The 115,343-nt window shown below is 37.3% G+C and carries 110 protein-coding genes (1 of these 110 running past the window's edge); 60 read left to right on the forward strand and 50 right to left on the reverse strand.

Features of this window, described 5'->3' with window-relative positions:
* Positions 1 to 38 precede the first annotated feature (38 nt).
* Together C4F49_RS07000 and C4F49_RS07005 are read right to left on the reverse strand one after the other, a co-directional pair.
* On the reverse strand, positions 39 to 1,085 hold the full coding sequence (locus tag C4F49_RS07000) for a hypothetical protein (protein ID WP_196935158.1): 1,047 nt from the start codon (positions 1,083 to 1,085) through the stop codon (positions 39 to 41).
* A 152-nt stretch (positions 1,086 to 1,237) separates the two neighbouring features.
* A complete protein-coding gene (locus tag C4F49_RS07005) occupies positions 1,238 to 2,317 on the reverse strand; it encodes a hypothetical protein (RefSeq protein ID WP_196935159.1) in 1,080 nt (359 codons plus the stop codon).
* Between the two features lie 136 nt (positions 2,318 to 2,453).
* Between C4F49_RS07005 and C4F49_RS07010 the strand changes: the two genes are divergently transcribed.
* From C4F49_RS07010 to C4F49_RS07090, 17 genes are all read left to right on the forward strand, one after another.
* On the forward strand, positions 2,454 to 3,107 hold the full coding sequence (locus tag C4F49_RS07010) for an epoxyqueuosine reductase QueH (RefSeq protein WP_196935160.1): 654 nt from the start codon (positions 2,454 to 2,456) through the stop codon (positions 3,105 to 3,107).
* Between the two features lie 69 nt (positions 3,108 to 3,176).
* Complete coding sequence (locus C4F49_RS07015; protein ID WP_196935161.1) at positions 3,177 to 3,713, forward strand: YceD family protein; 537 nt, start codon at positions 3,177 to 3,179, stop codon at positions 3,711 to 3,713.
* 14 nt (positions 3,714 to 3,727) lie between these two features.
* Entirely contained in the window at positions 3,728 to 3,919 is a 192-nt protein-coding gene (rpmF, locus tag C4F49_RS07020; RefSeq protein ID WP_196935162.1) for a 50S ribosomal protein L32, read from the forward strand.
* A gap of 104 nt (positions 3,920 to 4,023) precedes the next feature.
* Positions 4,024 to 4,962, forward strand: coding sequence for a phosphate acyltransferase PlsX (gene plsX / locus C4F49_RS07025; RefSeq protein WP_196935163.1), 939 nt, complete (start codon positions 4,024 to 4,026; stop codon positions 4,960 to 4,962).
* A gap of 6 nt (positions 4,963 to 4,968) precedes the next feature.
* Positions 4,969 to 5,958, forward strand: coding sequence for a beta-ketoacyl-ACP synthase III (locus tag C4F49_RS07030; RefSeq protein ID WP_196935164.1), 990 nt, complete (start codon positions 4,969 to 4,971; stop codon positions 5,956 to 5,958).
* A 70-nt stretch (positions 5,959 to 6,028) separates the two neighbouring features.
* Positions 6,029 to 6,514: an acetyl-CoA carboxylase biotin carboxyl carrier protein gene (gene accB, locus C4F49_RS07035; RefSeq protein WP_196935165.1), complete on the forward strand. Its 486-nt coding sequence runs from the start codon at positions 6,029 to 6,031 to the stop codon at positions 6,512 to 6,514.
* A gap of 67 nt (positions 6,515 to 6,581) precedes the next feature.
* Entirely contained in the window at positions 6,582 to 7,940 is a 1,359-nt protein-coding gene (gene accC / locus C4F49_RS07040; protein WP_196935166.1) for an acetyl-CoA carboxylase biotin carboxylase subunit, read from the forward strand.
* Positions 7,941 to 8,021: 81 nt separating this feature from the next.
* Positions 8,022 to 8,894 (forward strand): twin-arginine translocase subunit TatC, encoded by an 873-nt coding sequence (gene tatC / locus C4F49_RS07045; protein WP_196935167.1) that lies wholly within the window; start codon positions 8,022 to 8,024, stop codon positions 8,892 to 8,894.
* Between the two features lie 8 nt (positions 8,895 to 8,902).
* Positions 8,903 to 9,340 (forward strand): ribose 5-phosphate isomerase B, encoded by a 438-nt coding sequence (gene rpiB / locus C4F49_RS07050; protein ID WP_196935168.1) that lies wholly within the window; start codon positions 8,903 to 8,905, stop codon positions 9,338 to 9,340.
* Between the two features lie 13 nt (positions 9,341 to 9,353).
* Positions 9,354 to 10,931 (forward strand): M28 family peptidase, encoded by a 1,578-nt coding sequence (locus C4F49_RS07055; protein WP_196935169.1) that lies wholly within the window; start codon positions 9,354 to 9,356, stop codon positions 10,929 to 10,931.
* Between the two features lie 187 nt (positions 10,932 to 11,118).
* Positions 11,119 to 11,967: an ABC transporter ATP-binding protein gene (locus tag C4F49_RS07060; RefSeq protein WP_196935170.1), complete on the forward strand. Its 849-nt coding sequence runs from the start codon at positions 11,119 to 11,121 to the stop codon at positions 11,965 to 11,967.
* Positions 11,960 to 12,772: a hypothetical protein gene (locus C4F49_RS07065; RefSeq protein ID WP_196935171.1), complete on the forward strand. Its 813-nt coding sequence runs from the start codon at positions 11,960 to 11,962 to the stop codon at positions 12,770 to 12,772. The genes C4F49_RS07060 and C4F49_RS07065 overlap by 8 nt, the downstream gene beginning before the upstream one ends.
* 1 nt (position 12,773) lies before the next feature.
* Positions 12,774 to 13,130: a GntR family transcriptional regulator gene (locus C4F49_RS07070; RefSeq protein ID WP_196935172.1), complete on the forward strand. Its 357-nt coding sequence runs from the start codon at positions 12,774 to 12,776 to the stop codon at positions 13,128 to 13,130.
* A gap of 1 nt (position 13,131) precedes the next feature.
* Positions 13,132 to 13,884 (forward strand): hypothetical protein, encoded by a 753-nt coding sequence (locus tag C4F49_RS07075; protein WP_196935173.1) that lies wholly within the window; start codon positions 13,132 to 13,134, stop codon positions 13,882 to 13,884.
* Between the two features lie 208 nt (positions 13,885 to 14,092).
* Entirely contained in the window at positions 14,093 to 16,783 is a 2,691-nt protein-coding gene (locus tag C4F49_RS07080) for a TonB-dependent receptor (protein ID WP_196935174.1), read from the forward strand.
* A gap of 47 nt (positions 16,784 to 16,830) precedes the next feature.
* Positions 16,831 to 17,760, forward strand: coding sequence for a DnaJ C-terminal domain-containing protein (locus C4F49_RS07085; protein ID WP_196935175.1), 930 nt, complete (start codon positions 16,831 to 16,833; stop codon positions 17,758 to 17,760).
* Positions 17,761 to 17,763: 3 nt separating this feature from the next.
* Positions 17,764 to 18,057 carry a chaperone modulator CbpM gene (locus C4F49_RS07090; RefSeq protein ID WP_196935176.1) on the forward strand — a complete coding sequence of 98 codons (294 nt, stop codon included), beginning with the start codon at positions 17,764 to 17,766 and terminating at the stop codon, positions 18,055 to 18,057.
* Here C4F49_RS07090 and C4F49_RS07095 read toward each other — a convergent pair.
* The 4 genes from C4F49_RS07095 to arfB form a co-directional block, all read right to left on the reverse strand.
* The gene (locus C4F49_RS07095) at positions 18,052 to 18,867 is read right to left on the reverse strand and encodes a hypothetical protein (protein ID WP_196935177.1); all 816 of its coding nucleotides are present in this window, start codon (positions 18,865 to 18,867) and stop codon (positions 18,052 to 18,054) included. The two genes, C4F49_RS07090 and C4F49_RS07095, sit on opposite strands and share 6 nt — an antisense overlap.
* A gap of 6 nt (positions 18,868 to 18,873) precedes the next feature.
* Positions 18,874 to 20,106, reverse strand: a complete 1,233-nt coding sequence (locus tag C4F49_RS17930) for a M56 family metallopeptidase (protein WP_231388230.1) — start codon at positions 20,104 to 20,106, stop codon at positions 18,874 to 18,876.
* A 17-nt stretch (positions 20,107 to 20,123) separates the two neighbouring features.
* Positions 20,124 to 20,495, reverse strand: coding sequence for a BlaI/MecI/CopY family transcriptional regulator (locus C4F49_RS07105; RefSeq protein WP_196935178.1), 372 nt, complete (start codon positions 20,493 to 20,495; stop codon positions 20,124 to 20,126).
* Positions 20,496 to 20,737: 242 nt separating this feature from the next.
* Entirely contained in the window at positions 20,738 to 21,157 is a 420-nt protein-coding gene (gene arfB, locus C4F49_RS07110; protein WP_196935179.1) for an alternative ribosome rescue aminoacyl-tRNA hydrolase ArfB, read from the reverse strand.
* A 109-nt stretch (positions 21,158 to 21,266) separates the two neighbouring features.
* Between arfB and bshA the strand changes: the two genes are divergently transcribed.
* From bshA to C4F49_RS07130, 4 genes are all read left to right on the forward strand, one after another.
* Entirely contained in the window at positions 21,267 to 22,403 is a 1,137-nt protein-coding gene (gene bshA, locus C4F49_RS07115; RefSeq protein ID WP_196935180.1) for an N-acetyl-alpha-D-glucosaminyl L-malate synthase BshA, read from the forward strand.
* A 154-nt stretch (positions 22,404 to 22,557) separates the two neighbouring features.
* Positions 22,558 to 23,262 carry a UMP kinase gene (gene pyrH, locus C4F49_RS07120; RefSeq protein ID WP_196935181.1) on the forward strand — a complete coding sequence of 235 codons (705 nt, stop codon included), beginning with the start codon at positions 22,558 to 22,560 and terminating at the stop codon, positions 23,260 to 23,262.
* A 21-nt stretch (positions 23,263 to 23,283) separates the two neighbouring features.
* A complete protein-coding gene (gene frr / locus C4F49_RS07125; RefSeq protein ID WP_196935182.1) occupies positions 23,284 to 23,847 on the forward strand; it encodes a ribosome recycling factor in 564 nt (187 codons plus the stop codon).
* A gap of 187 nt (positions 23,848 to 24,034) precedes the next feature.
* The gene (locus tag C4F49_RS07130) at positions 24,035 to 25,012 is read left to right on the forward strand and encodes a sugar phosphate isomerase/epimerase family protein (RefSeq protein ID WP_196935183.1); all 978 of its coding nucleotides are present in this window, start codon (positions 24,035 to 24,037) and stop codon (positions 25,010 to 25,012) included.
* A 93-nt stretch (positions 25,013 to 25,105) separates the two neighbouring features.
* Here C4F49_RS07130 and C4F49_RS07135 read toward each other — a convergent pair whose 3' ends face one another.
* The 3 genes from C4F49_RS07135 to C4F49_RS07145 form a co-directional block, all read right to left on the reverse strand.
* The gene (locus tag C4F49_RS07135; RefSeq protein WP_196935184.1) at positions 25,106 to 25,618 is read right to left on the reverse strand and encodes a hypothetical protein; all 513 of its coding nucleotides are present in this window, start codon (positions 25,616 to 25,618) and stop codon (positions 25,106 to 25,108) included.
* 10 nt (positions 25,619 to 25,628) lie between these two features.
* Positions 25,629 to 26,093, reverse strand: coding sequence for a hypothetical protein (locus C4F49_RS07140; protein ID WP_196935185.1), 465 nt, complete (start codon positions 26,091 to 26,093; stop codon positions 25,629 to 25,631).
* A 133-nt stretch (positions 26,094 to 26,226) separates the two neighbouring features.
* A complete protein-coding gene (locus C4F49_RS07145; protein ID WP_196935186.1) occupies positions 26,227 to 28,152 on the reverse strand; it encodes an IGHMBP2 family helicase in 1,926 nt (641 codons plus the stop codon).
* 176 nt (positions 28,153 to 28,328) lie between these two features.
* Here C4F49_RS07145 and C4F49_RS07150 point away from each other — a divergent pair, with 176 nt between their 5' ends.
* Positions 28,329 to 29,960, forward strand: a complete 1,632-nt coding sequence (locus C4F49_RS07150) for an ABC-F family ATP-binding cassette domain-containing protein (RefSeq protein ID WP_196935187.1) — start codon at positions 28,329 to 28,331, stop codon at positions 29,958 to 29,960.
* 84 nt (positions 29,961 to 30,044) lie between these two features.
* Here C4F49_RS07150 and purE read toward each other — a convergent pair whose 3' ends face one another.
* The 10 genes from purE to C4F49_RS07200 form a co-directional block, all read right to left on the reverse strand.
* The gene (purE, locus tag C4F49_RS07155; RefSeq protein ID WP_196935188.1) at positions 30,045 to 30,551 is read right to left on the reverse strand and encodes a 5-(carboxyamino)imidazole ribonucleotide mutase; all 507 of its coding nucleotides are present in this window, start codon (positions 30,549 to 30,551) and stop codon (positions 30,045 to 30,047) included.
* A 1-nt stretch (position 30,552) separates the two neighbouring features.
* The gene (locus C4F49_RS07160) at positions 30,553 to 31,695 is read right to left on the reverse strand and encodes a 5-(carboxyamino)imidazole ribonucleotide synthase (RefSeq protein ID WP_196935189.1); all 1,143 of its coding nucleotides are present in this window, start codon (positions 31,693 to 31,695) and stop codon (positions 30,553 to 30,555) included.
* A 13-nt stretch (positions 31,696 to 31,708) separates the two neighbouring features.
* A complete protein-coding gene (locus C4F49_RS07165; protein WP_196935190.1) occupies positions 31,709 to 32,212 on the reverse strand; it encodes an NADH-quinone oxidoreductase subunit B in 504 nt (167 codons plus the stop codon).
* Entirely contained in the window at positions 32,209 to 32,793 is a 585-nt protein-coding gene (locus C4F49_RS07170; RefSeq protein ID WP_196935191.1) for an NADH-quinone oxidoreductase subunit A, read from the reverse strand. Before C4F49_RS07170 ends, C4F49_RS07165 begins: the two co-directional genes overlap by 4 nt.
* A 63-nt stretch (positions 32,794 to 32,856) precedes the next feature.
* On the reverse strand, positions 32,857 to 33,648 hold the full coding sequence (locus C4F49_RS07175) for a hypothetical protein (protein ID WP_196935192.1): 792 nt from the start codon (positions 33,646 to 33,648) through the stop codon (positions 32,857 to 32,859).
* 219 nt (positions 33,649 to 33,867) lie between these two features.
* Entirely contained in the window at positions 33,868 to 35,205 is a 1,338-nt protein-coding gene (gene ffh, locus C4F49_RS07180; RefSeq protein ID WP_196935193.1) for a signal recognition particle protein, read from the reverse strand.
* A gap of 129 nt (positions 35,206 to 35,334) precedes the next feature.
* The gene (locus C4F49_RS07185; RefSeq protein ID WP_196935194.1) at positions 35,335 to 36,021 is read right to left on the reverse strand and encodes a zinc metallopeptidase; all 687 of its coding nucleotides are present in this window, start codon (positions 36,019 to 36,021) and stop codon (positions 35,335 to 35,337) included.
* Positions 36,022 to 36,213: 192 nt separating this feature from the next.
* Positions 36,214 to 36,804: an RNA polymerase sigma factor gene (locus C4F49_RS07190; RefSeq protein ID WP_196935195.1), complete on the reverse strand. Its 591-nt coding sequence runs from the start codon at positions 36,802 to 36,804 to the stop codon at positions 36,214 to 36,216.
* 228 nt (positions 36,805 to 37,032) lie between these two features.
* Positions 37,033 to 38,304, reverse strand: coding sequence for a serine hydroxymethyltransferase (gene glyA / locus C4F49_RS07195; protein ID WP_196935196.1), 1,272 nt, complete (start codon positions 38,302 to 38,304; stop codon positions 37,033 to 37,035).
* A 108-nt stretch (positions 38,305 to 38,412) separates the two neighbouring features.
* Entirely contained in the window at positions 38,413 to 38,940 is a 528-nt protein-coding gene (locus tag C4F49_RS07200; RefSeq protein ID WP_472908830.1) for a DUF7935 family protein, read from the reverse strand.
* 100 nt (positions 38,941 to 39,040) lie between these two features.
* Between C4F49_RS07200 and C4F49_RS07205 the strand changes: the two genes are divergently transcribed.
* Positions 39,041 to 39,394: a HesB/IscA family protein gene (locus C4F49_RS07205; RefSeq protein ID WP_196935198.1), complete on the forward strand. Its 354-nt coding sequence runs from the start codon at positions 39,041 to 39,043 to the stop codon at positions 39,392 to 39,394.
* Between the two features lie 163 nt (positions 39,395 to 39,557).
* Positions 39,558 to 39,914, forward strand: coding sequence for a bleomycin resistance protein (locus C4F49_RS07210; RefSeq protein WP_196935199.1), 357 nt, complete (start codon positions 39,558 to 39,560; stop codon positions 39,912 to 39,914).
* Here C4F49_RS07210 and C4F49_RS07215 read toward each other — a convergent pair whose 3' ends face one another.
* Positions 39,915 to 40,208, reverse strand: a complete 294-nt coding sequence (locus tag C4F49_RS07215) for a HigA family addiction module antitoxin (protein WP_196935200.1) — start codon at positions 40,206 to 40,208, stop codon at positions 39,915 to 39,917.
* A gap of 88 nt (positions 40,209 to 40,296) precedes the next feature.
* The gene (locus tag C4F49_RS07220; RefSeq protein ID WP_196935201.1) at positions 40,297 to 40,584 is read right to left on the reverse strand and encodes a type II toxin-antitoxin system RelE/ParE family toxin; all 288 of its coding nucleotides are present in this window, start codon (positions 40,582 to 40,584) and stop codon (positions 40,297 to 40,299) included.
* A gap of 266 nt (positions 40,585 to 40,850) precedes the next feature.
* On the opposite strand from C4F49_RS07220, the gene ileS reads away from it, so the two are divergent.
* The 6 genes from ileS to C4F49_RS07250 are packed head-to-tail and all read left to right on the forward strand — an operon-like array spanning position 40,851 to position 47,824.
* On the forward strand, positions 40,851 to 44,264 hold the full coding sequence (ileS, locus tag C4F49_RS07225; RefSeq protein ID WP_196935202.1) for an isoleucine--tRNA ligase: 3,414 nt from the start codon (positions 40,851 to 40,853) through the stop codon (positions 44,262 to 44,264).
* A 3-nt stretch (positions 44,265 to 44,267) separates the two neighbouring features.
* Positions 44,268 to 44,654, forward strand: coding sequence for a TraR/DksA family transcriptional regulator (locus C4F49_RS07230; RefSeq protein WP_196935203.1), 387 nt, complete (start codon positions 44,268 to 44,270; stop codon positions 44,652 to 44,654).
* A gap of 57 nt (positions 44,655 to 44,711) precedes the next feature.
* Positions 44,712 to 45,362, forward strand: a complete 651-nt coding sequence (locus C4F49_RS07235; RefSeq protein ID WP_196935204.1) for a lipoprotein signal peptidase — start codon at positions 44,712 to 44,714, stop codon at positions 45,360 to 45,362.
* 50 nt (positions 45,363 to 45,412) lie between these two features.
* Positions 45,413 to 46,369 (forward strand): M20/M25/M40 family metallo-hydrolase, encoded by a 957-nt coding sequence (locus C4F49_RS07240; RefSeq protein ID WP_196935205.1) that lies wholly within the window; start codon positions 45,413 to 45,415, stop codon positions 46,367 to 46,369.
* A complete protein-coding gene (locus C4F49_RS07245) occupies positions 46,357 to 47,292 on the forward strand; it encodes an SDR family oxidoreductase (RefSeq protein ID WP_196935206.1) in 936 nt (311 codons plus the stop codon). Before C4F49_RS07240 ends, C4F49_RS07245 begins: the two co-directional genes overlap by 13 nt.
* Before the next feature lies 1 nt (position 47,293).
* Positions 47,294 to 47,824 (forward strand): acyl-CoA thioesterase, encoded by a 531-nt coding sequence (locus C4F49_RS07250; RefSeq protein ID WP_196935207.1) that lies wholly within the window; start codon positions 47,294 to 47,296, stop codon positions 47,822 to 47,824.
* A gap of 26 nt (positions 47,825 to 47,850) precedes the next feature.
* On the opposite strand, the gene C4F49_RS07255 is transcribed toward C4F49_RS07250, so the two are convergent.
* The 4 genes from C4F49_RS07255 to C4F49_RS07270 form a co-directional block, all read right to left on the reverse strand.
* Positions 47,851 to 48,258, reverse strand: a complete 408-nt coding sequence (locus tag C4F49_RS07255) for an EVE domain-containing protein (protein WP_196935208.1) — start codon at positions 48,256 to 48,258, stop codon at positions 47,851 to 47,853.
* A gap of 81 nt (positions 48,259 to 48,339) precedes the next feature.
* On the reverse strand, positions 48,340 to 48,687 hold the full coding sequence (gene gldC / locus C4F49_RS07260) for a gliding motility protein GldC (RefSeq protein ID WP_196935209.1): 348 nt from the start codon (positions 48,685 to 48,687) through the stop codon (positions 48,340 to 48,342).
* 1 nt (position 48,688) lies between these two features.
* The gene (locus C4F49_RS07265; protein ID WP_196935210.1) at positions 48,689 to 48,937 is read right to left on the reverse strand and encodes a hypothetical protein; all 249 of its coding nucleotides are present in this window, start codon (positions 48,935 to 48,937) and stop codon (positions 48,689 to 48,691) included.
* A complete protein-coding gene (locus C4F49_RS07270; protein ID WP_196935211.1) occupies positions 48,937 to 50,274 on the reverse strand; it encodes a DEAD/DEAH box helicase in 1,338 nt (445 codons plus the stop codon). Before C4F49_RS07270 ends, C4F49_RS07265 begins: the two co-directional genes overlap by 1 nt.
* A 133-nt stretch (positions 50,275 to 50,407) precedes the next feature.
* On the opposite strand from C4F49_RS07270, the gene C4F49_RS07275 reads away from it, so the two are divergent.
* Together C4F49_RS07275 and C4F49_RS07280 are read left to right on the forward strand one after the other, a co-directional pair.
* Positions 50,408 to 52,546 (forward strand): S46 family peptidase, encoded by a 2,139-nt coding sequence (locus C4F49_RS07275; RefSeq protein WP_196935212.1) that lies wholly within the window; start codon positions 50,408 to 50,410, stop codon positions 52,544 to 52,546.
* A 124-nt stretch (positions 52,547 to 52,670) separates the two neighbouring features.
* On the forward strand, positions 52,671 to 52,850 hold the full coding sequence (locus tag C4F49_RS07280; RefSeq protein ID WP_196935213.1) for a histone H1: 180 nt from the start codon (positions 52,671 to 52,673) through the stop codon (positions 52,848 to 52,850).
* Between the two features lie 82 nt (positions 52,851 to 52,932).
* Here the strand turns inward: C4F49_RS07280 and C4F49_RS07285 are convergent, their stop codons facing one another.
* The 4 genes from C4F49_RS07285 to C4F49_RS07300 all read right to left on the reverse strand — a co-directional run bounded on the left by C4F49_RS07285 (position 52,933) and on the right by C4F49_RS07300 (position 60,075).
* On the reverse strand, positions 52,933 to 53,772 hold the full coding sequence (locus tag C4F49_RS07285) for a GLPGLI family protein (protein WP_196935214.1): 840 nt from the start codon (positions 53,770 to 53,772) through the stop codon (positions 52,933 to 52,935).
* On the reverse strand, positions 53,765 to 56,443 hold the full coding sequence (locus tag C4F49_RS07290; RefSeq protein WP_196935215.1) for an outer membrane beta-barrel protein: 2,679 nt from the start codon (positions 56,441 to 56,443) through the stop codon (positions 53,765 to 53,767). Before C4F49_RS07290 ends, C4F49_RS07285 begins: the two co-directional genes overlap by 8 nt.
* Before the next feature lie 72 nt (positions 56,444 to 56,515).
* Positions 56,516 to 57,310, reverse strand: coding sequence for a GLPGLI family protein (locus C4F49_RS07295; RefSeq protein ID WP_231388231.1), 795 nt, complete (start codon positions 57,308 to 57,310; stop codon positions 56,516 to 56,518).
* A 2-nt stretch (positions 57,311 to 57,312) separates the two neighbouring features.
* Positions 57,313 to 60,075 carry an outer membrane beta-barrel protein gene (locus C4F49_RS07300; RefSeq protein ID WP_196935217.1) on the reverse strand — a complete coding sequence of 921 codons (2,763 nt, stop codon included), beginning with the start codon at positions 60,073 to 60,075 and terminating at the stop codon, positions 57,313 to 57,315.
* A 218-nt stretch (positions 60,076 to 60,293) separates the two neighbouring features.
* On the opposite strand from C4F49_RS07300, the gene C4F49_RS07305 reads away from it, so the two are divergent.
* The 10 genes from C4F49_RS07305 (at position 60,294) to C4F49_RS07350 (ending at position 70,587) form a co-directional block, all read left to right on the forward strand.
* Positions 60,294 to 61,664: a dipeptidase gene (locus tag C4F49_RS07305; protein WP_196935218.1), complete on the forward strand. Its 1,371-nt coding sequence runs from the start codon at positions 60,294 to 60,296 to the stop codon at positions 61,662 to 61,664.
* 85 nt (positions 61,665 to 61,749) lie between these two features.
* On the forward strand, positions 61,750 to 62,496 hold the full coding sequence (locus C4F49_RS07310; protein WP_196935219.1) for a lysophospholipid acyltransferase family protein: 747 nt from the start codon (positions 61,750 to 61,752) through the stop codon (positions 62,494 to 62,496).
* A gap of 133 nt (positions 62,497 to 62,629) precedes the next feature.
* Complete coding sequence (locus C4F49_RS07315; RefSeq protein WP_028072584.1) at positions 62,630 to 62,851, forward strand: DUF2795 domain-containing protein; 222 nt, start codon at positions 62,630 to 62,632, stop codon at positions 62,849 to 62,851.
* An 83-nt stretch (positions 62,852 to 62,934) separates the two neighbouring features.
* On the forward strand, positions 62,935 to 63,387 hold the full coding sequence (locus C4F49_RS07320) for a hypothetical protein (RefSeq protein WP_196935220.1): 453 nt from the start codon (positions 62,935 to 62,937) through the stop codon (positions 63,385 to 63,387).
* A 209-nt stretch (positions 63,388 to 63,596) separates the two neighbouring features.
* Positions 63,597 to 64,586, forward strand: a complete 990-nt coding sequence (gene trpD, locus C4F49_RS07325) for an anthranilate phosphoribosyltransferase (RefSeq protein WP_196935221.1) — start codon at positions 63,597 to 63,599, stop codon at positions 64,584 to 64,586.
* Positions 64,579 to 65,202, forward strand: a complete 624-nt coding sequence (locus tag C4F49_RS07330) for a phosphoribosylanthranilate isomerase (protein WP_196935222.1) — start codon at positions 64,579 to 64,581, stop codon at positions 65,200 to 65,202. Before trpD ends, C4F49_RS07330 begins: the two co-directional genes overlap by 8 nt.
* On the forward strand, positions 65,199 to 66,383 hold the full coding sequence (gene trpB, locus C4F49_RS07335) for a tryptophan synthase subunit beta (protein WP_196935223.1): 1,185 nt from the start codon (positions 65,199 to 65,201) through the stop codon (positions 66,381 to 66,383). The genes C4F49_RS07330 and trpB overlap by 4 nt, the downstream gene beginning before the upstream one ends.
* 3 nt (positions 66,384 to 66,386) lie before the next feature.
* Positions 66,387 to 67,151, forward strand: a complete 765-nt coding sequence (trpA, locus tag C4F49_RS07340) for a tryptophan synthase subunit alpha (protein WP_196935224.1) — start codon at positions 66,387 to 66,389, stop codon at positions 67,149 to 67,151.
* Positions 67,152 to 67,407: 256 nt separating this feature from the next.
* A complete protein-coding gene (locus C4F49_RS07345) occupies positions 67,408 to 67,848 on the forward strand; it encodes an HYC_CC_PP family protein (RefSeq protein WP_472908832.1) in 441 nt (146 codons plus the stop codon).
* Between the two features lie 72 nt (positions 67,849 to 67,920).
* Positions 67,921 to 70,587, forward strand: a complete 2,667-nt coding sequence (locus C4F49_RS07350) for a TonB-dependent receptor domain-containing protein (protein WP_196935226.1) — start codon at positions 67,921 to 67,923, stop codon at positions 70,585 to 70,587.
* 36 nt (positions 70,588 to 70,623) lie between these two features.
* Here C4F49_RS07350 and C4F49_RS07355 read toward each other — a convergent pair whose 3' ends face one another.
* From C4F49_RS07355 to floA, 4 genes are all read right to left on the reverse strand, one after another.
* On the reverse strand, positions 70,624 to 71,214 hold the full coding sequence (locus C4F49_RS07355; RefSeq protein WP_196935227.1) for a Maf family protein: 591 nt from the start codon (positions 71,212 to 71,214) through the stop codon (positions 70,624 to 70,626).
* Positions 71,214 to 71,732, reverse strand: coding sequence for a KdsC family phosphatase (locus tag C4F49_RS07360; RefSeq protein WP_196935228.1), 519 nt, complete (start codon positions 71,730 to 71,732; stop codon positions 71,214 to 71,216). Before C4F49_RS07360 ends, C4F49_RS07355 begins: the two co-directional genes overlap by 1 nt.
* A gap of 282 nt (positions 71,733 to 72,014) precedes the next feature.
* Complete coding sequence (locus tag C4F49_RS07365) at positions 72,015 to 73,304, reverse strand: DUF3472 domain-containing protein (RefSeq protein WP_196935229.1); 1,290 nt, start codon at positions 73,302 to 73,304, stop codon at positions 72,015 to 72,017.
* A gap of 64 nt (positions 73,305 to 73,368) precedes the next feature.
* Entirely contained in the window at positions 73,369 to 74,346 is a 978-nt protein-coding gene (gene floA, locus C4F49_RS07370; RefSeq protein WP_196935230.1) for a flotillin-like protein FloA, read from the reverse strand.
* 417 nt (positions 74,347 to 74,763) lie between these two features.
* On the opposite strand from floA, the gene C4F49_RS07375 reads away from it, so the two are divergent.
* The 5 genes from C4F49_RS07375 to C4F49_RS07395 all read left to right on the forward strand — a co-directional run bounded on the left by C4F49_RS07375 (position 74,764) and on the right by C4F49_RS07395 (position 81,820).
* Entirely contained in the window at positions 74,764 to 78,207 is a 3,444-nt protein-coding gene (locus C4F49_RS07375; RefSeq protein WP_196935231.1) for a response regulator, read from the forward strand.
* Positions 78,195 to 79,028, forward strand: a complete 834-nt coding sequence (locus tag C4F49_RS07380) for a CheR family methyltransferase (RefSeq protein WP_196935232.1) — start codon at positions 78,195 to 78,197, stop codon at positions 79,026 to 79,028. Before C4F49_RS07375 ends, C4F49_RS07380 begins: the two co-directional genes overlap by 13 nt.
* 1 nt (position 79,029) lies before the next feature.
* Positions 79,030 to 79,599 carry a chemotaxis protein CheB gene (locus tag C4F49_RS07385; protein ID WP_196935233.1) on the forward strand — a complete coding sequence of 190 codons (570 nt, stop codon included), beginning with the start codon at positions 79,030 to 79,032 and terminating at the stop codon, positions 79,597 to 79,599.
* Position 79,600: 1 nt separating this feature from the next.
* On the forward strand, positions 79,601 to 81,205 hold the full coding sequence (locus C4F49_RS07390) for a response regulator (RefSeq protein WP_231388232.1): 1,605 nt from the start codon (positions 79,601 to 79,603) through the stop codon (positions 81,203 to 81,205).
* 90 nt (positions 81,206 to 81,295) lie between these two features.
* Positions 81,296 to 81,820, forward strand: coding sequence for a plastocyanin/azurin family copper-binding protein (locus tag C4F49_RS07395; RefSeq protein ID WP_196935234.1), 525 nt, complete (start codon positions 81,296 to 81,298; stop codon positions 81,818 to 81,820).
* A 72-nt stretch (positions 81,821 to 81,892) separates the two neighbouring features.
* Here C4F49_RS07395 and tpx read toward each other — a convergent pair whose 3' ends face one another.
* Positions 81,893 to 82,390 (reverse strand): thiol peroxidase, encoded by a 498-nt coding sequence (tpx, locus tag C4F49_RS07400; RefSeq protein ID WP_196935235.1) that lies wholly within the window; start codon positions 82,388 to 82,390, stop codon positions 81,893 to 81,895.
* A gap of 185 nt (positions 82,391 to 82,575) precedes the next feature.
* On the opposite strand from tpx, the gene C4F49_RS07405 reads away from it, so the two are divergent.
* The 3 genes from C4F49_RS07405 to C4F49_RS07415 all read left to right on the forward strand — a co-directional run bounded on the left by C4F49_RS07405 (position 82,576) and on the right by C4F49_RS07415 (position 85,642).
* Positions 82,576 to 83,796: an OmpP1/FadL family transporter gene (locus C4F49_RS07405; RefSeq protein WP_196935236.1), complete on the forward strand. Its 1,221-nt coding sequence runs from the start codon at positions 82,576 to 82,578 to the stop codon at positions 83,794 to 83,796.
* A gap of 17 nt (positions 83,797 to 83,813) precedes the next feature.
* A complete protein-coding gene (locus C4F49_RS07410) occupies positions 83,814 to 85,124 on the forward strand; it encodes an SGNH/GDSL hydrolase family protein (protein ID WP_196935237.1) in 1,311 nt (436 codons plus the stop codon).
* 101 nt (positions 85,125 to 85,225) lie between these two features.
* Positions 85,226 to 85,642, forward strand: coding sequence for an OsmC family protein (locus C4F49_RS07415; RefSeq protein ID WP_196935238.1), 417 nt, complete (start codon positions 85,226 to 85,228; stop codon positions 85,640 to 85,642).
* Between the two features lie 70 nt (positions 85,643 to 85,712).
* Here C4F49_RS07415 and C4F49_RS07420 read toward each other — a convergent pair whose 3' ends face one another.
* Complete coding sequence (locus C4F49_RS07420; RefSeq protein WP_196935239.1) at positions 85,713 to 86,774, reverse strand: DUF2157 domain-containing protein; 1,062 nt, start codon at positions 86,772 to 86,774, stop codon at positions 85,713 to 85,715.
* 148 nt (positions 86,775 to 86,922) lie between these two features.
* Here C4F49_RS07420 and uvrA point away from each other — a divergent pair, with 148 nt between their 5' ends.
* A complete protein-coding gene (uvrA, locus tag C4F49_RS07425; RefSeq protein ID WP_196935240.1) occupies positions 86,923 to 89,760 on the forward strand; it encodes an excinuclease ABC subunit UvrA in 2,838 nt (945 codons plus the stop codon).
* 200 nt (positions 89,761 to 89,960) lie between these two features.
* Here uvrA and C4F49_RS07430 read toward each other — a convergent pair whose 3' ends face one another.
* The 3 genes from C4F49_RS07430 to C4F49_RS07440 form a co-directional block, all read right to left on the reverse strand.
* Positions 89,961 to 90,209 (reverse strand): hypothetical protein, encoded by a 249-nt coding sequence (locus tag C4F49_RS07430; RefSeq protein ID WP_418895777.1) that lies wholly within the window; start codon positions 90,207 to 90,209, stop codon positions 89,961 to 89,963.
* Positions 90,210 to 90,264: 55 nt separating this feature from the next.
* On the reverse strand, positions 90,265 to 91,248 hold the full coding sequence (locus C4F49_RS07435) for a hypothetical protein (RefSeq protein WP_196935241.1): 984 nt from the start codon (positions 91,246 to 91,248) through the stop codon (positions 90,265 to 90,267).
* 74 nt (positions 91,249 to 91,322) lie between these two features.
* Entirely contained in the window at positions 91,323 to 91,967 is a 645-nt protein-coding gene (locus C4F49_RS07440; protein WP_196935242.1) for an alpha/beta fold hydrolase, read from the reverse strand.
* Positions 91,968 to 92,071: 104 nt separating this feature from the next.
* Here C4F49_RS07440 and C4F49_RS07445 point away from each other — a divergent pair, with 104 nt between their 5' ends.
* Positions 92,072 to 93,139, forward strand: a complete 1,068-nt coding sequence (locus C4F49_RS07445) for a PA0069 family radical SAM protein (RefSeq protein ID WP_196935243.1) — start codon at positions 92,072 to 92,074, stop codon at positions 93,137 to 93,139.
* Positions 93,140 to 93,221: 82 nt separating this feature from the next.
* A complete protein-coding gene (locus tag C4F49_RS07450) occupies positions 93,222 to 93,605 on the forward strand; it encodes a hypothetical protein (protein ID WP_196935244.1) in 384 nt (127 codons plus the stop codon).
* Between the two features lie 1,110 nt (positions 93,606 to 94,715).
* Here the strand turns inward: C4F49_RS07450 and C4F49_RS07455 are convergent.
* From C4F49_RS07455 to C4F49_RS07465, 3 genes are read right to left on the reverse strand one after another with little or no spacing between them, the layout of a single operon-like run.
* Positions 94,716 to 96,827, reverse strand: a complete 2,112-nt coding sequence (locus C4F49_RS07455) for a type IA DNA topoisomerase (RefSeq protein WP_196935245.1) — start codon at positions 96,825 to 96,827, stop codon at positions 94,716 to 94,718.
* 33 nt (positions 96,828 to 96,860) lie between these two features.
* Positions 96,861 to 98,213 carry a deoxyguanosinetriphosphate triphosphohydrolase gene (locus tag C4F49_RS07460; RefSeq protein ID WP_196935246.1) on the reverse strand — a complete coding sequence of 451 codons (1,353 nt, stop codon included), beginning with the start codon at positions 98,211 to 98,213 and terminating at the stop codon, positions 96,861 to 96,863.
* 60 nt (positions 98,214 to 98,273) lie between these two features.
* Positions 98,274 to 98,699, reverse strand: a complete 426-nt coding sequence (locus C4F49_RS07465; RefSeq protein WP_196935247.1) for a hypothetical protein — start codon at positions 98,697 to 98,699, stop codon at positions 98,274 to 98,276.
* Positions 98,700 to 98,772: 73 nt separating this feature from the next.
* Here C4F49_RS07465 and C4F49_RS07470 point away from each other — a divergent pair, with 73 nt between their 5' ends.
* The 3 genes from C4F49_RS07470 to C4F49_RS07480 all read left to right on the forward strand — a co-directional run bounded on the left by C4F49_RS07470 (position 98,773) and on the right by C4F49_RS07480 (position 101,875).
* Entirely contained in the window at positions 98,773 to 99,837 is a 1,065-nt protein-coding gene (locus tag C4F49_RS07470) for an aldose epimerase family protein (protein ID WP_196935248.1), read from the forward strand.
* 103 nt (positions 99,838 to 99,940) lie between these two features.
* A complete protein-coding gene (gene lpdA / locus C4F49_RS07475) occupies positions 99,941 to 101,347 on the forward strand; it encodes a dihydrolipoyl dehydrogenase (protein WP_196935249.1) in 1,407 nt (468 codons plus the stop codon).
* A gap of 126 nt (positions 101,348 to 101,473) precedes the next feature.
* On the forward strand, positions 101,474 to 101,875 hold the full coding sequence (locus C4F49_RS07480) for an acyl-CoA thioesterase (protein ID WP_196935250.1): 402 nt from the start codon (positions 101,474 to 101,476) through the stop codon (positions 101,873 to 101,875).
* Here C4F49_RS07480 and C4F49_RS07485 read toward each other — a convergent pair.
* Entirely contained in the window at positions 101,872 to 102,168 is a 297-nt protein-coding gene (locus C4F49_RS07485) for a DUF3817 domain-containing protein (RefSeq protein WP_196935251.1), read from the reverse strand. The two genes, C4F49_RS07480 and C4F49_RS07485, sit on opposite strands and share 4 nt — an antisense overlap.
* Before the next feature lie 205 nt (positions 102,169 to 102,373).
* Between C4F49_RS07485 and lpdA (C4F49_RS07490) the strand changes: the two genes are divergently transcribed.
* The gene (lpdA, locus tag C4F49_RS07490; protein WP_196935252.1) at positions 102,374 to 103,762 is read left to right on the forward strand and encodes a dihydrolipoyl dehydrogenase; all 1,389 of its coding nucleotides are present in this window, start codon (positions 102,374 to 102,376) and stop codon (positions 103,760 to 103,762) included.
* A 72-nt stretch (positions 103,763 to 103,834) separates the two neighbouring features.
* Here the strand turns inward: lpdA (C4F49_RS07490) and C4F49_RS07495 are convergent, their stop codons facing one another.
* The 6 genes from C4F49_RS07495 to C4F49_RS07520 form a co-directional block, all read right to left on the reverse strand.
* Entirely contained in the window at positions 103,835 to 104,842 is a 1,008-nt protein-coding gene (locus C4F49_RS07495) for a LacI family DNA-binding transcriptional regulator (RefSeq protein WP_196935253.1), read from the reverse strand.
* Positions 104,843 to 104,894: 52 nt separating this feature from the next.
* Complete coding sequence (locus C4F49_RS07500; protein WP_196935254.1) at positions 104,895 to 106,439, reverse strand: S41 family peptidase; 1,545 nt, start codon at positions 106,437 to 106,439, stop codon at positions 104,895 to 104,897.
* 568 nt (positions 106,440 to 107,007) lie between these two features.
* Positions 107,008 to 108,525 (reverse strand): S41 family peptidase, encoded by a 1,518-nt coding sequence (locus C4F49_RS07505; RefSeq protein WP_196935255.1) that lies wholly within the window; start codon positions 108,523 to 108,525, stop codon positions 107,008 to 107,010.
* An 18-nt stretch (positions 108,526 to 108,543) separates the two neighbouring features.
* The gene (locus C4F49_RS07510; RefSeq protein ID WP_196935256.1) at positions 108,544 to 109,104 is read right to left on the reverse strand and encodes an HAD family hydrolase; all 561 of its coding nucleotides are present in this window, start codon (positions 109,102 to 109,104) and stop codon (positions 108,544 to 108,546) included.
* The gene (locus tag C4F49_RS07515) at positions 109,101 to 109,574 is read right to left on the reverse strand and encodes a hypothetical protein (protein ID WP_196935257.1); all 474 of its coding nucleotides are present in this window, start codon (positions 109,572 to 109,574) and stop codon (positions 109,101 to 109,103) included. Before C4F49_RS07515 ends, C4F49_RS07510 begins: the two co-directional genes overlap by 4 nt.
* Positions 109,575 to 109,579: 5 nt before the next feature.
* Entirely contained in the window at positions 109,580 to 110,233 is a 654-nt protein-coding gene (locus C4F49_RS07520) for an ABC transporter ATP-binding protein (protein ID WP_418895782.1), read from the reverse strand.
* A gap of 143 nt (positions 110,234 to 110,376) precedes the next feature.
* Between C4F49_RS07520 and sucC the strand changes: the two genes are divergently transcribed.
* The 3 genes from sucC to C4F49_RS07535 all read left to right on the forward strand — a co-directional run bounded on the left by sucC (position 110,377) and on the right by C4F49_RS07535 (position 113,897).
* Complete coding sequence (gene sucC / locus C4F49_RS07525) at positions 110,377 to 111,570, forward strand: ADP-forming succinate--CoA ligase subunit beta (RefSeq protein WP_196935259.1); 1,194 nt, start codon at positions 110,377 to 110,379, stop codon at positions 111,568 to 111,570.
* Positions 111,571 to 111,725: 155 nt separating this feature from the next.
* Positions 111,726 to 113,174 (forward strand): asparagine--tRNA ligase, encoded by a 1,449-nt coding sequence (gene asnS, locus C4F49_RS07530; RefSeq protein ID WP_196935260.1) that lies wholly within the window; start codon positions 111,726 to 111,728, stop codon positions 113,172 to 113,174.
* A 102-nt stretch (positions 113,175 to 113,276) separates the two neighbouring features.
* Positions 113,277 to 113,897, forward strand: coding sequence for an L-threonylcarbamoyladenylate synthase (locus C4F49_RS07535; protein WP_196935261.1), 621 nt, complete (start codon positions 113,277 to 113,279; stop codon positions 113,895 to 113,897).
* Here C4F49_RS07535 and C4F49_RS07540 read toward each other — a convergent pair whose 3' ends face one another.
* The gene (locus tag C4F49_RS07540) at positions 113,898 to 114,335 is read right to left on the reverse strand and encodes an SRPBCC domain-containing protein (protein ID WP_196935262.1); all 438 of its coding nucleotides are present in this window, start codon (positions 114,333 to 114,335) and stop codon (positions 113,898 to 113,900) included.
* 609 nt (positions 114,336 to 114,944) lie between these two features.
* Positions 114,945 to 115,343, reverse strand: partial view of a Crp/Fnr family transcriptional regulator gene (locus tag C4F49_RS07545; RefSeq protein WP_196935263.1) — the 3' portion only. It continues 168 nt past the right edge of the window; only the last 399 of its 567 coding nucleotides appear in the window; the start codon falls outside the window, past its right edge — the gene reads right to left on this strand; its stop codon occupies positions 114,945 to 114,947.

Consider the following 115,343-nt stretch of genomic DNA (forward strand, 5'->3'; position numbering starts at 1 on the left):
CCAAACTAAAAATTACCGCAAGAATATGCTAAGACAAATTATCGTGTATCTAAAGCAAGCGAAACCGGTGTGTAAGTACTATTAAAAGCAGCGCCAGGCTCTACATTTCCATTATCGCTAATATTGAATCGAAGGATTTTCTTTGCTCGCTGATCCGCTACCCAAATAAACTTTCCAGTCGAACGATTATCGATAGCGACATCCATTGGCTGCAACAAGCCAGTTGCTGCTCCAGTTATCGTTCTTGTAGGAATGAGTGTTGATTGATCTTTCGAATCCTTGAAATTTTCGAAAATATAAATTTTACCAATCGATTCATTTCCAGAAAGCTCATAATCCGTTAGCACCAACACATCCTTGACTGTGTCATAGGAAATCCCACGGATATTGCTTGAACCATCAATCGTAATGGTGTGATCTGGAGTAAAGGCAGTATATGTCGCATTGGTTTTGGATGTAATGTTCTCAAAAATCGCAATGCCACCATTTGCACCCGTTTTGGTCATAAACATGTCTGGACCGACAAGCGAAAGCGCCCATCCAGATATGTTTTGGAGCATAAAACTCGTTACGATCGCTGCATAATTAATTTTGGATCTAGGAGCTGTAGTAACATAAATTGCCTTAGAAATATTATCATAAGCATATAGCCTATCTTCACCAAGATCATAGGCCATGCCTTTTATGCTTTGGAATAGGCGATTTCCAATTTTAGATTTACTTGACAACACGCCCGTTGTGCCGACGGAAAGACCATAGATTGTCGTATCTAAATCACCTAAATTATTCTGGCTTGAGTGAAATACCATTTGCAGATTTCGGTCGAAATAAATCACGCTTCCACCTCTCGCTCCCGAATTAAAACTCAAACTAATGTTTTCAAAACTTGGCGAATCTGGAGGTGAAATCAGATAAGCATTGTTGTAAGCTGCAACCGCAGTATTCGTTTGATATTCTAAAGTCGAAAAATACAATCGCGCATTATTTACATCTTGGCTGGCAGGTTCTGCATCATCGCGTATGCAACTCGTGACAAATCCCAATCCAATAACAACAAGTAGTACTAGCGCTGACGTAAATCTCATTTCTACAAAACTTTAAGTAACAAATGTACGTATTTAAACGTTTTTGTCTTGCTAAATTATACAGTTCTGCTTTAGAACAGAAATAATCTGCAGGATTTTATCATAAATTAACAATATATACCGGGATCGAAAAACAAATGGATTATTGCGATTTAATTGCTTGAAGGGCCTCGTGCATCGAGAGAAATGGATACTGGTGTAAGCCCATTTGAACTTTGATAAGTTGCTTGAGGCGCTACATCTCCTTGATCGGCCAAATTAAATCGAAACACTTTCTTCGCCTTCTGGTCAGCCACATAAATATAATGACCTGTTGTGCGGAAATCTATCGCAACATCCACGGGTTCTTGGAGGCCAGTTTGCAAGCCAGTAATAACTCGAGTCGGCGCAATCGTTGTTTGTGATTTCAGATTCCCAACATTCTCAAATACATAGATTTTTCCTGTCGAAGTACTTCCAGAAACTTCGTAATCAGTTAATGCCAGCACATTTTTCACCGTATCATATGAGATTCCTCGAATATTGGAGGATCCTGAAACAGTCACCGAGTGTGACGCAGCATAGTTGGTGTTCAAGGTATCTCTTCTTCCTGTGATTCCTTCATAAATCGAAATTCCCCCATTCGTCCCTCTGCGAGTCATGTAGAGATCATTTCCGTTCATCGTCAATGCCCAACCTAAAGTTGTTTCAGGTAAAAAGAACTTCCGCTCAATTTTTGCATAAGTTGACACATTGGCCGGATTCTGTACCATAAAAATTGCGTTGGCAGTTGTGTCGTATACGTATAAATGATTGTTCGCTGGATTAAAAACCATCCCTTTCACACTTTGGAATAGCCCATTTCCTAAACGTCCCTTATTCCTCAATTCAATCGTCGAATCCGTTATGCTGTAGTTCAAGCTGTAAATAATTGTATCCGACAGACCTAAATTATTTTGGCTTGCTTGAAAAAGTACTTGCGCATATGGATTGAAATAAATCACCGAACCGCCTTTGACCGATGAGTTGTAGGACATGTTGGTAATATTAAAATCAGCGGAGTCAGCAGGCGAGACAATAAAGATATTGTTGAACGGGGTCAACGCTTCGTTGGTTTGAAAATCTGATGTAGAAATATACAATCTTGAAATATCATTTTCCGGAATAGCCGGGGCATCATCACTGGGATTACAACTTGAAACAAATCCTAAACCGATAACAACAAATACTACTAGCGCTGAAATAAATCTCATTTTTCTACAAACCTTAAATACAAATGTAAGTATTTAAACGTTTTTGTCTTACAAAATTGTACAGGGACTAAAGAGATTGTTTGATTAAATTAATGGATTTGCGTAAAATTGCAAATCAAAAGGTTCAATAAAGGATATGGAAAAGAAAGAAATTGTGCGCGAAAAGCTAACATTACCCAGTGAGGGCAAAAAATTGCTCTTGCATTCCTGTTGCGCACCTTGCGCTGGGGAAGTAATGGAGGCGTTAATTCATTCAGAAATTGAATTCACCATCTATTTTTACAACCCAAATATTCATCCCCGAAAAGAATATGATCTTCGCAAAGAAGAAAACATTCGCTTCGCGGAAAAACATAACATCCCCTTTATCGATGCCGATTACGATGTAGACCATTGGTTTGAATTGGCTAAAGGAATGGAAAATGAACCCGAGAAAGGCATTCGTTGCACCATGTGCTTTGATATGCGTTTCGAAAAAACAGCTGAATATGCTGCCGCAAATGGCTTTGATGTCATCAGCAGTTCTTTGGGAATTTCTCGATGGAAAAACATGGACCAGATCAATGACTGTGGTGTCCGTGCAGCTTCACGCCACGAAAACATGGATTATTGGACATTTAATTGGCGCAAAAAAGGTGGTGCTTTACGCATGCTGGAAATCAGCAAAAAAGAACGTTTCTACATGCAAGAGTATTGTGGCTGTGCATATTCGCTTCGCGATACCAATCGCTGGAGAGTCAATAATGGGCGTAAAAAAATCGAGCTGGGAAAAAATTACTACGAAGAGTAACGAATAGATTGAAAAAAAATTTTATTTCTACTTTAAATTGACTATTTTTGCAGGCTCAATTGCAGGATTGTGAAGTATCTTAAAAAATATAAAATCCCTTTTTCAGGTCTAACGACTGGGAAACACAATTTTGAATTTGAAATTGAGAATTCGTTCTTTGATTGTTTTGAGCAATCCTTAGTCAAAAAAGGCAAGTTAAATGCTTTAGTAGAATTGCAGAAGCAGGAAAACATGCTAATCGTCAATTTTACGATTAAAGGAACTATCACATTAACGTGTGATGTATGTTTGCAAGAATTTGATTCTCCATTAGAAATTCAAGAACGTGTCTTAGTGAAGTTTGTGAATGAATCATGGGATGAGAATTCGGAAGAAATCATGGTGTTGTCGAAAAACGACTACGAACTGGACATTTCTAACTTATTGTACGAATACATCAATGTGAGCGTTCCTATGTATACTCGCTGCAGCGAACAGGGAGTTGATTTAGTATGCGATCCAGCGATGCTGGAAAAGCTTACTGAGCCAACAGCTGAAGAAGATCAGGAAGAAGAAGAAAAAACAGACCCTCGTTGGGCTGCATTAAAAAATATTAAAAATAACTAAAACAAAAATACGAGATGGCACATCCAAAGCGTAAGATTTCAAAATCGAGAAGAGACAAAAGAAGAACACACTATAAAGCTGTAAAGCCTAGCTTAACAGTATGTAGTGAAACTGGAGCAGTACATTTGCCACATCGTGCATATACTGTAGACGGCAACTTGTACTACAATGGTAAATTATTAGTAGAAAACACAGCGGTTGTCTAAGACTATTCATTCTTAATAAACATCCCAAATAAGTTTAAAATTTAAATTTATACTTTAATTTGGGATGTTTTTTGCGTATTATTGATTATGAAAAATAATAACGAATGAAGATTGGCTTAGATACGTTAGGGGGAGATTTTGCCCCTAATTCTACTATACTTGGAGCAATAGAAGCTCAAAAAATGCTAGCAGAAGATCACCGAATCGTTTTGATTGGGGATGAAGCTGATGCTAAAAAACGTATTCAAGAAGCAGGAATTGATCCTGCCCTATTTGACTATGTACATGCTCCCGAAAACATTGGGATGCACGAACATCCAACGAAAGCGATAACGCAAAAACCAAATTCCAGCATTGCAAAAGGATTTGACTTATTGAAAGATGGTCACTTGGATTCCTTTGCTTCGGCGGGAAATACGGGAGCGATGCTTGTTGGCTCTATGTTCAGCGTTAAAACCGTTCCTGGCGTTCTTCGTCCGGCAATTGCAACGAATGTTCCTAAATTAAAAAGCGGTTTTGGCATTTTATTGGACGTTGGCGCAAATGCGGATTGCAAACCCGAGATGTTGAATCAATTTGCTCTCTTAGGGAGTTTATATTCTCAATACGTCTACGGTGTTGAAAACCCAAAAGTCGGTCTTCTGAATATCGGAGAAGAAGAAGAAAAAGGAAATATTCTAACCATTGCAACCTACCCCCTACTAAAAGCAAATACGAAAATAAATTTTATTGGAAACGCAGAAGGACGTGATCTATTTACGGACCATGCGGATGTATATGTTTGTGATGGATACACGGGCAATGTTGTTCTGAAACTAGCAGAATCCTTTTACGTTGTTACAAAGAAGAAAGGATTTGAAGATGATTTCTTTGGACGTTTTGACTATGAGCGCTATGGGGGGAGCCCAATTTTGGGGATCAATGCTCCTGTATTGATCGGTCATGGAATCTCAACTCCTGAAGCAATCAAAAATATGGTTTTATTTTCAAGAGACATGATTCAATCGAAGTTTATTGATCGAATCAAATCTGCATTCAATTAAAAATTTATGTCAAAAATTCATGCTGCAATCACTGCAGTAAACGGTTATGTACCTGATTATATTCTAACAAATAAAGAGTTAGAGTCCATGGTGGATACAAATGACGAGTGGATAGTAAGCCGTACAGGAATAAAAGAAAGAAGAATTCTTAAGGGCGAAGGAAAAGCGACATCTGATTTAGCGGTTCCTGCTGTTCAAGGATTATTGAAAAAGCGCGGTATTTCTGCTGAAGAAATTGAGCTTATTGTTTTTTGCACAAGTACGCCTGACATGTTATTCCCAGCGACGGCGAATATTTTAGCAGATAAAATTGGAGCTGTGAACGCTTGGGGTTTTGACTTGCAAGCGGCTTGTTCCGGTTTTCTTTTTGGTTTAAATACAGCGGCTCAATTTATTGAATCTGGCAAACACCAAAAAGTGTTGGTTGTCGGTGCAGATAAAATGTCTGCAGTAGTTAATTATAAAGACCGAAACACCTGCATTCTATTTGGAGACGGATGTGGTTGCGTTTTGTTGGAGCCAAACGAAGAAGGACTTGGATTACAAGATGCCTTGCTGAAAACAGACGGATCTGGTGGTCAGTTCTTGAACATCAAAGGTGGTGGTTCTTTGAACCCTGCTTCGTACGCAACTGTTGATGCAGGCCTACATTACGCATACCAAGAAGGCCGTACGGTTTTCAAATTCGCGGTTACGAATATGGCAAACGTTGCGGCAGAAGTGATGGAACGAAACAATTTGACCTCTGAAGATGTTGATTGGTTAGTACCTCATCAAGCGAACAAACGCATTATCGATGCAACAGCTGAACGCGCTGGGTTACCCGAAGAGAAAGTGATGGTCAACATCCAGAAATACGGAAACACAACAAGTGCGACTATTCCGATGTGTTTATGGGAATGGGAAAGCAAGCTGAAAAAAGGTGACAATTTGATTTTGGCAGCTTTCGGAGGCGGATTCACTTGGGGATCGATCTATTTAAAATGGGCTTATTAGTTCCATTTTTTATATATATTTATTAGTTCAATTAGTAAAAAATTCATTATTTAACATAAAACCTACTACTATGAGTATGGACATCAAACAAATTCAGGACTTGATTAAATTTGTATCTAAATCAGGTGTGAATGAAGTATCAATTGAGGAAAAGGATTTTAAGATAACAATAAAAACAAATCAGGAACCTACGTATATCACGGCGCCAGTTCCAGCTCCTGCTCCTATCCCAGTAGCGGCAGCAGCTCAAGCGGCTCCACAAACTGTCGCAGGAAATCCACTTCCAGTTGCAGAAAAAGTTGATGATACATCCAAATACATTACTGTAAAATCTCCAATGATCGGTACTTTTTACCGTGCTGCTGGACCAGAAAAACCATTATTTGCAAATGTAGGTGATGAAATTACTCCTGGAAAAGTATTATGTATCGTTGAAGCGATGAAATTATTCAATGAAATTGAATCAGAAGTTTCTGGTAAAATTGTAAAGATTTTAGTTGACGATGCTCAACCGGTTGAATATGATCAACCATTATTCCTTGTAGACCCAAGTTAATAATTTACACACTATTCAATAAAGAAACGGGCATGTTGCTCATATAAGTTCATCTTTTAAAATAAGTATGTTTAAAAAAATATTAATAGCCAACCGCGGAGAAATAGCTTTACGTATCATTCGTACATGCCGAGAAATGGGCATCAAAAGTGTTGCGGTCTATTCTACTGCCGATCGGGACAGCTTACACGTAAGATTTGCTGATGAAGCAGTTTGTATTGGCCCTCCAGCGAGTAAAGATTCTTATTTAAATATTCCGAATATTATCTCTGCTGCTGAATTGACTAATGCGGATGCAATTCACCCAGGTTATGGATTTTTGTCTGAAAATGCGAAATTCTCAGGAATCTGTGCTGACTACGGAATTAAATTCATTGGTGCAACTGCCGATCAGATCGAAAAAATGGGCGACAAAGCTTCGGCTAAGGAAACCATGAAAAAAGCAGGAGTTCCGACAATCCCAGGTTCGGAAGGTTTAGTTCAGAATGTCAAAGAAGGTATTGTAACGGCGAACGAAATTGGTTATCCAGTTATCCTGAAAGCGACTGCCGGTGGCGGTGGCCGTGGAATGCGCGTCGTTTGGAAAGACGAAGAGTTTGAACCAGCGTGGGATTCCGCACGTCAGGAATCAGGAGCTGCTTTTGGAAATGATGGCCTTTATTTGGAGAAATATGTTGAAGATCCTCGCCACATTGAAATCCAGGTTATCGGTGATCAATATGGAAAAGTATGTCACCTTTCTGAGCGTGACTGTTCGATCCAACGTCGTCACCAAAAATTGGTAGAAGAAGCGCCTTCTCCATTTATCACTCCAGAATTACGTCAAAAAATGGGCGACGCGGCAATCAGCGGAGCTAAAGCTGTAAAATATGAAGGTGCAGGGACAATCGAATTTTTAGTCGACAAACACCGCAATTTCTATTTTATGGAAATGAATACCCGTATTCAAGTTGAACACCCGGTAACGGAAGAAGTAATCAATTTTGATTTGATCAAAGAACAAATCAAAGTTGCGGCAGGAATTCCGATTTCTGGAAAAAGTTACGAACCAACCATGCACGCGATCGAATGTCGTATCAATGCAGAGGATCCGTTTAACAATTTCAGACCTTCACCAGGTAAGATCACGAATTTCCATTCACCAGGCGGTCATGGAGTACGTGTTGATACACATGTGTATTCTGGTTACACGATTCCGCCAAATTATGATTCGATGATTGCGAAATTAATTTGTGTGGCTCAAACTAGAGAAGAAGCGATCAATACAATGGACCGTGCGTTGAGCGAATTCGTTATTGAAGGTGTTAAAACAACAATCCCTTTACACTTGCGCTTAATGAGAGATCCAAACTTTAGAGCTGGAAATTTCACAACTAAATTCATGGAAACCTTCGATTTGACGGAATATCCAGAAGAAGTTGAATAAAATTTTGCTTACATAGACAGATTATACCATTCTTATAAACTAAGAATGGTATTTTTGTTTTCTTTCGAACTACATAAACTAATGGCAGACAGCAGAAAATTAATACAAGCAATAAAAGACAAGGGGAAAAATATCGAAGCAGAAATGTCTTTCTTCGATCATTTAGAAATATTACGCTGGCACATTATCCGTTCGGTAGTTGCTATTGGCGTGTTTGCCATACTCTCTTTCTCATTTTATGATTTCGTTTTTAACGACATCATCATGGGCCCTAAAAATTTAGATTTTTGGACTTACCGCATGATGTGCAAAGTGGGTTATGCGATGAACCTAGACGGTTTTTGTGTAGAAAAGATTCCATTTAACATCATCAATACCGAATTGGCTGGACAATTTATGTTGCAGATCAATTCCTGTCTATTAATGGCTTTGGCGATGGGATTTCCCTATTTGTTATTTGAAATTTGGTTATTTATCAAACCAGCTTTAACCGATATTGAAAGAAAATCAGCTAGAGGATTTGTTTTCTATGCGACCTTATTATTCGTCGTAGGAGCATTATTTGGATATTATATTGTCGTTCCTTTATCCGTAAATTTCCTTTCCAATGTTTCATTAAGTGAAGAAATTACGAATCAAATTACGATTGACTCGTATTTGTCAACTGTCGCGACCCTAACATTAGGTTGTGGAATCATCTTCTTGTTGCCTATCTTAATTTTCATCCTATCGAAACTAGGCATTATGACTCCAGAGTTTATGCGTGCGAGCAGAAGATATGCGATTGTGATCATTTTGATTATTGCGGCAATCATTACGCCTACGGCGGATGTGATTACATTGCTAACCGTTAGTGCGCCGATGTTTATTTTGTATGAACTCAGCATCATGGTTTCGGCAAACGTTAAAAAAGGAAAACTCAAAGCAGAAAAAGAATTTTATAATAAAAAATAACCTTCATCATGTCAAAGAAAATTGCAATAGGTAGTGATCATGCAGGATTTGAATATAAATCCGCTCTTATCGAATTGTTAAACGAATTAAACTATACCGTTCAGGATTTTGGACCAAATACAGCAGACTCGGTAGATTATCCGGATTTTGCGCACCCTGTTGCGAGCAGTATAGAAAATAAAGAAAATGAGTTAGGCATTTTAATTTGCGGAAGCGCAAATGGTGTAGCTATCACAGCGAATAAACATCAAGGAATTCGTGCGGCTATTTGCTGGTTAGATGAAATTGCAGCGCTGGCAAGACAGCACAACGACGCTAATATTGTCTGTATTCCTGCTCGTTTTGTTGACATAGATTTAGCGAAGCAAATCACCAAAACATTTCTAACAACAGATTTCGAAGGTGGCAGACATGCCAATAGAGTTAATAAAATTTCTTGCTCATAACCTATTTCTAGCTATGCAAAAAATCATTTTATTTTTATTCTTGTTTCAATCTTTCGTTGCGTGTTCCATTGCGCAACAGTCAGAACAAACAAAATATGCTGATTTAATAACAGAAGAATCATCTCGTAAACATTTGGCTATTCTTGCTTCAGATGAATTTGAAGGAAGAGGAACAGGCCAAAAAGGTGGCGAGAAAACTGTCAATTATATTGCGGAGCAATTTAAATCTTATGGATTGGTTGCGCCTGTGAATGGAAGTTACTTTCAGCCAGTTGATTTAATCAAATCTTTATATGTAGCCGAAAAGTTTAGCATCGACAAGCAAAACTTCGTTTATGGTCAAGATTTTTACGTTCAAGGAGATAATAACTTATCTGATTTTTCAGCTGATGAAATCGTTTTTGTCGGTTACGGAATTCAAGATGCGAAATACAATGATTTGGCAAATATTGATGTCAAAGGAAAAATCGTTCTTTTGATCAATCAAGGTGAACCAATGGACGCTCAAGGAAATTACCTGATTTCAGGAACAAAACAAGCATCGGAATGGACTACGAATCGCTTCAAAAGAATCCAAGAATTGAGCAAACTGGAACCAAAATTAATTTTGGCTACAGGCTCACAAGTTGCAGAATTGATCAACAGAGCGAAAGGCAGATTAATTTCTCCAAGAATTTCATTGGGCAAAGTTGAAGCAGATCGTGTTGCTAAAAGCCCTATCCCTGTTGTAAATATTACAGAAACTGTTGCCAATGCACTTTTGAAAAATGCGAAAACGACTATCGAAGCTTCTCAAAAACAATTGAGCGCTGAACAAAAGCCAGTTTCTAAAGTCGTGAAGGCAAAATTCGAAGCTCGTTTGGGTGTTAAGCAAGAGCAATTGCATGATCCAAATGTGTTAGGCCTTTTAGAAGGTTCGGATTTGAAAGATGAGATCGTTATCGTTTCTGGTCATTATGATCATGATGGCATCACGCAAGACGGAACAATTTATCCAGGCGCCGATGACAATGGCTCAGGAACTGTCGGTGTGATGGAATTGGCTAAAGCTTTCGCTCAAGCGAAAAAAGATGGAAACGGTCCAAGAAGAAGTATTTTATTCCTTGCCTTTGCGGCAGAAGAAAAAGGTTTATTAGGTTCTCAATTTTATTCCGAAAACCCAATATTCCCCTTGGCAAATACGGTTACTTGTCTGAATCTAGACATGATCGGACGGATTGATGATAAACATTTATCTGGAAATCATAATTATATCCACGTAATTGGTGCAGACAAATTGAGTTCTGAATTAGATCAAGCCGTTAATCAAGCGAATGATACATACACAAAGATGGAATTGGATACGATGTATAATGATCCTAAAGATCCAATGCGCATCTATTACCGTTCGGATCAATATAATTTCGCAAAAAATGGAATTCCAGTTATTTTCTTCTTTTCAGGTCTTCACCCCCACTACCATACACCTGAAGACACGGTTGATAAAATTGATTTTCCAATGATGGTCAAACGCGAAAAACTGGTGTTTTATACCGCTTGGGAAGTTGCGAATCGTGATAAACGATTGGCTGTGGACAGCAATAAGAAATAGAATAAAGATTTAAGAGTAAAAAATAAAGAGTCAAAAAGGGCCTTTCCATTAGCTGGAAAGGCCCTTTTTTATTGTTGCGTATCGGTCTGAAAATTTATTTTCAAAAAAGTAGATTTTTTCTTGCAGAATAAAAACTATAGGCTATATTTGTAGTGTATTAATATACTAGTACACTAAAACTATAAGTATGATTGTTATTAAAGATTTATCATTCTATTACCGAAAAGATGTGAATATCTTAGAGAAGATAAGCACCACCCTTAAGCCTGGACATGTTTACGGCTTGTTAGGATTAAACGGAACCGGAAAAACTACTTTCTTGAAGCTGATAGCTGGCCTGCAATTTCCAAAAATCGGGGACGTAACTGTGAATAAAGAAATTTCGAAAGAACGAAATGTTTCGTTTCTATTGGATATTTATTTTATTACAGACGAAGTTGAATTGCCTAAGTGGAAAATCAAAACGTTTGAAGAAGTTTATGGAGCTCTTTATCCAAAATTTGATAGCAAAAAATTCTATGAATTGCTTACGGAACTCCAGGTCAATCCGCAGGAAAATTTAGGAAATCTTTCGTATGGACAGCAGAAAAAAGTGAATATTGCTTTTGGGCTTTCGACCAATGTATCCACGATACTGATGGATGAACCAACGAATGGATTGGATATCCCTTCCAAAAGCCAATTCAGAAAATTACTAGCTAAATACACAACCGATGATAAAATTATTGTTATTTCTACTCACCAAACTCGTGATCTGGATCAGCTCATTGATCAGCTTTTGGTAATCCATAACCGTCAATTAGTTGTCGACGAATCCATCTATGATTTGACTAAAAAAATCAAATTTGAAAATAATGTTGAAAATCTAACGGATGCGCTTTACTTCGAAAAAACTATTTCGGGCTTACAAAGCATTACTGAAAACAAGTATCAAGAAGACAGCAAATTAGATATTGAATTATTTTTCAACGCCTTGACACAAGACGAAACATTCTTGACAAAATTTAAAACTTTACAGCTACAAAACCATGAATAACACAATAAACGGAACACGGCTGTTGATAAGCCTTAAAGAATTTTGGGAATTTAATCGTTTGAAATTGATTGCAGTGCCAATTGCAGTTTTAATTTGTTGGTTAATTTATTTCTTGTGGCCCGGAAGAATATTAAACCTAAGTTTAATACATCCCGAACTATTGGACGATCAAAATTTACCCAACATATTTTTGTATTCGAATGATATTTCAAGCCGAATTATAATTTTGATGCTAATCCCCCTATTTATTTTTATCTGTTCAAATCCATATTTAAAACAATTAAATAAATCGGTCAGAAGTACGCTAATTCCAATCAGCAAAATCGAGCGGATAATTACGTTGTATGTCTACTCTACCCTAATCATACTATTGATCCTACTTGTCTTTTACCTACTGGATACGGCGCTGATTTCTTATGTAAAAAGTAATTATTTAGAAAAAGTAAATCAGCTTTATGTAGCGAGCGGTGATTTATATCCAGACCATAGCTATGGGACATATTTTGTCACCGTACCGGGAGAGATGTATTTTATTTTTACATTAGTTACTTTGTTGATATTGCCATACTATCATCTGAGCACGCAATTCTTCAAGAAAAACAGCATAATCTGGTCATTACTTTTATATACAGGAATTATTAGTTTAAGCATCTATTTACTTGTGAAATTCTATGTAAATAGCCGGGTAGTTGTGTATTTCAACCACAATGCGACTACGACTACACTATTAATTATTGCGGGTTTAATAGTCTATTATTTTCTGTTAAGTTCGTTTTATTACAAGCTAAAAGAAAAGGAGTTATAATATGCAATTTCATTCTGATAAAGCCATATACATTCAAATTGCAGACTATGCATTAGAAAAAATAGGCAAAGGCGAATGGAAGCCTGATGATAAAATTCCATCAGTACGCGATTTAGCGTCTGAATTAGAAGTTAATCCAAATACAGTTATGCGCACGTACGATTTTTTACAACAGCAAGAGATCATTTACAACAAAAGAGGCTTAGGATTTTTTGTTCAAGAAAATGCAAAAAACATCATCCACACTCAGAAAAAGAAACAATTTATGGAAGTGGAACTTCCTGCCTTTTTTGAATCAATGGATTTATTGGGAATTTCAATCGACGATGTGGTACAACATTATAAAAACAAAAAATAACATGAAAAAGTCTAACATATATTTTAGCATTGCCATTCTAATCATGCTTGCATTTGCTTTTTTTCCACCATTATTGGGCAATATTAGAATAAAAGAACGGGATGTTCCTGCAGATTTTCTCTCAGCCTATTGGATAAAAACGTTTGATTACAAAACATCGAGCAAACTACCTGACAACATTCAATTTATCCGTGTAGAAGGAAATGAAAACTATGTTCAGCTTAACGTGAACAGATCGGACTCCACAGTTTTGAATTCCCCAAGGCCGGATCAATACGAATTTGAGGTTAAAAACGATACACTTATCTTGAAAACTTTTAAGAAGGATATGACCTTCTACATTCAGTCGAAACAAGAAATAAAGTCGGTTGATATAAGAAACACGTATGCTTATCTTAATGTTCCAAATCAAGATTCACTGATAATTTTGGGTGAAGATAAATCCAAGATCGACATGTCGCATAATGACAACGACACTTCTAAATTCTCCAAAATATTTGTCAAACTAAAAAGCGAATCAAGATTATATTTTAGAAATGTAAAATCAGAAAAAATTGATATAGTATTGGAAAATAGCGTTTTTAATTATGACTCAAAACTAAATGTAGATTCTGTTTCTGTGAATCTAGTTGGAAAAAGCACAGTAAAATCTCAAAATAGCGATGAGGTTCAACACGTGAAAAACCTCAGGATATCAGGAGACAAAACATACTTTAAAAACGAATTTGCAGGTAATGGTGTGAACGTAAACTAATCAGAAAAATAGTTCTAGTTCAAAATCTCTTAAAGAAAATAAATCTTTAAGAGATTTTTTTGCGTTTATGAGTTTTTCAAATCAAAAATTGATTGTAATTTCTTCATTTTAACCAAATGTTAATGGGTTGTTAAATATCGGAAAGATAATTAACCGAATCGAATTTTATCAGTATTATTGAATTCAAATCAATAATACCTAGACAATTATGAGAGCATGGTTTACCTTCATACTGATCCTGACTAGTTTTCATTTATCATTTGCGCAAGATGGTCCCGGATCAATCAAAGGTAGGATTATTAATCATGAAGACCTTCCTCTAGAAAAGGCGACAATAAGCATTTTAAACAAACAAGATTCTTCGGTTATTTCTTATGGGATGACAGATTCAAAAGGAGAATTTAATTTCATAAAAATCCCTTCCAAAAAACCGTTGATTATTTTTATTACCCACATTGAAGGTTCGTCAATCCACCAAGATTTTGAATTGAATGCTCAGGAAAAGAAGGATTTCGGCAATATCAAATTATCGATCAACGAGTTGGAGGAAGTATTGGTCAGCAATCCACCACCTGTCCGAATGAACAAAGACACCTTGGAATACAACACGGATTATTTCAAGACATTGCCGAACGCAAACGTAGAGGAACTGATTAAGCAACTGCCCGGATTGCAAGTCAATATGGATGGAACAATTTACTACCAAGGGAAAGAAGTTTCATCAGTGAAAGTGAACGGAAAAGATTTTTTTGCCTCGGACCTCAAAATAGCGACTCGAAATCTGGATGCTTCGTTGGTTAAAACGGTGCAGGTTTATCGAGATCGAGGCGAATCGAAGGAGATTGTAGAAAATGAAGAAGATTTACCGGTCACCATTAATTTGAAATTTAAGAAAGATTTTTTGCGTGCTGATTTTGGGAAAATGTATGCTAGCGGGGGAACTCATGGGCGCTACGAAGCAGGCGCTTTGGTCAATACCTTCCGCGACACTTTGCAGGTAAGTTTAATTGCATTTGGGAATAATATCAATCGCCAAAGTTTTGAATATAGCGAACTTCAAGAACATGGTGGGCTATCCCGTGCCGAAAGCAATGAATTTCAGAATTTTGGCGGACGTAATTGGGATGGTTTAGGAAATGATGTGGCAGGAGGAATTAACATAACTAACGATTGGGGAAAAAATACAAAGCTCAATGTGATGTATATGACGAGTTACAAAAAAATTAGGAATGAAAGCCAAAGTAATCAAGTTTCATTATTTGATGACGTGAGGCAATTCGCTGAATATGAATCAACAAATAACAGCACCAACTGGTCACATGATATTACCAGTTTATTCAGACATCGTTTTGACACGACTGCCTTTTTTGAATTTAAACCAAGCGTTTCTCTAAAAAGAAATAACGGTAAAAATTTCACCGATATTTCGATAGCAAACGATAGTTCCTTAGTTAATTCGACAATTTACGATGGATTCAACTCGGGAAATACAAGTAACTATAATCATGATTTTTTTATCGAAAAACAATTCTCTAAAAATCATATTGTTTCCTTCAGGAATAACATCGGCATCAATTCGACAAAAGATCAAAATGAAAATTTGGATAGTACGAGGTTTTATCTTACAACGCCAAATGAAGTTTTGATTTGGCAAAATCTATCTAACTCAAACTCGAATAATAATCTTTCATTTTCAATAAACTACGGAAATAAATCAATCGAAAAATTAAATTTTGAGCTTTACCAATCCTATGTTATTAATTCCAGCAAACCTGAAGAAACCATTTTAGTAAATCGGAATAATACGGGTGTCTATCGAGCTGTTGATTCAGAAAATAGTTACAAATTTTCATATCAAGACCATATTTCTGGTATTAAGTTTTTCTGGAAACCTATTGATAAATTGTCTGTAAATTTTGGGACAGCTTATCAAATTAAAAACAACCACTTTGCGTTCAATGCAATTGAGCCAGACAACAAGACGCAGAAAACTTACTGGTTGCCAAATATTTCGATAAGGTACGATCGTTTAAATATTTCCTGGTCGAAGGATGTTCGGCCACCGAATACTTACGCTTTCCGATTACAAGATAACACCCTGAGTCCGACTTCCATCAGGTTAAGATCCGAAATATTTGGCAATGTGTCTGTACAGCAATTCGGAATCAATTACAATAAATACAGCAATAAATACCAAGCTGGATTTTATGCTAACGGAAATTACAGCGACAAAAGCGTTGGTTACAGAATTTGGAGAGATTTGACAACAGCAAATAGTACGAGTCAAGCATTTCAATCTGGCGAAGTCTATTCTACAAATCTTGCCGTTTATTTCCGATATACGGTACTTAACAATAAAACTTGGCAATTGGATGTTTCACAAAATTCGTATGCATACACCCATCAAAATTATTCTACAATCAATGATGTAGCCAACCGAACAACTCAGTTTCAAATGAATTTTGATCAGGAATTTTCAATGATGTATAAGAATAAGATTGGCATTTCTCCGAAATATACCTTATCATCAAACAGGAACTTTAATGCGGTGAAGGATAACTCAGATTTTGTGGAAACAAACTATTTATCGCACAATTTAGGTATTGGTTTAAATCTAATCGACATAAAATCCTTTACTTTAGAGTCAAGCTATTCTCTTCAAAATAAAGCTAGTGGATTGAATGAGCGGGAGAATTTCCATATTTTGAATGCGTCGTTATACTATAATTTCAAGAACAAATCGCAAATCAAACTGACAGGTTTTGATATCTTAAATCAAAATGTATCCAATCATTGGGGCGTCAGCGGAAACACCAATTATTTTTATAACTCCATGACTTTGCAACAATATTTTTTACTTGGTTACGTCTATAAATTCAATATTTTGAAAACAAAATAAACGATAAATTTATTTATTGTTTATTTTTAAGGACTAAGAAAATTGAAATGGCATTTGTAGATTATTATAAAGTTTTAGGTATTGATAAATCCGCATCGCAAGATGACATCAAAAAAGCATATCGGAAATTGGCGCGGAAATTCCATCCGGATTTAAATCCTAACGACGAGAGTGCGAAACAGCGTTTCCAGGAAATAAATGAAGCCAATGAAGTATTGACCGACCCTGATAAACGCAAAAAATACGACCAATATGGCGAAAATTGGAAACATGGGGAAGAATATGATCGCCAGCAACAGCAATATCAACAGTCTCGTGGCCGTTCTTCTAGCTCTGGAAATCCATTTGAAGGTTTCGATTTTGGCGGTGGCGGTGGTTACACAGGCAATTACGACGACGGAAATTTTTCAGATTTCTTTGAGCAAATGTTCGGAAGCCGTAGAGGTGGCGGAAGGCAAAGCCAATTTCGCGGACAGGATTACAACACAAGCGTAAGCCTAACGCTTCAGCAAGCTTATACAACGCATCAGCAAACTTTTAATGTCAACGGGAAAAATATCCGCATTACCATTCCGGCAGGTGTTGAAGACGGGCAAAAAATCAAATTGAAAGGCATGGGCGCCGAAGGTTCAAATGGCGGACCGAAAGGCGACTTGTATATCCAGTTTGAAATCAAAGCCGACCCAACCTACAAACGTAATGGCAATAATTTATCCAGATCGGTTGAAGTCGATTTGTATACCGCATTACTCGGAGGTGAAGTTATTGTGGAAACATTATCCGGAAAAATCAAAGTAAAAGTAAAACCTGAAACACAAAATGGCACCAAAGTACGTTTAAAAGGTAAAGGTTTTCCTGTGTACAAAAAGGATGGTGAGTTTGGTGATTTGATCGTTACGTTGACAATCACAATGCCGACTAATCTCACTGATCAAGAAAAGGAATTATTCAAACAATTAGCGGACTTAAGGAAATAAGCTATGGCAACGAATTACATTAAAATCCTCGATTATATTCAAACTACACATATTGAAATCACGTTTATTCAGACCCTCGCTGACAATGGATTGTTGACGCTAATCGTTTTAGAAGATCAGCAATACATTGATGAAGAACAATTACCGGATTTAGAGAAGTTTTCTAATTGGCATTATGAGCTGGAAGTGAATCACCAAGGTATTGAGGTCGCTTACCATTTGTTAAAAAAAATTGAGCAACTTCAGCAAGAAATTGCTCAATTGAAAATGAAAACTAAATTTATTGAAGAATTATAAATCTAAGGTAACTGCAACGTCTTCTTTCCAAAGAATATCTTCTTTTATGTTGGTGTATTGCACTTCGTAATCACCGGCACAAATTCTATATGCCACATAAGGTCTTTCATTCGGAGATCGTAAATTGAAAACAGCTAACTGCTTCTGTCCATTGGAAAGTTTTCGATAAATCTTTATCAGGGTATAATCAACAGAACTGACCAGATCCTCGGGAATTTCAACCATAATGCTTCCTTTTTCTTCTTCGCATCCATCATCGGTTCTATCTGGAAAAAACTTTTTCCCAATGGCTATGTTTTTATCTATTAATTCATTGAAATCTTTCGTTGGAGATTTCTTTGAATCATAATACACAAATCCTATATCTCCTTTTTTCGTCGGAAAAACTACATATTGAATAGCATATTTTTTAGTCTCAAAATTCCGATAAAAATAGTTCGTGTTGTATTTGAGTTGAGGAATTAGCCTTTTGCGATTTAATAGGCTATCCTTTGGTTTGAATAAGACAACGTGATAGTCTGGATCCATCGATGGCATTCCCGAAAAGTAAAAGTCCACCGTTTTAGGTTCGATGCCAATTTCTTTTAAAACCTTACGGTCTGAAGCATATAATTTATCCATCCGAACTCCCTTTTTTGATTTTGAATCGTATGGCGAAAAATCGCCATACAGTTCAAAACTAATTTTATCATCTACATTGTGATAAAATTCATCACCCTCAATCATAAAACCTTTAGCAACATAGTCATAGCTTGTACAGGAATAACTTAGTAGAGCGGATAAAAATACTATTAATTTACAAATCCTCATGCTTTTCTACTGGTTTGTCAGATCCAAACGAACCGGCAATTTATACTCCACCCTGACTGGTCTGCCATTTTGAATACCTGGACTCCATTTTCGCGATTCTTTTAATAAATCAACAAGAGCTTTCCCTGTTTCGTGCCCTAGATCCCTTATAATTTTAAAATCTGTTAGGCTTCCATCTTTCTCGACCACAAAATTAACCTCAATGGTCCCCTTTACCCCCGCATCAACCGCAGCCTGAGGATATTTATAATTTTCTCCTATCCACAATCTAAATGCATCGATACCTCCAGCTGGTACGGGCATAATTTCCACTTCTTCAAAAGTTATCTCCTTTTGAGCCGAATCTACAACATTATTTTCTGAGAGATTTGCTGATGACTGCTGGTAAGAATCAATGGGATTATTTGCTGACTCTAAGCTTTCTGGCGTTTTGTCATTGCAACTTAATGAAATAACTGATATCACAAAAATGATTGGTATAGCAAATGCATACCTAAATTGACTTGTTTTATTTGATTGTTTCTTAAATAAATTCATAATTCTTTTCTTTAAATAGGAATTAGTAGAAAAATGATGAGACAGCGTACTTGGTGTCACCTGCATCGCATTCGCCACTAATAATTCCGCGTAATAAACTTTGTTCTCTTTCGCACAAATGGCATCAGCGATGCATTCATGCTGAAATTTGATTTCTTTCAGATAAAAATAAAAGACAGGATTGAACCAATTAAAAATCCGCAACAGTTCGACTAAGATTACATCCACGCTATGCCCTTGCTTATAATGAACTTCCTCATGCTTATAGATCAAAGCTGAATCAGCCACTTCTGAACCGATCACAATGCGATGGAAAAAAGAGAAACTGGAATTTGATTTTTCCGCTTCAGTAAAGGTCCTTTTTAGCGAAATCAATTTCCCAATGAATCTAATTCCCAAAATCAGGCAACCAATCGTATAGATCCAAAAAATCCAATCAATAGAATTTAGAAATGATTGTGCGTTCGATTCTGTCTGTTGGTCGTATACCAAGTCTGTCACAGGCAATTCAACCATTGCCACAAACATCGTACGGTCAATACCTAAATCAATAAATTGGAGAATTGGCAACAAAAATGAGACAATTAATGCCGAAACCAAGTAAGTCCTATTTAATTGATAGAATGTTAAATTTTTAAAAAATAGAACATACATCAGATAGAAAAACAGCAGAGAGCTATTGGCTAAAATGAAGTAAATCATACATTAAAATTTTTACTTTAATCTTTATTCTTATTAATTATCTGAAGAATTTGGTTCAATTCATCTACATCCAACTTTTTCTCCTCTAGAAAAAAGGAAAGCATACTCGTCGCAGAGTTGTCGAAATAATTAGTCAGCAGTTTGCCAGTAATTATTTTTTTATACTCTTCTTTACTTATGATTGGAAAATACCGATGGCTTTTACCAAACGATTCATGATCGACAAAACCCTTGGTTTCTAGAATCCGAATAATTGTTGATACTGTATTGTAAGCTGGTTTCGGTTCGGGCAAACGATCGATGATGTCTTTGACAAAGCCACCTTCCGTTTCCCAAAGCTCTTGCATGATTTGCTCCTCAGCTTTTGTTAGTTCTTTAAATTCGTTCATACCTTTATTTTTATACTTAGACCGCGCAGTCTATAATCGATTACAAAATAAAGATATAACTAAATATTTAGTTTGTCAACTATAAACTTAGTTTGAAAATAAAAATAAGTATAATCTATTGAAAATAAGTTATTTAATTTTATTTAAAGATTTATAAGTAAGTTACTCGTGTAAAAAATACAAGATTTTATTTAAAAAATATAAATTCTCAAATCTCAAATCTATTGTCTCATATCTAGACTCTAATCCAAATAATTTCTTACATTTCTTCCAGATTTTTTCTGGGAATTTTTCTTCTTTCTATCCAGTCTTTCCAAAATAACGGATTTAGGAATTTTTGTGGGTTTTCTTTTTTTAGCAGGCACTAATGCTTCATTCAATAAGGATAGAAATTTTTCGGTCACAATTTCTTTGTTCTGAAGCTGGCTCCTGGTTTCAGAACTATCGAGTTGCAACAAACCCTCCTGTGAAATCCGTGTGTTGAGCTTGTGCGCCAAGCGCGATTTCTGCTCTTGGTCAAAAGCTTCCGAATCCCAAATTGACCAGATAAGCGTGACTTTGGATTCAACTTTATTCACGTTCTGTCCTCCTGCCCCACTCGAACGTGAAGTTTTAAACTTAATCTCACTTAGCACTTTATGCTGATCCATTGCGTAACTCATTCAAAAACAAAATTATGAAACTAATTTGAGCAAAAATTCTGTATTAAAAAAATTGCAAAGCAATTAGAAAAGCCTTTTTATCTTTAAACCAAAATTTTACGCAAACAATATGAAAATCGGTATAGTATGTTACCCGACATTTGGTGGATCCGGCGTTGTTGCTACAGAGTTAGGAAAAGCTTTGGCTTCAAATGGGCATCAAATTCATTTTATTACCTATAGCCAACCCGCACGATTGGATTTTTTCTCTGAGAATTTATATTATCACGAAGTAGCCATTTCCCAATACCCATTATTTGACTACGCGCCTTACGAAACTGCTTTGGCAAGCAAATTAGTTGATGTTGTGCGCTTTGAAAAACTGGATTTGTTGCATGTGCACTATGCAATTCCACATGCTTCCGTTGCATTTTTAGCCAAGCAAATACTAAAAACATATGGCATACATATTCCAGTAATCACAACATTGCACGGTACAGACATTACTTTAGTGGGCAAGGACAAAAGTTTTAGTCCAGTAGTGACTTTTTCCATCAATCAATCGGATGGTGTGACGACCGTTTCTCAAAACTTAAAAGAACAAACGCTTGAATATTTTGACATCGACAAGAACATTCAAGTAATTCCAAATTTTATCGATTTAGAACGTTTTCACAATAAGAAAAGAGAGCATTTTAAGAAAGCTATTGCCCCGCAAAATGAACGAATATTGGTGCACACCTCAAACTTCCGAAAGGTTAAGCATACCAATGATGTTATTCGGATATTCAAGCAGGTAAATGATAAAATTCCGAGCAAATTATTGATGGTCGGCGATGGCCCAGAAAGACGGAATGCAGAAGAATTATCCCGTCAGCTGGAGATTGATTCGGACGTTCGCTTTTTAGGAAAGCAAGATGCCATTGAAGAAATCCTATCGGTTTCCGATTTGTTTCTGATGCCATCAGGCTCTGAAAGTTTTGGATTGGCCGCTTTGGAAGCGATGGCTTGCGAAGTTCCTGTTATTTCCTCCAATACAGGCGGATTGCCTGAATTGAATGTGGAAGGATTTAGCGGATTCTTAAGCGATGTTGGCGATGTTGATGATATGGCCAAAAATGCAATTTACATTTTGGAAGATGAGGCAAGATTGGAAGAATTTAAGAAAAATGCGTTCACGCGCGCTCAAGATTTCGAGATCAGCAAAATTCTGCCCATGTACGAAAATTACTATCAGCAAATAATTGACGAGCTTAAAAACGCATAAGCTAATCGACTAAAATGGAACGAATTAATCCTGTATGTGTAGCATATTTGACTATCAAAACTGATAATCTGGCTTTATTCGAACCTATTAAAAACGCACATTTTCAGAAAAAAATTCTATCTTTGATTTTTGGAAATACTCCAGAAGAAAAATTATGAAGTACAAACGTATCTTATTAAAACTCAGTGGTGAATCGCTAATGGGCGAGCAAAGTTATGGAATTGATATCGAACGCGTTCGACAGTATGCGAGAGACATCAAAGAAATTCACAGCCTTGGCTTAGAAATTGCAATCGTTATTGGAGGTGGAAACATTCATCGAGGTCTAAGTGCTGAAAAAGCAGGAATGGATCGTGTACAAGCAGATTATATGGGCATGTTGGCCACAGTAATCAATAGCATGGCATTGCAAGATGCTTTAGAAAAGATTGAACTAAAAACTCGTCTTTTGACAGCTATCAAAATGGAGCAGATCTGCGAACCATTTATTCGCCGTCGCGCAGTAAGGCATTTAGAAAAAGGACGTATTGTCATTTTCGGCGCGGGAACAGGGAATCCTTATTTCACTACAGATACCGCAGCATCGTTAAGAGCGATAGAAATTAATGCAGACGCAGTTTTGAAGGGTACTCGCGTAGATGGAATCTACACAGCAGATCCTGAAAAAGATCCAAATGCAAAACGTTTCGACACCATTTCGTTTACGGAAGTGTATGAAAAAGGACTGAATGTAATGGATATGACCGCATTTACGTTATGTCAAGAAAACAAATTACCAATCATTGTTTTTGACATGAATAAACCAGGAAATTTGAGAAAATTAGCAGATGGGGAACATATCGGAACCATTGTTAGTTAAATAATAAAAATAAATTAAGCTATGAATGAATTAATCTCACTCGAACTAGATGACTGCAAAGAGAGCATGTCAAAAGCGGTAGTGCATACGGAATCAGAATTAACTAAAATCCGCGCTGGTAAAGCATCTCCAGGTATGTTGGATGGTATTTTTGTAGATTATTACGGCAGTCAAACTCCGTTAGCACAGGTAAGTAACATCAATACTCCTGACGCACGGACGATTGTAGTCCAACCTTGGGAGAAAACAATTTTTGGCGCAATCGAAAAAGCCATTATTGATTCAAACATCGGGTTAAATCCTCAAAACGATGGTTCTGTTATCCGTTTGGTCATTCCTCCTTTAACGGAAGAGCGCAGAAGAGATTTAGTTAAAAAAGCGAAGGAAGAAACTGAAAAAGGACGTATTGCGATTCGAAACATCCGTAAAGACACAAACGAATCCATCAAGAAATTAAAAAATGATGGCGCTTCCGAAGATGAAATTAAAGTAGGCGAAGCTGAAGTTCAAAAATTAACAGATACATACATCGCGAAAGTAGATCATTTATCTGAATTGAAAGAAAAAGACATCATGACTGTCTAATCTTTTAATTATCATAACTGGATAGAGCATTTTTTTTTTTTAAAAATGCTCTATTTTTTTCTAACATAACTTTCAATGCAAGTTAAACGAATCGAAATAAGCCAATCTCAATCCTTTCGAAGGAATATAATTCTGAAGGTTTATTTTAAAAAAATAGCTAACTTGTCATTGATTACCTAACTAAGATATGGATACTTCAAGAAGAAATTTCATTAAAAATACGGGCTTAGGGCTGTCGGCGGCAGTTTTATTTCCCCATTTGTTCTCTTGCGAATCAAGCAAAAAAGCTGATGGACCATTCGCGAATGTAGGATTACAACTTTTCACGCTTAGAGATCAACTCGCGCAAGATGCACAGCTTGTGCTTAAAAACGTAAGTACAATTGGTTATTCTCACGTAGAAACTTTCGGAGTCGATTTGGCTAAGAATTCATTTTGGAATCTGACGGTTCCAGAATTAAAGAAAATTCTAGACGACAATAATTTAAAAACCCATAGTGGCCATTATGATATGTCGACTTATTTAAGCCGAAATCATACGGATAAAGAGAACATTGAGCATTACATCGAGATTGCACATGAGCTTGGTCAAAAATATGTTGTTGCTCCAGTAACTCCCATGTTCGACTTGAATAATTTCAAAGTTGAAGATTATCAATATGCGGCAGAGCAGTTGAATAAGGCTGGAGAAATGTCTAAAAAAGCGGGTATCAAAATCGCCTACCACAATCACTTCTGGGAATTCCGAACTTTCCCGAATGGCACACGAGGCTTGGATATTTTGCTAGCATTTACAGAACCAGATTTAGTGGATTTCGAGTTGGATTTATTTTGGATTGAGCGTTCTGGATTGAGTCCTCAATCGTATTTCGAGAAATTCCCGAATCGTTTTCCGATGTGGCATCTAAAAGACATTGACAAGAAATTTGTCGAACCAATACTAGGTCCAGAAGTTGACAAAGAAGATGTTTTAGAAATCATTACCAATCGAATCAAATACACAGAAGTCGGCACAGGAACAGTAGACTTTATCAATATCGCTCAAGAAGCGAATAAATCTGGCCTTCAATATGCTTTCGTTGAACAAGACATGATTTATTCGGATGACAAATATGCTTCGATTAAAAAGAGTTATGACTATGTTCAAAAATATTTAGTTAAATAAGCAAAGCTCTAAAAACTATTTCAGAATATAAGAATGCCCAAAAAGTTAGACGCTTTTTGGGGCATTCTTATGATAACAAAAAACTTCCTAGTTTTATATTTCAAGCAATTTTCCAAGCTTTATTTGCTTCTCTAATTTTGGTTTCCATTTCTCTCTATTTGACATCGTATCACATATCTTTTCTTGAAAATAGACTTGGTACCAATTTTCTTCTTGAAAATCACACACATTAGCAAATGCCTTTTCAGAATGTATCATAAGCTTCATGATGAACTCATCTTTCGGTTCACGATGATTGTTGATTAATTGGCTTAGAAATACAGGAGTTATATTCATATCAACCGCAAATTCACTATGCTTCGAGTAGATAGAATCAATGTATATTCGCAAGAAATCGGTAAAATAATTGTGGCTATCATATACCGGATTCTTAAGATAATTTTCCATTTTCAGTTTCAGCTGTACTAATTTAGCGCTTCTAACCTGCCCTTTAGAAAGATTTTTCATTCTATCCAACCGAGCCTGCATAAGCTTTACGGATTCAGATTCTTGTTCTTCTTTAGAATGATATCTTGAGTCCACTCCATGTTCAATAGACTCATCCATATTATTATTTTTAATTGTCATATTGATTTATTAAATCCAAAATTTCTGGAACTTCTAAGCTTAAAGTTATTCCCGTTGTATTCATATTATACTTCTCAATATAATGCTGTGCAATTTGAGTTTTTGGCTTAAGTGAAACACAAGCCAATTCTCCAAACTCTTCAACTGCAAGTTTTGAAACGTATGCGATTAAATTTCCTATAATTTTATCATACCGCTTTTTCTTTCCCCTATTTTCACCTGAAACCGTAATTAATCTAATGTGAATTCTCCATTCATTCGGAATTCTTTCCAAAGAAACGACACCCAAAATCTCATTACTTCCTTGAATAAGCAGTTTGTAAACTTCTTGCTCTTTCTCTAATTTCCAGTTAAAAAAATATCTCCCTTTTGTTAAAAATTTATAGTCATTACCATCGACAGGCAGAATCTCAATATCATATAAGTTACCCGTTGAGATTTCTACAATATTCATTTAATAAAGATACAGAAAGTTTCCGTTTTTTAGAAACAAACATTCAACTAGTTTACCGTCTGGATAAACATTTTCGCACGACTCTAACAAGCGTTTCTAGTAGGGCTGAAATTTATTTGGCTTTGGATTGTAATTACCCAACAACCGCAAAGTCATATTCCCAGATGCTATGATAAGCATCCAGTTCATCAATATAGGATAAAAATTCACGATAAAAATCATGTTGTCCTACTGTCGCACTATCGCCTATCACGAGTAACTTTTTCTTCGCTCGAGTCATTGCTACATTCATGCGTCGAACATCGGACAGAAAGCCTATGTTTTGATTTTCATTGCTTCGTGTCAAACTAATATAAATGATATCCTTTTCCTGACCTTGAAAACTATCAATGGTGTTGATCTGAATTAATTTTCCGTATTTCTTTAACTGCTCATCCTGCTCTAGATTTGTTTTTAAATAAGCGATTTGCTTACGGTAGGGTGCTATAATTCCTATTGTTGGAAATTCCTCTAGTGTATAGAGTTGATCTAGCTTGCCAACAAAATCTTGAAGATGCCGGTGTAAGAAGTTCGCTTCATCCTCATTGCTGATTGCTCCGTCAAGCTCTATTTCTTCAAATCCTGCTCCGGCAGTATCAATAAATGAAATGGGCTGATGGTCTTCGATCAATCTCCGATCAGCCACCGATGCATCTGCCTGTAATAGATTTATATAAAGCAATTTAGAGGAATGATGCATGATTTGGCTATTCATCCGGTATTGCACCTGCAACATGGATACGGCTTCTGGATACAGCGCAATTAATTTTTCGAACAAGGTGTTGTACAACCCTTCTCGCCCTCCTTTTATAGATTTCACCGTTGGTGGCAACTGGCAATGATCTCCAGCTAAGATTATTTTATCCCCTTTAAGAATGGGGATCCAACATGCAGGCTCTAGGGCCTGAGCAGCTTCATCGATAATTACAGCTCCATAGCTTCGATCGCGGATAACGGCATGATTTGCTCCAACCAATGTTGCTGTGATGACCTGAGCTTTACCTAACACATCATTCATCAAGAAATTCTGAATCTGGTCAATCTCTTTTCGAATTTTATGAGCTTCGTTAAACAATGCCTTTCGCTGCTCGCGCTCTGCTTTTCCAAAATTCCTTTTGTACTTATGCGCCATATCTGTGTAAGCACGCATCTGCTTTTCAAGTGCTTTAACTTCCTTGTTTGAGCGATGCTGATCCACCTGACCATCTAGTGTGAGTGCTTGCAGATGATCCGAAACTTTTACTGGATTTCCAATCCGTACGACCGAAACACCTACTTGATCCAGTTGCTCCGTCAATAAATCTACCGCAGTATTGCTTGGTGCGACAACTAACAATTGCTGTTTTTTATTTTTCAATAAAGCCTGAATACCTTTCACCAATGTCGTCGTTTTACCTGTACCTGGAGGACCGTGCAAGATAGTTAGCGAATTTTCGCTTAGCATATTTTCTACCGCCAAACACTGGCTTGGATTGAGAGATTCATTTTGATAAGAAAATGTCGTTGCTGGACGGTAATTGATGGACTCTAATCCAATAAACTGCCGAACCAATTTCCCTTCTTGAGGATTTTTTGCTAAAAGCATGGCGGTATTCAAGGCAAGTTCCATTTCTCGATAACTATTCTCATCAAACAACAAATCCACACCTAGCTTTCCACGACGAGTCCAGTCGGGCAATTCGTCAACACGAAAAGCAATTCGCATGGATTCACGATTCACGAATGCAATGGTTCCATTTCGTCGATCTTCCCCAGGATTATGATTCGAAAACAAAGAAACAGGCATTCCGAAACGGAAACGATGCTGTTCTTCTTGATTATTTGTTCGCAATAGGCTGACCGATAAATAATCTCCTCGCCCAATTTCTATTTTCGTAATTTGTATTGGAAACCAACTTACGCCTTGAGCGCGGCGTTCATTGAGGTTACTATGCATCAATAATTGACTATGCTGCTCTCTATCGTAATCTTGCTCTTGCTTTAATAAGACAAGTAGGTTTTCAAAATAATTTAACGCCATTAACACAAATATACGTCAAATAAGAGCAGCCTAGTTCTATCCTATAGCAGGATCGTGCAATAAATTCAAACTCGGAAAAGAATATCATGTATCAAGTCAAGCTGAAAAATACTGCAGAAATAGATACTATTAAAAGATAAGATTATCTTTGCAGCTTATTAATATTCGACTTTACAGTGATCAACGTTAACAACATCTCCGTTTCCTTCGGCGGAACAACACTTTTTTCCGATGTGTCATTCTCAATCAATGAAAATGATAAAATCGCTCTGATGGGCAAAAATGGAGCAGGAAAATCTACCCTGCTTAAAATAATTGCTGGCGCTGGAAAACCCACAACTGGAAATGTAAGCGGGCCAAAAGACGCAGTAATTGCATACTTGCCACAGCATCTTTTGACGCAAGATAATGTAACTGTCTTTGAAGAAACTTCGAAAGCATTTGATGAGGTCTATCAGATGCAAGCGGAACTGGACGTTCTTAACGAACAGTTAAATATTCGCACAGACTACGAAACCGACGATTACATGAAATTGATTGAGCGCGTTTCTGAACTAAGCGAGAAGTTTTATTCGATTGAGGAAGTTAACTACGATGCTGAAGTCGAAAAAGTATTGAAAGGTTTAGGATTTGAACGTTTTGATTTTACGAGACAGACTTCCGAATTTTCTGGAGGCTGGCGCATGCGCATTGAGCTTGCTAAAATCCTGCTAAAAAAGCCAGATCTAATTCTATTGGATGAGCCTACAAACCACATGGATATCGAAAGTATCCAATGGTTAGAAGATTTCTTGATCAATTCTGCCAAAGCTGTTATTGTGATTTCTCACGATAGAGCGTTTGTCGATAACATTACGAACCGAACCATCGAAGTCACGATGGGTCGTATATATGATTACAAAGCAAAATATTCGCATTACTTAGAACTGCGCAAGGATCGCCGCTTACATCAGTTGAAAGCTTATGAAGAGCAACAGCGTTTTATAGCAGATAATCAAGAATTCATTGACCGTTTTCGCGGAACTTACTCAAAGACTTTGCAAGTGCAATCACGTGTTAAGATGTTGGAGAAATTAGAAGTGATTGAGATCGATGAAGTAGATACTTCGGCTTTACGACTGAAATTCCCTCCTTCGCCTCGATCTGGAAATTATCCAGTGATTGTGGAAGATTTAACTAAAGCCTATGGGGAACATGTGGTTTTTGAAAAAGCCTCGATGGTCATCGAACGCGGACAAAAAGTAGCGTTCGTCGGTAAAAATGGGGAAGGTAAGTCAACCATGATCAAAGCGATTATGGGCGAGATCAATTTTGATGGCGAATTAAAGATTGGTCACAATTCTAAAATCGGCTATTTTGCGCAGAATCAAGCTGCTTTGCTCGATGGTGAATTGACGGTGTTTGATACGATCGATCAAATCGCAATAGGTGATGTTCGTGTCAAAATGAAAGACCTGTTAGGAGCATTTATGTTCAGTGGAGATGATACGACTAAGAAGGTGAAAGTATTATCAGGTGGCGAGAAAACACGTTTGGCAATGATTAAATTATTGTTAGAACCCGTTAATCTATTGATTCTCGATGAGCCTACCAACCATTTGGACATGAAGACGAAAGATATTATCAAGGAAGCTTTGCAAGATTTTGACGGGACATTGATCTTAGTTTCTCACGATCGTGATTTCTTGGATGGATTAGCGACTAAAGTTTTTGAATTTGGAAACAAGCGAGTAAGAGAGCATTTTGAAGATATCAAAGGGTTTTTAGAGTACAAGAAAATGATAAATCTTAAAGATATCGAGCGTTAATAGGCAAGTATCTAATTTTAGATGTAAAAAAGAAGCGTGCTCAACACTATTGAGCACGCTTCTTTATTTATTAGTCACGTGAACTTAAAACCTCATGTTCTCCACCACCTGAGCAGACTCTTCAACTTTTTCTTTTAATTCAAGTTTAAATGCTTTTACGTTTTCCGCGATTTTTGGATCAAAGGTCGCAATAATCTGTGCGGCAAGAATTCCAGCATTTTTTGCGGCATTCAACGCAACAGTAGCGACAGGAATACCATTTGGCATTTGAAGAATTGACAAAATCGAATCCCATCCATCAATAGAATTGGATGATTTTACAGGTACCCCAATGACCGGAAGATGCGTAATTGACGCCACCATCCCTGGCAAATGAGCAGCACCGCCTGCCCCAGCAATGATTACTTTCAATCCTCTGTCAGCAGCTTGGCTTGCATAATCGAACATGCGCTGTGGAGTGCGATGCGCAGAAACAATCGTTACCTCTGCTTCTACTCCTAAATATTTTAAAACTTCAATTGCATCAGTCATAACAGGCAAATCAGATTGACTTCCCATAATTACGCCGACTTGTATCGTTTTTGAATCCATTTTATGCTTTTACTTTTATAATTTCCTGAACTTTTCTTGCATTGGTAATCGCCAATTCGCGGTTTTCGTTGATGATGCAAATATGCCCCATTTTTCGGAAAGGCTTTGTGTATTTCTTCCCATATAAATGTACATATACACCGTCAATACTCAAAATTTCTTCAACACCTTCGTATTTGGCTAAGCCTTCGAAACCATCCTCTCCCAACAAATTGATCATCACAGCATGCTGTCTAGTTGATGTATCGCCTAAAGGAAGATTAAATATCGCTCGCAAATGCTGTGCAAATTGAGAAACGGCATTTCCTTCAATCGTCTGGTGTCCGCTGTTGTGAGGTCTTGGCGCCAACTCGTTCACCAAGATATCACCTGACTTCGTCAAAAACATTTCTACGGCCAATAAACCTACAATTTGCAGATCGCAGGCAATTTTCTTCGCTATTTCTTCAGCTTTCTGCTGAATCTCTTCCGAATACGTTGATGGAGAAATTAAAAACTCAACCAGATTCACAACTGGATTAAATTCCATTTCGACCATCGGAAATGTTTTAACATCGCCCTTATCATTTCTTGCAACGATAACTGCAATTTCCTTTTCAAAATCCACCAACTCTTCGACAATGCTTGGTTCAGCAAATGCTTCAGGAATATCCAAAGGAGAGTTTAATCGCTTAACGCCTTTACCATCGTAACCATCTTTCCTTAATTTTTGAATAAATGGATAAGCAATGGATGTATTCTGCAAATTATCCTTGGATGAAATTAACTGAAAAGCCGAAGTCGGAATATCATTTTGCTTAAAAAACTGCTTTTGCATTCCTTTATCTTGAATCAAACGAATGACCCTGGATTGAGGAAACACTTGAACACCTTCTTGTTCTAACTTTTCTAAAGCGTCTACGTTTACTTTTTCGATTTCAATCGTAATCAGGTCCAGATCCTTACCGAAATTATAGACCGTATCAAAATCGCTCAGTGAACCGCATTCAAATTTATTGCAAAGCAATCTGCATGGCGCATTCTTATCAGGGTCGAGGACATGAATGTTCACATTAAAATTAATCGCTTCCTGAATCATCATTCTCCCCAACTGACCGCCACCAAGAATACCTAACTTTAAATCACCATAAAAATCTTTTGCCATATATTTCTGTATCTTAAACTTTTTCTAAGAATATTTTATCCTGTAAAATATGCTCTTTATCTATCTTTTTTTGCAATTCTAAAAATGCACCTATCAACGCTTCTGGCCGAGGAGGGCATCCCTGAACATACACATCTACGGGGATTATTTTATCCACACCTTTCACCACATGATATCCATGTTGCCAATAAGGTCCTCCGCAATTGGAACACGATCCCATAGAAATCACATATTTTGGTTCGGGCATTTGTTCATAAAGCTTCCGTATGCGATCCGCCATTTTGAACGTTACCGTTCCGGCAATAATCATCACATCAGACTGTCGTGGCGAAGGACGTGGGAAAACGCCTAATCGGTCTAGATCGTAGGTTGCCGCCATCGCGCCCATCATCTCAATTGCGCAGCAGGCAATACCAAAACTAACCGGCCACATGGAAGACAAACGCGCCCAATTCAGCAAATCATCCATTTTTGCAATGATGACTCCATTTTGTTGCGTAGCATTTGGATTACTCATGAGGTTTTGGGTTTAAACTTTGGTTTAAAGGTCGCTTTCGTAGGTGCAGGGCTTGTTGTTTCAGGCTTTTCTTCTGGGACAGTTGCTTCTCTGTAGTCTTTAACAACATAGATTTTTTCGTTCAAATTCGCATAAGCGCTTGAAGGAATCGCGACATCGACGGTAGGTTTTACATGAGTTGGCTTAATCCAATTCAGATCACCATTTTTCCATACGTAAACCAAACCTAGAATTAAAATCCCGATGAACAGCCCCATCTCAATCAATGTAAACCAGCCCCAACGGGCATCTGCAGCAATAAAATCGGCGTTGCCGAATACTGTTGCCCATGGAAAAACAAAAATAAGTTCCACATCGAAAAGCAAAAACACCAAGGCGATCACATAAAACCGTGGATTGAATTGAATCCATGAGGTACCAATAGCATCTTCACCACACTCGTAGGTGCTTAACTTAATCGGATTCGGATTTTTCGGAGATAAGATTGTTCCCAAAAACAGTGTTGCACAAACCAATAGTAAGCCTACTATTGCGAATAGAAGTACGTTACCATAAGCCGATAGCTGTGCGGGATCATCCATGCTTCAAATTTAAGAAATATTAATTAATCTGACCGCATTTATAGACAATTGCTACTTTCTCATCTATTTCTTGTTGTATTTATAAAGAATGGTCTGCAATTCCTTTTCATTAGAAAAACCCAATTTATCAGCTATGTCACGCACGCTAAGCGAAGTAAACTTCAATCGCCAGTTAAATTCTTTGACTATGAATTCATAAATCAAATCCATAGGTTTTTTATCCAAAACAGTCTGTGTAGCCATTGTCAGCCGCTCCTCTTTCAAGTTAAGTTTCTTCAAGTAGAAGCCGAGCTCCTTATGTTTGGTGACATAGCGTTCCAGACAGTTTTTAAAATAATTAACCAGCATAAAATCTTCACCTTCTAGCTGATTGCATTCATATGGGCTCAACAATTCTAGATTTCCAATAAGGACAAACTGCTTGACAAGATTGTGCGCCAAATCTCTATAGATATCACAACTAAATTTGACAGTCGCTCGTTCCAGAAGACTGATATTAAATTCCGAGTAACCAATATGGTCCATCAAATTGGGGACAATGGTAAAACCCTTTTTGGCATTAAATAAAAGATCGTTATGTAAAAACAAATGATCATTCATTGACTTGCTGTAAAAGCTGCTACTAAAACTCAGCAAGTACCCTTCCGAGCGTTCAAAAGTTGTGGTGGAGACTTCCGCCGCTGGCGAAATATAGACTAAAGAATAATTTGGAATATGAAGAAATTCGCCGTCAATAAAGCATTGAAACTGTGTTTCTTTGGTTAATAAAATTCTATAGATACTTTTTTTGTTAATCGATTTACTATTAATTGCTAAATCGTTTTGCCTAGAAATCTTTTTAATATCAAAATGCATCGTACGTGTTGTTACAATAGTCCTTTAGGTAATAAAATTTTATGATTAATAAAGGCATAAAAGTATTTATTTACATGTTAAAACACAAGCTAGAAACAAATTAATTACTGTAATTATTATAATTAATTAAGAATTAAGCACTAATTTTTTTTAGGAGCAAAAAAAATCCAATTTTCACATGAAAATTGGATTCTTAAACTCTTAAATTTTAGTCCTTTATTATCTTCCCGGCATCTTAGGCATTCCGCGCATCATCTTGGCTGCCATTGCTGGATTTGACATTTGCTTCATGACTTTACGCATATCGGCAAATTGTTTCATCAGTTTATTGACTTCATCTAAATTAGTTCCTGAACCTTTGGCAATCCGATTTCTTCTCTTCTGATCGATAGCATCTGGATTTTCACGTTCAAACGGAGTCATCGAATCAATGATTGCCTCAATAGGCTTAAATGCATTATCGTCGATATCTACGTCTTTGATAGCTTTTCCAACACCTGGAATCATTCCCATCAAATCTTTCATGTTACCCATTTTCTTGATTTGTTGAATTTGGGATTTAAAGTCGTTGAAATCAAACTTATTCTTGCGAATCTTGCGCTGCAATTCGGCAGCTTCTTTTTCATCAAATTGTTGTTGTGCACGCTCCACTAAGGAAACCACATCACCCATACCTAAAATACGGGAAGCCATACGATCCGGATAGAAGACATCTAGCGCCTCCATTTTCTCACCCGTACCAATAAATTTGATTGGCTTATTCACCACAGATTTAATGGATAACGCCGCACCACCACGTGTGTCACCATCCAATTTGGTCAAAACAACACCCGTGAAATCTAAGCGATCATTAAAGGCTTTCGCCGTGTTGACCGCATCTTGACCCGTCATCGAATCGACAACGAATAAGATTTCTTGAGGTTTGGTAGCCTCTTTTACTGCTGTAATTTCATTCATCAAAGCCTCATCAATCGCCAAGCGACCTGCGGTATCAATGATGACAATATTATTTCCGTTGCGTTTTGCTTCTTCCACACCCGCAACAGCGATTGCAATTGGATCCGTCGATTCACGGTCTACATAAACCGGAACGCCAACTTGTTGCCCTAAAACCTGCAATTGGTCGATTGCTGCCGGACGATATACGTCGCCTGCAACCAACAAGGGTTTTTTGCCTTTTTTCTCTCTTAAATAATTTGCTAGTTTTCCAGAAAAAGTTGTTTTACCGGCACCGTTCAATCCAGCAATTAAAATAACGGTTGGGTTTTTAGAAATTTCCAGATCAGTTACCGTTCCGCCCATCAATTCCGTCAACTCATCATTCATGATTTTAGTTAACAATTGACCTGGCGAAATACTAGTCAATACATTTTGACCTAAAGCTTTTTGGCGAACATCATCCGTAAAAGTCTTTGCAGTCTTATAATTCACATCCGCATCCAATAAGGCTTTACGGATTTCTTTCATCGTCTCTGCAACGTTGATTTCGGTAATATTCCCCTGTCCTTTTAAAACTTTAAAGGCTCTATCTAATTTATCTTGTAAATTCTGAAACATGTTACTTTATAAATCTTTTTCTTTCTAAAATCCAAAGTTACAAAATCCTAACGAAAGGAGTTGAACTTTAAAATACATAAAAAAATGCGGCCTAGACAGGTCGCATTTGAATTCTATTTATTGTTATACTTAATCTCTTCTGCCGAACAAAATACTGGCGTAGTAAAGCAAAGTAACCAAAGCCGATAAAGCAGCAACAACGTAAGTCATTGCAGCAGCATTTAACGCATCTTTAGCACCATCATGCTCTTCTCTGCTATTCGTCACATTCGAAGTTTCCAACCAAACCAATGCTCTTTTAGAAGCATCAAACTCTACTGGCAATGTGATAAAACTAAATAATGTCGTTAAGAATAACGCACCCACTCCCACTGCTAACACAATGTAGTTCTGCGAGAAAGCCAACAAAATAACACCCAGCATCAACACCCAAGAAGTCATTCTCGAAGCGATGCTTACCACTGGCACCATTGCTGAACGGAATTGTAACCAAGAATAAGCTGTTGCATGCTGTACCGCGTGACCACACTCGTGAGCCGCAACTGCAGCTGCCGCGATGCTTCTTCCATGATATACATCTGGACTTAAATTAACCGTTCTGTTAGCAGGATTGTAATGGTCTGTCAATTTCCCTTCTACAGAAATAACATTTACATCATGAATACCGCTTTCGTTTAACATTTTCTGTGCAATTTCAGCCCCGGATAAACCAGATGAAAGAGGCATTTCAGAATATTTCTTAAACTTGTTTTTAAACCTAGTCTGGACAATCAGACTAATCAACATAATACCACCAAAAATTACCCAAATAATCATATATCTTAAATTTTAATTTATTTCAACTTATTTAACATAGAGAATCAAAAAGCAGTCCAATCCCCTTTCAGGCATTAAGATACAATAAATTCGAGTTTTAATTGACAAAATGTACTATTAAATCCAAAACAGGCTGTCATTTTTTCACTCATGTGACAAAAAAAGGAAGATTTTAAATCTTCCTTCAGTTATTTATCCCATTTGTAAAATCATGTTATGATCTTCAATCATCTTCCTTAAGTTGCTCAGCGCGTAGCGCATCCTCCCTAAAGCTGTATTGATGCTGACATCGGTGATATCAGCGATTTCTTTAAAACTCATGTCACAAAAGTGGCGCATAATCAACACTTCCTTTTGGTCATCTGGAAGCAATTGGATGATTTTCTTTAAATCAATATCTCGTTGCTTCTTTACCAGCTTAGTTTCCACATCGTCCTCCGAGAACTGCAGCAATTCAAAAATATCATATCCGTCGCTGCTAACGACCGTAGGCGTTCTTTTTTCTTTCCTGAAATGATCGATGACCATGTTATGTGCAATACGCATGACCCAAGGAAGGAATTTTCCCTCGTCATTGTATTTCCCAGCCTTTAAGGTGTGGATGACTTTGATAAACGTCTCCTGAAAAATATCTTCAGCTAGGAAATCATCTTTCACCTGTAAATAAATAGACGTGTAAATTTTGGACTTATATCTTTCTAGTAGAATTTGTAGCGCTATTTCATCACCCGCTACATAGAATTGTATCAATTCTTGATCACTCTTTTTTTTCAATAGTTTCATAACATTTTCCCCAATTTCAAATAGGTCACTTTGACTTACTTTAATTTAATTTTTTAGAGTATCTGTTTTTTCTATAAGCGATTCTTTAAATTATATACATCAAATTGAATGAAAAAAATTGAGTTATCAAATTTTGAATATAAGTTTTAACATTTATTCACATCTAACTAAAAATGGCTTCACAATAATGAAGCCATTTAAAGGTTATTCTTTACAAATAAGAACTTTTTATTTATACAATGGGAATTTAGCCATCATTTCTTTCACTTTACCATGAATTGAAGCTAAAGCAGCCTTATCCGCTCTTTTTTGAATTGATTCGTCAATTAATTCACCGATCTGAATAATTTCATTTTCTTTGATTCCACGGCTTGTAATTGCAGCTGTTCCAAAACGAACTCCTGAAGTTACGAACGGAGAGCGCGTATCGAAAGGAACCATGTTTTTGTTGGTTGTGATTCCAGCTTCGCCTAAAATCGCTTCTGCCTCTTTACCTGAAATATCTTTATTTCTTAAGTCAACCAACATTAAGTGGTTATCCGTTCCTCCAGAAATAATATTGTAATCTCTTCCAATTAAGAAATCAGCTAATACTGAAGCGTTTTTCTTAACCTGAACGATGTAATCCATGTATTCGTCCGATAATGCCTCGCCATAAGCAATCGCTTTTGCCGAAATAATATGCTCCAAAGGACCGCCTTGTGTACCTGGGAAAACAGCTAAATCTAATAATTGAGTAATTGTACGCAACTCGCCTTTTGGATTTGTCAATCCCCAAGGATTTTCAAAATCTTCTTGAACCATGATCATTCCGCCACGAGGACCGCGCAACGTTTTGTGGGTTGTTGTTGTCACAATGTGACAATGAGGGAAAGGATCAGATAATAAACCGCGAGCGATTAAACCTGCTGGGTGAGAAATATCTGCAACAACGATCGCACCGATTTGATCAGCTGCAGCACGAATGCGCGCGTAATCCCAATCGCGTGAATAAGCCGAAGCACCGCAGATAATCACTTTTGGTTTTTCGCGAAGTGCAGTTTCTTCTAATTGTTTGTAATCAATTAATCCTGTTTCTTTTTCAACTCCATAGAATAAAGGCTCATATAATTTACCTGAAAAATTCGCAGGTGAGCCGTGAGTCAAATGCCCTCCATGAGATAAATCAAATCCTAAAATTTTATCGCCCGGTTTTAAAATTGCTAAAAACACAGCCGCGTTAGCTTGAGCGCCAGAGTGTGGCTGAACATTCACCCAAGATGCGCCAAACAATTGTTTTGCACGATCGATAGCAATTGTTTCAACTTCATCCACAACTTCACATCCACCATAATAACGCTTTCCTGGTAATCCTTCAGCATATTTATTAGTTAATACCGAACCTGCAGCTTCCATCACTTGTTTACTAACAAAATTTTCCGAAGCAATTAATTCAATTCCTTCTTCTTGACGTTTTAGTTCGTCAGCGATCAGATTGAAAATGACTTGATCTCTTTCCATGTTTAAATATTATGGGGGGTGTTAAAATTAAAATTTTTGCAAATATAGTGCATATCTTGTTAAGCAGGTAGCAAATTGTCAAAAGAATTACCTAAAGCCTATCAAAATTTAAATAGACAATTCTCGTTTAAGGATTTTTTGAGCGTCTTCGTATGGATTAGGCTCCAATTCCTTCATGTGTTTCAGGACAACTGAAATGTAATTATCCAAAGTAGCTTCTTTGGGCAAGCCATCCGAAGAGTTTTTCAACAAACTAATCGTATTCTTTTTTAGCTCGTTTATCGTGTGCCAAGCAACTGAAGACACGTACAGCTGCTGTGTGAAATTATGTTGGTATTCATTTTCGATCTCTTGAATCAATGCTTGTCTAAATTCAGAAACAGACTGATTTGGATTATGCATGCGCAACATTAACTGATAAGGCTCTATGCGCAATGTGAATAGCAAAAGACGTTCGTATGCCGTATAGGTTAATTGAAGATTTTCTCTCAGAAAAGCCTTGCTTCGGTTCAGCGAGCTCGTTCTAAGCATATAGGATTCAATTTTTGGCCAGAGCAATTTAAATGTAAGCAATATGCCGGCAAAAATCGAAAAAGTGTATATAAATAGATTAGCAAAGAAAGTAGTCAATTCCATTTGGAGAACAATGTTTAATAAATGTCAAAAATAAGGCGATCAAATTTTTGTGCTTAAAATTATGTAAATTTGTTCAATTAGTAAGTATAAATTAAGTTTTATGAGTGTAGAAAGTATATTAGCTCCAGCTCCTGTAACATTGACTGAGGGCGCATTAAAAGAGCTTAAGAAATTAATAGATCAGCAAGAGATTACAAATGATTTCGGATTACGCGTAGGTGTTGAAGGTGGAGGATGTTCCGGAATGAGCTATATTTTGGGTTTTGACCAAAAAAAAGATGGTGATACCGAATATGAAGTGCATGGCCTTCGTTTATTCATGAACAAAGCACATGGAATGTACCTTGCTGGAATGGAAATTGATTTTAAAAATGGATTAGATGCGCGAGGATTTATTTTCAACAATCCAAACGCGACTAGCTCATGCGGATGCGGAAGTTCTTTCTCCGCATAATCTCAATTTAAGAAATATAATAATGAAAGTCTGTAATTAAGTTTACGGACTTTTTTATTGAGTACCACTGAAAGCTCCAAATTCATGCGGCGGAAAAACAAAAGCCAGCTTTCATCTTTTCTTAAGAATTGCTTATTTTTAATGAAATAATTGAATCAAAGCCATGCTAACAGAAATTCATCCAAAATTACCTATGCGAGACAAAGAAATCACCAAAGATTTTTATTTAAATCAATTGGGTTTTCAACTTTTAGGTGATGCTGATTATGATGGCTACCTGATGGTCTATAAGGATAGTATTCAAATACACTTTTTTGAATTTAAAGATTTAGATCCTGCCGAGAACTACGGACAGGTTTATATTCGGACAGAAAATATTGATTTGATTTATAAGGGTTTTCTAGAAAATCAAGTGAAAATCCATCCAAATGCGCCTTTAGCAATCAAACCTTGGGACCAAAAGGAATTCTCTATACTTGATCCAGATAGTAATTTATTGACGTTTGGAGAGCATGTGTAATTAACTGAATTCAAATTCCTTTAGCGTAACGCCCTCCTCTTCGAAATTAGCTAACGCAACCTGCAGGTCATATTCCATTTGCATTCTAAGCCAAATCGCAGCTGTACCTCCAAAAACTTTGCTAATTCTAATCGCTAAATCTGGTGTCAAAGCTGTCTTTTCATTAACGATATGTAGAAGTTTTATCCGTGGCACACCCAATAATTTAGCAGCAGAAGCTACAGTCAACTTATTCGATTTTAACACATCTTCTTTCAAAATCAATCCAGGATGTAAAACTAATCGTTTTGTCATTCTTAATCTGTTTTAATACTATAAACTTATTCTCTGTATTATCCGTTGTTGAACTAATACTTTTGTTATCTACTAATCACCACTCAGTCTAATGTGTATCTACGAAATTAACATCATACACATTGCCATCGACCAGCCTAAAAATAACCCGATAATTCGCATTCACATCTAATGACCAAAATCCTTTAAACGGAGGGCCTTTAAGCTGATGAAGTCTGAAACTTTTCGAAACAGCACCTAAGTCATTGATAGTTTTCGTAGAATTAAGCAGTGTTAATATTCTCTTCAATCTATCGACGCAACTCTGAGGTAGCTTTTTGTCAACATTTTCTTCCCAAAGCAACTCTAATGCCTTGCTTGAAAAGGATTTAATCATAGTCTCAAATTTTATTAAAAACTTAAAATCACCAAGACAAACTCCTTGTTATAAATTTACGCTATTATCTCATTTCTTCAAAATTTTTGTACGATGCAACAGATTTACAATCATCCGGCAAGTCATGCTTAATATTTTGGTACGGGGAAAATTGCCAGTGTATTCATTTAATAGTATATCCCTTAAAAAGAAATTACCTTCAATACATAAACCTTTTGGCTATTATTCTTAAATTAGCAACCTTTTAGAAAATTGGAGAAATACGTATGTATAAGGAGTATAAGCACTTAAATTTAACAGAAGTTGGTAAGAACATATTAGCGAGGTGGGAACAAGAGAATATCTTTGAAAAAAGTATTCAAAACCGCCCTGCTAGCAAGCCTTATACATTTTACGAAGGACCGCCATCGGCTAACGGCATGCCCGGTATCCATCACGTAATGGCGCGTTCCATAAAGGACATTTTTTGTCGGTATAAAACATTAAAGGGTTTTCAGGTTAAGCGTAAAGGCGGTTGGGACACACATGGTCTGCCAATCGAACTAGCTGTAGAAAGAACTTTAGGAATCACAAAAGAAGATATAGGAAAGAAAATCACTGTAGAAGAATACAACGATGCTTGTCGCAAGGAAGTCATGAAATACACCGATGTGTGGAATGATTTAACCTTAAAAATGGGCTATTGGGTAGATTTGGAAAATCCATATATCACTTACGAAAACGAATACATCGAGACCCTTTGGTTTTTGCTAAAAGATTTTTACAACAAAGGATTGTTGTATAAGGGATATACGATTCAGCCTTATTCGCCGGCTGCAGGAACGGGTTTGAGCTCTCATGAATTAAATCAGCCTGGCACGTATAAGGACGTAAAAGACACGACCATCGTCGCAGAATTTAGATTGGTCAAAGACCAAGTGCATCCATTAATCCAAACCTTGGTCGAAACGGAGGAAGAAGATGTGGCATTTATCGCTTGGACAACAACACCATGGACTTTGCCTAGTAACACTGCCTTAGTGGTTGGAAAGAGAATTGATTATGTAAAAATCAAAACTTTCAACCAATACACAGGCGAAGCGGTTTCTGTGATTTTGGCAAAGAATTTAATCAACAAACACTTCAAGGCTGAGGCACAGCAGGTTTCTTTCCAAGATTATACTTTTGGCGACAAATTAATCCCTTGGGAAATTGCTTCTGAATTTACTGGCGAAGAATTGGTCGGCTTACGTTATGAGCAATTATTGCCCTACATCACAAACGAAGATTTGCAAGCGAATGCATTCCGTGTGATTTCGGGAGATTTTGTCACGACTGAAGATGGTACCGGAATTGTTCACGCAGCACCGACTTATGGAGCAGACGATTTTCGCGTAGCGAAAGAACAAGGCGTTCCTGCTATCTTGGTGAAAGATGAAAATGGCAAAGAAGTTCCTACCGTTGACCGCAGAGGACGTTTCGTAAAAGAAATAACAGATTTCGCTGGCCGTTTTGTCAAAGAAGAATATTATTCGGATGAAGAAAGGAAAAACCCTGACTTCAAGCCAACGGATGTGCTGATTGCAATCAAATTAAAAGAAGACAACAAAGCATTCGACGTTAAAAAATACGAGCACACTTACCCTCATTGCTGGCGTACAGATAAACCTGTTTTATATTATCCATTGGATAGCTGGTTTATCAAAACGACAGATGTGAAAGAGGAAATGGTCGCTCTAAATAAAACCATCAACTGGAAGCCTGAAGCTACAGGGACAGGCCGGTTTGGGAATTGGTTAGAAAACCTAGTAGACTGGAATCTGTCACGTTCCCGCTACTGGGGCACACCGCTTCCGATCTGGCGTTCAGAAGACCAAAATGAAGAAATCTGCATAGGTTCCATGCCTGAGCTGAAATCCTACCTGGAAGCTTCTATCCAATCTGATGTTTTAAATGAAGATGAAAAATCAGTAAACGCCGCATATTTAGCAAAATTCGGCTCGAAAGATTTAGACCTGCACCGTCCGTACGTGGATGATTTGATTTTGGTTTCTGATGGAGGCCAAAAACTTTTCCGCGAACCGGATTTGATCGATGTATGGTTTGATTCTGGAGCAATGCCTTATGCGCAATGGGGTTTAGATTATGATAAATTAGCTAAAGGCGATGCAGCTCCATTCAAAGATGGATTTGAAGATGCATATCCTGCTGATTTCATTGCTGAGGGGGTTGACCAGACGCGTGGTTGGTTTTTTACCTTGCATGCAATTTCGACCATGTTCCGTAAAAACGTGGCGTTTAAAAACGTCGTTTCTAACGGATTGGTATTGGATAAAAATGGAAATAAAATGTCGAAACGTCTTGGAAATGGAGTTGATCCATTTGCGACAATCGACAAATATAGCGCAGATGCAACGCGTTGGTACATGATCAGCAATGCTTCCCCTTGGGACAATTTAAAGTTCAATGAAGAAGGCTTGGATGAAGTTCGCAGAAAATTTTTCGGAACGCTGTATAACACCTATGCATTCTTTGCTTTATACGCAAACATTGATAATTTCACGTATTCTGAAGAGGAAATAGACCTTTCAAAACGTCCTGAAATTGACCGCTGGATTATTTCATTGCTAAATAGCTTGACGCAGGAAGTTGACGCTTATTACGCCGATTTTGAACCGACAAAAGCAGCTCGTGCTATTCAAAATTTTGTCGATGAGAATTTGAGCAACTGGTACGTTCGTTTGTGCCGCCGCCGTTTTTGGAAGGGCGATTATTCGGAAGATAAAATTTCAGCATACCAAACTTTATACACTTGTTTAGATACAGTTGCCAAGTTAATGTCGCCTATAGCGCCATTTTTCTCGGATCAATTGTATTTGGATCTGCATCAAGAAACGAAAAAAGAAACATTTGAATCAGTGCATCTAGCGGATTTTCCAGTCTATCAAGCTGATTTAGTTGACAAAGATTTGGAAGAGCGCATGGCTTTGGCACAGGATATATCCTCATTGACTTTGTCATTGCGTAAGAAGACGAGCATCAATGTTCGTCAGCCTCTGCAAAAAATATTGGTACCGGTATTGGATAATGAATTCCAGAATAAAGTAGAATTGGTTAAAGATTTAATCTTATCCGAAACGAACATCAAAGAAATTGAATTTATCACAGACACGACTGGAATCATTAAGAAGAAAATCAAACCTAATTTTAAATCGTTAGGTGCTAAGGTCGGCAAGGACATGAAAACCGTAGCTGCCGCAATCCAAACCTTAGATGCTGCACAAATCGGCGAACTTGAATCAGCAGGACAGCTGGCTCTAGCCGGTACGGCCTACACAATCAGCAGCGAAGATGTGGAAATTATCGCGGAAGATGTGGAAGGATGGCAAGTTGCGAATTTAGGAAAGCTGACCGTTGCCTTAGATATCCACATTTCTGAAGCTTTAAAAGAAGAAGGAATTGCAAGAGAATTAATCAATAGAGTTCAAAATTTGCGCAAAGAGAAGGGTTTTGAAGTAACCGACCGAATTGATGTAAAAATAATCTTGAACCCTATAATTCAAGATGCTGTGAATAATAATTTATCGTATATTTGCGCAGAAATTCTAGCGACTTCATTGATCTTTGTAAACGATCTTCAAGAAGGAGATACGATTGAAATTAATGAAAAAGAATTGAAGCTATTAATCGAAAAAAATTAGAGTATGAGTAATAACACTGAGAAAACGCGTTATAGTGATGTAGAATTGCAAGAGTTTAAATCTATAATTCTTGAAAAATTAAGAGTTGCTAAAGAAGAATTGTCATCATTGACCACTTCCCTGAGCAACAGCAACGCCAACGGAACTGATGATACGGCTGGTACTTACAAAACATTGGAAGATGGTTCGGCTACATTGGAGAAAGAACAAACAAATCAGTTAGCTGCTCGCCAAAAGAAATTTATTGACAATTTAGAAGCTGCATTAGTACGTATTGAAAACAAAACGTACGGCATCTGTCGTGAAACAGGCAAACTTATTCAGAAAGAACGTCTGAAAGCAGTCCCTCACACGACATTGAGCATCGAAGCAAAGAACAAGCAATATTAAATTTTTAACAAGTGAAAAATGGTCTTTGCTTATACAAAGACCATTTTTATTTCCATTATGAAAGGCTACAAAAATCCCGTCCTATTAATTCTATTGGTTTTAGCGGTAGATCAGATTTCAAAATTCTGGGTGAAGCTCAACATGACTATAGGTCAAGACTTTAATGTCATAGGCAATAAAGTGCTTATTCATTTTATTGAGAACAATGGAATGGCTTATGGAATGGAATTTGGTGGCGAAAGCGGCAAGCTTTTTCTTTCACTTTTTCGGATCATTGCCGTGATTGGGATTGGCTATGGCCTTCATTACATGATCAAGAACAAATACAATCGAGGATTTATCTTGACAGTAGCCTTGATTTTTGCTGGTGCATTAGGGAATATTATTGACTCGACATTTTATGGCGTAATATTTAGCGAAAGCAATATGTACACGAAAGCGGTCTTGTTTCCAGATGCCGGTGGCTATTCGAGCTTATTTCATGGAAAAGTAGTTGATATGCTTTATTTTCCATTGATTGATGGAAGATTCCCTTCTTGGTTCCCATTTTGGGGCGGCGAAGACTTCTTATTTTTCCGACCTGTTTTTAATGTTGCGGATTCCGCAATTTCTGTAGGGGTATTTTTGATTTTAATTTTCCAAAAACGTTATTTCAAAGAAACCAAGGAAGAAAAAAGCAGTTTGAATAGCGAAATCATCGAAGATTAATTTTCGGATTGATTTCATTAGAAGGTTTTTCAAATCCTTATATTTGTTTCATGAAAAATCTTGCTAAGCAAATTTCCATTTACTTTTCAATTCTAGTTTTACTTGTTGCAAATTCTCCATTAGCGACAGCGCAAATCGTAGAGAAAAATCTAAAAAAACACATTTCGTATTTATCCTCGGATAAGATGAAAGGCCGTGGCACAGGTTCTAAAGAAGTTTCTAAAGCTGCAGATTACATCGAAAAACATTTTAAAAAGTACAATTTAGCACCCAAAGGCGAACAAGGATTTAGGCAAACGTTCACGGCGAAGGTTCGTCGCGTAATTGTTCAAGATAGTATCCGTCAAGCGGACAATGTCATTGGATTTTTAGATAATCAGGCTCCATACACGATTGTAATAGGAGCGCATTATGACCATTTAGGCACTGGGCATCAAGGAAGTTCGAAAGATTCTCTTGGAGTCGGAAAGATACACAATGGTGCCGATGACAATAGCTCAGGCGTTGCCGGATTATTAGAACTGGCTCGGATTTATGCAACAAATGATGTTGTTGAACCTTTTAACTTTCTTTTTATCGGTTTTGGAGCTGAAGAGTTAGGATTAGTAGGTTCTCGTTATTTCACCGAACATCCAACAATCCCTTTGGAATCTATCCAATGGATGTTAAACATGGATATGATCGGTCGCTACAATCCGGATAACGGTTTGGCGATTATTGGCTACGGAACGAGTTCCAAATTTCCTGCAATTTTTGAAGGAATTACGTCGGATATTCGATTTAATTTGAGCAAAGATGGAAATGGTGGTTCGGACCAAACTTCATTCTATAAAAAAAATATCCCCGTATTGTTTTTCCATACCGGAGGTCATGATGACTACCACAAACCGACGGATGATGAAGACAAAATAAACTATCCAGCGATGATTTCAATTCTGGAACTGGAGAAAAAAGTATTGGACAATTCGATGAAACAAGATAAAATGGATTTCCAATGGACAAATTAACTGATCCGAAAGAATTACGGATTTTATTGACAGGGTCAAATGGATTTTTAGGTCAAAAACTATGTGACTTCATCGTAGAGAAAACGCCTCATAAGCTTTTCTGTACCTCTAAATCAGCCAACAGAAACCCCAAAAAATCAGGCTATCAATTTCAAGAAATTGAATTAACTGATTTGGATCGTTTGGAAAAACTGATTCTTGACTTCGCTCCTACCCACGTCATTCATACCGCAGCCTTGTCGTCTGTTGAAGTCTGCGAAAACAACCCAGCGCTTTGCCAGTCGGTCAATGTTGATTCGGTTGATTTTCTTGCCAGCATATGCCTTTCTAAAGATATCCATCTGACATTTCTTTCAACAGATTTTGTGTTTGATGGCAAGAATGGTCCATATGCGGAAGAAGACGAACGTCAACCGACGAATGCTTACGGAGCAAGCAAACTCCAAGCGGAATTATTTTTGCAGAACAGCTCTTGCCGATCGGCCATTTTAAGAACTATTTTGGTCTATGGAGTTATCGATGACAAAAACAGGTCAAACCTAGTTTTATGGGCAAAGCAAAAATTGACTGCTCAAGAATCGATTAATGTTGTATCCGATCAATACCGCATGCCTACGTTTGTGGATGATTTGGCTATAGCTTGTATTTCAGCTGCCGAAAAAAATGCTAGGGGCATTTTCCATATTTCTTCGGAAAACCTTTATTCCGTAAAAGAAGTTGTGGACCAAGTCGCTGATTTTTGGAACCTGGACAAGAGCTTGATTCATCCAATTTCAGCAAAAGAAATCGGTCAGGAAACAAACCGCCCAAAAATAACAGGCTTTGTACTTGACAAAGCAAAACGTGAGTTAGGTTATCGACCGACTTCACTAGTAGAAAGTTTTAAACTAATGGACGAACAATTAAAGTCCTTAACAAATTAATATGGAAGAAAAATTCGCAAAAGAATCGTTGACAATTATGAACGAATTGGTTTTGCCAAATGATACCAACACGTTTGGAAATCTGATGGGTGGAAGGTTATTGTATTGGATGGATATCTGTTCGGCCATGGCTGCTCAAAAACATTCTAACAGCACGGTTGTAACTGTTTCCGTAGACAGCGTATCGTTCAAAAGACCGATTACTTTAGGAGAAGTTGTGACAATCGAGGCTCAGGTTACGCGTGTTTTTCAAACTTCGCTTGAAGTCCACATGGAAATTTTTGCTCAAAATCTTCCGAAAGGCACAAAGGAGAAATCCAATGATGCTTACTATACATTCGTAGCGGTGGATAAGGAAATGAATAGAAAATTGATTCCGCAATTAGTTCCTGAAACGGAAAAAGAAATTCGTCTTTACAATGAAGCGATGCAACGCCGAGAATTGCGGTTGATTTTGGCAGGAAAGCTAAATCCTAAAAGCGCAACGGAATTAAAAAGCTTGGTTAAGATTTTTCAGAATATAGAAAAATAAAATGCGCAGATACTGCGCATTTTATTTTATAGAGTAGACAATTCTAAAATCCGGTCAAATTCTTCCTTCTTCAACGGCATGACCGAAAGCCTTCCTTGACGAACCAACGCAATGTTTTGCAGAAATTCATCAGCCTTTATGGTCTCCAATGTTACTGGCTTCGCCAATGTTTCTACAGGTTTCAAATCAACGACAACCCATTTTGTGTCATCCGTTGTCGGGTCTTGATAAAATTCTTTAACGACTTTGGCTACGCCAACAATTTCTTTGCCTTCATTACTATGGTAAAACAAGACCAAATCACCTTTCTTCATTTCTTTCAGGTTATTGCGCGCTTGATAATTGCGCACGCCATCCCAAAAAGTTTGCCCATCTTTATTAAATTGTTCCCAACTGTATTTAAAGGGTTCTGATTTGACTAAAAAGTAATTCATTTTTTTAAGTAAAAATTCAAAAGTAAAAATTCAAAAAATTGCCAGGCTTTTTAAAGCGGCAAGTTAATGCAAGTTTCAGTGCTATTTATTTTCTAGAACTTCCATTTTATCTGCAAAATGCGCGCAATAATCGCGTAAGTCGGCAATTACTTTCTCAGCCATTGGGTCACCGCCCGAAGAACGTAAAAACGAATCGGCCATAGTCTGAATCGTTTCATAAAAGAAACGCTTCATCTCGTCATATGGCATATCTTTGGTCCATAAGTCAATACGCATGGAATTTTTGTACTGCGCATCCCATAAGGCTAGGAACATCGCTTTTGCCGGTAATGCTTCTGCGGATTCGCCATCTGTAGATGACCAATGTATAGTTTCTGGAACATTGTTATCATCAAGTCCCACATTTAATTTTATTTCTGCTTTTTTCATATCAATTCAAACTCAATTTTATTAAAACCATCAACATACCTACGATGATGACGAATGCTAGCTGTAAGAACCAGATTCTTTTGCTGTCTTTAAAGATTAACCTAAACAAGAGGTCAATGACTAGCAACACAAAAGTCCAAAGAATCAGCCACCACCATGAAAATGTCATTCTGTCTTCGCCCCATTCGGAAATGTAATAGGCTAAGACGCATGCAATGACGATATTTATTGGTGTAAGCTGAATCTTCATTATTTCTTAGGCGATTTCTTTACTGATTTCAATCTCGGTTTACCCGCGACTTTCTTCTTACGCTCTGCATTAATTTTCGCAAATTTCTTTGCATTTTTCTTCTCATGAAAAGCTCCTTGAAAATCTGGATTATCTTTTCTGATTTGTAAATCTATCTCTCTCGCGATTGCTTGCTTCTCGTCAAAACCTGTCTTTTCAACAAAAACATCGGCTGGCAATTCCTTCACAGGAATTTGCTGACGAATCAGCTTTTCAATTTTCTTAATGTAATATTCTTCGGCAGGATTGCTAAACGTGATGGCATCACCTTCGTTGAATGCTCTTCCCGTTCGTCCTATCCTGTGCACATAATCTTCAATAATGATGGGTACATCAAAATTGATTACGTGGCTCACATTTGAAACATCCAATCCTCTCGCAGCTACATCTGTCGCCACAAGAATGCGGATATTTCCTTCTTTAAATGCATTGATGGAGTTGATACGCGTATTCTGTCCTTTGTTTGCATGAATTACTCGAACTTCATCTTCAGCATATTTCCTTTCCAGAAAATGAAACACATTATCAGCGACTTGTTTCGTTTTGCAAAAAATAATCAATCGATGGAAAGCTTCATCATCTTTCAATAGGTATTGCAACAAATTAAGCTTCGTCTTCAAATTTGGAACATGATACAGCGTTTGCGTAACTGTTTTCGCTGGTGTTGCCTGCTCGCTAACCTCAATTACCGTTGGAAAAGCTAAAAAATCACCCGCTATTTTCCGAACCAATTCACTCATTGTCGCTGAGTACAACAGATTTTGGCGTTTGCGAGGAACAACTTCTAGGATTCTATGGATTTTTCCAATGAATCCCATATCCATCATTTTATCGGCTTCATCCATGACCAGAAATTTCAACGACTTGGTATTGATGTCGCCATCTAAATACAACTCCAGAAAACGTCCAGGAGTCGCCACAATGATATCCACACCAAGTTTTAATTTCTCCTTCTGCGTTTTTGGGCCTAAGCCTCCAAACAGCAAAACAGTGCGCAAATCCAAATAGGTGGAGAACTGTTGTATATTTTCTTCGATTTGCATCGCCAATTCGCGTGTCGGCGTTAAAATTAACGCACGGGCATCTTGTCCTTGTGCATATTTTAATTTCATTAAAAGAGGCAATACGAAAGCTGCGGTTTTTCCAGTTCCGGTTTGGGCGATGCCCATGATATCTTGCCCGGCCAAAGTCGGCATAATCGCTTTCTCTTGGATTTCAGTCGGAACTGTATAACCCGCTTCTGCGATTGCATCCCAAATTTGCTTGTTGAATTTAAAATCGCTAAATGATTTTTGCATTCGACAAAGATAAGAAAAGCTAGGCTATAGCGAGGATAAGTAGCCAAAGAATGGTTAAATGAATAACATTTTATCTGGAATTTTGATTTATTCAGGAATTAAACCAACTTTGCTTATCGTTTAATAAGATTATATGAAAAAATTATGGAGTTTAGTACTGCTTTGTGCAGTAAGTATTAGCGCATTCGCAGACGAAGGAATGTGGTTTTTAATGCATCTGAAGAAATTAAATGAAGCAGATATGCAGAAAAAAGGACTTAAATTAACTGCTGAAGAAATCTACAGCATCAATAATTCAAGTCTGAAAGATGCCATTGTCCAGTTCAACGGCGGATGTACAGCAGAAATTGTTTCAGGTAATGGATTGGTTTTCACGAATCACCATTGTGGATACGGCGCGATTGCCGAACTATCAACACCAGAAAATGACCATTTAACAGATGGTTTTTGGGCCAAATCATTGTCTGAAGAATTAAAACCAAAATCATTGTTCGTGCGCTTTTTTGTACGCATGGACGATGTCTCTAAACGTATTTTAGGATTGGTCAATGATTCGATGTCTGAAAAAGAAAGAGAAAAAATCATTAATCAGGAAATTGCTAAAATCGAAAAAGAAAACAATGAGGGTGGCAAATATGTCGTTTCGGTAAAATCATTTTACAACGGAAATGAATATTACTACTTCGTTTATCAGGATTACACAGACGTTCGTTTGGTAGGTACTCCTCCAAGCAGCATTGGCAAGTTCGGTGGAGATACCGATAACTGGGAATGGCCTCGCCACACTGGAGATTTTTCTATCTTCAGAGTGTATGCAGACCAAAACGGGAATCCTGCTCCCTACTCAACTGCAAACGTTCCGTTGAAACCTAAGTACCATTTGCCTATCAGCATCAAAGGAATCAAAGAAGGTGACTTCTCGATGATTCTTGGTTACCCAGGACGCACAAACCGCTGGATGAATGCAGCAGGAATTGACCAAAATGTGAAATTCGCTTACCCTGCTTGGGTTGAAGCTTCAAAAGTGGGAATGGATGCCATGAAAAAATACATGGACAAAGACCAAGCTGTAAACCTTAATTATGCGTCCAAATATTCTGGCGTAGCCAATTATTGGAAAAACAGACAAGGTATGATTGATGCATTGACCTTACACAAAACAGCGGCTAGCAAAGCCAATGCTGAAAAGAAATTCAACAAATGGGCAAACAAGCCGGCTAATAAAGCCGAGTACGGAAATGTCATTGCGACAATCAACGATTATTACGCAAAAACAAACGAGAAAGCAAGACATGATAATTACTTGATGGGCATGTTGCGCTCCTCAACATTTGCTGCGCTTCCTTCGAGCTTAGGAAATGCATTTATCCAATATGCAAATGAAAATGAAGCAAAACGCGCTGAGATGTTGCCAAGGTTGCAAGCAGCTGTAAATAGCAGCTACGAGAAGATTTATCTTCCATTAGAAATTGACGTATTGTCTGATGAATTGAATCTTTATGCGTCAAAAGGTGGCACTATTGCACCATACATCACAGAATTAAAAGGCAAAAACAGCGGAGATTTCAAAACTGATGTTACAAATGCCTTCTCTAGCTCGATTTTTGGCTCTAAAGAAAAAGTAGAAGCATTCTTACAAAATCCAAGTGCTTCAGCAGTTCAAAATGACCCATTATTCAAAATTTCTGATTCCTTGATGAAGAAATACCGTGAGACAAGTCCTGAATCAGAAACATTGAGCGACAACTTCCAGACAGCCTACCGCAAATACATTGCTGGTGTCTTAGCAAGCGACCCTGACGGGAAATATTACCCAGATGCGAATTCTACGTTGCGATTAACTTATGGTAAAATCCGTGCATTACCCGCAGACAAACGCAATGACGCAAAAGTGAACAATTACACTACTTTGCAAGGCACAATTGCTAAATATCAGCCTGGAGACGATGAATTCGACTTGCCACAGCGTTTAATCGATTTGTACGAAGCCAAAGATTATGGACGTTATGCTTCCAAAGAAGGTTACATGCCAGTTAATTTTTTGAGTGATGAAGATATTACAGGCGGAAATTCAGGTTCTCCAGTATTAAATGGCAATGGCGAATTAATTGGTCTGGCTTTTGATGGTAATATCGAAGCTATGGCAGGAGATGTTATTTTTGACCCAAAATTACAACGCACAATATCGGTTGATATTCGTTATGTTTTGTTCATCATCGACAAGTTTGCCGGCGCACAAAATATCATAGATGAATTGACGATTGTGGAGTAACATCCACTTGAGAAAATATTTTTTTTGAAAAAATATATAAATTTTATGCGTTATTTCGTTGAATTTGTATATTTATGATATCTTAGGGTGTTAATTAATGAAAACTAAAATTATATAATTAAAAATGGAAAACTACACTAAATTAAAAGAGCTAGTTGCTTCTTTAGAAGCAGATGCAGACAAATTCTTCAACAACGGTAACTCAGCAGCAGGTACTCGTCTTCGTAAAGGTTTGCAAGACACGAAAACTTTAGCTCAAGAACTACGTAACGAAGTTACTGAGAAGAAAAACTCTGGTAAGTAATCGGATTTACTAGAACCATAAAAAGGCTTGATTTTATTAATAAAATCAAGCCTTTTTTTATTTTTAGTTCTTCTGCCCTACTTTAGTAATAAAGCTGTTCTAAAAATTTTCGCCGAGAGACATCCTGACCTCCTCTTCCACGCATTTGACGTAAAATCAAATCTGCAAAATCATTTGTTTTCAAAGCCTTTGCTTTTTTGTCCTCCCAATTTCTGCTGACATCTTCATTCGAAAATTCCACTTTGGTTGCCCAATAATTGATATGCATTTCTGGAATCGCTAAGCCCAAAATCATCCCTGGCAAACCATGCGCTAGAATTGGTCCACTGCCTAAAGGAATTTGGTCTGTATAGAATGCAACCAGGTATAACGAATCTTTAGTGGCCCCGTTGACTCTGCGGCAATCATAGCCTGCTATCTGGCGGTATTCATCCGTAAAGCGCCAAGTAATTTCTTGCAAAGAATCTTCTAAAACATAAATTTCATCCAACTCAATCTGCACCTTAGATTGGCTTGTTTTGATATTCTGATAATACATTTTTTGTTCGTTCGAAGAAAATGCTCCTCCGCCTCCCACGCTGACCCGCATCTGCCCTCCAAACCGGCTATTACCCCTCGAACGGTTCGAATTGTTTGATGTGCTTTCTGTTTTGTCAACCACATTTTGCATTAATGACTGCGTTTGGTCAAACTTCATGACATATTGCGAAACACGCGTTTCAGGCATTTGGTCAATATTCCCCCAAAATCCTCCACCTCTGTTGTTCGATTGGCTATTCATCATCTGCCGTATCCTCGCCTTTGGATGATCTGTTTTTTCGAAATAGATAGTTCCTTTAGCCGGAAAATAAACATACTGCGCATGCAGGTTTTGTGTAGAGATACAGCCTGCCAGTATCAAAAAGTAAATAACCCTAATCATTTTTCTTGCCTAAATTTTTATTAAAATCCCATTTCAAACCAACCATAAAATATTGAGTAAGAATTTCAACTTGAGTTTCCGAATAATCTGTTCCGCCAAGGGAACGATTGATGTTATTAAATGTATTGAAGATATCAAATGCTTTCACACTTAAAATCAGATCTTGGCTTTTCAACAATTTCTTGTTCAGCTCCAAATTCATGTAGAATTGATGAATTGCTGTTGGATATACTTTTGTTTTACCTGTTAAATTGTAATGGATGACTTGCATCACATTAAATTTATAAGGAAGATAATAATTAACCGTTGCATTGGTACCCGTTGTCAGGTTCGTACTATTTAAATGTGGCTGCAGCGAAGTTCTTTGTGTTGTCGCTCCGATAAAAGCACGCCATTCAACATCTACGGTTTTTAGCGTCTGTTTTTCCAGACCCAGATTCAACCTGTTTGTGTTGGAATTTGTCTCATTTAATTCTCCATTCAGAAAATTAAAACTCTTCGATAAATTAGATGAAATAGATGGAGAAAAAACCATAAAATTAGACAAAACAGGTTGTGAATACCCAGCATAGCCATTTAGATTCCAATTTACTTTATCCGAAATATTGTAGAATGTGCTGACACGTTTACCATTGTCTTCAATGATTGTCATGTTTACAATTGGATTGTGGGTCGTATTGAAACTTGTATTGACGTTAAAATTGGAAGATTTTAAGAGCTTGAATGAATTATAGTTTAAGTTATACGTATTGTTAATTGCTCGCTTTAAATTAGGGTTTCCTAGTTGTTGGAACAATTCATTCGTTCGAGGCTGAAAGGGTTGCAATTGTTCAAAGCTCGGCACAGTAGTACGGTTCTGATAGCTAAATTGCATGCTCTTAGAATTCGAAATCTTATAGTTCGCATTCGAATTTAGGCTATTTTGCCAAAAGCTACGCTCCAAATCAATTTCTCTGTAGGTATCTCCCAAATTTTGTATTCGATTGCTTAGATTGTTGGAGACATTAATATTCCATTTTTCAGTATTGAAATTCAGGCTCAGATTCGCTCCATTTTGCAAAACATTATTGGACTCATTTTTGGAATAAGCCGAATCTAATTCATTGAATTCAGTTGAAGATGATGCGTTGAATGCATCCGTCCGGTCCTTCCGATTGCTGTTCTCTATGGAATATCCAAGAGTAACATTCAATTTTCTATTGAAGAACTGTTCAGATAAGTTGACCTGCGCTTCAATATTTCCATTGCTGTTATCGCTCATGCGCAATTGGTTAATCACGCGCGTGCTATCCAACACTGCACCGGAATAAAAATCGGTTGTAGAATTTACTCTCGTTTCGGAATCGTTGTTGGAGAAATTTGTGTTGAAGTGCACATTAATATTCCGTCCATTCGCGTTTAAACGCTTTCGATAATCCAGACGCAAACCAGCATTGCTCCGATTTGAAAAGCTTTGATTAGTCTCTTCGAAATCATTTAATTTGAAATCGGTATCCTTCCAAGTTGTTCGTTCCGAACGATTGCTATTTGTTCCGTTACCAAAATTCGCATTAAGATTGATGTTTAAGTTTCGGACAGAATCTATTCTAAAATTTGATTGCGCTCTGAAACTGTGATTTCGATTTGACGTTTGATTACTTGACGTTCCTCTCGATTCTTGAATACGATCAGGAAGTAATTCTTTATTGTAGCTTTCTCGTTCGGTTTCGTTGGTGTTGTGGTTGTAATTATAATTAGACGTAAACCGCATGCGTTTCTGAAAAAGCCTGTTCTCATAATTACCGCCAATGGATTTATATTCCGGATTTCCCGTAATCTGGTTGTTGGAACGAATTCGTCCGCCACCACCGGTATTTCCCATGTTGTTCCAGTTTCCGGTTATGCCGAATCGTTCTGCTTGATTGAATTTGGCGACAAAAAGACCTGCATCAAATAATTCTTGGGTTCCAAAATTACCTTCCACGTTTCCGAAAATCCCCTTCTTCGCTTCTTCTTTGAGAACGACGTTCACCGTTTGTATACGTTCGCCATCATCGATTCCTGTCAATTCTGCCCTTTCCGATTTACGCTCATAAACCTGAACTTTATCTACGGCATCAGCTCGAACATTGCGTATTGCGATTTTTGGGTCATAGCCAAAAAACTCTTCACCATCAATCAATACTTTAGAAACCGTTTTCCCATTCGCAGTAACTGTTCCATCAGAAGAAACTGTCATTCCAGGCAATCGCCTAAAAAGGTCTTCAAGCTTGGCATTTTTTTCTGTTTCAAAACTTCCCGCATCGTATTCAATCGTATCCCCTTTTATGCGAATCGGAATTTTTTGGGAAATAACAACTTCTTCAATCAATAAACTTTGAGAACTTAATGCAATTTCATTTACCTGAACCGGCTCATCTCTGACCTCGATTACTTTTGACAACACTTCATATTTCGGGTAGGTCAAAATTAAAATGTATGAGCCATTCTTGACATCTTTTAATTCAAAGGCGCCAGTTTCAGAAGTTCTAGTAAATTTGGAAAGGATGGAATCAGCTGTCAGCAAGACAACGGAGACATTTTCAATAGGTTTGGATTCTCCCTTATCAATAATTTTTCCCTTGATAGATTCTTGAGCAGAAACATATTGAAAGGAAAAAAACAGGAGCATAAGGAAAAAAATTCCTTTCATTAGAAAATAGATTAAGGTTGATTAATACTTCAAAAATAACCTATTATTCGATATGCTCCTGTAAAAATACACTTACAAATACATCGCAGCCATGATTAGATTAAATTGGGCTGTGCTCAACCAATCGCCCAATGTGCTTTTTAGTTGAGTATATAACTCTTTTCTTGTCAATGGTTTATCTTTCTTTTTACCTAGCTCAGATTTAATAACAGGAGCTGTAAAATCAACTTTCGTTGCGTAGATATTATAATGCTGTTCTGGCACAACAAGCCCTAAAATCATCCCAGGAAGTCCATTTAAAGAACCTGGCCCCGAAGTGCTTGGGATTTGGTCCGTATAAAATGCAACAACATACACTGAGTCTAATGTAAGTCCATTGGCTCTTCTGCAATCATACCCAGCAATGTTTCTATACTCGTTCGTGATTTTCCATTTCACTTTCAGCAAAGAATCTTGAATAAGAATTGGACTACCGCCGACATCGAAAGCAGCTTTGTATTGCTTTGTCTTAAAATTTTCATAAGAATTGACTTGATAATCCAAAATCCCTTGTTGCATGAGCTGGCTAATCAATGGAAGATAATCTTCTTTAACATGCTCAAAACTGGCTTCGTCTGGCGTGAAAGATAATTTCTTTTTCAGCACAACTGTTTCAGGAGCTTTATCCAATATTTGGGTAAAGTAGCTTTTCGAAAAGTTGTCGTCTTTTAGAGAGGCTATGTGTCTTTTCAAAAGATTTTTAACATGGACTGTTTTATCGAATGTTATCTGCCCTTCAGTAGGAAAATAAGCGTATTGTGCTTTTGTCGTTTGAGCAATTAAGCCAATAACAAATACTAATAATATATTTTTAAAAATCATTTTCATTTTTAGTTAGCTCCTTTCATTGATGTAAAATCCCAACTTAATTTTAACATAAAATAGCGAGAAATGGTGTTGTAACTGTCCTGTCTAATTGTACTTCCAGATTGATATCTTCTAAACCCAACATTTTGGTTAAGCAAATCATTCACATAAAAATCAACCACTAAACTTTCATTCTTCAGGAATTTTCTTGAAACTCCGGGTTTGATAATCATACGATCAAATTTTTCGTTAAACGCTTCTGTTGGCGCTTCGTAAGAATAAGTAATCTCCGAGTATATTTTGAATTTCATCGGCAAGTAGTATGTCAATGAGTTGTAACTTTCGAATGTAAAACCTTCACTATTTGAAGCTGGTTGCAACGTGGTTTTGATTGTTCTAAAGCCCGGCGAGAAACTCATATAAAAATCTAAGTTTTTCGTTGTGTTCTTGCTCAATCCCAAACGCAAGCCGTAGTTAAAGCTTTCATTCTCATTTAACGAACCGTTAATGTAGTTGGCGCTAGTTGAGTAGTTTCCATTTAAACCAACATTTCCTTCGATTTTATATTTTTTAATCAAATTAAAGTGCGTTCCTCCCCAGAAATTTGCTGAGTTAGCGACTTTCTCCGTCATGTTTTCAAAGAACCTAGTTGTTACACCAGCTGTGTCTATATTTAAGTTTTGTTGAATAGAGTTATGTCTCTGAACAAAACTTCCGCCAAAATAGACGTAAGAATTCTTAAGCAAATTGTATGAGTTATAGTTCAAATTATAACTATCCGTCTGAGAAGGTTTCAAGTTTTCATTACCTTCTAAGATATTCAACGGATCCGTATTTTGCCTTAACGGCTGTATTTGGGATAATCCAGGCATGATGTTATTCCGTGTGTAATTGAATCTCAAAGCTTTGTTTTTTGAAATTTTATACGAAAGCATCGCTGAAGGATTGTACGTTGTAAACGATCGGTCTAATTCCGTATCCGTGTTATTATTTCGTTGCAACATATCATCATTGCGAACGACATTATTAATGTTAAAATCAAACTTTTCACTCTTATAATTCAATGATAGGTTCGCTGCATTTCGAACAGTTGTGTAATCGAAATCATTACTAAACTCTTCATCTAATTCAGTATAAGCACCTCCAACGTTATTAAAAGAATTATTGACCGAATTGTTTGTTCCGTTATTGTATTCATACCCAATGGCAGCATTCAGCTTTTTCGTTATCGGTTCGGTATAGGTTGCAGATGCTCGCAAATTATTGATTTTACTAGTAATATCTTTGAATTGGTCGATATTACTTGTGCTATCAATCGCACCATCAACATAGAAATCGGTAGCTGATTTAAGGAAAGTTTCTCCATCGCGGTCGGAAATATTTCCAGCTAATCTTAACGTAATTGATCTTCCTGCTTTAAGAAATTTGCGAGTGAACAATCCATCATAGGTAAATTCAGAATTATGTGATTTCGTATTTTGAACTCTGCTATTAGTATTTAACGTGTCCAACAATGCATTTGTTGAAAAAGCATCATAGGTCTCATCAGATCTAATTAAACCTTTACTACCTGAAACTCGTACGGTCAATGTGGATAATGAATCCAATTTCCAGTCATATTTAGCATTCACACGGTGACGCTGATTGTCCGTATAGTTTGTTGAAGATGTATTGCTATTTAAAACACCCCCTTCCAAATTATTTTGAGAAATTGAACCACTAATTCCGTCATTTTCAATCCTACCGAATTTATAACTTAAGTTAAGTTTATGCTTATTTTCGTTCCAGTTATCTAAATACGTCAAACCTGTAGAAATCGCTCTAGGCATCCCTCTGCCATCCCAATAACTAAATTCATCGCCTGTGTACGAGAAATTTGTGGATCCGTCATCATTAACCTGAACATCCATATCCGATGTTCCAAATTTCTCGCTTTCTTCCCAATCTAAATTGACGGTTCCATCATTTGCTCCCAAGACATATCCACCGATTTTTTGAGAACCATTAAATTTATTGAAGGCTAATTTCCCTAAATAGTATCCGTCTGTACCGCCAGCAGCTTCTGCTTTTCCGAAAACTCCTTTTTTGGCATCTTCTTTCAGCTTCACATTGATTGTTTGTATGCGTTCACCGTCATCTACGCCAGTACGTTCTGTCTGCTCAGATTTCTTTTCATACACCTGCACTTTATCAACCATGTCCGAACGGATATTTCGCGTCACTAGTGTCGGGTCATCACCAAAAAACTCCTCTCCGTCAACTAAAACTTTTTCTACTGTTTTCCCTTGCGCCGTAATTTTACCGGAAGCATCAACCGTAATTCCGGGAAGCACTTTTAGTAAATCTTCTACCTTCGCATTCTTTTCTACCGTGAAACTCGAAGCATCGTACTCTGTTGTATCGCCTTTAATGACAATTGGAATCTTTCCCGTTACCAAAACTTCTTCAATTAAGTTGGCGATGCTCGATAACTCGATGTTACCTAGATCTTCGCTCTGCGAACTTTTTTGAAATTCTTTGTAGGATTCTCCATACTTAGGATAGCTTACAATCAGCAAATGATCGATGCTGTCAATTTTGGTCAAAGAAAATTTTCCATTTTCATCTGCTCGTGTAAAATCAACGAGAATAGAGTCTTTGGCTTGCAAAAGCATGATCGTTGCGTTTCTTAATGCAGCCTTATCGGCTTCATCGACAATCTTGCCTGTTAGTTTAGATTGCGCGTATCCTTGAAAAGTTACTGCTGAAAAAAGCAGCATCAAAAATACGGAGGTTAGTTTGTTCATATTATTAAAAAAATTGGCAATTACTAGTTTTCTACGAAAATATCGTATTTATTTATTCTATCAAAATCGATGGTTTGAATTAACAAAGATTTAACACCTAAGTTACTGTGATGAAATTTTCGGTCGATTTCCATACATCATTAGTATGAAATTAGTAAATTTTGTTACAATTTATTTTAAAAAATTTAAATGCTTAATTTTGGAACAAATTTTACAAGATGCAAAAGATTAAAAATTACGTAGAAGCGAACAAACAACGCTTCCTAGATGAATTGTTTGAATTATTGCGCTTCCCGTCCGTAAGTGCTGACCCTAAATACAAAGATGATGTGGTGAAAACAGCAAATTATGTTGCTGAAAAGTTAAAAGAAGCTGGAGCTGACAAAGTTGAAGTGTGCCCGACAGCAGGCTATCCAATTGTTTATGGCGAAAAAATATTTGATGCAAACTTGCCAACAGTTTTAGTTTACGGTCATTACGATGTACAACCAGCTGATCCGATTGAACTTTGGGAAACGCCACCATTTGAACCAACGATTCGTGACGGAAAAATCTATGCTCGCGGTTCTGCTGATGATAAAGGACAATTTTACATGCATGTAAAAGCTTTCGAATACATGATGCAGAATGATGAACTAGCCTGCAACATCAAATTTATGATTGAAGGTGAAGAAGAAGTAGGTTCTGCTAACTTAGGGATTTTTGTTGCTGCGAATAAAGAACGTTTAAAAGCAGATGTTATCGTCATTTCTGACACGTCGATGATTAGCTTAGAACAACCGTCGTTGGAAACAGGTTTAAGAGGTTTGTCTTATGTTGAGGTTGAAGTCACTGGCCCAAATAGAGATTTGCATTCAGGCGTTTATGGAGGTGCTGTTGGGAATCCAGCGACAATCCTTGCGAAATTAATCGCTTCGTTACATGATGAAAATAATCACATTGCCATTCCAGGATTCTATGATGATGTACTTGAATTATCCGCTGAAGAGAGAAAAGAATTAAATGAAGCTCCATTTGATATTGAAGAATACAAGACGGATCTAGGTGTTTCAGAATTGTGGGGAGAAAAAGGATACACAACAATTGAGCGCACAGGTATTCGTCCGACTTTAGAAGTTAACGGAATCTGGGGCGGCTATATCGGCGAAGGAGCAAAAACTGTTTTGCCTTCTAAAGCTTTCGCTAAAATTTCGATGCGTTTGGTTCCGAATCAAAATTCAGAACGAATCACTACATTATTCAAAAACCACTTTGAAAAAATTGCACCTAAAAACGTGAAAGTTGAAGTGAAACCTCATCATGGTGGAGAACCAGTTGTTACGCCTACAGATAGTGTAGCCTATAAAGCTGCTGAAAAAGCACTGGAAGAAACGTTTAACAAAAAACCTATCCCAACAAGAGGCGGTGGTTCTATTCCGATTGTTGCTCTTTTTGAAAAAGAATTAGGTATCAAAACTGTGTTGCTAGGATTTGGATTGGATAGTGATAATTTACATTCTCCAAACGAGAAATACGGAATTGAGAACTACTTGAAAGGAATTGAAACGATTCCCCTATTTCATAAATATTATGCTGAATTAAGCAAATAATAGTAATTTTAGGTTCACTTACAATAAGTGAACCTATTTTTTTTACCGATTATTAAGCGCACTCAATTTATAGTATCAGGGATTAATGAAAACCTATTTAAAAAAACTACATCGGATTCTCTACCTAATTTCGGTTTTATTTTTTTTCATAGTTGCATTTCCTGTACTCTGGTTATTTGCTCGAAATCCAAAAAAATATTACAATCAAATCGTCTTTATTAGAAAGTGGATTAGTCTTTTTGGTGCTTACTCCGTGGGTTTTCGATTTCAGGTCGAATACGAATCAGAAATCGACTGGACAAAACCATACGTAATTTGTCCCAATCACACATCTATTTTGGACATTACGGCCCTAACTTACTTATGTCCTCTGCCTTTTTCATTTATGGGGAAAATTGAGTTGCTAAAAAATCCGGTCACGCGCATATTTTTTAAATCCATTGATATAGCTGTCGACCGAAACAGTAAAATCTCTTCCTACAAAGCATTTAAAAAAGGAAATGAGTTACTGAAGGAAGGAAAGAGCTTGGTGGTGTTTCCCGAAGGAAAAATAGATGACGAATTCCCTCCAAGATTGCATCCATTTAAAGCCGGCCCCTTTAAAATGGCGACAGAAAATAACGTCGCAATTATTCCAGTTATCATTCATAATGCTTGGCAAATCTTTTGGGACGACGGAAGTAGATTTGGGTCGAAACCAGGTAAAATTTTGATTTCGATTTTAAAGCCAATAGACTCTCAAAAAGCCTATCCAAACCAGTTTAATTCAATTGAAGAAGAACTCTACACAAAGATGAATTCTTGCTGGTTAAGCTTCAAAAGCAAGAAATAAACAATAGTTTTACAAAATTTTATATTATTAATAGTCTGATAGTTATGATTTGACATTCAATTATCAACAGCTAAGACTTGTTATAGTAAAATTAAATGTTATTTTTGCGAAAATTAAAATAAACTGTAAGACTATGTATTGGACACTTGAATTAGCCTCACATTTAGAAGACGCTCCATGGCCAGCTACAAAAGATGAATTGATTGATTATGCTATTCGCTCTGGTGCTCCTGTGGAAGTGATTGAGAACTTACAATCTTTAGAAGATGATGGTGAGCCTTACGAGAATATTGAAGAGATTTGGCCTGATTATCCGACCAAAGATGATTTCTTTTTTAACGAAGATGAGTATTAAAAATTTATAAAAAACGCTTGATATCATCAGGCGTTTTTTAATCCATTTTCATTTTGCGCAGTCGAAGATTGGAAATACATAAAATGAAAATTAGTTTTTTGCTGTTCATCAGTTTCTTCTCATCCCAGTTTTTAGTCGCTCAAGAAATTGATTCGGCTAAGTCAAATCTTCTTGTTGTCAAGAATTTCATCCAAGAGATAGCCAATGAGCAAATAGCACTTGATATTATTCTTAGCAATCAAGTGATTGTAAACCATCCAAATCCAGAACTTTATGATTATCTGGAAGCTTCTTTACAAGAGATTAGGCTAAATTTGACTTCCAAAAACTTAGCTGAGATTCAATACATACCGTTTACTCAAATGCAAAAAAAGGATGTGAATGATATTGATTTGGAAGGTAAATCAGCACAAAATATTTATTTTTTGAAATACAAAGACCGAACATTTGTTTCTTTGCTTGTTGAAAATCAAAAAATTGCCTCATTTACTTTAGTTTCCAAGGGGAATCAAAAGGCGCATTTTGTGACCTATTAAAATTCTCAAAATTTCCTGAATTTATTTTTGCTTTTTTAATCAATATATAAGATATTTGTTATCAATATCAAAAAATGAACGTAGAACAATTACATAACAGCTGGTGGTGGCACAACGAATAACGTTGTGGCGAAAACCTATTGTTTGAGTGATTTAATCAAAATATAGCGGGCTTGCCTTTTTAGGTGAGCCTTTTTTATTATACAAAAATGAAAGAAATATTAACCCATTTATTTGAGTACAAATCTTTTACAAGAGCCGAGGCGTACACGATTCTGACCAATATTGCGACCGGAAAATACGAGAGCCATCAAATCGCCGCTTTTATGACCACATTCGGTATGCGCAGTATTCGTGTGGAAGAATTAGGTGGGTTTCGAGATGCTATGTACGATTTGTGTCTAAAACTTGATTTTGACGGATATGATTTAATCGACATGTGTGGAACTGGGGGCGATGGAAAGAACACGTTTAACATTTCTACACTATCTTCATTTGTTGTTGCAGGAGCTGGATATCATGTTGCGAAGCATGGAAACGTTGGTGTTTCGTCAGGTTGCGGTTCTTCAAATGTGATGGAATATTTAGGCTATACATTCACAAATGACAAAGGGGTTTTAAATAAGCAATTGGATGAGGCCAATATCTGTTTTCTGCATGCCCCACTATTTCATCCGGCGATGAAAACCGTAGCTCCAATCCGTAAAGCGCTGGGAGTTAAAACATTTTTTAACATGCTAGGTCCATTAACGAACCCAACAAATCCAAAATTTCAGTCTGTTGGTGTTTTTAGTTTGGAACTCGCGCGCCTGTATGGGTATTTGTATCAAAAATCAGCGAAACAGTACACAATTATACACGGACTGGATGGTTACGATGAAATTTCCTTAACTGGGGATTTCAAAATCATCAATAATACTGGCGAACATTATTATCAAGTCTCCGAACTTGGCTTCGATAAAGTTTCTGCTCAAGAGTTGGAGGGCGGAGAAACGGTTGAAGATGCTGCGAAAATTTTCACATCCATTATCAATACAGAAGGAACGGATGTCCAAAATAATGTGGTATTGACAAATGCAGCGTTCGGCATTCAGACATTCCATCCTGAAAAATCATTTGCAGATTGCTATTATGAAGCCGAAGAATCTTTAATGGGCAAAAAAGCATTGAACAGTTTTCAAAAACTAGTAAATGGGTAAATTGAAAATTAAAGTCTGTGGCATGCGTAATTTGGACAATATCGAATTGTTATCCAAATTACCCATTGATTACATGGGTTTGATATTTTATGAACAATCGAAAAGGTTTGTCGACCAAACCGTTTTGTTGGATAACATCGATTTAGGTTCGATTCAGAGAGTTGGCGTTTTTGTCGATGCTTCGCTTGATGATATTAAAAGCAAAATCCGACTGTATCAACTAAATGCAGTTCAACTGCATGGTGTTGAAAGCCCAGCATTTTGCCAAGACCTTAAAAGTCAAAACATTCAGATTATAAAAGCATTTGGCATTGATAAAAACTTTAATTGGGAACAGCTAAAAGATTATCAAGATGATGTTGACTTTTTTCTTTTTGACACAAAAACTGAAAACCATGGCGGTTCTGGAATAACCTTTGACTGGAATATCTTGAAAAATTACACGTTACAAACACCTTATTTTCTAAGCGGAGGATTGACAATTGATAATATTGCCTCAGCGGCAAAATTAGATGACCTTCGCCTATTCGGTTTGGACATAAATTCAAAATTCGAAACAGAACCAGGAATAAAAAACATAAAATTGATTGAACAAGCTTTGAACATTATACAATGAGTAAATATCAAGTAAACGAAAAAGGCTACTATGGCACATTTGGCGGAGCCTATATTCCAGAAATGCTGTATCCAAATGTTGAAGAATTAAAAGAGCAATATTTGACCATCATCAACGAACCAAAATTCAAGGAAGAGTTTAATCAATTATTGAAAGATTATGTTGGAAGACCTTCCCCATTGTATCATGCCAAACGATTATCTGAAAAATATGGAGCGAATATCTTTTTAAAACGAGAAGATTTAAACCATACCGGAGCTCACAAAATCAACAATACCATTGGACAGATTTTATTAGCCGAACGCTTAGGTAAAAAAAGGATTATTGCGGAAACTGGAGCAGGACAGCATGGTGTTGCCACAGCAACTGTCTGCGCATTAAAAGGTCTTGAATGTGTGGTTTACATGGGGGCTATTGACATCGAGCGTCAAGCACCAAACGTAGCTCGAATGAAAATGATGGGCGCTACGGTAGTTCCAGCGACTTCTGGAAGCAAGACGTTGAAAGATGCGACAAACGAGGCATTACGCGATTGGATAAACAACCCGGTCGATACACATTACATTATCGGCTCTGTGGTTGGACCTCACCCATATCCAGACATGGTTGCGCGGTTTCAATCCATTATTTCGGAAGAAACCAAAAAGCAGTTAGTAGGGAAGATTGGTAAAGAAAATCCTGACTACGTGCTAGCTTGCGTCGGTGGTGGTTCAAATGCTGCCGGTATGTTTTATCATTATTTGGATGAAGAAAATGTAAAACTAATTGCTGTGGAAGCTGCTGGTCATGGTGTAGATTCAGGCGAAAGCGCAGCGACAACCATTCTTGGTAAAGAGGGTGTCTTGCATGGAAGCCGTTCCATTTTGATGCAAACGGAAGACGGGCAGGTCATCGAACCCTATTCTATTTCTGCGGGATTAGATTATCCAGGAATTGGCCCTCAACATGCTTGGCTATTCAAAAGTGGCAGAGCACTTTATGGAAATGCTACGGATGCTGAAGCAATGGAAGCCGGACTTTTATTGACAAAATTAGAAGGAATTATCCCTGCCATAGAAAGCGCGCACGCGCTAGCTTATTTAGAGAAAATGGACTTGAAAAATTCAGACTCAGTGGTTGTTTGCCTGTCCGGACGAGGCGATAAAGATTTAGCTAATTACATGACTTATTTTGGATTTTAAAAAATGAAATCAAACACCTTACCGAAAGGAAAAAAATTACTTTCCATATATTTTACTGCTGGCTATCCAAGTTTGGATAGCACAATTTCCATTGCAAAAACACTTGAAGAAAGCGGTGCTGATTTTTTAGAAATTGGTTTCCCCTATTCAGATCCTGTTGCTGATGGACCCGTTATTCAAGAAAGTTCACAAGTCGCTTTACAAAATGGAATGAACTTGCATTTATTGTTTGAGCAATTAAAAGACTTGCGTCAATCTGTTTCGATTCCTGTATATCTAATGGGTTATTTTAATCCAGTAATGCAATATGGCGTTGAAAATTTCTGTAAATCTTGCCAGGAATGCGGAATTACCGGAACAATAATTCCCGATTTACCGATGTATGAATATGAAGAAATTTATAAGCCGATTTTCGAGAAATACGAAATCAGCAATATTTTCCTAGTTACACCTCAGACTTCAGCCGACCGGATAAAAAAGATTGACAATCTATCCACCTCATTTATTTATTTACTTTCATCGAATGCAACTACAGGCAAAAACCTTCAGGTTGGCAATGAATCGGAAAGCTATTTCAGACGAATCCAGGAGATGGAATTGGACAATCCGACCATTATAGGTTTCGGAATATCAAGCAAAAGCACTTTCGACAAAGCAACTGCTTATTCAGACGGAGCAATTATCGGAAGCGCTTTTGTAAAATTATTAGCAGAGGAAAATTATTTGCAAAAAATTCCTCAATTTATCTCTTCCATAAAAGAGAAATAATCATCTAAAATTTTTTAAGTAAGGTCCAATAGGCTTTATAAATCAGCAACGCAGAAACGGCTAATAGCACAATCGATCCGTAAATGAAGTTAGGGTTTTGAACTAAATAATCCATCGTAAATCATAATTAGGTTAGGGTAAATTTTATTAACACTAATGTAATAATATTTCTAGCATAAACAAAAAATTTACATTTAAAATGTTATTAAAATTTCTTTAGCAAAAAATACTTCCTAACTTTGATTCTGTGAGAAGAATGATTTCCATATTCATGATGCTTTTGTATTCGTTGTCGTCGACGGGGGCAACGGTGTATTATCATAAATGTGCGGAAAACATTAGCGTATCTGTTCTGGAGAACAAGAAAGTTTCTCATGAGACCTGCAACATGTGCAAAGCACATAAGCATGAAAATAAAGAATCTGAATCCACAAAACACACGGCTTGCGACAAAGACGACAATTCATGTAAGGATCTGCAAGTAAAAATTGAAAAAGTGACGGATAAGGTTATTCAGGCAAACCACTTGGATATCGTTCCCTATTTATTCCCTCATATTTCGACTCTGTACTGGATTAACACGTATAATTTTCAGAATTTGAATAGTGTTTTAACACAAAATTCAACTGTTATACAGAGTTCACCCATAAACATCCCGCCGGATTTATGTGTTCTAAATAATATTTTCAGAATTTGATTTTAAAGTAAAATGATTATTAACTGCATGTCAAAGCGTATGCAGCAACTATTTACTTTAAAATAATTTGGAATGAATATTATAAAATTATTTCTATTTCTTACAGTAAGCATCATATTAAGCAATCAACAAGTATTTGCGCAACAAACTAAAACAAGTTTTGATGTTGTAGGAAATTGTGGAATGTGTAAGAAAAGAATTGAAAAAGCAGCGACCGAGGCTGGGGCAAAAACCGCAGACTGGAGCATTGAAACGAGAAAACTGACGATAGAATTTGATTCATCAAAAGTTTCTCTAGATAAAATAAAACAACAAATCGCATCAGTCGGACACGATACGGAAGAGTTCCGTGCATCTGACGAGGTATATGAAAAACTACACGAATGCTGTATGTATGAGCGTTGGGACTCGACAGCTACAGACCATGAAGGGCACGACCATGATGATCACGAAGGGCACGACCATGATGATCACGAAGGGCACGACCATGCTGAAGCGACAGCGTCGGGCGACGGCGGTCATGACCACGACCATGACCATGAGGTTACGGGTGTTATCGTTAACGAAAGCGAACGCGGTGATTTAACGCCAATTACAGGAGTTAATGTGTATTGGGTTGGCAAAGAAAAGAAAAAAACGACATCCAACGAGAATGGCGTATTTAAAATCATGCACGAAAAAGGCCTTCGTTATTTAGTATTTTCGCATGCAAGTATGTCGCCTGATACTGTGGAAGTTAAAAACCTGCACGAAGTGCTCATGATATCAGCGAAGAACAATGTGCTTGGCGAGGTTGTCGTATCAAGACGCAAGAAATCAAATTACATATCGTCTTTATCTCCTAACCGAGTAGAGATTTTGACCGCTAAAGAATTATTCAAGGCAGCATGCTGTGATTTAAGCGAAAGCTTTGAGACAAATGCTTCTGTCGATGTTGTCAGCAGTGATGCAGTGACAGGAAGTAAACAAATCCAAATGCTTGGTTTAAGTGGAATTTACACACAATTAACTGTTGAAAATTTACCCGGACCGAGAGGTTTTGCTTCTCCTTTAGGGTTAAATAGCATTGCAGGAACGTGGATTGAATCCATCAACATTAGCAAAGGGATAGGTTCAGTTGCAAATGGCTTTGAAAACATGGCCGGCCAAATCAATGTAGAATTAAAAAAACCGCATAATTCCGAAAAAGTATTCTTTAACGCATACGCAAATAATATGGGGCGCACAGATATAAATTTAAATCTGGCGCAAAAAATTAGTCATAACTGGTCTGTAGGATTGCTTTTGCATGATAATTTCATGTACAATAAAGAAATGAACTTTAGCGATAATGGATTCCGAGACATTCCAGTAGGAAATACGTTTTCGGGTGTCAATCGCTGGCATTATGAAAATGGCAAGGGTGTGATTGCTCAATTCGGTGTTAAATATTTATTGGATGACCGCATCGGTGGACAAATCGGATTTGATGAAAATACCGATAAGTACACGACAAACTCCTATGGCTTAGGATTTCGCAACGAACGCGTTGAAGGTTTTGCCAAAATTGGCTATGTTTTCCCAACCAACAAACACAGAAGCTTAGGACTTCAATTATCGGCTAGCAACTTCACTCAAGAAAGCTTTTTCGGATTGAATTCATATGATAATGAGCAGACAAGTGCATACGCCAACTTGCTTTTTCAAGACATTATCGGTTCGGTTGCACATAAATACAAAGTTGGAACCTCTTTCCAATTTGATAAATATGATGAAAATCTGGCTAGAGTTTCCGATTACAACTATGACGTTGCTCGCAATGAAGCGGTTTCTGGAGTATTTGCAGAATACACCTATAGCCCGGCTGAAAATTTTGATGCCGTTCTAGGGTTGAGACAAGATTACAATAATTTGTATGGTTGGTTTACCACTCCTAGAGCTGTCATTCGTTATCAGCCATTTTCAAGCACAACATTACGCGTGAGTTCTGGAAGAGGACAGCGAACAGCGAATATTTTCGCTGAAAATCTTGGGATTTTTGCTTCAAGCAGAAGCATTTCTAATCTGAGCGCACTAGCTTCTGGCGAAAATGCATACGGACTTGCACCTGAAGTTTCTTGGAATACCGGCTTTACGGTTGACCAGCAGTTTCAATTATTTGGACGTGAATCAGGAGTTTCGGTGGAATTGTTCCATAATAATTTTCAGAATCAAGTCGTAATCGATTTTGAAAACCCAAGAGAAGTGTCATTCTATAATTTAGATGGCAAATCTTATTCTAACAGTCTTCAGGCAGAGTTTAGATTTATGCCTGCTCAACATTTTGAAGCAAGAATGGCTTACCGATTATTGGACGTAAAAACTGATTTTGAAAGCGGACAATTATCAAAACCAATGATTGCGAAGCACCGAGGATTTACAAATTTAGCCTACAATTTGCATAGCGGATGGAGTTTTGATTATACGCTTAACATTGTTGGCGAAAAACGGTTACCGTCGACCGCCAGCAATCCACAGGCTTATCAACTTTCAGAATATTCTAAACCATACGTCACAATGAATGCGCAGGTTAGCAAAACATTTGGCAAAAACAAAAACTTTGACGTGTATTTGGGTGGAGAGAATTTAACAAACTATTTCCAAAAAGACCCTATTCTAGCCTTTGATGACCCATTTGGAAGCTTTTTTGATACAAACATGCTTTGGGGGCCGTTAACTGGAAGAATGTTCTACACAGGAATTCGATACCACATTAAATAAAAATAAAAGGGCAATCTAAAAAATTGCCCTTTCCTTTTAAAAGAATTTGATTAACTCTTTATACAAGCGTGCCGTTGGCAGGCCCATAACATTTTCGTAGGAACCGTCCATGCCTCTCACAGCGACTCTACCAAACCATTCTTGGATTCCATAAGAACCCGCTTTGTCATATGGATTGTAATTATCCAAATAAAAATCAATCAGCTCATCAGAGAGCTTTTCAAACGTGACGGTTGTTAATTCTGAAAACCAATTTATTTTTCCTTGAAATGAATACGCAACCGCTGTATACACATGATGTGATTTGGCTGACAACATATTCAGCGTTGACTTTGCTTCTTCCCTATCCTTTGGCTTGCCCAAAATCAAGTTGTCATCAGTGACCACAATGGTATCGGCTGTAATCAGCAAATGATTTCTATAATTTTCTTCATTAATCGCATGTAGTTTTTTTAACGCAATCTGCTCTACAATCTCCTTCGCCGTTAATGAGGCATCATAGGATTCGTCAGTGTCTTTAATCAGCACCTCAAAATCGATTAATAAAGAGGCTAACAATTCCTTTCTTCTCGGAGACTGAGAACCCAAAATAACCGGAATGTCTTTTAATTTTTGATGAAGCAACATTATATACTTTTAATTTTATCGTCCAAAAACCATTTTCCTTGAAGCTTCAATACCTTTTCAATCACATCTCTCACCGCACCATTTCCACCCGATTTGGAGGATACATATTTGGAAATGGCCTTGATTTCTTCCACCGCATCAGACGGGCAAACCGGCAATCCGACTTCTTGCATCGCATAATAATCAGGAATATCATCACCCATGTACAAAATTGTAGCTTTATCTAGATTATATTTATCGACAAGAGAATCCAACACAGAAACTTTATCGCTGATTCCTAAGTGAATTTCTTCGACTCCTAGACCTTCCAATCTCATCTTTACTCCATTGGATTTTGCACCCGAAATCGCAAATACGAATACGCCAGATTTTACAGCTAACTGAATGGCATACCCATCTTTTACCTGAAATGCTCTTAACTGATGCCCTTCTTCATTGACTTGAATCACTCCATCGGTCAACACGCCGTCCACATCTAAAATGATTGCTGTTACTTTAGCAAATTCTTCATAAACCATGGCTACAATTTATAAGGAATTATTGTATTCACAAAAAATGAATTGCTTAATTTGGTTTTAAAGGCGATTGGCATTTTTATAAATCAATGAATTGTAAAGAAATAGATGTTATAACAGATTTTAACAATTTATATTTTGCTAAAACGATTTCTTGCAGTACATTTGTACTCTCGTTAAGATTTAAAAGGGTTTTAACGAATAAAAGAGTCTTTTCATAATTTAGGTTTATAATTGGTTAGTAACAAACCCTGGCGCCCATCGTCAGGGTTTTGTATTTTACAATTATTCTGGCAAGGATTTAAAATCAATAACCGGAGCGACGCCTCTTTTGTTGCGCACAAAGTCGGTATTTGCCTTGGTAAACTGATTGAAAAACCCACAATTCTTTAAATAAAAATTGTCTCCATCAACGCCTCCAGCATAATCCATTCGGAACGATTTACTTCCTGTTTCATCCACCGTAAATTTAGCCTTAGTTAATTCATGCCAATTCCCAGAAGTATCATAGGCCCATTGATTGGCAATCAAAAGCTTTCTGGAAACATCGCCCTGTTCAGGTAAAAAATTCTCTAAAAAGGAATGCAATCTAGTTAAATACGTTTTTGTTTTTGGTCGTTGAAACTTTGCTATCAAACGCCATTCATTCCATTCCGGAGAAAAAAACCAAGCTGTAAATTCGGTATAATTATTTTCTACAGGCTTTCCTCTCAACAAAAATTTATACTTCTCCCCTGCTTTCCAGTTATGGACTAAATACGACTGTCCGCCAGAACCTTCATTTCCAAATTCGCCTGTATTCACATTCGCTCCTTTACTGATTAGTTTAATTACTTGGTCTTCTGGTATTTCTTTTGGATTATCTGTATGAAATGGACTCCAAACGCTGAACAATACGCGACGCTCAGTCGGCGAATTTACCTGCATCCCAAAATAACCTTCTCCAAAACCATTCGCCATAAAGTAAGAACCCAAAACGTCATTTCCCTCAGGAACTATCAATTCATTGTAGAAATAAGTAATTTCCTTTTCGTTGGGCAATTCATAGGAAAGATGAACAGAAGCGCCACGACGCCCCCAGTAGAAAAAATTCCCTTCATTGTTTTTTACATAATCTATGCCTGAAAGGAATTCCGGCAAACCTTGAATTTCAAAGCGATTAAAAACAGGCGAATGCGTCGCATTCTTCTTTGTTAGCTGGATTGGATAGTATCCGGATTTAGCAACTTCAAAATTACCTACATAAACTTTCTCATCATTTTTAGCGAAAGAAATAGTTGTACTTTTTCCAAAAGCTTCTAATTTAAAATCTCCATATTCATTCAATTTCCCAGCAACCAAACTTAAGGTAAATTTACCCGGCTTTGAAAAATACACATAGGTTTTCAATGCCTGATTGATTGAATTCCAGCTTTCTAATTTTCGTTTTAGGTCTGAGCGATTACTCGCAGATTTTGGTGAAAACCAAGAATTTCCTTCGATAGGAATTTCAATCAAGATACTATCCGTTTGTTGTGATAGCACAGAAGTGTAGCCGAAAAATAAAATGAATAATGTGCTTAAAAAATGTTTCATGATTTATTTTTAATCCAAAAAAAACCGATTAAAAATTTTAATCGGTTTAAATAAGTTACTTAGTTTACTTTTTATCTGAACTTCCAGGTTTGGAAATGGAACCTCTCATTTCCGTGTCCGCTTGAATATTCTGCATTTTATAATAGTCCATAATGCCTAAATTTCCGTTTCGGAAAGCTTCAGCCATAGCCAAAGGAACTTGGGCTTCTGCTTCGATAACTTTCGCTTTAGCCTCTTGCGCTTTTGCTCTCATCTCTTGTTCTGATGCCACAGCCATTGCTCTTCGCTCTTCAGCTCTTGCGTTAGCCACTTTCAAATCAGCCTCAGCTTGGTCAATTTGCAATTTAGCACCGATATTTTCACCGATATCGATATCTGCAATGTCAATGGATAAGATTTCAAAAGCTGTACCCGAATCCAATCCTTTAGAAAGCACTGTTTTAGAAATTTTATCTGGATTCTCCAATACTTCTTTATGGTTCGTCGAAGAACCAATCGTCGTTACGATACCCTCACCGACACGTGCCAAAATTGTTTCTTCACCAGCACCACCTACTAATTGGTTGATGTTTGCGCGAACCGTTACCCTTGCTTTAGCAATTAATTGAATACCGTCCTTTGCTACTGCAGCAACTGGAGGCGTGTTAATAACTTGAGGATTAACCGATAATTGTACCGCATCAAAAACATCACGGCCGGCTAAATCAATTGCCGTAGCTAATTTAAAATCTAATGGAATATTTGCTTTATCTGCCGATATTAACGCTTTAATTACTTTGTTGACATTTCCACCCGCCAAATAGTGTGTTTCAATTTCATTTGAAGTAATCTTCAAACCTGCTTTGGAGGAAATAATCATCGCATTGGTTACTAAAGATGGAGGTACTTTCCGTAAACGCATCAGCACTAGATTTAGCAAGCTAATTTTTACATTTGACAGCTGTGCTGTAAACCATAAATTAACAGGCAAAAGATACAACAAAAGAAAGAAAGCTACGACCGAACCAACGATTATTAGAATGATTGAAATACTTGGATCCATAAGGTTTTTAAAATTAATTTCATTAAAGATATTGTTAAATTTGGGTTTAATCAATTAATCAACCAAAAAACATAATTATTCATGCTAAATAATTAATTTGGCAATAGTTTTAATTAATTTATTAATTTCGAATATTATTTTAATAGTGTAAATTATACGAATTGATACTAAAAATTTTAAAATGATTGATTAACTCAAAACCGTATCTTAGAATTTATCTTAAATTCATAAAATAATATTACTTAAACTTAATTTTTATTCGTAAATCATAATAAATCATTCTGTTATATAAACTAATGATTAATCATTGATTAATTAAATTAACAAGAAAAACTTTTTATGGAATTAATTTAACCAAAGTAATTTTATAGGTATTTTTGAGTACCGTTTTGTAGAATTTACTTAGAAAAACGCAACATGACTAAAAATAATAAATACAGAATTCAAATTACATTAAGCATAGTTGGTGCTTATTTGATAATAGTTTTATCTTTTTTTTATTTTTTCAATCAATTAACAAACAGCACTGATTACTCGGAAAGAATAATTCAAATTACTGGAGAAAAATTAGCATTAACCTCACAACTTCATGGGGAAGTTTCTAAAGTTATTCAGCAAAAAGCTTTATTTATTCAAAATAATAATCGCTTAAATTTAAATAGCTATTCCAAATCGCAAGATTCCATCCAAACAATTTTTGCTCGCCTCAACAAGTCTGATGAAGTATCTAATGAAAACTCATCCATCTTTAAATCATTAAAAACCAACATAGACTCTATAACGGATCTTGAAAATTTTAAACAAATCAGCTCTTCAAAATCAAGCCAAGAATTAACTATACAATTAGTTTCTGAACAGCAAACGGCTCGTAATTTAATAGACTCGATGGATAACGATCTACTTAAAGCTAGGGATAGAATTGTTTTCGAGAAGCACAAAGACATACAAAAAGCTAAAATAATTACCATTTCAGCCATAATAGTCGCTCTGTTTATCATATTTTATGTTTTATACAAAGTAATTAAAGCTCTAAATTTTTTAAGGGAGTCTGCTAAAAATGAATTTAAATTAAACAAAGAGCTAAAAGATGTTTCAAAAAAAGTAGAATCTGCGAATTGGGTTTTAGAACATTCGACCATCTTGTATGAAAAACTAAATGGAATTGATGACGAACGAAAAATTTGTGATATTACGATACAGACTGCTTCAGAATCCTTAAGCTCGTATGCCTCTGCAATCTATATCCGAAAGATTGACTCCTATGAATTTCACCTCAGAGCTGAACAAGGATTGGCGAATAAAAATGAAAATCAAAATTCATTTTTAGAAGGTGAGGGTTTTTTAGGATCAATCGTAAAAAACAAAGAACATCGGATCATCTCTCTGCAAGAATCGGAAAACTATTCCATCAACACCACATTCATTGGTAACTTCCCTGCGCAGGTCATACTTTTTCCATTGGTCCATGAAAATCAGTGCATAGGCTTATTAGAGGTCGTAGGTAAATTTAACAAAATTAATCAACCGTCACTTTTAGAATATTTAAAACGGATTGCCAGAAATATTGCAACTGCAATTAAATTTGGCCAAAGCCATAAATTGGTGGAGAATTTGTTGGAAGAGACACAGCGACAAACCGAAGAACTTGAAGCACAGCAAGAAGAACTTCGCATCACCAACGAGGAATTGATCTACAAAACAAACCTTCTGGAATCATCTGAAGAAGAGTTAAGAGTTCAACAAGAAGAGCTTTCCCATACGAATTTCGAGTTGACAAACAAAGCATCCGAATTGGAAAGAAGGAATTTGGAACTCAACAATGCACAGAAAATTGTGGAACAGAAAATTGCGGAAGTTGAGCAAGCAAGCAGCTATAAATCCGAGTTTATGGCGAATATGAGCCATGAATTAAGAACACCTTTGAACAGTGTGCTTATTTTAGCGAAGCTGCTTCAAGATAACAAAAAGCAGAACTTGACTGCAGAACAGGTAAAATACGCAAGCGTAATACATAGCGCGGGTTCTGATCTACTAGAACTTATCAATGAGTTGCTCGATCTAGCAAAAATTGAGTCTGGTAAGGTAGAATTAAATATGGAATCAATTAATGCCGCCGACTTCACAAATGAATTGCATAGCCTATTTAAGGAAATTGCGCTGCAAAAAAACATTGAATTTACGACAACGATAAATGCTGAAATTCCAAAAGATTTCGTGACTGATGAATATCGTTTGCAGCAAATTCTTAAAAACTTTTTGTCGAATGCTTTTAAATTCACAGAAAAAAGCGGAAAAGTCGATTTTTCAATTGATTTGAAAAATGACAATTTACACTTTACAGTTAGGGACAATGGCAAAGGCATTTCGGGAGAAAAGAAGGACTTAATCTTCGAAGCTTTTCGACAAGAGGATGGATCCACAAGCAGGAAATACGGAGGAACCGGCTTAGGGTTATCCATAAGTAAGGAAATCGCGTCTTTATTGGGCGGACGTATTATTTTAGAAAGCGAACTCGAAGTCGGAAGTTCATTCACGCTCGTCATACCTTATCAGACGGAAATAAAAGCCGAAACCAAAATTGAAATTGACGAAAAGCCTCCCACGAAGGAAACACCGTTAATAAGTAAAGTAGATCCTATGCCTATAGCTGTCGCTAACGAAGGAAACGATCTGCTTAAAAGAATTTTGATTATCGAAGACGACACCAATTTTGCCGACATTTTAAAAACGTTTGCAGAAAACTATGGCTTTGAGGTCAAAATTGCGAATGATGGTGTTATGGGAATCAAATTAGCAAAACAAGATATTCCCGATGCCATTATTTTAGATGTCATGCTTCCTTTGACGGATGGTTGGGAAGTTTTACGCACGTTGAAAAATGATGCCGACACCAAAAATATTCCAATCCACATGATGTCTGCAGCATCTTTAGAACGAAAGGAATTCATAGAGAAAGGTGCTATTGGTTTTATGGCTAAGCCTGTGTCTGAAAACAGCATAAAGGAAACTTTTAAAACAATCAGTTTAAACATATCAACAACAATCAAAAATGTCCTTCTGATTGAAGATCAGGAATTACAAAGTGATTTCATTAAAAACTCGTTTACAGATCAAAACATCAACGTAATTCAAGCGTTTACGGCTGAATCGGCTTTAACCAAATTAAATGATTCCAAAAATATCGACTGCATCATTATGGATCTTAACCTTCCAGATGTTACGGGCTTAGAATTATTGGATGAAATAAAGTCAATTGAACGATATGCAGAAATCCCAATTATCATCAATACAGCGTATGAATTGACCCCAAAACAAACAAACCATATCCTTAGTAAATCGAGAGCGATGGTGATTAAGACAGGAAAATCAAATAGCCGCTTGATTGATGAAGTAAACTTGTTTTTGAACAAAATCAACACCGAAAATTATCAGCCGATCAAAAACACGTCAAATATCGTTGCTAAAGATGGTTTTAGACCAAATAATTTAAAAGGCAAAAAAATATTGGTGGTGGATGATGATATGCGTAACGTATTCGCGTTAACAACTTCGTTAGAAAATCAGGAGATGACTGTTGAAGTTGCCAACAATGGGAAAGAAGCAGTCGACTTTTTGGAAGATTTGCAGAATAAGGTGGACATTGTGCTAATGGACATTATGATGCCTGAAATGGATGGCTATGAAGCCATCGAAATCATTCGTAAAAACAAAGCTTTAAAAAACTTACCAATCATCGCAGTGACAGCGAAAGCGATGAAAGGCGATAGAGAAAAATCAATTCAATTGGGAGCAAATGATTATGTGAGCAAACCGATCGATATGGATAAATTAATTTCATTAATGCAAGTATGGATCAGTTAAATTCAAATGTCAACATCTCGTTTGAAGAATTAGAAGACCTAATTTATTTAATGAAAAACGTATCGGACTACGATTTGTCTGGTTACACCAAAACTTCATTGAAAAGGCGTGTTCAACGAATCATGGCATTGGAAAAAATGGATTACATGGATTTGAAAAATGCAGTTGTGAATGTTGAAGGGTTTTACAATTACTTTATACAGGAAATAACGGTGAATGTTACCGAAATGTTTCGCGATCCGGAATTCTATTCATTGCTAACTACCGAAGTATTTTCCTACCTGAAAACATTTCCAAAAATAAAAATCTGGAGTGCAGGTTGCGCAACAGGTGAAGAAGTGTATTCCTTATCCATTGTTTTAAAAGAGAACAATTTGACGGATAAATCTTTTATTTATGGAACCGATATTAATTCTCAAGTATTGGAAACTGCAAAAAAAGGAATTTATCCAATCAAAAAAGTAAAAAATTACACGGAAAATTTTAATATTTACAATTCAAACGAAGAGTTTTCAACGTATTACACGGCCATGTATGACGCTGCGATCATCAATCATGATTTACGCAAAAACATGTTGTTTTCCATACATAATTTAGCGACGGATAATGTGTTCAACGAATTTCAGCTAATTGTCTGCCGAAATGTATTGATCTATTTTGATTTAGAACTTCAAAAAAGAGTATTTACTTTGTTTTACGAATCTTTGTGTTTATTTGGTTTTCTATGTTTAGGCCCTAAAGAAACTTTGTACAATCATGAAGTGAGCAAGAAATTTAGAGTAGTAAACAAAACATACAACATTTATCAAAAAATAAAATAAGATGTTAGGCGCGGCGGAGAATGTCATATTAATTGGAGGGTCGGCGGGATCGTATGATTTGATCATACAAATCTTAAAAGCGCTTCCAGCCTATTTCACTTGCGCAATCATTGTTGTCATTCATAGAAATTCAAAGTATGAAACGCAGATTGAAAGTAGCCTATCCAGCCAGTTAGAAAAAAACATAGAATCCGCACAAGACAAGGGTCGGATCAAGCAAAATTGGATTTACTTTGCGCCTCCAGGATATCATTTACTGATTGAGCCCAATAAGACGTTTTCATTGGACCAATCTGAGCCGATCCAATTTTCCAGACCTAGCATCGACGTCACTTTTGAAAGTGTAGCCGATGTTTATGGGGATAAAGCCAGCGCATTTCTACTTTCAGGAGCCAATCAGGATGGTTCCAATGGAATAGCACATGTACTACGTAACGGAGGCCAGGCATTTGTTCAGAATCCTGCGGAAAGCAAGATGGATGTGATGACAAAATATGCTATTTCGCAGAATGAAAATGCGCTGATATGCGATAACAAAAAAATAATTCAATATTTCAGTACGATTAATTAATATGATGGATTACGTTAACCTCCTGCTTCTGGATGATAAAGAAGAAAATTTAATTAGTCTCAGGGCGTTGTTGGAAGATATTGAACATATAAATATCATCTCGTGCAGCGATCCGAATGAGGCTTTAAAAATTTGCTGGAAAGATCAGATTTCAATCGCATTAGTAGACGTGCAAATGCCTGAAATCAATGGTTTTGAATTTGTTTCCTTGTTGAAATCAAACCCAAAGACAAACCATATTATTGCAATCATGGTGACAGCAATTTCCAAAGAAGACCGATACCTAATCAAAGGATTGGAAAGCGGTGCTGTGGATTATTTGTACAAACCATTAAATCCTGAAATTACAATAGCAAAAGTCAAATCCTTTGTCAAGCAAATTCATATTCAGGAGGAAATAAAGCAGAAAAACATCGAGCTCGAGAAATCAAAATTAGATCTAATCCGCGCAAAAGAAGAAGCAGTAGAGGCTCGAAAATCCAAAGAAATTTTTCTTGCGAATATGAGCCATGAAATTCGAACGCCCATAAACGGTATAATGGGCATCTTACACATGCTTCAAAACTCCCACTTAGATGATGATCAAAGAGATTGGTTAGATCGTTTAGACGGCGCTTCACAATCTTTACTGCTGATTATCAATGATATACTAGATCTGTCAAGGGTTGACTCGGGGATGTTGAAAATCGTCAACCGTGATTTGTCCATCAAAGAAATGGTAGATGATATCAAGAAAATCTACAACATCAAGGCAAGCAATAAGGGTCTAAATTTTGAAATAAAATTAGATCCCCGGTTACCGATGTACATCAAATCGGATGCTTTGCGCTTACAGCAAATCATCGGAAATTTTATTTCCAATAGTCTGAAATTCACCGAACAAGGTGAAATTAAACTATGTATCGACGTAATTGAAAATTTAGACTCTAACTATTTAATAAGATTCACTGTAATCGACACAGGAATAGGCATAAAATCTGAATCTGTAGAAAAAATATTCCTTGCATTTGAGCAAGCGGATGATGGAATTACACGTAAATTTGGCGGGACGGGTCTAGGTTTGGCGATTGTCAAAAGGTTGGCAGATTTAATGAAAGGCAAAGTAAGCGCGAAAAGCGTTTACGGTAAAGGTTCAGAATTTTATTTTGAAACACTTTTTCAAGTGTCGCTTTATTACACTTCAAAAGAAGAAAAGGAAAATCAGCAATACACAAAGTTACCAAGGCTGAATGATTTGCGCGTACTCGTTGCAGAAGACAATGAACTGAACAGCTTCATGTTAGCACACATGCTGAGAACATGGGGATGTGATGTCGATATTGTTAAAAACGGAAAATTTGCAGTAGAAAATACGATTAAAAACATGTACGATATCATTCTGATGGATACGCACATGCCAATCATGAGTGGATTTGAAGCTATTAATGAAATAAAATCTAACCCAAGCGACCGCGTTAAATCCATTCCAATTATTACAATTTCCGCATCGGTGCTGGAGTATGAACAACAAGCAGCCTACAAAGCTGGAGCCGATGCCGTTATCGGAAAACCATTTGATCCTTTTGATTTGTATTATAAAATCGTCGAAATCACAGGAAATAAATAATCAATTTAAGACCAAAGCAAATTAGCTTACAAATTGAATAATAGCATTATTAATAGTATCTTCGTATAATTAAAATTTAATTTTTTACGAATGAAAAAAGTATTTTTAGCACCTATTTTAGCTTTAGCATTAGGGATTTCAGCTTGTGGAAACAATGAGAAAAAAGCTGCTGAAACAACAGCTACGGAGACAGAAACTCCTGCTGTAGAAACAACCGTTCCGGGAATTGAAAATGTAACTCTTTCAAATACATGGACTGTAGAAGGAAATGATCAAATGAAATTTAATACGGAACTAATTCGTGTAAAAGCGGGAGAGCCAGTAGAGATTACATTCAAAAATGTCGGTGAAATGCCTAAAGAATCTATGGGACATAACCTGATTGTTTTACAACCAGGAATTGATTTACCTACATTCGGAGCTGAAGCTGCTGCTGCAAGAGACAGTGATTATATTCCAAAAACATCATTATCATCAATCATTGCACACACAAAATTATTGGGTCCTGGAGAAGAAGATAAAATCACTTTTACATTAGAGAAAGGTGTTTATACCTACCTATGTAGCTTCCCTGGTCACTACGGAATTATGCAAGGTAAAATTGTTGCTGAGTAACGATTTAACACTGAACAAAAAAAGCTCCGCTGAACAAATTCAGCGGAGCTTTTTTATAATCCAAAGATCAAATTAAACAACAGCTAATGCCGCATCATAATTTGGTTCATTTGTAATTTCCGAAACTTGCTCCGTATACACAACTTCGCCTTTTTCATTTAAAACAACGACACTTCTGCTCAATAAACCTTCTAAAGGTCCATCTTCAACACGTAAACCATACGCCTTTGAGAATGCATCATCTTTAAATTCAGAAAGCGTAATCACATTTTCTAAACCTTCCGCTGCGCAGAAACGTCCTTGCGCAAATGGTAAATCTTTTGAAATACACAGAACGACCGTGTTTTCCAATCCAGCCGCTGATTGATTGAAATGACGAACTGACGCTGCGCAAGTCCCTGTATCTACACTTGGAAAAATATTTAAGATAACGCGTTTGCCTTCAAAATCACTTAATGACTTTTGTGACAAATCTCCAGCTGTCAATGAAAAATTTGGAGCTTGTGTACCAACTTTAGGAAGATCGCCTGAAGTATGAACGGGGCTACCTTTAAATGTTATTTGTGCCATAATATTTGCTTAATTAAAGAATTTCTTGTCAAGATACGATATATCATCAAAAACCTAAAGCCTAAAACTGATTTATGACTGGAAAACAATAAAATAAAAGATTAAAAAAAATATTTTTTATCAAAAAAAAATACTATGTTAGCATAATTAAATTATAAGCTAAGACCCCCGTAAACGCTAATTTTATGAAAAAATTATTACTAACATTAATAATATCAAGTCCTTTATTATTATTTGCCCAAGGCTCCCAAGTGAATACACAAAGTCAAAAAGCTCTTGGAATGGCTGGTGCAGGTTCCGCATTGTTTATTGACGAAACTTCAATTTTCTACAATCCTGGTGCACTTGTGAAAATGGACCACAATTCTATTCAGATTGGAGCAAACGCGATCATGTATCGTTCTACTTTTCAAGAAGTAGGAAGCGACCAAACACACAACACGAAATTCCAAATAAGTCCTCCATTTTCTTTATTCGCAACATTCGGCCCGAAAAATTCGTGGTGGAAAGCAGGTATCGGAGTCTATACGCCTTTTGGAGGTGGCGTTGATTGGGGAAGCGATTGGCCGGGAAAATTTAGTTTAAATAGTCTTTCATTAAGAGCGATTTACATACAGCCTACCTTAAGTTTCAAACTAACAGACAACTTCAGTTTTGGTGGTGGATTTGTGTACAACATTGGACAAGTTGATTTATCGAGATCGATTCCTGTTTATTATGCAGATGGAAGTACAGGACAAGCTGAACTTTCAGGAACGGGTTCTGGAATGGGGTATAATCTTGGTGTACATTACAACTTAGAGGACGAGTTTTCGATTTCCTTAAGTTACCGATCGAAAGTCGTTACAAAATTAGAGGATGGGGATGCTCAATTTACAGTTCCAGCAGGCCTGAGCACTTCATTTCCAAACACAACTTTCAATGCTGAGTTGCCATTGCCTTCTTCATTAAATTTAGGTATCGCATTTCCAGTGAGCAAAAAATTAGATGTTGCAATGGATGCAACGATCATCAACTACAGCATCTATAAGGAGCTAAATTTTGATTACGCTGAAAACACGGCTGTATTGCAGGACACGCACTCTGAAAAAAATTATCAAAATGCATTTTCAGGAAAAGTTGGTTTACAGCATCAAACAACGGATAAGCTAGCCCTTCGAGTGGGTGCGGGTTACGTATACAGTCCGGTTCAATCTGGATATGTGTATCCAGAAACTCCGGACAACAACAGGATTATGGCTTCTGCAGGTTTCACCTATGAATTTTCTCCGAAATGGGAAATGTCGGGTGCATATGTTTTCCAACATATCCAGCCAAGAACGACGACCAACATAGAAACTCGCCTAAGTGGACGATATGAAACTTATATTCACGCTCCAGGTTTGTCATTAACTTATAAATGGTAATCCAAAGAATCACAATTATGAAAAAGATAACAACACATATAAAATTATTTTTCGGTTTAGCGGCTTTAGCTTTTGCTACATCATGTGCTCCTCAATTAGATGAATTAACACCGAGCGCTGGTTCAAATGCGGATTTCACCAAATACGTCGCTATTGGAAACTCGTTAACTGCAGGTTTTGCTGACAATGGGTTATATTTGGCAGGGCAACAAGTAGCCTATCCGAATTTAATTGCAGAGCAAATGCAAAAATTTGGTGGAGCAGTTGGATTTAACAGTCCTTTTTTCAGTGCTGAGCAAAGCGATGGAACTGGATACATGCGATTAACCGCCTTAGTGAATGGCTCTCCTGTTATTGAAATGGTTCCTGCGCAAGCCGTTCGAAGTGAAAGCCCATTATTATTTACAAAATATTTAGATCCAATCACCAATCTTGGTGTACCGGGAATGCGGTTGGATATGATGGGAATTCAAGGGTATGGCTCTGCCGCTGGCAATCCATACTTTGAAAGACTATTGCCCGATGCTTCTACTTTAACGACGACCTATTTAAGTTATGCATCTTCTCAAAACCACACATTTTTCTCATTTTGGTTGGGAAATAATGATGTTTTGGGTTATGCTACTAATGGAGCAGTCACTACTAACTCCACAAATAGATTGACGACTACAACTGAATTTACAGCTTTATATACCGCTTTTATCGGTTCGCTGGTAACAAATGGCCGTAAAGGTGTTGTAGCTACAATTCCGGATGTGACAAGTATTCCTTATTTCAACACAGTTACAAGAGTCGCCTTGCTGGCAGCAGTTAATGCCGTGGCTCCTGCTCCTGTCGCGGATCTTTACATTGCTACGAAAACTACGCCTCGTGCTGCGACAGATAAAGACAAATTTATTTTAACGTTTTCTTCAATCGCAGGAAATTTACTAGGTTCAACCGCGAATAGTCCTTATCCATACGGTTTACACCCTTTGAACCCTATTGAGGATCAATATGTTTTAGATGAAAGTGAGCAAGCTACTGTCGCTACTCGTGTTGTTGAGTTTAATGATGTGATTAAAAAGGTTGCAAGTGATAACGATTTAGCTGTTGCAGACGCCTATGCATTTTTAAATCGAGTGAAATCAGGCATTGTTGTCAATGGTGTGAATGTTAGCTCTAGCTACATTACTGGAAATGCATTTTCTTTAGATGGGGTACATCTTACTCCGCTTGGAAATGCGTTAACAGCGAATTTATTTATTGATGCAATCAATGCGAAATACAAATCGACTATCCCTAAAGTGGATGTTAGTTTATACCGAGGCGTGATTATGCCGAACTAATATTGTTGTAGAATTAAGTTTGGACCCGTTGGCAACTGTCAGCGGGTTTTTTAGTTTCCTCAGCTAATCCCTTTGCCGTATATTTGTATAAAATTTTGACTATGAAAGTTTCTTTAAATCGTGTAAATAAAGCTTCTCATTATGAAGCATCTGCTCCATCCTCTCCTGTTAAAGTAAATATTGACGGTTCGGAGGCGATCGGTGGAGAAGAAAAAGGTGTTCGTCCGATGGAATTGGTTTTAATGGCATTGGGCTCTTGCAGCGTGTTCGATCTATCCGCTATTCTGAAAAAACAAAGACAAGACATTGAAGATATCCAAGTGGAACTGGAAGGCGACCGTCGGGAAGAAATTCCAAATATTTTCACAAAAATCCACATCAGCTTCTTTTTAAAAGGAACCATTGATCATGAAAAAGCTCAGAAAGCAGCTGAATTAGCGGTAAAGAAATACTGTTCGGTTCACGATATGTTAGCCGCAGGGGGTGTTGAAATCACGTACAGCTTAAAAATCAATTAAGTTGATGCTGGTTTAAACTTATTCTTTATGCTCCGTTGGAGCATTTTTTTTGAGTACACATTTTTATCGATTAGCTTAATTCTTTGGATTTACCATCCTTCTTTTTCCAAATCTTCTCAGCCCATCGACCTACGAACCAAAAAGAAATTGCCAAAATCAAAAAGAAAATTGTGCGGTTGATGTTGTCCCAAAGATATTCGACAAATCGCGTGTAGAGGTTCAAGATAAAGAACACGAAACCAATATCTCGCGAAACAAAATCTTTAGTTTTCATCCCGTAAAGGCATAACCCCAAAGACAATGCGATTCCCAGCAAGCCCCAATAGAAAATTTCGTATTGGCGAACGCCTGTCCAAGCTTCGAAATCGCTATAATTTCCAAAAATCGACAAGCACCACAACGAAAGCATAGTATACAATAAACCCACGACATAACTTGTCGAGGTATAGGGCTCAAGAACTTTTATTTTTGGTTGCCCCCAAATGGAGAAGGCTGTAATAATCAATCCGAAAATCGTAAAACGCAACGGATAATTCATTCCCCAAAACCTAAATCCCCAACCACTATGGTAAGCCGTTTCGGTCGCAAACCAAATCCCTAAAGCAACCAAAGTAAACACCCACAATAACTTAGATTGTAGCTTGACGGTCAGTACTGCATAAATGATAATCGATAGCAAGAATGAAATCGTGTAATGGCTCGTACTTCTATCTAGGATTGTTCCTAAAAAACCAACGGATGCTGCCGTTGAAAATGCTCCTGCCAGCATGAGCGTTTCGCTTGAAAAGTTATTCTCTGGATTTTTCTCTTTGTTTCTAAATCCTAAGAAATAAAACATTGCCGCCAGAGCGGCAAAGAAGACACAAAAAACAATATTTGGTGTTTCGTAAAAACCTTTTACAAAGGTCACTAAAGCATCATCTGCAAACAGAGATATGACTGAAAGAATTAGCGAACCCAATGCAATCCAAAACGCATATTTCGCCAGCATTCCCCATTCGAAGCTTTTCTCCTCAATCGAATCTTTTAATTCTTTGGCTTTTTCCGAATCCAAATACCCTTCTTCCTGCCAATGTTGGATGGCGGATTCAACGGTTTCGATTTCTTGTTTGTTTAAGTCTAACTTTTTCAATAGAACTAAATTAGGTTAAATATCCCGATAAAAAAATAAAATCGCGCCTCATCTCATTTCAATCTAAAAATCCAAAAATGCATGTACCCAAACTAGAGAAAATCCTCTTAAAAATCAGTAACTTTGCACCTGCAAAAATAATTTTAGCATGTCGAAGAAAAAAGCAATTGATTTAGGTGAACAAAGTGATGTTGAAGTATTTGGAGCACGCGTACATAACCTGAAAAATATAGACGTAAGTTTTCCACGGAATGAGCTGGTCGTAATAACTGGTTTGAGCGGTAGCGGAAAATCTTCGTTGGCTTTTGACACGATTTATGCTGAAGGCCAGCGACGTTACATGGAGACATTTTCGGCGTATAGCCGTCAGTTCCTTGGCGGAATGGAGCGCCCCGATGTCGATAAGATTTCAGGATTGAGTCCCGTGATTTCAATAGAGCAGAAAACAACAAGCAAAAATCCTCGCTCTACGGTAGGTACAATTACTGAAATCTACGATTTCTTGCGTTTATTGTATGCTAGAGCCGGCGAAGCTTTTTCTTATGTCTCTGGAAGGAGAATGGAACGCATGTCGGATGAGCAGATTGTGAATCGTATTTTGGAAGAATTCAAAGATGAAGCAGTCAATATTTTAGCGCCGGTTGTTAAAGGCCGAAAAGGCCATTACCGCGAATTATTTGAACAGATTCGCAAACAAGGCTATACCAAAGTGCGTGTCGATGGGGAAATATTGGATGTCGTTGCTAAAATGCAAGTGGACAGGTATAAAATCCACGACATCGAAATTGTTGTAGACAGATTAAAAATCAACGAAGACGACCGAAAAAGAATCTATGATTCAGTCATGCAGGCGTTGAAAACCGCGAAAGGGATTATTAAAATTGCCAATAAGGAAAACAAAGAGCAGTTTTATAGCCGTTATTTGATGGATGCCGAATCAGGCATTTCTTACGATGAGCCACAGCCGAATACGTTTTCATTCAATTCGCCTTACGGCGCATGTCCTAAATGCGATGGTTTGGGTTATATTTTTGAGATTGACAAAAATGTAGTTATCCCAGATAAAAAACTGAGCATTACCAAAGGGGCAATTGTTCCTTTAGGCCCATTGCGTGATTCTTGGAATTCATCAGTTATTAAAGCCGTAGCTAAACGTTACGACATCTCATTAACCAATCCGATTGAAAAAATATCCAAAGAATCCATCGACATTCTTTTATTCGGTGCAGAAGATGATGTCCCACTATCTGTTTCTTATGGCAGTTATGGAACTCGCGAATACAAAGTGACCTTTTCGGGAATTTTTAAAATGCTGGAGGAGCAAAGCGGAAAGAGTGATGACGGACTTTCGTTGGAAGAATTCCGTACACAGGTCGTCTGCCCTAGCTGTGGAGGTGCGCGTCTAAAAACTGAATCTTTGCATTTCAAAATTGCGGATAAAAACATTGCCGAATTATCAGCAATGGATATCAGCGCGCTCAACAATTGGTTTCAAACGGTCGATGAACGACTTGATGAACGCCAGAAAATCATCGCAACAGAAATCGTCAAAGAAATTAAAACCAGACTAGGCTTTTTGGTGGATGTTGGTTTGACTTACTTAACGTTAAACAGGTCATCGAAAACATTATCCGGAGGAGAAGCACAACGCATCCGTTTGGCAACACAAATCGGTTCGCAACTCGTTAACGTATTGTATATCTTGGATGAACCTAGCATTGGGTTGCATCAGCGCGATAATGAACGCCTGATTGCGTCGCTTAAAAACTTGCGCGACATAGGCAATTCGGTCTTGGTTGTGGAGCATGACAAGGACATGATTGTCAATGCTGATTATGTGATTGATATGGGTCCCGCAGCGGGAGTTCATGGCGGACAAGTCGTTGCTCAGGGAAAACCCGAAGCGATTTATAAATCGAAATCGTTAACTGCCGAATACCTGAATGGAAAACGGGAAGTCGCTATTCCGGACAAATACCGCGAGGGTTCCGGACAGCAATTGGTCCTGAAAGGTGCTACCGGGAACAACCTGAAAAATGTCAGCGTTTCCATTCCGTTGGGAAAATTAGTTTTGGTGACTGGAGTTTCCGGTTCGGGAAAATCTAGTTTGATTACAGGTACCTTATACCCTATTTTAAACCATCATTTTTTCAGAGCGAAGGCAAAGCCAATGCCTTATAAATCCATTGAAGGATTAGAACACATTGACAAAGTCATTGAAATCAATCAAAGCCCGATTGGCCGAACGCCACGTTCCAACCCATCTACGTATACAGGCGTATTTTCAGATATCCGCGCGCTGTATGTTCAGTTGCCAGAAGCCAAAATCCGAGGATATAAACCTGGACGTTTTTCGTTCAACGTGAAAGGCGGACGTTGTGAAACTTGCCAAGGTGGCGGAATGAAAATCATTGAGATGAACTTCCTACCTGATGTGCAAGTTCCTTGCGAAACTTGCCATGGAAAACGCTATAACCGCGAAACGCTGGAGGTTCGCTACCGAGGAAAATCCATTTCGGACGTATTGGACATGAGCATTGATGAAGCGGTGGATTTCTTCGAAAATATTCCTTCTATCTATCGAAAAATCAAAACACTTCAAGATGTAGGTTTGGGATACATTACGCTTGGACAGGCTTCTACTACCCTATCCGGTGGTGAAGCGCAACGCGTCAAACTAGCCACGGAGCTTTCGAAAAAAGATACTGGAAAAACATTTTATATCTTGGATGAGCCTACAACAGGTCTTCATTTTGAAGATGTCAATGTTTTATTAGGTGTTATTAACCGTTTGGTCGACCGAGGAAATACCATTTTAATCATCGAGCATAACTTGGATGTCATCAAAACAGCCGATTGGGTAATCGATATGGGTCCAGAAGGTGGCCGTGAAGGCGGAAACCTCTTATTCTCTGGAACTCCCAAAGAACTGATTAAACAAAAAAACTCAGAGACGGCTCGTTTTTTAAAGCTGGAGATGGAGTAGATTTTTTATAATTAATAAAAATTAAATTAAAAACACCTGTTAGTAAGCAGGTGTTTTAAATATTTATTACCAAAAATGGCTTTAATGTCTAGGAAGTATTCGAGTGCTTACAGCTAAAAACGTATAGTTATTCTCTACAAAATAAATTTTCAATCTAGATATCTTTTCGATACATTGAAGTCATTTCTACCTCTCCATTCTTACTCCATTATTATTTCTTTGGAATTAAATTTTCCGCTAGATTTTATTTCATCGACAATTTCTTCAGCTGATTTCGACGAACCAAATGCACCGAAAGAAGAATAAAAATCGACAGTTTCTTTATCTTTCTCCTGATTCAAGTAATTTGATAAAATTTCAATCAGCTTTTTTTTGCTTACAAAACTCAAACTTTCAAAAAGCTTAGAATAAGCATTTACGATATGTTTTTCAGCATCTTTCACACTCAAATTTACATAAAAATTTTCATCACAAAATACTGAAAATAAGAAATTTACGAGTCGATTACTGCAAAGCTAACCCTTCGACCACTTTAAAATCTCCTTGCTCGTCTGTAATAAATGTCATTGGATGTTCTGGGTCTTTAATAATCTCGAACAAGAGATATCCCCATGGTTTCCAGAAATTCTCCAGCACTTGTCCATACGTTTTTACTGCCCAATTATCAAAAATCGGCTTTAACGTAAAATCATTTAATGGCATGGGTTCTACATAGATTTTTTGTGGGGTTTCCATATAGGTGTATTCCGGCAGGCGATTGAACAGATAGGCAGAGTAAAAATAACGTGCGCATATTTCTTCAAACTGAATCGGATGCAACACATGGCCTTTCACTTTTGCCAAAACATCTTCGTGATAAATAGCATGGGTTCCATTATCCTGAAGCGTAGCGATAATCGCAAAATCATTCATTCGCAACGAAAAAACTAAGGTGTTGATTTCATCGCGGTACATAAACGTATTTTCTGGATTATTCACAGGAAAAACCTGAATGGAAAATGGCAATTGATGTTCAAATTCCATTGGAACAATCAGCGATTGCAACATGGCATGCAGGTTGCGAAATTTATGCACCAACGCTTGAGAGAAATTCATTTCCTCACCAGTCAAAACAGCCTGACGAATACCTGCTTGAATCTCATTAAACACAACTCCGTATACGATTTTGGCTACCCATTGAAAAAGTGTGGTATGCGACAAATCTTTTACAGCTTCATATCCTGAATTCATTGCTTGTTCAACTTCCAATTCAATTTTCTCTAATGCATGGCTTGTAGTGCAAGAACATGGCAACTGCAACTTTTTGTAAGTAACCATGCTTTCGTCAAGCATCTTAAAAGGCTGGTCCTCCAAATTGAACGCTTGCATCATCCAAACAGGAAACACCTGAATTGTTTCATCTGCGGATTGCAATTCAGCTCCACTCAGAAAACAGGTTTTATTGTCAAATTTGAATTCAGAAAAAGGGTTGTATACGATATTTGCCATAGCTCGACAAAGGTAAAAGAAATTACAAAGGGAATGGATTTTCTATCGTCTTATTGCTTAAAACTGACGATTGATTAGTCGAGGTAGCCTCGAATAAACTGGGAGATTTCTTCTCCTCGATTCAGGACCATAAAATGGCCACCGCCCATGACAGGAACAACTTGTTTGACATTGGCAAATGGAATCACGCGGTCTTCAGTTCCATGTACATGTAGAAACTCGGAAGGCTCTACTGTATTTTCCCAATTTCGAATAGCCTTCATCGCCCACTTCAAAAATTTAGGGTCGGTATCGCGGATAATTTCAGCTAGCAAATCTTTGTCTTTTTGTTCCGTCACGCCAAAAGCTTTGTAAATCATGGAATTGGGCTTTGTCAATAGTTTTCCTGGAATCAGATTTGTTAACGGCGCTAAAAAAGACCAAAATCCGTCTTGGGGAAGCTCATTTTTTGATTTTGCCGAAGAAAGAAAAATGATTTTTTCAAAACTATAGGTTTTCGCTAATTCGCTGATGCACATCCCACCAAATGAAACTCCGATGACCGTTGCGCCAGATTTTGGCAATTGATGAGCTTCTGCCAGACGAATAACATAGTCTTCCATCGCTTCTTTTGGTTCCGGCGAAATCCAATCCATATGAATCACTTCGTATCCTGAAAAATCAATCGCAGAAAAAGCTCTTTTATCTGCACCCAAACCACTAAAGACGTAAAGTTTCATAATTCTAAAGATAGTCTAATAAGGCGTAAGGAACAAGAATAAAACACGCGGAGGAAAAGTAAAACATTTTTCTGAATTACTAAAAATATTAGTAATTTTAAGTTATGTTGGAGGAAAAAGAAAACCCGTATTTTAAAGGAAGAGGAGCACAAATCAACATTCATAATAAATTTCTGAATGATGTGTATGCCAAAGAGCATGTGGAGGGAATTGATGATTGGGAGGAACCTGACAGCAAAACAAGTTTTATTTATGAATCCGGAAAAACGATTGTCAACAAGGTAACAAGCCCTGACGTGGGCATGGCCTATTCTTTAAATCCCTATCAAGGGTGTGAGCATGGCTGTATTTATTGCTATGCCCGAAATTCGCATCAGTTTTGGGGCTTTAGTGCAGGGCTTGATTTCGAACGAAAAATCATTGTGAAAAAGGATGCTCCCATTCGTTTTAAGAATTTTCTAGAAAAGAAAAATTGGGATGCTTCAACGATTTCTTTATCTGGCAATACGGATTGTTATCAGCCCGCTGAGCGTAAATATAAATTGACTCGACAGCTCTTGGAAATAGCCTTGCAATACAAACAGCCTATTGGCATTATTACTAAAAATGCATTGATTTTAAGAGATGCGGATATTTTGGAAGAAATGGCTAAGTTAAATCTCTGTATGGTTTACGTGTCAATCAACAGCCTGAACGAAGACTTGAGACAAGTGATGGAGCCCAGAACTACTACAGCAAAACAGCGGTTAAAAATCGTCCATGAACTGAGCAAACGAGGCATTCCTATGGGCGTGATGGTTGCACCTTTAATCCCTGGATTGAGCGACCATGAAATCCCTCAAGTGTTGAAAGCGATTGCAGATGCCGGAGCAATCCGTGCAGGATATACAGTTGTTCGATTGAACGGAGCAATTGGGCAAATTTTTGAAGATTGGTTAAGAAAGAATTTTCCAGATCGATTTGATAAGGTATGGCATATGATTCAAAACTGTCATGCAGGGAATGTCAACGATAGCCGTTTCGGAGAACGCATGAAAGGCGATGGCAAAATCGCCAAATTGATTGAAGATAATTTCCGTTTGCATTGCAGACTCAATGGCTTGAATGTAAAAGAAATATCGTTAAATCATGATTTATTTGAAGGTCCGAATAATCAGTTGAAGTTGTTTTGAAAGATTGTATCTCTTCAGAACATCCTGAATAGCATACACATAAAAGTCTTTCAAGATTAAAAAGTAATACCTAAATTTAATTATGGAAAATGATATTTATAATTTATCATTAAAGAGAGACAAAAAGCTTGTCAATTGTGATCTTGAGATTTACAGTTGGTTTGAGGCTGATGTGTTTTATTATTACGGTCCCGCTTTAGAGATGGTGGGTTACGGGAATACTATGAACGAAGCAGAAAAATCGTTCGATTACATGCTGAATGATCTTACCAAAAATAGCTCTGGAAACGAAAATTTGTTAAAAGAATTAGTACGATTAGGATGGACTAAACATGTCAATCAGTCACTTGTCGTACAACCGACAACAGATTATTTGCTAAAGAATAACGAAGATTTTAAGTATTTACTTTCAAGAACCAATATAGAACTCAGCAAGTTTAATAGGACAGTTAATTTCTTTCTATAATGAATGACCATCAAATCCCTATGAAATATTAACCTACGTCAATTTGAAGATTTTCTCCAATTGTGTGGCTGTACCTTAGTGGAAAAACATTCAGGCGGGGGACATATTAAATACATTCGTTCAGATCTTTTCCGACCGATAATTTTTCAATCTCCTATCAATCCAGTTCCTGAGTTTATTATAAAAAACGCGTTAAGACCATTAGGAATTTCGAAGGAAGAATTTCATTTAATTCTGGAAAAGAAAATCACTGTTACTAAGGAAGCCGGTAAATACATTTTGAAAGACAACTAAATTTTTCAATAAATTCAATTCTCGCTTTGCTGTTCGATATCTTTCAAAGGAAGATGTTGGAGTATAAATAAAAGAAACTTGCAATACTAATAATCTGTTTAAGGCGGATTGCAAATCCGCTATTATCAGTGATTCATGATGTCCCTTCGGAACATCACGATAGCATAAAGATATCAAATGACAAATTACTTGTCTTATTGAGGAACTAAATTTTGTGTACAAAACTTTTGGAAGATGTTGACAGTAAAGTGTTATATGATTTTTTTGTCCGTAGGCTCCTAAACCAGTAAAGTATCTAGAATAAAGAATAGAGTTCGGATTATACTTTCTTTTAAAGCCTCGTTAGAGGCTGAATGTTTGTAGAAATAGTTATGAGGGTGAAATGCGTGCCGTAGGTACGCAATCCAATACAAAGGATTTTTATGGTTTTAAAATAAATTGTTGCATACCTACGGCACGCTGATTTTATTGCGCATTCTTTTCCTACAAACATTTCGCTCCTACGGAGCAAATTCAAAAGCAATACAGTTCCAGTCAATGTGCCGTAGGCACAACCACTTTATAGAAAAAAATCCAAGAAAATTTTGTGCCATAGGCAAAACAATCCCTAGGGCGCGTATCTACGGCACGAAATTATTAAGGAAATAATAGAACTACAAAGCGGTAACTCCTACGGAGCAATATGTATATTGCTGAGCCAGGATTAAATCTGTCATTGGTAGCGAAGCGAAATTTCTCAAATAGAAATCAGATTCTTCATTTCATTCAGAATGACAAACTCTGCAATTTTTTGAATTTTTAATTTTGAATTTTGAATTATACAACGCTAACTTTAAAATCTTTAAATACTAATACGCCTTCAACTATTTTTCCTTCTTGGTTTTTGACAGCTTTCAATGTTGAGGTCTTCCCCTTTTCTAGCAGATTTCTCAATTCCTTTTCATCTAGCGTCACGCCATTTAAGGTACGCCAGATTTTAAAATCACATCCTCGCGCGTATAAATCACATTGCGCAACTTTGTCGTACAACTGCACTTTTCCGGAAGCACATTTTGGGCATTTAATGTTGTTTTTTTGCAAAGGAACAGGAGCCTCGTGCGCAATGCTGACACGCAATTGAACAAGTTCTTTCGTGATGCGCTCCGTGTAATCCTTAATGTGTTTCATAAAAAGATCGTAAGAAACCTTATTTGCGCGCATTTCTTCTAGCTTTTGTTCCCACTTGCCCGTCAACGTGACTTTTGCGATCGAACGATCTTTCACTAAATTATACAATGTCAATCCTTTTGGCGTGGGAATCAACTTTTTCTTATCGCGTTTGATATATTCACGCTGAAAAAGCGTTTCTATCGTTGCGGCCCTTGTTGCAGGCGTTCCCAAACCGCAATCTTTCATCGCTTGGCGCATCTCCTCATCTTCGATTTCCTTTCCGGAAGTTTCCATCGCTTTTAATAAAGACGCTTCCGTATGGATTGGCTTTGCTTTAGTAAACCGTTCGGAAAGATCTACGGCTAAAACTTCCAAGATTTCTTCAGCTGACAACTTTGGCAATTGTACATTTTCATTGTCTTGATCGTCTGAGTTTTTATCTTCATCGGGCGCTTCCATCTGTTCGGGGGACAAACGCCAGCCGTATTGACGGATAACAGTACCTTTGGCAATCAGCTCAACGCCATTCGCATCCAACGTCACCGTTGTGATATCTTTCAAACAAACTTCCGAAAAACTTTCAACCATGCGCTTTGCAATCATGTTGTAAATGTTTTGCTGATCCATTGGCATGGCACTCGGTTTTTCATCAGTCACCAAAAGCGCATGGTGATCGGTTACTTTCTTATCATCAACCGAGCGTTTATTCAGCTTTGCGTCTAGTAGATTTCCCGCTATTCCAGCAATGCTTTCATGTGCAGTTGCTGAAAGATGCTGAAACAATTCCGGAACTTTCTCAAAAACATCTTCACCGATATAGCGCGAACCAGTCCTTGGGTAGGTAATCACTTTCCGTTCATATAAACTCTGCGCAATGTTCAATGTTTGATCGGCAGAATATCCATATTTTTTATTCGCATCTTGCTGAAGAGAGGTTAAGTCAAACAACAGCGGTGGCTGTTCTTTAGTTTCTTTCGCTTCAACTTTCAGTACTTTGGCTTCCGATCCTACAGTTATTTTGGCAACCGTTTCTTCAGCCAATTCTTTTACATCAATTTTCGAGGATGTCGCTTTAAAGGCAATTGCATCCTTTTCAAAACTTGCCTGGATTTTGTAAAATGCTTGAGGTTTAAATGCTGTATTCTCCAGATAACGCGAACAGATCATGGCCAAAGTCGGCGTCTGAACCCTTCCCAAAGAAAGCAAACCTTGATTGCCTGCAGCGAGCGTAATTGCCTGAGTCGCATTAATGCCGATCAACCAATCTGATTCAGAACGGCTGCGCGCGGAGAAATACAGACTATCATATTCTGTTCCTTCCTTTAGCGTAGCAAAACCTTCTTTTATCGCTTTGTCCGTTTGTGAAGAAATCCACAATCGTTTGAACGGAACCTTAGCTCCCAAATAGTAATAAATATTCCGAAAAATCAATTCACCTTCTCGCCCAGCATCGGTTGCCACAATGATTTCTTCAGCTTGCTCAATTAAGGATTTGATAATGTTCAATTGCTTTAAAGCTCCTGCATCATCAATCTGTTTTCCATCTTTTCGGATTTTCTTCGCTTCAAGTTTAAACTCTTGCGGAATAATCGGAAGATTCGCTATCGACCAAGTCGAATATCCATACGACTGCGGTGTACACAGCTGTACCAAATGCCCAAATGCATAGGTAAATGCATATCCATTCCCACCGATATATCCTTCTTTCGCCTCCTTCGCCCCCATCACGCGAGCTAAATCACGCGCGACAGAAGGTTTTTCTGCAATTACCAATTTCATTACTTACTGATTTTTTGAGTTTTAATGCTAGGATTAATCCAACGATGCAATGGAAATTCCTTTAATCTTTCTATACAAATCAACAGCGTACACATCGGTCATGCTGGACACATAATCTAACACCGCACGTATTTTGGAATAGGTGTCTGTCTGATCTGTATAAAACTGTGGCGGAATCATTGCAATCATTTTTTTATCAAAAATAGTTTTATCCTCGTCAGCTTTTAAATAGGCGGGAATAAATTCCTCTAGCAAAGCATTCATGACTTTATAACCCGCAATTTCAATCTGCACAACCGTTGGCGCATTATAAATCTGCTTCATAGAAATCGACGCTATTCTTTTCATCTGAGCGACTACATCATCTTCCAACGCATCCATTAATGCTTTTGGAAATGTACCTGAAAGAAACTGTTGCTGATTTTTATAAAACACTTCGGCGCAGCCGTGAATCAAGGTATTGATCGCTTTTGCCCGCAGCAAAGAAACTTTGCTCGACGCATCCAACAATCCGTTCAAGCGCTCTTTCAATTTGTCATCCTTACACAAAGGCAACAGCAACTCTTCCACTTCCTGGTACGACAAGATTTTTAAATGATGCGCATCTTCCAAATCGATAATGTTGTAGCAAATATCATCGGCAGCTTCTACTAAATAAACCAAAGGATGACGTAAGTATCCATTCGGATTAGTTGGATCTTTCTCCAAACCCAAATCTTCTGCTATTTTATAGAACGTTTCTTTTTCTGAATCAAAGAAACCATATTTTTTACGATGATGATTTCCTTTTACGTGACCATCGATTGCTGCGCATGGGTATTTAACAATGGAAGCTAATGTCGTGTAAGTCAACGCAAATCCTTTATCATCTTTTCCATGAAAGGCATGCGTTAAAATTCGCAAGGCATTTGCATTTCCTTCGAAATGGGTGATATCCGCCCATTCCTCTGGACTTAATTCATTTTTAAAACGCTGTCCTGCACCCTGTGTAAAATAGGTAGAAATTGCCGCTTCGCCGGAATGCCCAAATGCCGGATTTCCTAAATCATGCGAAAGACAAGCTGCAGAAACAATGTTTCCCACTTCTTGCAAGTACGGATAGTCTACATCCATATTTGGATTTTCAGCACGCATCAAGGTATAGAAAAGCCTTCCCAACGATCTACCTACACTCGCTACCTCTAAACTATGCGTCAATCGATTATGGACAAATACAGCTCCAGGCAATGGAAAAACCTGCGTTTTATTTTGCAATCTTCGAAACGGAGATGAAAAAATCAATCGGTCATAATCCCGTTGAAATTCAGAGCGTGCATCAACTTGATCGCCTAATGGACGGCTCTCGTAACCCCAACGTTTTGCTGAAAGCAATTGTTTCCAATTCATACTGTGATTTTGATGAAATTAAGCTCAAAGATAAGCTTTCTTGGGATTAATCAGCTGAACTTAGTCTGTTGCAATCAGGGCATGCTTCTTAGCCAATTTGTAGTAAAAGGATAGTACCAAAGCATTTATAATCCATAAAACAGCGAAAAAAATAATCCAAATTATATCATAATGATGTATTACTTTTTGAGGATTCGAATATAAGATTGCATTATACAGTAAAAAAGACAAAGCAATTAAGAGACAGGAAATAATCAGAAATCTGATGGTATTAAATGCGTCGTCTACGCTCATCTTTTTTGGAAAAATCAAAGCATAGAATAAGTATAGCACTGCAAAAGAACCAAAAATAACGAAATACGGAACATCAACCGTTTCTTCAGTGCCGATAGTAAAGAATAATTTGCTAAAGGAACAAGTAAAAGCAAGAATGCTGAAAAAACACCCAATGATCAGCAATAATATTTTAGGCTTAATGCGTAACATATTCATTGAATTTGTAGTACTAAGCTAATCAATTTTAATTAAATTCGTAAATTTAGATTCAAATCTAACATGTATGTCAAACTACTCCATTCCTGATCCCAAAAACTTTGAAAGCACACATCAAGGTAAGAATACACATTTGTTTATCTTGAAAAATAGCCGAGGTATGCATGTTGCTTTCACGGATTACGGAGCTAGGATCGTAAGCATACTTGTACCAGATAAGAATGGAGATTTACGTGATGTGGTTTTAGGTTTTAATTCCATCCAGGAATATTATGATGCCAAAGAAGCTTACCACGGCGCAACGATAGGTCGATTTGCAAACCGCATCGCCAACGGAAAATTTAAATTGGGTGACCAAGAATTCACCTTGGCTACGAATAATGGCCCAAATGCGTTGCATGGCGGACCAACCGGCTTCCACAACCAAGTCTGGAATCGGCGTGTGAATTTCGAGAATAAAGTGGATTTCATTTACACTTCAGAAGATGCCGAAGAAGGATATCCTGGAAAATTAACGGTCCACTGTTCATACGAATTAACCGAAGAAAATGAGCTGATTATTCGCTATCAAGCGACCACCGATAAGCCAACAATCGTAAATTTAACCAATCATGCATATTTTAATTTGGATGGCGAAGATACGGGCTCAATTTTGGAACATCTTGTCAGCATTCCATCGGAAGAATATTTAACAATTAATGAATTTCAGATCCCAACTCAAAAAACACCCGTAGAGAATACCCCCTTCGATTTCAGAAAACCAAAACGGATTGGAGAATCCATTAATTCTCCCGATGATCAACTCACATTTGCCAATGGGTACGACCACTCATTTATTCATGCGCAAGATCCAACCCAACCCTGTGCTACAGCGATCGGTTCGGCTTCTGGAATTAAGCTAGAAGTATTTACAACTTATCCAGGCGTTCATTTATATTCTGGAAATTTTCTGAACAGTATTGACAAAGGAAAACAAGGTACAGCTTACCAGCCAAACGATGCATTCTGTTTGGAATGTCAATTTTTTCCAGACAGCGCTAACCGAAAAGATTTTCCATCCTGCGAATTATTGCCAAATGAAACATTTAAGGCAATCATCAGCTACAAATTTGGCATCAGTCTAGCCATTTAACAGGCGTTAAATAATCTATAAAACTTTTATCTATTTTGCGATTATCTTTCGTAAAAGTGTATATTATGTCTTAAATTTGTGGACAAAAATAAAATATTTTCATATGGAATATGATGTTATCGTAATTGGAAGTGGTCCTGGTGGATATGTTGCCGCAATCAGATGCGCTCAATTAGGATTAAAAACAGCAGTAATAGAAAAATATAGCACGTTTGGAGGAACTTGTTTGAATGTAGGTTGTATCCCGTCAAAAGCTTTGTTGGATTCTTCAGAACATTACCACAATGCAGCACACAATTTTGAAGCTCACGGTATTGGCTTGAGCAATTTAAAATTGGACATGAAGAAAATGATTGCTCGCAAAGATGATGTAATCGCACAAAACACAGCTGGTATTACTTATTTATTCAAGAAAAATAAAATTGATTCTTACGAAGGTTTAGGATCGTTTAAAGATAAAAACACCATCATCGTTACGAAAGCTGATGGAAAAACAGAAGAATTAAAAGCTAAAAATGTAATCATTGCGACAGGTTCTAAACCGACTGCTTTGCCATTTTTGCCTATTGATAAAAAACGGATTATTACTTCAACAGAAGCGTTGAACTTGACCGAAGTTCCAAAACACCTAATCGTTATCGGCGGTGGAGTTATTGGTTTGGAGTTAGGATCAGTTTATGCTCGTTTGGGCTCGAAAGTTTCCGTTGTTGAATTTGCAAAATCCATTATCGGCACGATGGATGCTGGTCTTGGAAAAGAATTGCAACGTGTTTTGAAAAAATCATTGGGCATGGAATTCTTCTTGGGACATAAAGTTACTGGAGCTTCAGCCAAAGGCAAAAAAGTTACGGTAACAGCAGAAGACGCGAAAGGCGAAACTGTTTCATTAGAAGGAGATTACTGCATCGTGGCTGTTGGACGTACGGCTTACAACGAAGGATTAGGATTAGAAAATATCGGTCTAAAGGTCGAAGAGAGAGGCAATAAAATCACGGTTAACGAACATTTAGAGACTTCGGTCGCTGGCGTTTACGCAATCGGCGATGTGGTTAAAGGTGCCATGTTAGCGCATAAAGCAGAAGATGAAGGTATTTTTGTTGCTGAATTAATCGCAGGTCAAAAACCTCATATTGATTACAACTTGATTCCGGGCGTGGTTTACACTTGGCCAGAAGTTGCTTCCGTTGGACAGACCGAAGAACAATTAAAAGAGTCAGGAAAACAATATAAAGCAGGATCATTTTCATTCAAAGCATCGGGACGTGCGAAAGCGTCTGGTGATACAGATGGTTTTGTAAAAGTATTGGCTGATAAGGAAACTGATGAAATTTTAGGAGTCCACATGATCGGACCACGTGCGGCAGATATGATCGCAGAAGCGGTAACCGCCATGGAATTCAGAGCATCGGCAGAAGACATCGGCCGCATATGCCACGCGCATCCGACGTATACCGAAGCGTTTAAGGAAGCTGCTTTAGCTGCAACAGCAAATCGAGCAATTCACGCTTAACCATATTGAAAGAGGCATTTTTAAAAATGCCTCTTTTTTTTGATAGAATTTTGACGCCTCACGAGATTCCATTAAATTTAGAACAAGAATAACAGACACCAAATTTTAACATCAACTTACTGAAAAATGAATTTTTATACAAGAAAGTGGGTCAAACCAGAAGATTTAAATCCAAACGGATCTTTGTTTGGGGGAACTTTATTGCGCTGGATTGATGAAGAGGCGGTAATCTACGCCATTGTTCAATTAGGAAACCCACATGTAGTCACCAAATACATTTCTGAAATCAATTTCGTAAGCTCTGCGCAGCAAGGCGATATTATCGAATTGGGAATTGAAGCTACTCATTTTGGAACTACGTCGCTGACTATGCGTTGCGAAGTCCGAAATAAGATCACGCGCAAAACAATTTTATCGATTGATAAATTAGTGTTTGTTAATCTGGATAAAGACGGCAACCCAACTCCGCATTTGAAGAAAGAAATTACCTATGCCTATATGGGCATCGATAATACGCGATTGGATTAAATCGTATTGGTCGATTTGATATCTTTCTTCACATCTCTTTCCACATAAAAAGAAACGATTGGAATTAAGGATAACACGAAATATTTAACCACTCGGCCAAAAGTCCAGTTGTAGGTTTGCCAACATGCTATTAATAAAATAACAAATACAACGACTAAAAACCCATGAATAGACCCTGCAATTTTTACTGCATCGGGTATATCAGCCAAGTATTTTAGCGGCATGGCTACAAAAAAAAGGATAACAGTTGAAATGGCTTCCCAAAGCGCGACTTGTTGAAATATTCGTAACATACTGATTGTTTGGAGGCAAAATAAAGCATAAATAATCCTTTTATCAAAGAAAACGGATGAAGTGACCAGTTTTTGACATTCGTTATCAAATCCATATCAAATTCGTTCAAATAATGCAATAAGCGCAAATGGATTAGGCTGTAAAGAAAAAAAAAGTGTACTTTTGGGAGTATGAAAATGCATTTCTTAACGACAAAATAATTTTATGAATTACGACGTAATAGTTATTGGAAGTGGACCCGGCGGCTACGTAGCTGCTATCCGATCAGCACAATTAGGATTTAAAACAGCGATTATAGAGCGTGAAGCTTTAGGCGGAATTTGTCTTAATTGGGGTTGTATTCCAACCAAAGCCTTATTAAAAAGTGCACAAGTTTTTGAATATTTAAATCATGCCGAAGAGTACGGAATTAAAGTACAAGGTGGCGAAGCAGATTTTGGCGCGATAGTTAAACGCAGCCGTGGCGTTGCTGATGGCATGAGCAAAGGGATTCAATTCCTAATGAAAAAAAATAAAATTGACGTCATCATGGGTACCGCAAAAATTAAAAAAGGCGGCAAGATCGACGTCAAAGCAGCAGATGGTTCTTCCAAAGAATATTCGGCTAAGCATACGATTTTAGCGACTGGTGCTCGTTCAAGAGAATTACCTAATTTACCTCAAGACGGTAAAAAAATAATCGGCTACCGCCAAGCGATGAATCTGCCTGAACAACCTAAATCATTAGTTGTTGTAGGTTCGGGAGCGATCGGTGTTGAATTTGCGTATTTCTACAATTCCATTGGAACGAAAGTTACGATTGTTGAATTTATGGACCGCATTGTACCGGTTGAAGATGAAGAGGTTTCCAAACAATTGGAAAAATCATTGAAAAAAGCAGGAATCACTGTTTTGACTCAATCCGAAGTTCAGTCTGTTGACACAAAAGGTGCTTTAAGCAAAGTCAACATCAAAACTGCAAAAGGAACTGAAGTTATCGAAGCTGAAGTTGTTTTATCTGCAGTAGGCATCGCAGCTAACATCGAAAACTTAGGTTTAGAAGAAGTTGGCGTAAAAACTGAAAAAGGAAAAGTTTTAGTAGATGATTTCTACAAAACAAATATCGATGGCGTTTATGCAATCGGTGATATCGTGAAAGGCCAAGCTTTAGCACACGTTGCTTCTGCTGAAGCAATCACATGTATCGAAAAAATCAAAGGATTACATGTTGACCCGATCAACTACAACAACATTCCTGGATGTACATACTGTTCACCAGAAATTGCTTCTGTAGGTTACACAGAGAAAGCAGCTAAAGACGCTGGCTACGAAGTGAAAGTTGGTAAGTTCCCGTTCTCGGCTTCAGGAAAAGCTTCTGCTGCTGGAGCAAAAGATGGTTTTGTAAAAGTTATTTTCGACGCTAAATATGGTGAGCTTCTTGGAGCGCACATGATTGGTGCGAACGTGACTGAAATGATTGCTGAAATTGTTGTTGCTAGGAAATTAGAAACCACTGGTCATGAGATGATCAAAGCAATCCATCCGCATCCAACAATGAGCGAAGCGATAATGGAAGCAGCTGCTGACGCATACGGAGAAGTTATACACTTATAGAACTGATTTCTTTATAAAATAAAACGGGCTTCAGCAAATGTTGAAGCCCGTTTTTTATGATTTGAACTATTTTTATTTTAACACTAATTTCGATTCAAAAACTTCCACCTTCGGTTCCATATCTTCCTTTGTTTCGATGGCTTCAAATAAAATTTCAGCAGCTCTTTGGCCTTGCTCGCCAGGATATTGTTCAATGCTCCCCATCGGAGGATTTTCAATGTATTTCCACAACGGATAATTTGCGTAACTGATAAAATGCATGTCCTGGTTTAGAACTATTCCGCGCTGGCGGGCATATTTCATCACATCTAACGTCACGAAATCATTAAATGACACGATAGCCGAAGGACGTTCACTCAATGCACAAAGAGCCTCCATCGCATTTTCGTTTCCTTTCTCTGTCAAATCCGTGTTCACGACATATTTATCATCAAATGGAATCTTATGTTTCTTCAACGCCTTTTTGTAAGCATCCAAACGCTGTTCGGAAGCCAACAGACTTTTGGGACCATTGATCAATGCAATTTTTAAATGTCCTCTCGAACAAAAAGCTTCAATCGCTTCATCCATCCCTGTTGTCAAATCACTGAACACTTTATGGACATGATCTGAATCAGGAACACAATCGAAAAATACAATCGGAATTTTAGATTCATTGAGCAAATCAATAAAGCTAAAGTCTGTGGTGTTCTTCCCCACGGACATCAAAATCCCATCAACTCGATGTTTTTTAAATGTTTGGATGATTTTTAACTCCCTGACTTCATCGTCCAAGGATTGGCCTAATAAAACGGTATAATCTTTAGTATTCGCTAAGTTTTCAATTTCATTGATTGCCAACGTAAAAAAGGGCTCAGAAAGGCTCGGAAGAATAACTCCGATAGTAAACGTTTTCCGCTGTTTAAAAAAAATCGCAGTTTGATTTGGCTCGTAATTCAATTCCACGGCCATTTTTTTTACCCGCATGGTCGTTACCAATCCAATGCTAGGATGATCGTTGAGCGCACGAGAAACTGTCGAAGGAGAGATTTTAAGTCGCTTCGCAATTTCTTTGATGGTAGCTGGCTTATCGGTTTTCATTCTCAGAATCTTGTTTTCCTAAAGCTATAAAATTTTGTCGCAATTAGGAAACTTATTTGAGTTTTATCTGATCTTTATTAAATTTAAACATACCCTTTGCACCTTGGTTTTTGCCGATTGATTTGACAGCAACCACCTTGGCAGCATTCAGTTTGTCGATAGAAGCTATAGCCGACTTTGCGGTAGCGGCATTGTAAAATTTATTGTTTTGAATATGGTATAATGCTTCCGCGATTAACCCTTCCTCGGGATCACCGAAATCTTTTAGAAAATCTTCATAGGTGTGAATATCGGGCACCAATCCTCCAAAGTAATCTCCATATCCTTCGGAATTAAACATTTGGAAGGATGTTGGATACAGCTCTATATCATCTGAAACTATGGGGATAGCAAAGAATCCTATCGGCTTGCCATAGGTATTTTCTTTTGCACTATTGGAGCCATACGCGCCAACCAAAAGAACATCCATATAAGGTTCAAGTACATTGATCAACAGCTCACTCGCTGAAGCCGTTTCGTTAGTGACCAAAAAATACACTTGGCTCAAGTTTAGCGACCCTGATTTTCTAAAACTTACAGGCCCAAAGTATTCGGGATCGGTTAAAAAGCCCTCGCTTTCGAGAAGATCGTTGATGTCATAAGTAAACATTAACTGCCCATTTGCGCTTGAAGGGCAAATTTCATCTGCCAAATACTCCGCCGTCTCAACCAATCCGCCTCCATTATAACGGAGGTCAATAATCAAGTCGCTGATCCCGCTACTAGCGAAAGTTGAAAAAATATCTTCAAAGTCCCTGTACATTTGCGTGTAGCTTCCGTTTGTATTGGTTATGCTAACAAACGAACTAAACGCCAAATACCCAGCCTTTTTTGTTCCTAAGTCGAAAACTTCTACTGCTAAAATAGGATCGTACGTATAGATTGAGCTTCTGATGCTGGCTGTAACCTCTTGATTATTTTCATCAAGAAAAACAATATTCATGCTGGAAGCACTTAGCGCATTGTTCAAAAACTCGAAATCGCTAGCTTCCTGAGTCACATAGTCGATCTCTGAATTCCCATTGATGCTAATTATTCTCGATCCTCGTTGAATTCCCACTCCGTCCGCCGGTGAACCTGCATCCACCATGCGCACATATAATTCAGCATTATTTACGGCAGGATTTGTTTGCAGATAGATCAAATACATGCCATAGCTTGTGGCCACCGCTTCTTGAATTTCTGAACTTACTGCTCCTTGTCGATCCAAAAAACTAAACCGATCAATCGGATTCCCCGTCGTTGGATCGATGGGTGTGAGCGACATTAGCCAGCTCAACACATCTTGACCCGTTTCATAGTATTTTGTATAGCCTCGTAAGGTATCTTGGATTAGGATATCATTCAGATCCTCTGGAGGCATAGAAGATTCCCATAAGGAAAAGACTTTGGTGTAATACAGTATCGAATCCTTCACCAAATTCTTAAAAGGATCATCTTCGAAGGTTTCTCTGTTATCGACTGGTGCTTCGGTTGTCGGATCTTCGATTGATTTTTCACAACCAGCGATCGCAAAAGACAATGCAAAATAGAGCATCAAAAAATTAAAGTTTTTCATGGCTTATAGCGTATAAATAATCTATCCGAATATAAATTTGCCTCAAATCCTCCCCATGAATTTGATTATTAGATACAAGATAATTTAATCGAGAAAAAATTGCAAGCTCCCTTTTGTTGCAAAAATCAGATTGGATCGCAAATCCTAAGCATGTAGATACATCCCCCATTCGCATGCAATGGTTTAGAAATCGTTGGTGTTTAATGATAGATTAAATTGTAGAAGCGAACAAATTGTTGATTTTAAAAAAAATAACTCTTGAAAAAAAGACAGATCATTATACTTACTTATGTTATACTTTATCGAAATTTATTTTTTTGACTAGTTTTCGATAAAATCACAATTTACAGGACGGAAACACTGGAAATGTCCAAAGTCTGTATCTCGAAACGACTTAATTTTGGTTCGAAAATTTTTAAATAACTCAGGTATTTGTAACAAAAAAAACTATGCAACTAATAGATGTTCATTAGTTACAGAGTTTTTGATTTGATAGATCTCTATTGTATTGTTAGCCTCGACCAATAATTGGCTTTCACCCATTGAATTGACTAAACCACTATGAAATTTATCTTATTCTAACTTTTTTATTATCAAACTTAAACATTCCTTTTGAACTTGCGTTTTCGCCAATGGCTTTTAAGCCAATCACTTTATTGCTGTTCAGGCGATCTTTTGAAGCTATTTTAGATGTTGCACTATTCGTATTGTAGTACCTATTATTTTGGATATGATACAGCGCTTCTGCAATCAATCCTTCTTCTGGATCACCAAAATCTTTCAAGAAATCCTCATAGGTGTTTTGGTCAGGCACTAAACCGCCAAAATAATCGCCAAATCCTTTCGAATTGAACATCTGAAACGAAGTAGCGTATAGTTCAACTTCTGAATTGCCTAGCACAGGTTCAAATCCGAAAAACCCCACTGGCTTACCATAGGTATTTTCTTTGACTCCTCCACTCCCGAATGTTCCAATCAATTGAACATTCATGTAAGGCTCTAATACATTCATTAACAACTCACTTGCTGAGGCTGTTGAACTTGTTACCAGAAAATAAACTTTTGGTAAGTTGATTGATCCGATTTTATTGAATTTCACTGGACCAAAAGCTTCTCCTTCTGCTGTAAGGCCTTCATCCTGCAATAATTTATTTACTTTATAGGTGTACATTGGCTGACCATTTGTAGCTGTTGGCGCAATGCGATCTGCCAAATATTCTGCCGTGTTGGTTGATCCGCCACCATTGTAACGCAAATCAATAATCAATTCATTGATTCCTTCGCTCTGAAAACTCGCAAAGATATTTTCAAATCTGGTATACATCTGATTTGGAATCCCAGAACTGTAGACATCGACAAATGAACTGAATGCTAAATAACCCACCTTCTTAGTTCCTTGAGTAATCACTTTAGCGCTTAAAATTGGATTGAAACTATACAATGTACTTTGTATAGAAACCGTCTTGTCGGACTCTCCTTGATTCGAGATCACCAAGGTCATGCTCGAAGAATTTAAAGCATCATTGACGAATTTAAAATTTTGTCCAGCTTGTGTATTGTAATCAATAGCGGAATTGCCATTAATGCTTTTTATGCGTGTGCCTCTTTTGATTCCAGCATTTGCTGCAGGAGAACCAGCATCAACCATGCGAACGTACAGGTCGGCATTGTTATCAGTCGAACGATTTAAATAAAACAAGTACATACCGTAGCTCGTCGCTACCGCATCTTGAATTTCGCCGCTGACGACTCCTTCCCGGTCAATAAAACTAAACCGGTCAATCGGATTTCCAGTAGATGGATCGTTAGGTGTCAAAGCTTTTAAAGACTCTAAAACATCTTCGGCAGTTTCAAAATACTTTGTATAATCCCTTAAAGTAGATTGAATCAATAAATCATCAATATCCTTTGGTGGCAAAGAAGTCTCCCACAGTGAGTATACTTTTGTCCAATAAAAAACAGAATCTTTGAGTAAATTTTCTTTCGGATCGTCCTCGTAAGTTTGACGTTCGACAGAATCCTTTTTACAACCGCTTACGAAAAGCATGATTGCAGCGAAAACAATTGGAAAATACGTTAATTTCATGTAATTAAATACGTTAATTTAAATCATTTTGGTTTTTATCCATTCCACCTCAATTGGCAAAACCTGATAATCTTGTGCAATATAATTAAATGCATCTATGTTTCTAAACGCAAGCTCGTCCACAAAATAAACTTTAACATTTCGATCTAAACCCTCCCAATCCAAGTGTTTCAGTTTATTCAATTGCGTAACCGGATTTCCTTTAGTCAAAATGCATATTTTTTTGTTTAAAGAAATTAATTCTTTTAACAGTTTTTTTGTGGAATCAATCAAAATTAATTTCAAAGGCAATTGAGCATTGCTGTATAGGCGTTCAAAATTTTCTTTGTAAGATGATGCCAGATTGAACTTTGCTATCGTTTTGTCAATCACAGCTTCCTCACCGGAAGATTCATATGTTGATTTCATAAATTCCAGCAGGCCTTGGGCCAAAGGTCGGCTTTCTGTAAACTCGACGAAATTCGCAAATAAATAATAAATCTGTAAGATATAATCTTTCTTTTCGTAAAGAACATCATCAATTTCAAAAGCATACACTTCCTTTTGTTGAGGAAGATTTTGGAAAGTTAATTCACTCATTGGACTACGCACAAAACAACATCGTCCTCATCATCAGAAACAAGGCCTAATCCCGAAAAATCGGCAAAGTCAATTGTTCGGCTCTGAATAATAGAACGACCATCAATAAATACATCCAAATTCATCTCTTTGTTCGGATTCTCCAAAATAAATAGGTCTTCTAGTCTTTCTTTGGATGGAACTAAAAGTTCAATATCATACTCTTCAAATAAAATTTTTGCTTCCGCAAATGGCAACAATTCTTGTTTTCCAAGCGGAAGAATATAATTTATCCCCAAATCCAATGCAAGTTTTAACACCTCGTGCGCAAAAGTCGGATTTGCCCCTGTCGGAATGCCTGAGTAACTTTTAGTTAAAATTGATGGAATTTCTTCGCAGGTTGCAAAATACACGTCGAATTGATTTTGCAAAATTTGCTTTACACGTTGAGCCAGCGGCCTCGTGCCATAGGTTACCAATATTTTTTTCATCTTAGTTAAACTGAAATAAATCCATCACGCATATGGATCGTGCGATCGGAAATCCTGGCCAATTCTTCATTGTGCGTTACAATAATAAATGTCTGCTGCATCGAGTCCCTCAAATCGAAGAATAATTGATGGAGCGAAGCTGCATTCTCAGAATCAAGATTTCCAGAAGGTTCATCAGCCAAAAGCACAGAAGGATTGTTGATTAATGCTCTTGCGACTGAAACGCGTTGCTGTTCACCACCCGACATTGCCGAAGGTTTATGATTCGCGCGAGCAGAAACACCAAGAATATCCAACAGCTCCATTCCCCTTTTTTCTGCCACTTCTTTGCTTTCTCCTTTAATAAAAGCGGGAATGCACACATTTTCTAGCGCAGTAAATTCGGGCAATAAATGATGGAACTGAAAAACAAAACCAATGTGTTCGTTTCGAAAAGCACTCAGCTTTTTTTGATTCAACGAATTCACGGCCGTATTATTTATCCACACTTCTCCATTATCTGCCTTATCCAAAGTCCCGATAATATGAAGCAAAGTACTTTTCCCGGCTCCAGAAGCTCCAACAATGGAAACAATTTCACCTTTATTCACTTCTAGATTTACACCTTTTAAGATGGGTAAATCGCCATAAGATTTATAGATATTGTTTGCTTTCACAATCATATTGCGAAGTTAAATAAAATCATTCACAATAAAATTTGCATAGAATGACAAATAGTGTAGTTAAACAAAATGTTATTTTACCTTTTATGACTTGACCCTTACAATATAAAATCCTATTTTTACAATCAAATTTTGAGTCAATGAATATTCACGAATATCAAGGTAAAGAAATACTAAAAAGTTTCGGTGTAAGAGTACAAGAAGGTATTGTTGCAGAAACTCCTGAGCAAGCTGTAGAAGCTGCAAAAAAATTAAAGCAAGATTATAACTCGGACTGGGTTGTGATCAAAGCTCAAATTCATGCTGGTGGTCGCGGAAAAGGCGGCGGTGTTAAATTAGCAAAAAACCAAGACGAAGTTACACAACGTGCAACAGACATCATCGGAATGCAATTAGTAACTCCTCAAACTGGACCAGAAGGCAAGAAAGTTAGCAAAGTTTTAGTTGCTCAAGATGTATACTATCCGGGAGAAAGCGAAACAAAAGAATTTTATGTTTCAGTTTTATTAGATCGCGCGAAAGGCCGTAATATCATTATGTATTCTACAGAAGGTGGAATGGATATTGAAGAAGTGGCTGAAAAAACTCCTCACTTAATCTTCAAAGAAGAAATCGATCCTAAAGTTGGTCTTCAAGGATTTCAAGCACGTAAAATTGCTTTTAACTTAGGCTTAACTGGCGGAGCTCATAAAGAAATGGTTAAATTTATTGCCGCTCTTTATAAAGCATACGATCAAACAGATTCATCGATGTTCGAAATTAACCCTGTGTTAAAAACTTCGGACGATAAAATTTTGGCAGTTGATGCCAAAGTTGATATCGATGAAAATGCGCTATACCGTCACCCTGATTATGCCGCTTTGCGCGACGTAACTGAGGAAGACCCTACAGAAGTTGAAGCTGGTCAATCTAACTTAAACTATGTAAAATTAGATGGTAATGTGGGTTGTATGGTAAATGGTGCTGGATTAGCTATGGCTACGATGGACATTATTAAAATTGCTGGTGGTGAGCCTGCAAACTTTTTAGATGTTGGCGGTACGGCAAATGCAGAAACTGTAAAAGCTGGTTTCAACATTATCTTAAAAGATCCAAATGTAAAAGCAATTTTGATTAATATTTTTGGCGGTATCGTTCGTTGTGACCGTGTTGCTCAAGGTGTAATCGACGCTTATCAAGAAATCGGAAATATCCCAGTTCCTATTATTGTTCGTCTTCAAGGTACAAATGCGGAAGAAGCGAAAAAATTAATCGACGAATCTGGACTAGAAGTATTTTCAGCTATTCAATTAAAGGAAGCTGCTGATTTAGTAACTAAAGTCTTGAAAGGATAATTTCCTTTTATACTTATTGATAAAATGCCTTAATGAGAAATCATTAGGGCATTTTTATTTAGCGTATAATTTTAGTTGAACAAATTCTGCTTTTCTTAAATTATACCTTATTTTTGCATGCAAAATAATACCTTAAAAGGTATCAATCAAAAAAAATGGAACATACACGTATTAAAGAAATCCTGCGCAACGAAGAATTCGTTGGTAAAGAAGTTATTGTCAAAGGTTGGGTAAGAACATTTCGTAACAATCAGTTTGTTGCGATCAATGATGGCTCGACTTTAAATAATATCCAAGCAGTAGTCGATTTCGAAAATACAGATGAAAAATTGTTAAAAAGAATTACAACAGGCGCTTCCATCCGCGTTAAAGGTCAAGTAATTGAATCTTTAGGAAAAGGCCAATCTGTTGAAATTAAAGTGAGCGATGTTTCCATCTTAGGAGATTCTGATCCTGAGAAATTTCCATTGCAACCAAAAAAACACAGTCTAGAATTTTTGCGTGAAATCGCCCATTTACGTTTTCGTACAGGGACGTTCAATGCGATTTTCAAAGTTCGCCATGCTTTGGCATTTGCGGTTCATCAGTTTTTTAATGAGCGTGACTTTGTTTACTTGCACACGCCGATCATCACGGGTTCAGATGCCGAAGGTGCTGGAGAAATGTTCCGAGTAACAACATTGGACTTCGACAATACCCCGCGCACAGAATCTGGTGCAGTAGATTTTAAAGAAGATTTCTTCGGTAAATCGACAAACTTAACCGTTTCAGGTCAATTGGAAGGTGAGCTCGGCGCGATGGCTTTAGGAAATATTTATACTTTCGGACCGACTTTCCGTGCTGAAAATTCCAACACGACTAGACATTTGGCTGAATTTTGGATGATTGAACCCGAAATGGCTTTTTATGAGCTGGAAGATAACATGGATTTGGCAGAAGACTTGCTGAAATATGTGATCAAGTATGTGTTAGAGACATGTCCGGATGAAATTGAATTCCTTAAAAATCGTTTGTTAGAAGAGGAAAAGAACAAACCTGCTAACGAGCGTTCGGAAATGAACTTATTAGAGAAATTGACCTTTGTCATCAATAACGAATTTGAACGCGTGACGTATACTGACGCAATCGAAATTCTGAAACGTAGCAAGCCAAACCAGAAAAAACAATTCAAATATAGCATTGACGAATGGGGAGCAGATCTTCAATCAGAACATGAGCGTTATTTAGTTGAGAAACATTTCAAAAAACCGGTAATCTTGACGGATTACCCAGCGGAAATCAAATCTTTTTACATGAAGCAGAATGATATCGATGCGAATGGGCACAAGACTGTTCGTGCGATGGACATTTTGTTCCCTGGCATCGGAGAAATGGTCGGTGGCTCACAACGTGAAGAAAATCTAGATAAGTTATTAGCTAGAATGGCTGAAGTAGGTATCGAAGCGGAAGAAATAGATTGGTTTTTAGATACGAGAAGATTCGGAACTGCCCCGCATTCTGGTTTCGGTGTAGGGTTCGAACGCTTGATTTTATTCGTCACCGGAATGACCAACATCAGGGACGTAATTCCATTCCCGAGATATCCAAAGAACGCTGAGTTTTAAAAATAATCAAAAACCGTTAAGAACAATTTTAACGGTTTTTTTGTTGATAGAGAACCCTGTGGTATTTCTTTTCAGTTGAAAAGTTTAAATAAAAGAATTGATATGTTATTAAAAATATACGAAAACAACCCAAATCCTAAAGCGATTGATCAAGCTGTAGAAATCTTGAAAAAAGGCGGTGTGATCATTTATCCAACGGATACAGTTTACGGGATTGGCTGTGATATTACAAATCAAAAAGCGATCGAACGTGTTTGTTCTATTCGCGGATTGAAACCCGACAAAGCGAATTTGTCCTTTATCTGTTATGATTTGACGGACATTTCATTATATACGAAACCATTCGACACCACTGTTTTTCGGGTGCTGAAGAAAGCATTGCCAGGTCCATTTACATTTATTTTCAATGCGAGCGGTCAGGTACCAAAACTTTTAAGTTCAAAAAAGAAAACTGTCGGTATTCGTGTTCCTGATAACGAAATTGTACGTTTAATCGTCAAGGAATTAGGAAATCCTATTGTGACTACGTCAATCCATGATGAAGACGAGATTATCGAATATTCTACAGATCCAGAATTGATTTACGAAAAATATCAAGACAAGGTGGATTTGGTTATCGATGGCGGATACGGAGACAATGTCGCATCGACCGTTGTTGATGTAACCAATGGAGAATTTGAAGTCATTCGTGAAGGAAAAGGTGATCTGGAACAGTACCTATAATTAAGCTTCCTCTACCCTCTTTTTCAGAGCTTGATTAAATAGGATAAATCCATTAGTTGTAGCACCATCAATCATCTTTTTAAACAACGGAACTAAGAGTCCAGAAAAATTTTCTCCTTGGATAAATTTTGTTGTTTTTTCGTCAATGGCTTCAAATTTGAAATAATGTTCACCGTCAAACAATCCTGGAAAAATCAATTCTCCTTTCCATCGCAATTCCTGAAATTCGTCGAGTTTCAAGATTTTTGGTTTCATGGTCATTCCCGGTCCATCGGGTTGTTCTAATTTTATTTTAACAGATTTTCCGACTTGAGGGTATCCAGAGAAGTGTTTTAGAGTAGGGCTCCATTCGGGATAAGAATGAAAATCAGAAAAAATTGCCCAAACTTTCTCAATTGGCGCCTCGATACTAATTTCGTTTTCTATACTTTTTTTCATACTTCAAAAGTAAAGCACTTTGAAAGAAATGCGCTTGACAAAAATCAAGAATTTTCGCTCGATGTGAATGGTTGGGACTCTTTGCTCTACTAACAATGACAGATTTAATACTGGCTAATCCATATAGATATTGTTCCGTAGGAGCTACCGCTTTGTAGCACAAAATATTTCTCCGGTTTTTTTTCCTACAAAGCAGTTGTGCCTACGGTACATTGAGCGGAAAATGTATTGCCTTTGAAATTGCTCCGTAGGAGCAAAATGTTTGTAGGAAAAAAATACGTAATAATAATAGCGTGCCGTAGGTACGCAACAATTTATTTTTAAGCCATATAAATCTTGTCGATTGGATTGCGTACCTACGGCACGCATTTAATTCTCCTAACTATTTCTACAAACATTCAGCCTCTAACGAGGCTTTAAAATAAAGTATAATCCGACCTCTATTCATTATTCAATATATTTTACTGTTTTAGGAGCGTATTGACAAAAAATCAATTAGCACTTTACTATCAACATCTTCCAAAAGTTTTGTGAGCAAAATTTAGTTCCTCAGAGTAAAAAACGAATGTTCTCATTCTGAATGCGGTAGCAAATTTTAATTCTTAAAAATCAAGAATTCACTTTCGCTCGAATTCTGCTTAAGGTTTCGGCAGACATTCCGAGTACAGAAGCGATGTATTGCAAGGGAACTTGCTGAAAAACATCTTTATTATTTTCGAAATATTCCTGATAACGTTCTTCTGCTGAAGTGGAAATAAACTTGAAAATCCTGCTCTCCATTTGCATAAAACATTTGGCCATAAAACGTTTTTCCATAATGCTCCAGCTAGGGATTTCTTGTTCAAATAACTGATAATCGGATTGCTGAACGGTATAAATAGTCGCGTCGGTAAGCGCCTGAATCGACCAGCGGTTTGGCTGGTTGAAGATAAACGATGCCAAATCTGTAATAAAATATCCTTTTCCTGCAATCCATTGTGTCACTTCCCTAGATTCAGTATGGCAAAA

The organism is Sphingobacterium hungaricum (genome assembly GCF_015210005.1).
Taxonomy (GTDB): Bacteria; Bacteroidota; Bacteroidia; order Sphingobacteriales; family Sphingobacteriaceae; genus Sphingobacterium; species Sphingobacterium hungaricum.

What these genes read in the sequence shown, in the direction of transcription:
- C4F49_RS07000 (WP_196935158.1), bottom strand. Translation starts at nt 1,085, where the DNA reads ATGAGATTTACGTCAGCGCTAGTACTACTTGTTGTTATTGGATTGGGA.
- tpx (WP_196935235.1), bottom strand. Translation starts at nt 82,390, where the DNA reads ATGGCACAAATAACATTTAAAGGTAGCCCCGTTCATACTTCAGGCGAT.
- C4F49_RS07485 (WP_196935251.1), bottom strand. Translation starts at nt 102,168, where the DNA reads ATGTTACGAATATTTCAACAAGTCGCGCTTTGGGAAGCCATTTCAACT.
- C4F49_RS07405 (WP_196935236.1), top strand. Translation starts at nt 82,576, where the DNA reads ATGAAAAAATTATTACTAACATTAATAATATCAAGTCCTTTATTATTA.
- ileS (WP_196935202.1), top strand. Translation starts at nt 40,851, where the DNA reads ATGTATAAGGAGTATAAGCACTTAAATTTAACAGAAGTTGGTAAGAAC.
- C4F49_RS07160 (WP_196935189.1), bottom strand. Translation starts at nt 31,695, where the DNA reads ATGGCAAAAGATTTTTATGGTGATTTAAAGTTAGGTATTCTTGGTGGC.
- C4F49_RS07215 (WP_196935200.1), bottom strand. Translation starts at nt 40,208, where the DNA reads ATGACAAAACGATTAGTTTTACATCCTGGATTGATTTTGAAAGAAGAT.
- C4F49_RS07450 (WP_196935244.1), top strand. Translation starts at nt 93,222, where the DNA reads ATGGAAAATGATATTTATAATTTATCATTAAAGAGAGACAAAAAGCTT.
- C4F49_RS07300 (WP_196935217.1), bottom strand. Translation starts at nt 60,075, where the DNA reads ATGAACAAACTAACCTCCGTATTTTTGATGCTGCTTTTTTCAGCAGTA.
- C4F49_RS07495 (WP_196935253.1), bottom strand. Translation starts at nt 104,842, where the DNA reads ATGAAAACCGATAAGCCAGCTACCATCAAAGAAATTGCGAAGCGACTT.
- C4F49_RS07305 (WP_196935218.1), top strand. Translation starts at nt 60,294, where the DNA reads ATGCAAAAGATTAAAAATTACGTAGAAGCGAACAAACAACGCTTCCTA.
- C4F49_RS07535 (WP_196935261.1), top strand. Translation starts at nt 113,277, where the DNA reads ATGTTATTAAAAATATACGAAAACAACCCAAATCCTAAAGCGATTGAT.
- C4F49_RS07135 (WP_196935184.1), bottom strand. Translation starts at nt 25,618, where the DNA reads ATGGATGAGTCTATTGAACATGGAGTGGACTCAAGATATCATTCTAAA.
- C4F49_RS07145 (WP_196935186.1), bottom strand. Translation starts at nt 28,152, where the DNA reads ATGGCGTTAAATTATTTTGAAAACCTACTTGTCTTATTAAAGCAAGAG.
- C4F49_RS07460 (WP_196935246.1), bottom strand. Translation starts at nt 98,213, where the DNA reads ATGAATTGGAAACAATTGCTTTCAGCAAAACGTTGGGGTTACGAGAGC.
- C4F49_RS07175 (WP_196935192.1), bottom strand. Translation starts at nt 33,648, where the DNA reads ATGCATTTTGATATTAAAAAGATTTCTAGGCAAAACGATTTAGCAATT.
- accB (WP_196935165.1), top strand. Translation starts at nt 6,029, where the DNA reads ATGAGTATGGACATCAAACAAATTCAGGACTTGATTAAATTTGTATCT.
- lpdA (WP_196935249.1), top strand. Translation starts at nt 99,941, where the DNA reads ATGGAATATGATGTTATCGTAATTGGAAGTGGTCCTGGTGGATATGTT.
- C4F49_RS07310 (WP_196935219.1), top strand. Translation starts at nt 61,750, where the DNA reads ATGAAAACCTATTTAAAAAAACTACATCGGATTCTCTACCTAATTTCG.
- rpiB (WP_196935168.1), top strand. Translation starts at nt 8,903, where the DNA reads ATGTCAAAGAAAATTGCAATAGGTAGTGATCATGCAGGATTTGAATAT.
- C4F49_RS07240 (WP_196935205.1), top strand. Translation starts at nt 45,413, where the DNA reads ATGAAAAATCTTGCTAAGCAAATTTCCATTTACTTTTCAATTCTAGTT.
- gldC (WP_196935209.1), bottom strand. Translation starts at nt 48,687, where the DNA reads ATGAAAAAAGCAGAAATAAAATTAAATGTGGGACTTGATGATAACAAT.
- C4F49_RS07375 (WP_196935231.1), top strand. Translation starts at nt 74,764, where the DNA reads ATGACTAAAAATAATAAATACAGAATTCAAATTACATTAAGCATAGTT.
- C4F49_RS07540 (WP_196935262.1), bottom strand. Translation starts at nt 114,335, where the DNA reads ATGAAAAAAAGTATAGAAAACGAAATTAGTATCGAGGCGCCAATTGAG.
- C4F49_RS07095 (WP_196935177.1), bottom strand. Translation starts at nt 18,867, where the DNA reads ATGAGGATTTGTAAATTAATAGTATTTTTATCCGCTCTACTAAGTTAT.
- C4F49_RS07355 (WP_196935227.1), bottom strand. Translation starts at nt 71,214, where the DNA reads ATGTTGCTTCATCAAAAATTAAAAGACATTCCGGTTATTTTGGGTTCT.
- C4F49_RS07395 (WP_196935234.1), top strand. Translation starts at nt 81,296, where the DNA reads ATGAAAAAAGTATTTTTAGCACCTATTTTAGCTTTAGCATTAGGGATT.
- C4F49_RS07480 (WP_196935250.1), top strand. Translation starts at nt 101,474, where the DNA reads ATGAATTTTTATACAAGAAAGTGGGTCAAACCAGAAGATTTAAATCCA.
- C4F49_RS07385 (WP_196935233.1), top strand. Translation starts at nt 79,030, where the DNA reads ATGTTAGGCGCGGCGGAGAATGTCATATTAATTGGAGGGTCGGCGGGA.
- C4F49_RS07130 (WP_196935183.1), top strand. Translation starts at nt 24,035, where the DNA reads ATGGATACTTCAAGAAGAAATTTCATTAAAAATACGGGCTTAGGGCTG.
- C4F49_RS07085 (WP_196935175.1), top strand. Translation starts at nt 16,831, where the DNA reads ATGGCATTTGTAGATTATTATAAAGTTTTAGGTATTGATAAATCCGCA.
- floA (WP_196935230.1), bottom strand. Translation starts at nt 74,346, where the DNA reads ATGGATCCAAGTATTTCAATCATTCTAATAATCGTTGGTTCGGTCGTA.
- C4F49_RS07455 (WP_196935245.1), bottom strand. Translation starts at nt 96,827, where the DNA reads ATGAAATTGGTAATTGCAGAAAAACCTTCTGTCGCGCGTGATTTAGCT.
- C4F49_RS07055 (WP_196935169.1), top strand. Translation starts at nt 9,354, where the DNA reads ATGCAAAAAATCATTTTATTTTTATTCTTGTTTCAATCTTTCGTTGCG.
- trpD (WP_196935221.1), top strand. Translation starts at nt 63,597, where the DNA reads ATGAAAGAAATATTAACCCATTTATTTGAGTACAAATCTTTTACAAGA.
- C4F49_RS07345 (WP_472908832.1), top strand. Translation starts at nt 67,408, where the DNA reads ATGATTTCCATATTCATGATGCTTTTGTATTCGTTGTCGTCGACGGGG.
- C4F49_RS07410 (WP_196935237.1), top strand. Translation starts at nt 83,814, where the DNA reads ATGAAAAAGATAACAACACATATAAAATTATTTTTCGGTTTAGCGGCT.
- C4F49_RS07200 (WP_472908830.1), bottom strand. Translation starts at nt 38,940, where the DNA reads ATGGAATTGACTACTTTCTTTGCTAATCTATTTATATACACTTTTTCG.
- frr (WP_196935182.1), top strand. Translation starts at nt 23,284, where the DNA reads ATGAATGAATTAATCTCACTCGAACTAGATGACTGCAAAGAGAGCATG.
- C4F49_RS07330 (WP_196935222.1), top strand. Translation starts at nt 64,579, where the DNA reads ATGGGTAAATTGAAAATTAAAGTCTGTGGCATGCGTAATTTGGACAAT.
- C4F49_RS07390 (WP_231388232.1), top strand. Translation starts at nt 79,601, where the DNA reads ATGATGGATTACGTTAACCTCCTGCTTCTGGATGATAAAGAAGAAAAT.
- C4F49_RS07510 (WP_196935256.1), bottom strand. Translation starts at nt 109,104, where the DNA reads ATGAGTGAATTAACTTTCCAAAATCTTCCTCAACAAAAGGAAGTGTAT.
- C4F49_RS07285 (WP_196935214.1), bottom strand. Translation starts at nt 53,772, where the DNA reads ATGATTAGGGTTATTTACTTTTTGATACTGGCAGGCTGTATCTCTACA.
- C4F49_RS07435 (WP_196935241.1), bottom strand. Translation starts at nt 91,248, where the DNA reads ATGGCAAATATCGTATACAACCCTTTTTCTGAATTCAAATTTGACAAT.
- C4F49_RS07265 (WP_196935210.1), bottom strand. Translation starts at nt 48,937, where the DNA reads ATGAAGATTCAGCTTACACCAATAAATATCGTCATTGCATGCGTCTTA.
- C4F49_RS07365 (WP_196935229.1), bottom strand. Translation starts at nt 73,304, where the DNA reads ATGAAACATTTTTTAAGCACATTATTCATTTTATTTTTCGGCTACACT.
- C4F49_RS07030 (WP_196935164.1), top strand. Translation starts at nt 4,969, where the DNA reads ATGTCAAAAATTCATGCTGCAATCACTGCAGTAAACGGTTATGTACCT.
- C4F49_RS07250 (WP_196935207.1), top strand. Translation starts at nt 47,294, where the DNA reads ATGGAAGAAAAATTCGCAAAAGAATCGTTGACAATTATGAACGAATTG.
- rpmF (WP_196935162.1), top strand. Translation starts at nt 3,728, where the DNA reads ATGGCACATCCAAAGCGTAAGATTTCAAAATCGAGAAGAGACAAAAGA.
- lpdA (WP_196935252.1), top strand. Translation starts at nt 102,374, where the DNA reads ATGAATTACGACGTAATAGTTATTGGAAGTGGACCCGGCGGCTACGTA.
- pyrH (WP_196935181.1), top strand. Translation starts at nt 22,558, where the DNA reads ATGAAGTACAAACGTATCTTATTAAAACTCAGTGGTGAATCGCTAATG.
- C4F49_RS07320 (WP_196935220.1), top strand. Translation starts at nt 62,935, where the DNA reads ATGAAAATTAGTTTTTTGCTGTTCATCAGTTTCTTCTCATCCCAGTTT.
- C4F49_RS07280 (WP_196935213.1), top strand. Translation starts at nt 52,671, where the DNA reads ATGGAAAACTACACTAAATTAAAAGAGCTAGTTGCTTCTTTAGAAGCA.
- C4F49_RS07235 (WP_196935204.1), top strand. Translation starts at nt 44,712, where the DNA reads ATGAAAGGCTACAAAAATCCCGTCCTATTAATTCTATTGGTTTTAGCG.
- C4F49_RS07500 (WP_196935254.1), bottom strand. Translation starts at nt 106,439, where the DNA reads ATGAAAAACTTTAATTTTTTGATGCTCTATTTTGCATTGTCTTTTGCG.
- C4F49_RS07360 (WP_196935228.1), bottom strand. Translation starts at nt 71,732, where the DNA reads ATGGTTTATGAAGAATTTGCTAAAGTAACAGCAATCATTTTAGATGTG.
- C4F49_RS07210 (WP_196935199.1), top strand. Translation starts at nt 39,558, where the DNA reads ATGCTAACAGAAATTCATCCAAAATTACCTATGCGAGACAAAGAAATC.
- C4F49_RS07245 (WP_196935206.1), top strand. Translation starts at nt 46,357, where the DNA reads ATGGACAAATTAACTGATCCGAAAGAATTACGGATTTTATTGACAGGG.
- C4F49_RS07275 (WP_196935212.1), top strand. Translation starts at nt 50,408, where the DNA reads ATGAAAAAATTATGGAGTTTAGTACTGCTTTGTGCAGTAAGTATTAGC.
- C4F49_RS07290 (WP_196935215.1), bottom strand. Translation starts at nt 56,443, where the DNA reads ATGAAAGGAATTTTTTTCCTTATGCTCCTGTTTTTTTCCTTTCAATAT.
- C4F49_RS07090 (WP_196935176.1), top strand. Translation starts at nt 17,764, where the DNA reads ATGGCAACGAATTACATTAAAATCCTCGATTATATTCAAACTACACAT.
- C4F49_RS07505 (WP_196935255.1), bottom strand. Translation starts at nt 108,525, where the DNA reads ATGAAATTAACGTATTTTCCAATTGTTTTCGCTGCAATCATGCTTTTC.
- C4F49_RS07185 (WP_196935194.1), bottom strand. Translation starts at nt 36,021, where the DNA reads ATGATTATTTGGGTAATTTTTGGTGGTATTATGTTGATTAGTCTGATT.
- C4F49_RS07005 (WP_196935159.1), bottom strand. Translation starts at nt 2,317, where the DNA reads ATGAGATTTATTTCAGCGCTAGTAGTATTTGTTGTTATCGGTTTAGGA.
- C4F49_RS07075 (WP_196935173.1), top strand. Translation starts at nt 13,132, where the DNA reads ATGAAAAAGTCTAACATATATTTTAGCATTGCCATTCTAATCATGCTT.
- ffh (WP_196935193.1), bottom strand. Translation starts at nt 35,205, where the DNA reads ATGTTTCAGAATTTACAAGATAAATTAGATAGAGCCTTTAAAGTTTTA.
- C4F49_RS07465 (WP_196935247.1), bottom strand. Translation starts at nt 98,699, where the DNA reads ATGTTACGCATTAAGCCTAAAATATTATTGCTGATCATTGGGTGTTTT.
- C4F49_RS07190 (WP_196935195.1), bottom strand. Translation starts at nt 36,804, where the DNA reads ATGAAACTATTGAAAAAAAAGAGTGATCAAGAATTGATACAATTCTAT.
- C4F49_RS07415 (WP_196935238.1), top strand. Translation starts at nt 85,226, where the DNA reads ATGAAAGTTTCTTTAAATCGTGTAAATAAAGCTTCTCATTATGAAGCA.
- C4F49_RS07080 (WP_196935174.1), top strand. Translation starts at nt 14,093, where the DNA reads ATGAGAGCATGGTTTACCTTCATACTGATCCTGACTAGTTTTCATTTA.
- arfB (WP_196935179.1), bottom strand. Translation starts at nt 21,157, where the DNA reads ATGAGTTACGCAATGGATCAGCATAAAGTGCTAAGTGAGATTAAGTTT.
- C4F49_RS07140 (WP_196935185.1), bottom strand. Translation starts at nt 26,093, where the DNA reads ATGAATATTGTAGAAATCTCAACGGGTAACTTATATGATATTGAGATT.
- C4F49_RS07350 (WP_196935226.1), top strand. Translation starts at nt 67,921, where the DNA reads ATGAATATTATAAAATTATTTCTATTTCTTACAGTAAGCATCATATTA.
- C4F49_RS07010 (WP_196935160.1), top strand. Translation starts at nt 2,454, where the DNA reads ATGGAAAAGAAAGAAATTGTGCGCGAAAAGCTAACATTACCCAGTGAG.
- uvrA (WP_196935240.1), top strand. Translation starts at nt 86,923, where the DNA reads ATGTCGAAGAAAAAAGCAATTGATTTAGGTGAACAAAGTGATGTTGAA.
- C4F49_RS17930 (WP_231388230.1), bottom strand. Translation starts at nt 20,106, where the DNA reads ATGATTTACTTCATTTTAGCCAATAGCTCTCTGCTGTTTTTCTATCTG.
- plsX (WP_196935163.1), top strand. Translation starts at nt 4,024, where the DNA reads ATGAAGATTGGCTTAGATACGTTAGGGGGAGATTTTGCCCCTAATTCT.
- sucC (WP_196935259.1), top strand. Translation starts at nt 110,377, where the DNA reads ATGAATATTCACGAATATCAAGGTAAAGAAATACTAAAAAGTTTCGGT.
- C4F49_RS07255 (WP_196935208.1), bottom strand. Translation starts at nt 48,258, where the DNA reads ATGAATTACTTTTTAGTCAAATCAGAACCCTTTAAATACAGTTGGGAA.
- C4F49_RS07170 (WP_196935191.1), bottom strand. Translation starts at nt 32,793, where the DNA reads ATGGATGATCCCGCACAGCTATCGGCTTATGGTAACGTACTTCTATTC.
- C4F49_RS07515 (WP_196935257.1), bottom strand. Translation starts at nt 109,574, where the DNA reads ATGAAAAAAATATTGGTAACCTATGGCACGAGGCCGCTGGCTCAACGT.
- bshA (WP_196935180.1), top strand. Translation starts at nt 21,267, where the DNA reads ATGAAAATCGGTATAGTATGTTACCCGACATTTGGTGGATCCGGCGTT.
- C4F49_RS07065 (WP_196935171.1), top strand. Translation starts at nt 11,960, where the DNA reads ATGAATAACACAATAAACGGAACACGGCTGTTGATAAGCCTTAAAGAA.
- C4F49_RS07270 (WP_196935211.1), bottom strand. Translation starts at nt 50,274, where the DNA reads ATGCAAAAATCATTTAGCGATTTTAAATTCAACAAGCAAATTTGGGAT.
- glyA (WP_196935196.1), bottom strand. Translation starts at nt 38,304, where the DNA reads ATGGAAAGAGATCAAGTCATTTTCAATCTGATCGCTGACGAACTAAAA.
- C4F49_RS07060 (WP_196935170.1), top strand. Translation starts at nt 11,119, where the DNA reads ATGATTGTTATTAAAGATTTATCATTCTATTACCGAAAAGATGTGAAT.
- C4F49_RS07295 (WP_231388231.1), bottom strand. Translation starts at nt 57,310, where the DNA reads ATGAAAATGATTTTTAAAAATATATTATTAGTATTTGTTATTGGCTTA.
- C4F49_RS07205 (WP_196935198.1), top strand. Translation starts at nt 39,041, where the DNA reads ATGAGTGTAGAAAGTATATTAGCTCCAGCTCCTGTAACATTGACTGAG.
- accC (WP_196935166.1), top strand. Translation starts at nt 6,582, where the DNA reads ATGTTTAAAAAAATATTAATAGCCAACCGCGGAGAAATAGCTTTACGT.
- C4F49_RS07440 (WP_196935242.1), bottom strand. Translation starts at nt 91,967, where the DNA reads ATGAAACTTTACGTCTTTAGTGGTTTGGGTGCAGATAAAAGAGCTTTT.
- trpA (WP_196935224.1), top strand. Translation starts at nt 66,387, where the DNA reads ATGAAATCAAACACCTTACCGAAAGGAAAAAAATTACTTTCCATATAT.
- C4F49_RS07380 (WP_196935232.1), top strand. Translation starts at nt 78,195, where the DNA reads ATGGATCAGTTAAATTCAAATGTCAACATCTCGTTTGAAGAATTAGAA.
- asnS (WP_196935260.1), top strand. Translation starts at nt 111,726, where the DNA reads ATGGAACATACACGTATTAAAGAAATCCTGCGCAACGAAGAATTCGTT.
- tatC (WP_196935167.1), top strand. Translation starts at nt 8,022, where the DNA reads ATGGCAGACAGCAGAAAATTAATACAAGCAATAAAAGACAAGGGGAAA.
- C4F49_RS07220 (WP_196935201.1), bottom strand. Translation starts at nt 40,584, where the DNA reads ATGATTAAATCCTTTTCAAGCAAGGCATTAGAGTTGCTTTGGGAAGAA.
- trpB (WP_196935223.1), top strand. Translation starts at nt 65,199, where the DNA reads ATGAGTAAATATCAAGTAAACGAAAAAGGCTACTATGGCACATTTGGC.
- C4F49_RS07165 (WP_196935190.1), bottom strand. Translation starts at nt 32,212, where the DNA reads ATGAGTAATCCAAATGCTACGCAACAAAATGGAGTCATCATTGCAAAA.
- C4F49_RS07070 (WP_196935172.1), top strand. Translation starts at nt 12,774, where the DNA reads ATGCAATTTCATTCTGATAAAGCCATATACATTCAAATTGCAGACTAT.
- C4F49_RS07105 (WP_196935178.1), bottom strand. Translation starts at nt 20,495, where the DNA reads ATGAACGAATTTAAAGAACTAACAAAAGCTGAGGAGCAAATCATGCAA.
- C4F49_RS07230 (WP_196935203.1), top strand. Translation starts at nt 44,268, where the DNA reads ATGAGTAATAACACTGAGAAAACGCGTTATAGTGATGTAGAATTGCAA.
- C4F49_RS07470 (WP_196935248.1), top strand. Translation starts at nt 98,773, where the DNA reads ATGTCAAACTACTCCATTCCTGATCCCAAAAACTTTGAAAGCACACAT.
- purE (WP_196935188.1), bottom strand. Translation starts at nt 30,551, where the DNA reads ATGGATTCAAAAACGATACAAGTCGGCGTAATTATGGGAAGTCAATCT.
- C4F49_RS07445 (WP_196935243.1), top strand. Translation starts at nt 92,072, where the DNA reads ATGTTGGAGGAAAAAGAAAACCCGTATTTTAAAGGAAGAGGAGCACAA.
- C4F49_RS07315 (WP_028072584.1), top strand. Translation starts at nt 62,630, where the DNA reads ATGTATTGGACACTTGAATTAGCCTCACATTTAGAAGACGCTCCATGG.